At 64.8% G+C, this 113,313-nt stretch carries 106 protein-coding genes and 1 tRNA gene (2 of these 107 only partly in view); 46 read left to right on the forward strand and 61 right to left on the reverse strand.

What is annotated here, in order from left to right:
- The 7 genes from dksA to F4827_RS04340 form a co-directional block, all read right to left on the reverse strand.
- Window positions 1–270 carry the 5' portion of an RNA polymerase-binding protein DksA gene (gene dksA / locus F4827_RS04310; RefSeq protein WP_027815854.1) on the reverse strand. 150 nt of this gene lie to the left of the window's left edge, so the window shows 270 of its 420 coding nt (coding positions 1–270); it begins with the start codon at window positions 268–270; the stop codon falls past the left edge of the window.
- A gap of 598 nt (window positions 271–868) precedes the next feature.
- Window positions 869–1,972 (reverse strand): GTP-binding protein, encoded by a 1,104-nt coding sequence (locus F4827_RS04315; RefSeq protein WP_183722711.1) that lies wholly within the window; start codon window positions 1,970–1,972, stop codon window positions 869–871.
- Between the two features lie 189 nt (window positions 1,973–2,161).
- Window positions 2,162–3,367: a class I SAM-dependent rRNA methyltransferase gene (locus F4827_RS04320; protein WP_183722009.1), complete on the reverse strand. Its 1,206-nt coding sequence runs from the start codon at window positions 3,365–3,367 to the stop codon at window positions 2,162–2,164.
- 122 nt (window positions 3,368–3,489) lie between these two features.
- Window positions 3,490–4,434 carry a tyrosine recombinase XerC gene (gene xerC / locus F4827_RS04325; protein ID WP_183722012.1) on the reverse strand — a complete coding sequence of 315 codons (945 nt, stop codon included), beginning with the start codon at window positions 4,432–4,434 and terminating at the stop codon, window positions 3,490–3,492.
- A gap of 38 nt (window positions 4,435–4,472) precedes the next feature.
- The gene (locus F4827_RS04330) at window positions 4,473–5,156 is read right to left on the reverse strand and encodes a DUF484 family protein (protein WP_183722014.1); all 684 of its coding nucleotides are present in this window, start codon (window positions 5,154–5,156) and stop codon (window positions 4,473–4,475) included.
- A gap of 188 nt (window positions 5,157–5,344) precedes the next feature.
- On the reverse strand, window positions 5,345–6,211 hold the full coding sequence (gene dapF, locus F4827_RS04335; RefSeq protein ID WP_183722016.1) for a diaminopimelate epimerase: 867 nt from the start codon (window positions 6,209–6,211) through the stop codon (window positions 5,345–5,347).
- Between the two features lie 145 nt (window positions 6,212–6,356).
- Window positions 6,357–7,241 (reverse strand): lipid A biosynthesis lauroyl acyltransferase, encoded by an 885-nt coding sequence (locus F4827_RS04340; protein WP_183722018.1) that lies wholly within the window; start codon window positions 7,239–7,241, stop codon window positions 6,357–6,359.
- A gap of 291 nt (window positions 7,242–7,532) precedes the next feature.
- Here F4827_RS04340 and metK point away from each other — a divergent pair, with 291 nt between their 5' ends.
- On the forward strand, window positions 7,533–8,720 hold the full coding sequence (gene metK, locus F4827_RS04345; RefSeq protein WP_183722021.1) for a methionine adenosyltransferase: 1,188 nt from the start codon (window positions 7,533–7,535) through the stop codon (window positions 8,718–8,720).
- 136 nt (window positions 8,721–8,856) lie between these two features.
- Here metK and F4827_RS04350 read toward each other — a convergent pair whose 3' ends face one another.
- Window positions 8,857–9,216: a hypothetical protein gene (locus tag F4827_RS04350; RefSeq protein ID WP_183722025.1), complete on the reverse strand. Its 360-nt coding sequence runs from the start codon at window positions 9,214–9,216 to the stop codon at window positions 8,857–8,859.
- 556 nt (window positions 9,217–9,772) lie between these two features.
- On the opposite strand from F4827_RS04350, the gene F4827_RS04355 reads away from it, so the two are divergent.
- Window positions 9,773–10,537 carry a phytanoyl-CoA dioxygenase family protein gene (locus F4827_RS04355; RefSeq protein WP_183722028.1) on the forward strand — a complete coding sequence of 255 codons (765 nt, stop codon included), beginning with the start codon at window positions 9,773–9,775 and terminating at the stop codon, window positions 10,535–10,537.
- Between the two features lie 32 nt (window positions 10,538–10,569).
- On the opposite strand, the gene F4827_RS04360 is transcribed toward F4827_RS04355, so the two are convergent.
- A complete protein-coding gene (locus F4827_RS04360) occupies window positions 10,570–10,776 on the reverse strand; it encodes a DUF3185 family protein (RefSeq protein WP_183722031.1) in 207 nt (68 codons plus the stop codon).
- A 250-nt stretch (window positions 10,777–11,026) separates the two neighbouring features.
- Between F4827_RS04360 and mgrA the strand changes: the two genes are divergently transcribed.
- Both mgrA and F4827_RS04370 read left to right on the forward strand, forming a co-directional pair.
- Window positions 11,027–12,070: an L-glyceraldehyde 3-phosphate reductase gene (gene mgrA, locus F4827_RS04365; protein WP_183722033.1), complete on the forward strand. Its 1,044-nt coding sequence runs from the start codon at window positions 11,027–11,029 to the stop codon at window positions 12,068–12,070.
- Between the two features lie 217 nt (window positions 12,071–12,287).
- Entirely contained in the window at window positions 12,288–13,244 is a 957-nt protein-coding gene (locus F4827_RS04370; protein ID WP_183722036.1) for a fatty acid desaturase, read from the forward strand.
- Between the two features lie 80 nt (window positions 13,245–13,324).
- Here F4827_RS04370 and F4827_RS04375 read toward each other — a convergent pair whose 3' ends face one another.
- Entirely contained in the window at window positions 13,325–13,510 is a 186-nt protein-coding gene (locus tag F4827_RS04375) for a hypothetical protein (RefSeq protein ID WP_183722039.1), read from the reverse strand.
- A 268-nt stretch (window positions 13,511–13,778) separates the two neighbouring features.
- Window positions 13,779–15,020 carry an MFS transporter gene (locus F4827_RS04380; protein ID WP_183722042.1) on the reverse strand — a complete coding sequence of 414 codons (1,242 nt, stop codon included), beginning with the start codon at window positions 15,018–15,020 and terminating at the stop codon, window positions 13,779–13,781.
- Window positions 15,021–15,735: 715 nt separating this feature from the next.
- Between F4827_RS04380 and F4827_RS04385 the strand changes: the two genes are divergently transcribed.
- Together F4827_RS04385 and F4827_RS04390 are read left to right on the forward strand one after the other, a co-directional pair.
- Complete coding sequence (locus F4827_RS04385; RefSeq protein WP_027815839.1) at window positions 15,736–15,948, forward strand: hypothetical protein; 213 nt, start codon at window positions 15,736–15,738, stop codon at window positions 15,946–15,948.
- A 187-nt stretch (window positions 15,949–16,135) separates the two neighbouring features.
- Entirely contained in the window at window positions 16,136–17,176 is a 1,041-nt protein-coding gene (locus F4827_RS04390; protein WP_183722713.1) for a serine/threonine protein kinase, read from the forward strand.
- A gap of 22 nt (window positions 17,177–17,198) precedes the next feature.
- Here F4827_RS04390 and F4827_RS04395 read toward each other — a convergent pair whose 3' ends face one another.
- Window positions 17,199–19,148 carry a DUF3857 and transglutaminase domain-containing protein gene (locus tag F4827_RS04395; protein WP_183722045.1) on the reverse strand — a complete coding sequence of 650 codons (1,950 nt, stop codon included), beginning with the start codon at window positions 19,146–19,148 and terminating at the stop codon, window positions 17,199–17,201.
- 365 nt (window positions 19,149–19,513) lie between these two features.
- Here F4827_RS04395 and F4827_RS04400 point away from each other — a divergent pair, with 365 nt between their 5' ends.
- The 4 genes from F4827_RS04400 to F4827_RS04415 all read left to right on the forward strand — a co-directional run bounded on the left by F4827_RS04400 (window position 19,514) and on the right by F4827_RS04415 (window position 23,718).
- Window positions 19,514–20,209 carry a PepSY-associated TM helix domain-containing protein gene (locus F4827_RS04400; RefSeq protein WP_183722048.1) on the forward strand — a complete coding sequence of 232 codons (696 nt, stop codon included), beginning with the start codon at window positions 19,514–19,516 and terminating at the stop codon, window positions 20,207–20,209.
- Between the two features lie 367 nt (window positions 20,210–20,576).
- Window positions 20,577–21,980 (forward strand): OFA family MFS transporter, encoded by a 1,404-nt coding sequence (locus F4827_RS04405; RefSeq protein WP_183722051.1) that lies wholly within the window; start codon window positions 20,577–20,579, stop codon window positions 21,978–21,980.
- A gap of 13 nt (window positions 21,981–21,993) precedes the next feature.
- A complete protein-coding gene (locus F4827_RS04410; protein WP_183722054.1) occupies window positions 21,994–22,134 on the forward strand; it encodes a DUF1145 domain-containing protein in 141 nt (46 codons plus the stop codon).
- Window positions 22,135–22,311: 177 nt separating this feature from the next.
- A complete protein-coding gene (locus tag F4827_RS04415; protein WP_260174966.1) occupies window positions 22,312–23,718 on the forward strand; it encodes an HdeD family acid-resistance protein in 1,407 nt (468 codons plus the stop codon).
- A 12-nt stretch (window positions 23,719–23,730) separates the two neighbouring features.
- Here the strand turns inward: F4827_RS04415 and F4827_RS04420 are convergent, their stop codons facing one another.
- The 14 genes from F4827_RS04420 to F4827_RS35120 all read right to left on the reverse strand — a co-directional run bounded on the left by F4827_RS04420 (window position 23,731) and on the right by F4827_RS35120 (window position 39,423).
- Window positions 23,731–24,753 (reverse strand): XdhC family protein, encoded by a 1,023-nt coding sequence (locus tag F4827_RS04420; RefSeq protein ID WP_183722056.1) that lies wholly within the window; start codon window positions 24,751–24,753, stop codon window positions 23,731–23,733.
- On the reverse strand, window positions 24,726–25,322 hold the full coding sequence (locus F4827_RS04425) for a CoxG family protein (RefSeq protein ID WP_183722058.1): 597 nt from the start codon (window positions 25,320–25,322) through the stop codon (window positions 24,726–24,728). Before F4827_RS04425 ends, F4827_RS04420 begins: the two co-directional genes overlap by 28 nt.
- Window positions 25,313–26,611 carry a VWA domain-containing protein gene (locus F4827_RS04430; RefSeq protein WP_183722060.1) on the reverse strand — a complete coding sequence of 433 codons (1,299 nt, stop codon included), beginning with the start codon at window positions 26,609–26,611 and terminating at the stop codon, window positions 25,313–25,315. The genes F4827_RS04425 and F4827_RS04430 overlap by 10 nt, the downstream gene beginning before the upstream one ends.
- Before the next feature lie 5 nt (window positions 26,612–26,616).
- Window positions 26,617–27,504, reverse strand: a complete 888-nt coding sequence (locus F4827_RS04435) for a MoxR family ATPase (RefSeq protein WP_183722062.1) — start codon at window positions 27,502–27,504, stop codon at window positions 26,617–26,619.
- Between the two features lie 84 nt (window positions 27,505–27,588).
- Window positions 27,589–28,389, reverse strand: a complete 801-nt coding sequence (locus tag F4827_RS04440; protein ID WP_183722064.1) for a xanthine dehydrogenase family protein subunit M — start codon at window positions 28,387–28,389, stop codon at window positions 27,589–27,591.
- Window positions 28,390–28,402: 13 nt separating this feature from the next.
- Window positions 28,403–30,808, reverse strand: coding sequence for a xanthine dehydrogenase family protein molybdopterin-binding subunit (locus F4827_RS04445; protein WP_183722066.1), 2,406 nt, complete (start codon window positions 30,806–30,808; stop codon window positions 28,403–28,405).
- 12 nt (window positions 30,809–30,820) lie between these two features.
- On the reverse strand, window positions 30,821–31,375 hold the full coding sequence (locus F4827_RS04450; protein WP_183722069.1) for a (2Fe-2S)-binding protein: 555 nt from the start codon (window positions 31,373–31,375) through the stop codon (window positions 30,821–30,823).
- 428 nt (window positions 31,376–31,803) lie between these two features.
- Window positions 31,804–33,207 (reverse strand): amino acid permease, encoded by a 1,404-nt coding sequence (locus F4827_RS04455; RefSeq protein WP_183722072.1) that lies wholly within the window; start codon window positions 33,205–33,207, stop codon window positions 31,804–31,806.
- Between the two features lie 376 nt (window positions 33,208–33,583).
- Window positions 33,584–34,240, reverse strand: coding sequence for a response regulator transcription factor RqpR (gene rqpR, locus F4827_RS04460; RefSeq protein ID WP_183722075.1), 657 nt, complete (start codon window positions 34,238–34,240; stop codon window positions 33,584–33,586).
- Window positions 34,237–35,235 (reverse strand): sensor histidine kinase, encoded by a 999-nt coding sequence (locus tag F4827_RS04465; protein WP_183722078.1) that lies wholly within the window; start codon window positions 35,233–35,235, stop codon window positions 34,237–34,239. Before F4827_RS04465 ends, rqpR begins: the two co-directional genes overlap by 4 nt.
- Before the next feature lie 454 nt (window positions 35,236–35,689).
- Entirely contained in the window at window positions 35,690–36,460 is a 771-nt protein-coding gene (locus F4827_RS04470) for a ferredoxin--NADP reductase (protein ID WP_103702679.1), read from the reverse strand.
- A 590-nt stretch (window positions 36,461–37,050) separates the two neighbouring features.
- Window positions 37,051–37,704, reverse strand: a complete 654-nt coding sequence (locus tag F4827_RS04475; RefSeq protein WP_183722080.1) for a LysE family translocator — start codon at window positions 37,702–37,704, stop codon at window positions 37,051–37,053.
- Between the two features lie 164 nt (window positions 37,705–37,868).
- Entirely contained in the window at window positions 37,869–38,672 is an 804-nt protein-coding gene (locus tag F4827_RS04480) for an endonuclease/exonuclease/phosphatase family protein (protein WP_183722083.1), read from the reverse strand.
- 100 nt (window positions 38,673–38,772) lie between these two features.
- Window positions 38,773–39,423, reverse strand: a complete 651-nt coding sequence (locus F4827_RS35120) for a hypothetical protein (protein WP_260174967.1) — start codon at window positions 39,421–39,423, stop codon at window positions 38,773–38,775.
- Window positions 39,424–39,798: 375 nt separating this feature from the next.
- Between F4827_RS35120 and F4827_RS04490 the strand changes: the two genes are divergently transcribed.
- The 3 genes from F4827_RS04490 to F4827_RS04500 all read left to right on the forward strand — a co-directional run bounded on the left by F4827_RS04490 (window position 39,799) and on the right by F4827_RS04500 (window position 41,890).
- On the forward strand, window positions 39,799–40,038 hold the full coding sequence (locus F4827_RS04490) for a DUF4148 domain-containing protein (protein ID WP_183722086.1): 240 nt from the start codon (window positions 39,799–39,801) through the stop codon (window positions 40,036–40,038).
- A 210-nt stretch (window positions 40,039–40,248) separates the two neighbouring features.
- Complete coding sequence (locus tag F4827_RS04495) at window positions 40,249–41,355, forward strand: NAD(P)/FAD-dependent oxidoreductase (RefSeq protein WP_183722089.1); 1,107 nt, start codon at window positions 40,249–40,251, stop codon at window positions 41,353–41,355.
- A gap of 223 nt (window positions 41,356–41,578) precedes the next feature.
- Window positions 41,579–41,890, forward strand: a complete 312-nt coding sequence (locus F4827_RS04500) for a high-potential iron-sulfur protein (protein ID WP_183722092.1) — start codon at window positions 41,579–41,581, stop codon at window positions 41,888–41,890.
- A gap of 43 nt (window positions 41,891–41,933) precedes the next feature.
- On the opposite strand, the gene F4827_RS04505 is transcribed toward F4827_RS04500, so the two are convergent.
- Window positions 41,934–43,448, reverse strand: a complete 1,515-nt coding sequence (locus tag F4827_RS04505; protein ID WP_183722095.1) for an amidase — start codon at window positions 43,446–43,448, stop codon at window positions 41,934–41,936.
- 115 nt (window positions 43,449–43,563) lie between these two features.
- Window positions 43,564–44,262 carry a dienelactone hydrolase family protein gene (locus F4827_RS04510; RefSeq protein ID WP_311672651.1) on the reverse strand — a complete coding sequence of 233 codons (699 nt, stop codon included), beginning with the start codon at window positions 44,260–44,262 and terminating at the stop codon, window positions 43,564–43,566.
- Window positions 44,263–44,461: 199 nt separating this feature from the next.
- Here F4827_RS04510 and F4827_RS04515 point away from each other — a divergent pair, with 199 nt between their 5' ends.
- Together F4827_RS04515 and F4827_RS04520 are read left to right on the forward strand one after the other, a co-directional pair.
- Window positions 44,462–45,544 (forward strand): nitronate monooxygenase family protein, encoded by a 1,083-nt coding sequence (locus F4827_RS04515; protein WP_183722102.1) that lies wholly within the window; start codon window positions 44,462–44,464, stop codon window positions 45,542–45,544.
- Between the two features lie 558 nt (window positions 45,545–46,102).
- On the forward strand, window positions 46,103–47,248 hold the full coding sequence (locus F4827_RS04520) for a branched-chain amino acid ABC transporter substrate-binding protein (RefSeq protein ID WP_183722105.1): 1,146 nt from the start codon (window positions 46,103–46,105) through the stop codon (window positions 47,246–47,248).
- A 121-nt stretch (window positions 47,249–47,369) separates the two neighbouring features.
- Here F4827_RS04520 and F4827_RS04525 read toward each other — a convergent pair whose 3' ends face one another.
- Entirely contained in the window at window positions 47,370–48,608 is a 1,239-nt protein-coding gene (locus F4827_RS04525) for an MFS transporter (RefSeq protein ID WP_183722715.1), read from the reverse strand.
- 213 nt (window positions 48,609–48,821) lie between these two features.
- Between F4827_RS04525 and F4827_RS04530 the strand changes: the two genes are divergently transcribed.
- From F4827_RS04530 to F4827_RS04540, 3 genes are all read left to right on the forward strand, one after another.
- On the forward strand, window positions 48,822–49,535 hold the full coding sequence (locus tag F4827_RS04530) for a HugZ family protein (protein ID WP_183722107.1): 714 nt from the start codon (window positions 48,822–48,824) through the stop codon (window positions 49,533–49,535).
- A 491-nt stretch (window positions 49,536–50,026) separates the two neighbouring features.
- Window positions 50,027–50,335, forward strand: a complete 309-nt coding sequence (locus F4827_RS04535; protein WP_183722109.1) for an H-NS family nucleoid-associated regulatory protein — start codon at window positions 50,027–50,029, stop codon at window positions 50,333–50,335.
- A 274-nt stretch (window positions 50,336–50,609) separates the two neighbouring features.
- Window positions 50,610–51,776: a cation diffusion facilitator family transporter gene (locus F4827_RS04540; RefSeq protein ID WP_183722111.1), complete on the forward strand. Its 1,167-nt coding sequence runs from the start codon at window positions 50,610–50,612 to the stop codon at window positions 51,774–51,776.
- A gap of 104 nt (window positions 51,777–51,880) precedes the next feature.
- Here the strand turns inward: F4827_RS04540 and F4827_RS04545 are convergent, their stop codons facing one another.
- The 3 genes from F4827_RS04545 to F4827_RS04555 all read right to left on the reverse strand — a co-directional run bounded on the left by F4827_RS04545 (window position 51,881) and on the right by F4827_RS04555 (window position 53,790).
- A complete protein-coding gene (locus F4827_RS04545) occupies window positions 51,881–52,351 on the reverse strand; it encodes an Lrp/AsnC family transcriptional regulator (protein ID WP_181315535.1) in 471 nt (156 codons plus the stop codon).
- Window positions 52,352–52,441: 90 nt separating this feature from the next.
- Window positions 52,442–53,077, reverse strand: a complete 636-nt coding sequence (locus tag F4827_RS04550) for an exonuclease (protein ID WP_183722113.1) — start codon at window positions 53,075–53,077, stop codon at window positions 52,442–52,444.
- A 41-nt stretch (window positions 53,078–53,118) separates the two neighbouring features.
- Window positions 53,119–53,790, reverse strand: coding sequence for an MBL fold metallo-hydrolase (locus F4827_RS04555; RefSeq protein ID WP_183722115.1), 672 nt, complete (start codon window positions 53,788–53,790; stop codon window positions 53,119–53,121).
- A gap of 782 nt (window positions 53,791–54,572) precedes the next feature.
- Between F4827_RS04555 and F4827_RS04560 the strand changes: the two genes are divergently transcribed.
- Window positions 54,573–55,172, forward strand: a complete 600-nt coding sequence (locus F4827_RS04560) for a septal ring lytic transglycosylase RlpA family protein (RefSeq protein WP_183722118.1) — start codon at window positions 54,573–54,575, stop codon at window positions 55,170–55,172.
- Window positions 55,173–55,370: 198 nt separating this feature from the next.
- On the opposite strand, the gene rsmI is transcribed toward F4827_RS04560, so the two are convergent.
- The gene (rsmI, locus tag F4827_RS04565) at window positions 55,371–56,279 is read right to left on the reverse strand and encodes a 16S rRNA (cytidine(1402)-2'-O)-methyltransferase (RefSeq protein WP_183722121.1); all 909 of its coding nucleotides are present in this window, start codon (window positions 56,277–56,279) and stop codon (window positions 55,371–55,373) included.
- Between rsmI and F4827_RS04570 the strand changes: the two genes are divergently transcribed.
- The 7 genes from F4827_RS04570 to F4827_RS04600 all read left to right on the forward strand — a co-directional run bounded on the left by F4827_RS04570 (window position 56,278) and on the right by F4827_RS04600 (window position 60,186).
- Window positions 56,278–56,790 carry a YraN family protein gene (locus tag F4827_RS04570; protein ID WP_183722124.1) on the forward strand — a complete coding sequence of 171 codons (513 nt, stop codon included), beginning with the start codon at window positions 56,278–56,280 and terminating at the stop codon, window positions 56,788–56,790. The two genes, rsmI and F4827_RS04570, sit on opposite strands and share 2 nt — an antisense overlap.
- 200 nt (window positions 56,791–56,990) lie before the next feature.
- Entirely contained in the window at window positions 56,991–57,578 is a 588-nt protein-coding gene (locus tag F4827_RS04575) for a phosphoheptose isomerase (RefSeq protein ID WP_183722127.1), read from the forward strand.
- Between the two features lie 48 nt (window positions 57,579–57,626).
- Window positions 57,627–58,418 (forward strand): BON domain-containing protein, encoded by a 792-nt coding sequence (locus F4827_RS04580; RefSeq protein ID WP_183722130.1) that lies wholly within the window; start codon window positions 57,627–57,629, stop codon window positions 58,416–58,418.
- The gene (locus tag F4827_RS04585) at window positions 58,418–58,759 is read left to right on the forward strand and encodes a c-type cytochrome (protein WP_183722133.1); all 342 of its coding nucleotides are present in this window, start codon (window positions 58,418–58,420) and stop codon (window positions 58,757–58,759) included. Before F4827_RS04580 ends, F4827_RS04585 begins: the two co-directional genes overlap by 1 nt.
- Window positions 58,760–58,829: 70 nt before the next feature.
- Window positions 58,830–58,905 (forward strand) — tRNA-Ala (locus tag F4827_RS04590).
- A gap of 602 nt (window positions 58,906–59,507) precedes the next feature.
- Window positions 59,508–59,867 (forward strand): helix-turn-helix domain-containing protein, encoded by a 360-nt coding sequence (locus F4827_RS04595; protein ID WP_183722136.1) that lies wholly within the window; start codon window positions 59,508–59,510, stop codon window positions 59,865–59,867.
- Window positions 59,868–59,961: 94 nt separating this feature from the next.
- Complete coding sequence (locus F4827_RS04600; RefSeq protein WP_183722139.1) at window positions 59,962–60,186, forward strand: SymE family type I addiction module toxin; 225 nt, start codon at window positions 59,962–59,964, stop codon at window positions 60,184–60,186.
- Window positions 60,187–60,239: 53 nt separating this feature from the next.
- Here F4827_RS04600 and F4827_RS04605 read toward each other — a convergent pair whose 3' ends face one another.
- Entirely contained in the window at window positions 60,240–60,686 is a 447-nt protein-coding gene (locus F4827_RS04605) for an SRPBCC family protein (RefSeq protein WP_183722142.1), read from the reverse strand.
- 114 nt (window positions 60,687–60,800) lie between these two features.
- On the opposite strand from F4827_RS04605, the gene F4827_RS04610 reads away from it, so the two are divergent.
- Window positions 60,801–61,094, forward strand: a complete 294-nt coding sequence (locus F4827_RS04610) for a hypothetical protein (protein WP_183722145.1) — start codon at window positions 60,801–60,803, stop codon at window positions 61,092–61,094.
- Between the two features lie 107 nt (window positions 61,095–61,201).
- A complete protein-coding gene (locus tag F4827_RS04615) occupies window positions 61,202–62,011 on the forward strand; it encodes a hypothetical protein (RefSeq protein ID WP_183722148.1) in 810 nt (269 codons plus the stop codon).
- Between the two features lie 311 nt (window positions 62,012–62,322).
- On the opposite strand, the gene F4827_RS04620 is transcribed toward F4827_RS04615, so the two are convergent.
- Window positions 62,323–62,637, reverse strand: a complete 315-nt coding sequence (locus tag F4827_RS04620; protein WP_183722151.1) for a DUF4148 domain-containing protein — start codon at window positions 62,635–62,637, stop codon at window positions 62,323–62,325.
- Between the two features lie 286 nt (window positions 62,638–62,923).
- Between F4827_RS04620 and F4827_RS04625 the strand changes: the two genes are divergently transcribed.
- The 6 genes from F4827_RS04625 (at window position 62,924) to F4827_RS04650 (ending at window position 69,085) form a co-directional block, all read left to right on the forward strand.
- The gene (locus F4827_RS04625; protein WP_183722154.1) at window positions 62,924–63,178 is read left to right on the forward strand and encodes a DUF2282 domain-containing protein; all 255 of its coding nucleotides are present in this window, start codon (window positions 62,924–62,926) and stop codon (window positions 63,176–63,178) included.
- 24 nt (window positions 63,179–63,202) lie between these two features.
- Window positions 63,203–64,036: a DUF692 family multinuclear iron-containing protein gene (locus F4827_RS04630; RefSeq protein ID WP_183722156.1), complete on the forward strand. Its 834-nt coding sequence runs from the start codon at window positions 63,203–63,205 to the stop codon at window positions 64,034–64,036.
- Window positions 64,033–64,809, forward strand: a complete 777-nt coding sequence (locus F4827_RS04635) for a putative DNA-binding domain-containing protein (RefSeq protein WP_183722159.1) — start codon at window positions 64,033–64,035, stop codon at window positions 64,807–64,809. The genes F4827_RS04630 and F4827_RS04635 overlap by 4 nt, the downstream gene beginning before the upstream one ends.
- 251 nt (window positions 64,810–65,060) lie before the next feature.
- On the forward strand, window positions 65,061–66,566 hold the full coding sequence (locus F4827_RS04640) for a sensor domain-containing diguanylate cyclase (protein ID WP_183722161.1): 1,506 nt from the start codon (window positions 65,061–65,063) through the stop codon (window positions 66,564–66,566).
- Window positions 66,567–66,647: 81 nt separating this feature from the next.
- Window positions 66,648–67,298: a DUF2239 family protein gene (locus F4827_RS04645; RefSeq protein WP_183722164.1), complete on the forward strand. Its 651-nt coding sequence runs from the start codon at window positions 66,648–66,650 to the stop codon at window positions 67,296–67,298.
- Window positions 67,299–67,780: 482 nt separating this feature from the next.
- On the forward strand, window positions 67,781–69,085 hold the full coding sequence (locus tag F4827_RS04650; protein WP_183722167.1) for a solute carrier family 23 protein: 1,305 nt from the start codon (window positions 67,781–67,783) through the stop codon (window positions 69,083–69,085).
- Between the two features lie 99 nt (window positions 69,086–69,184).
- On the opposite strand, the gene F4827_RS04655 is transcribed toward F4827_RS04650, so the two are convergent.
- Window positions 69,185–70,852, reverse strand: coding sequence for a Na+/H+ antiporter (locus F4827_RS04655; RefSeq protein ID WP_183722170.1), 1,668 nt, complete (start codon window positions 70,850–70,852; stop codon window positions 69,185–69,187).
- Window positions 70,853–71,266: 414 nt separating this feature from the next.
- Here F4827_RS04655 and F4827_RS04660 point away from each other — a divergent pair, with 414 nt between their 5' ends.
- The gene (locus F4827_RS04660) at window positions 71,267–72,544 is read left to right on the forward strand and encodes an EAL domain-containing protein (protein ID WP_183722173.1); all 1,278 of its coding nucleotides are present in this window, start codon (window positions 71,267–71,269) and stop codon (window positions 72,542–72,544) included.
- A 65-nt stretch (window positions 72,545–72,609) separates the two neighbouring features.
- On the opposite strand, the gene F4827_RS04665 is transcribed toward F4827_RS04660, so the two are convergent.
- The 7 genes from F4827_RS04665 to F4827_RS04695 form a co-directional block, all read right to left on the reverse strand.
- Window positions 72,610–76,233 carry an indolepyruvate ferredoxin oxidoreductase family protein gene (locus tag F4827_RS04665; RefSeq protein ID WP_183722176.1) on the reverse strand — a complete coding sequence of 1,208 codons (3,624 nt, stop codon included), beginning with the start codon at window positions 76,231–76,233 and terminating at the stop codon, window positions 72,610–72,612.
- 204 nt (window positions 76,234–76,437) lie between these two features.
- Window positions 76,438–77,478: an ion channel gene (locus F4827_RS04670; RefSeq protein ID WP_183722178.1), complete on the reverse strand. Its 1,041-nt coding sequence runs from the start codon at window positions 77,476–77,478 to the stop codon at window positions 76,438–76,440.
- Between the two features lie 167 nt (window positions 77,479–77,645).
- A complete protein-coding gene (locus F4827_RS04675; RefSeq protein ID WP_183722182.1) occupies window positions 77,646–77,891 on the reverse strand; it encodes a hypothetical protein in 246 nt (81 codons plus the stop codon).
- Between the two features lie 133 nt (window positions 77,892–78,024).
- Entirely contained in the window at window positions 78,025–78,246 is a 222-nt protein-coding gene (locus tag F4827_RS04680; protein ID WP_183722185.1) for a hypothetical protein, read from the reverse strand.
- A gap of 183 nt (window positions 78,247–78,429) precedes the next feature.
- Entirely contained in the window at window positions 78,430–79,407 is a 978-nt protein-coding gene (locus tag F4827_RS04685; protein ID WP_183722187.1) for a carbohydrate kinase, read from the reverse strand.
- Between the two features lie 80 nt (window positions 79,408–79,487).
- The gene (locus tag F4827_RS04690; RefSeq protein WP_260174968.1) at window positions 79,488–80,828 is read right to left on the reverse strand and encodes an AGE family epimerase/isomerase; all 1,341 of its coding nucleotides are present in this window, start codon (window positions 80,826–80,828) and stop codon (window positions 79,488–79,490) included.
- Between the two features lie 7 nt (window positions 80,829–80,835).
- Window positions 80,836–81,900, reverse strand: coding sequence for a LacI family DNA-binding transcriptional regulator (locus F4827_RS04695; protein WP_183722190.1), 1,065 nt, complete (start codon window positions 81,898–81,900; stop codon window positions 80,836–80,838).
- 211 nt (window positions 81,901–82,111) lie between these two features.
- On the opposite strand from F4827_RS04695, the gene F4827_RS04700 reads away from it, so the two are divergent.
- The gene (locus tag F4827_RS04700) at window positions 82,112–82,267 is read left to right on the forward strand and encodes a DUF3309 family protein (RefSeq protein WP_103702607.1); all 156 of its coding nucleotides are present in this window, start codon (window positions 82,112–82,114) and stop codon (window positions 82,265–82,267) included.
- Window positions 82,268–82,387: 120 nt separating this feature from the next.
- Here the strand turns inward: F4827_RS04700 and F4827_RS04705 are convergent, their stop codons facing one another.
- From F4827_RS04705 to F4827_RS04715, 3 genes are all read right to left on the reverse strand, one after another.
- A complete protein-coding gene (locus tag F4827_RS04705) occupies window positions 82,388–82,819 on the reverse strand; it encodes a hypothetical protein (RefSeq protein ID WP_183722193.1) in 432 nt (143 codons plus the stop codon).
- A 181-nt stretch (window positions 82,820–83,000) separates the two neighbouring features.
- Complete coding sequence (locus F4827_RS04710) at window positions 83,001–84,842, reverse strand: phosphodiesterase (protein ID WP_183722196.1); 1,842 nt, start codon at window positions 84,840–84,842, stop codon at window positions 83,001–83,003.
- 324 nt (window positions 84,843–85,166) lie between these two features.
- Window positions 85,167–86,201, reverse strand: a complete 1,035-nt coding sequence (locus tag F4827_RS04715) for a bile acid:sodium symporter family protein (RefSeq protein ID WP_183722199.1) — start codon at window positions 86,199–86,201, stop codon at window positions 85,167–85,169.
- A gap of 684 nt (window positions 86,202–86,885) precedes the next feature.
- Between F4827_RS04715 and F4827_RS04720 the strand changes: the two genes are divergently transcribed.
- From F4827_RS04720 to F4827_RS04730, 3 genes are all read left to right on the forward strand, one after another.
- Window positions 86,886–87,431 carry a hypothetical protein gene (locus tag F4827_RS04720; RefSeq protein ID WP_260174970.1) on the forward strand — a complete coding sequence of 182 codons (546 nt, stop codon included), beginning with the start codon at window positions 86,886–86,888 and terminating at the stop codon, window positions 87,429–87,431.
- 624 nt (window positions 87,432–88,055) lie between these two features.
- The gene (locus F4827_RS04725) at window positions 88,056–89,165 is read left to right on the forward strand and encodes a porin (RefSeq protein ID WP_183722205.1); all 1,110 of its coding nucleotides are present in this window, start codon (window positions 88,056–88,058) and stop codon (window positions 89,163–89,165) included.
- 205 nt (window positions 89,166–89,370) lie between these two features.
- A complete protein-coding gene (locus F4827_RS04730) occupies window positions 89,371–90,327 on the forward strand; it encodes a LysR family transcriptional regulator (RefSeq protein ID WP_183722208.1) in 957 nt (318 codons plus the stop codon).
- 24 nt (window positions 90,328–90,351) lie between these two features.
- On the opposite strand, the gene F4827_RS04735 is transcribed toward F4827_RS04730, so the two are convergent.
- Window positions 90,352–91,311: a nitronate monooxygenase family protein gene (locus F4827_RS04735; RefSeq protein ID WP_183722212.1), complete on the reverse strand. Its 960-nt coding sequence runs from the start codon at window positions 91,309–91,311 to the stop codon at window positions 90,352–90,354.
- Between the two features lie 229 nt (window positions 91,312–91,540).
- On the opposite strand from F4827_RS04735, the gene F4827_RS04740 reads away from it, so the two are divergent.
- Complete coding sequence (locus F4827_RS04740; RefSeq protein ID WP_183722215.1) at window positions 91,541–92,434, forward strand: alpha/beta fold hydrolase; 894 nt, start codon at window positions 91,541–91,543, stop codon at window positions 92,432–92,434.
- A gap of 8 nt (window positions 92,435–92,442) precedes the next feature.
- On the opposite strand, the gene F4827_RS04745 is transcribed toward F4827_RS04740, so the two are convergent.
- Window positions 92,443–92,943 (reverse strand): Lrp/AsnC family transcriptional regulator, encoded by a 501-nt coding sequence (locus tag F4827_RS04745; RefSeq protein WP_260174972.1) that lies wholly within the window; start codon window positions 92,941–92,943, stop codon window positions 92,443–92,445.
- A 133-nt stretch (window positions 92,944–93,076) separates the two neighbouring features.
- Here F4827_RS04745 and F4827_RS04750 point away from each other — a divergent pair, with 133 nt between their 5' ends.
- Together F4827_RS04750 and F4827_RS04755 are read left to right on the forward strand one after the other, a co-directional pair.
- Complete coding sequence (locus F4827_RS04750; protein ID WP_183722219.1) at window positions 93,077–93,988, forward strand: DMT family transporter; 912 nt, start codon at window positions 93,077–93,079, stop codon at window positions 93,986–93,988.
- Between the two features lie 113 nt (window positions 93,989–94,101).
- The gene (locus F4827_RS04755) at window positions 94,102–95,403 is read left to right on the forward strand and encodes a DUF445 domain-containing protein (protein ID WP_183722222.1); all 1,302 of its coding nucleotides are present in this window, start codon (window positions 94,102–94,104) and stop codon (window positions 95,401–95,403) included.
- A 241-nt stretch (window positions 95,404–95,644) separates the two neighbouring features.
- On the opposite strand, the gene F4827_RS04760 is transcribed toward F4827_RS04755, so the two are convergent.
- The 6 genes from F4827_RS04760 to F4827_RS04785 all read right to left on the reverse strand — a co-directional run bounded on the left by F4827_RS04760 (window position 95,645) and on the right by F4827_RS04785 (window position 99,795).
- Window positions 95,645–96,583 (reverse strand): MBL fold metallo-hydrolase, encoded by a 939-nt coding sequence (locus tag F4827_RS04760; protein ID WP_183722225.1) that lies wholly within the window; start codon window positions 96,581–96,583, stop codon window positions 95,645–95,647.
- A complete protein-coding gene (locus tag F4827_RS04765) occupies window positions 96,580–97,038 on the reverse strand; it encodes a MaoC family dehydratase (protein WP_183722229.1) in 459 nt (152 codons plus the stop codon). Before F4827_RS04765 ends, F4827_RS04760 begins: the two co-directional genes overlap by 4 nt.
- Window positions 97,035–97,268: a DUF1289 domain-containing protein gene (locus F4827_RS04770; RefSeq protein ID WP_183722232.1), complete on the reverse strand. Its 234-nt coding sequence runs from the start codon at window positions 97,266–97,268 to the stop codon at window positions 97,035–97,037. Before F4827_RS04770 ends, F4827_RS04765 begins: the two co-directional genes overlap by 4 nt.
- Window positions 97,269–97,274: 6 nt before the next feature.
- A complete protein-coding gene (locus F4827_RS04775; RefSeq protein ID WP_183722235.1) occupies window positions 97,275–97,796 on the reverse strand; it encodes a YbaK/EbsC family protein in 522 nt (173 codons plus the stop codon).
- Between the two features lie 36 nt (window positions 97,797–97,832).
- Complete coding sequence (locus F4827_RS04780) at window positions 97,833–98,765, reverse strand: hydroxymethylglutaryl-CoA lyase (RefSeq protein ID WP_183722238.1); 933 nt, start codon at window positions 98,763–98,765, stop codon at window positions 97,833–97,835.
- A gap of 79 nt (window positions 98,766–98,844) precedes the next feature.
- Window positions 98,845–99,795 carry a glyoxylate/hydroxypyruvate reductase A gene (locus F4827_RS04785; protein ID WP_183722241.1) on the reverse strand — a complete coding sequence of 317 codons (951 nt, stop codon included), beginning with the start codon at window positions 99,793–99,795 and terminating at the stop codon, window positions 98,845–98,847.
- 219 nt (window positions 99,796–100,014) lie between these two features.
- On the opposite strand from F4827_RS04785, the gene F4827_RS04790 reads away from it, so the two are divergent.
- A complete protein-coding gene (locus tag F4827_RS04790) occupies window positions 100,015–100,677 on the forward strand; it encodes an alpha/beta hydrolase (protein WP_183722245.1) in 663 nt (220 codons plus the stop codon).
- A 9-nt stretch (window positions 100,678–100,686) separates the two neighbouring features.
- On the opposite strand, the gene F4827_RS04795 is transcribed toward F4827_RS04790, so the two are convergent.
- Window positions 100,687–101,943 carry an acetate/propionate family kinase gene (locus F4827_RS04795; RefSeq protein WP_183722248.1) on the reverse strand — a complete coding sequence of 419 codons (1,257 nt, stop codon included), beginning with the start codon at window positions 101,941–101,943 and terminating at the stop codon, window positions 100,687–100,689.
- Window positions 101,944–102,885: a phosphate acetyltransferase gene (locus F4827_RS04800; RefSeq protein WP_183722251.1), complete on the reverse strand. Its 942-nt coding sequence runs from the start codon at window positions 102,883–102,885 to the stop codon at window positions 101,944–101,946.
- A gap of 450 nt (window positions 102,886–103,335) precedes the next feature.
- Between F4827_RS04800 and F4827_RS04805 the strand changes: the two genes are divergently transcribed.
- Both F4827_RS04805 and fabI read left to right on the forward strand, forming a co-directional pair.
- Window positions 103,336–106,272: a DUF3141 domain-containing protein gene (locus F4827_RS04805; protein ID WP_311672563.1), complete on the forward strand. Its 2,937-nt coding sequence runs from the start codon at window positions 103,336–103,338 to the stop codon at window positions 106,270–106,272.
- A gap of 94 nt (window positions 106,273–106,366) precedes the next feature.
- Window positions 106,367–107,146 carry an enoyl-ACP reductase FabI gene (gene fabI, locus F4827_RS04810; protein ID WP_183722254.1) on the forward strand — a complete coding sequence of 260 codons (780 nt, stop codon included), beginning with the start codon at window positions 106,367–106,369 and terminating at the stop codon, window positions 107,144–107,146.
- Between the two features lie 29 nt (window positions 107,147–107,175).
- On the opposite strand, the gene F4827_RS04815 is transcribed toward fabI, so the two are convergent.
- Window positions 107,176–107,457: a hypothetical protein gene (locus F4827_RS04815; protein ID WP_183722257.1), complete on the reverse strand. Its 282-nt coding sequence runs from the start codon at window positions 107,455–107,457 to the stop codon at window positions 107,176–107,178.
- A 389-nt stretch (window positions 107,458–107,846) separates the two neighbouring features.
- On the opposite strand from F4827_RS04815, the gene F4827_RS04820 reads away from it, so the two are divergent.
- Complete coding sequence (locus tag F4827_RS04820; RefSeq protein WP_183722260.1) at window positions 107,847–108,893, forward strand: hypothetical protein; 1,047 nt, start codon at window positions 107,847–107,849, stop codon at window positions 108,891–108,893.
- Window positions 108,894–108,964: 71 nt separating this feature from the next.
- On the opposite strand, the gene F4827_RS04825 is transcribed toward F4827_RS04820, so the two are convergent.
- From F4827_RS04825 to F4827_RS04840, 4 genes are all read right to left on the reverse strand, one after another.
- Window positions 108,965–110,572, reverse strand: a complete 1,608-nt coding sequence (locus F4827_RS04825) for an ABC transporter substrate-binding protein (protein ID WP_183722263.1) — start codon at window positions 110,570–110,572, stop codon at window positions 108,965–108,967.
- A gap of 288 nt (window positions 110,573–110,860) precedes the next feature.
- The gene (locus tag F4827_RS04830) at window positions 110,861–111,634 is read right to left on the reverse strand and encodes an SDR family oxidoreductase (RefSeq protein WP_183722266.1); all 774 of its coding nucleotides are present in this window, start codon (window positions 111,632–111,634) and stop codon (window positions 110,861–110,863) included.
- A 14-nt stretch (window positions 111,635–111,648) separates the two neighbouring features.
- Window positions 111,649–112,302 carry a thiol:disulfide interchange protein DsbA/DsbL gene (locus F4827_RS04835; RefSeq protein ID WP_183722269.1) on the reverse strand — a complete coding sequence of 218 codons (654 nt, stop codon included), beginning with the start codon at window positions 112,300–112,302 and terminating at the stop codon, window positions 111,649–111,651.
- Between the two features lie 123 nt (window positions 112,303–112,425).
- Window positions 112,426–113,313 carry the 3' portion of an SPOR domain-containing protein gene (locus F4827_RS04840; protein ID WP_183722272.1) on the reverse strand. The gene runs 6 nt beyond the window's last position, so the window shows 888 of its 894 coding nt (coding positions 7–894); the start codon falls outside the window, past its right edge; its stop codon occupies window positions 112,426–112,428.

Raw genomic sequence — 113,313 nt, forward strand, 5'->3', positions numbered from 1 at the left:
CGATTGCTGCACCTTCTTGAGCAGCTTGCGCTCGCGGTCACGCGTGCGCAGTTCGAGCGCGTGCTCTTCTTCGATCGTCGCACGGTCGGCCGGATCGGGAACGATCACGGTTTCGCGCAGATTCTCGGTGGTCTGGCCCGCATTGCGGAGAATTTCCGCCTGCAGCTGTTCGAGCCGGTTCTTGAAGAAGGCGAGCTGATCCTCGTTCATGTAATCCTTGTCGCTCATCTTCAGGATTTCGGCTTCGGTCAAGAGTCGTTTCGTCGTCATCTGGCTTGCTTCTTCAATGAGTGAGGCAAAACTGGCACAGTTTGCCTGCACTTTTGTGTTGCCCGCAGTGGTCTTCACCACCTGATTACTACGCAAAACCGCGCTTTAACGCGCGTTTTTTCACGCCAGGGTGCGCACCGACGGGCACGGACGGTGATTTGTCGTGACGCCTGAGCGCCGCTGCGGGGCCGAACTCCTCTGGAAACCGTGGTTCAGAAGCTTCTGAGGCATATTTCGTACCGGCTGCGCGCTGCGACGCGATGCGCTGCCGGGAAGGCGATTCTCACCGGATGCTGCCGGAGATTGCCGGAAACCGGTGGTAGAGAGAATGCCTCTCTTCCAGTGGGGCCGTATTGTAACCGAACCGCAAACTCACGCCGCAAGCGGGAAATCCCTGCATTCACGGCTTCGCCTTACGGTCGATATCCAGAAAATATAACGCGCCAATCGTGAAAAAGCGATGGTCGGGTACGTTATTTGATGCACAGCGCACGGAAAAACGCAATTGCCCAGCCTGCAAGACCGCTAAAAACGACAACGCCCGGCTTAAAGCCGGGCGATGCTGGGTAAAAACCGTTTTGAACGCGGTTTCAGCGCATCAGACGAGGCACGCGTCCAGACCGTCGGTGATCAGATCCTTCGGCAGATCGATGCCGATGAACACCATCTTGCTGTTCTTCTTTTCGATCGGCAGCCACTTGGCGGCCAGGTCGCTGCCCATCATCTGGTGCACGCCCTGGAACACCACCTTGCGATCCACGCCCTTCATATAGAGCACGCCCTTGTAGCGCAGCAGGTGCTCGCCGTAGATCTGCAGGATGCCGCCGAGGAAATCCTCCAGGCGATTCGGGTCGAACGGACGGTCGCTGCGGTACACGAACGACTTGATCTTGTCGTCGTGGTGCGCATGGTGATGGTGGTGGCCGTGATCGTGGCCTTCGTGCGAGCACTTGCCATGATCGTGGTCGCAATCCGCGTGATCGTGATCGCCGTGGGCGTGGCCATGCTCGTCGTGCGCGTGCGCGTGGTCATGCGCGTGCTCGTGATCGTCTTCGGCGAGGAAATCCGGATCGATTTCGAGCTTGGCGTTCAGGTTGAAGCCGCGCAGATCGAACACTTCCTTGATGTCCGTTTCGCCGAAGTTCACTTCGCGCACCTGCGCCTTCGGGTTCATGTGCAGCACGCGGTGACGCAGATCGGCCACTTCCTTCGCATCGACCAGATCGGCCTTGGTGATGAAGATGCGGTCGGCGAAACCCACCTGGCGCTGCACCACTTCGTGTTCGTTCAGTTGATGGTTGCCGTGCTTGGCGTCCACCAGCGTGATGATCGCGTCGAGCAGGAAGGTGTCGGCGATCTCGTTGTCCATGAAGAAAGTCTGCGCGACCGGGCCAGGATTGGCCAGACCGGTGGTCTCGATCACGACGCGCTCGAAGTCCAGCTTGCCGTCGCGCTTTTGCTGCGCCAGATCGCCGAGCACGCGCGCGAGGTCGCCGCGGATCGTGCAGCAGATGCAGCCATTGCTCATCTGGATGATCTGCTCGTTGCTGTCCTGCACGAGAATTTCGTTGTCGATGTTCTCTTCGCCGAACTCGTTCTCGATCACGGCGATCTTCATGCCGTGGTTCTCGTTGAGGATGCGCTTGAGCAGCGTGGTCTTGCCGCTGCCGAGGAAGCCGGTCAGGATCGTGACGGGAATCATGCTGTTTGCCATGCTTTTGCTCGCTGAGTGTCGGGGTGGGCGCGGCGCGCGGCCCGCGCGTCCTGTCGCCAGTGTTACAACATAACTCTCTATTGAATCATATCTGCGGCGCGCCCGCAGGGCGCGGCGTGATCCGGGGTCGAATCGCGCGCGTCCATCGAACGCCAATCACCCGCAAGTGAGGCCGTTTCAGGCGATTTGCAACAGCAGGCCCTTGAGGTATTCGCCTTCCGGGAAAGCCGTGAGCAGCGGGTGATCGACGCCCGCGCCCAGGCGCTTGAGAATGCGCGCGTCGACCTTCGCATCGGCAGCCGCGCCCGCGACGATCTTCTGGAACAGTTCGGGATCGATCGCGCCCGAGCACGAGTACGTGAACAGCAGGCCGCCCGGACGCAGCAGCTTGAAGCCGGTCAGATTGATGTCCTTGTAGGCGCGCGAGGCGCGGTCCACATGCTCCTTCGAGGCCGCGAACTTGGGCGGATCGAGCACCACCAGATCGAAACGCTCGCCTTCTTCGTGCAGGCGGCGCAGCGTCTTGAAGGCGTCGGCGTCGAGCCACGTTGCGCGTTCGGCGTCGAAGCCGTTGGCCTGCACGTTCTTCTGCGCCGTGTTCAGCGCTTCGCCCGACGAGTCGATCGACACCACGCGTTTCGCGCCGCCCTTCATCGCCGCGAGCGAGAAGCCACCCGTGTAGCAGAAGCAGTTGAGCACGTCGCGGCCGTCGGCATAGGTCTGCACCAGCGCGCGGTTATCGCGTTGATCGACGTAGAAGCCGGTCTTGTGGCCGTTGCGCACGTCGACGTGATAACGCACGCCGTTTTCGCTCGCGATCAGGGTTTCAGGCGGCTCGTCGCCGGCCAGCACGCCGGTGATCTGCTCCAGCCCTTCCTTCTGGCGGATCGACACGTCCGAGCGCTCGTAGACGTTCGGGCAACCCGTCACCTGGGTGAGCGCGTTGACGATCGCTTCCTTCCACGCTTCCACGCCCGCCGCCATGAACTGGCAGACTAGCTGGCCGCGCGCGTTCTGCGCGACATCCTCGGTATACCAGTCGACGATCAGGCCCGGCAGGCCGTCCGCCTCGCCGAAGATCAGGCGCACCGCGCCGGTGTTGTGCACCATCGCCTGGCGATGCGCGAGCGCGCGCTGCACGCGGCGCTTGAAGAACGCGTGGTCGATCGGCTCGTTTTCGTCGAAGCTCCAGACGCGCGCGCGGATCTGCGAATGCGGGCTGTAGGCGGCGCGCGCGAGGAAGCGGCCGTCGGCGGCGCGCACGATCACCGTGGCGCCGGGCGCGGGCTTGCCGTCTACGCGATCGATCGCGTTCGCGTAGACCCACGGATGGCGGCGCAGCAGGGATTTTTCTTTCGACGGCTTGAGAGTGACGATATTCATGATGGATGTGATGCCAATGATGCGGCGGCGTCCGACTGTCTTCGTGAGAGCGGCGGACGCGCAAAAAAATGGTGGATGCGCAACGAAGCGGCCTGGCGCGCGCGCCTGCGCCTTACCTGTGCTTACTCTTCGCGCTTCTTCGCGCGCGGATGCGCGTTGTCGTACACCTTCGCGAGATGCTGGAAATCGAGCGACGTATACACCTGCGTCGCCGAAATGCTGGCGTGCCCGAGCAGTTCCTGGACCGCGCGCAGATCGCCGCTCGATTGCAGCAGATGCGTGGCGAACGAGTGCCGCAATACGTGCGGATGGACGTTCGCCGGAATCCCGGCGACCAGCGCGGCGCGCTTCACGCGCTCGCGCACCACGCCCGGCGCCATGCGGTTGCCGCGCACCGAGAGAAAGAGCGGGGCGTCGTCGTGTTTGATCCAGGCCTCGCGCACCGCGAGCCAGGCGTCGAGCGCATCCAGCGCCTTGCGCCCAACCGGCACGAGGCGATGCCGGTCGCCCTTGCCGTGCACTTCGACTTCGGCGGCGTCGCGCTTGAGCCAGCCCGCCGATTCATAGCCGTCGCGCCGCACGTAACGCACGTCGAGACCCACGAGTTCCGCCAGGCGCAGCCCCGACGAATAGAACAGTTCGAGCATCGCCTGATCGCGCAACGCTTCCAGGCTGCCCGCGGCGGCTTCGCTCGCGGCGGCGGGCGCTTCCATGAGACGCGTGGCGTCATCGACGGAGAGCGCCTTGGGCAGCGTCTTCGCGCGCTTGGGCGCGCGCACGGCGGCGACGGGATTCGCGTCGAGTTCGATTTGGCCCGCGAGCCAGCGATAGAAGGCCCGCCACGCCGACAGCCGGTGCGCGATCGAGCGCGCCGAAAGTCCCCCGGCGTGCGCGCGCGCCACCGCGCCGCGCACCTCGGCAGGCGTGACCTTTTCCAGCGGCCGGCCGTTGGCGAGCTTTTTCAGCTCGTCCAGCTCGTGCGCGTAGCCGCGCAGCGTGTGCGCCGAGAGCCGGCGCACGTGTTCGAGCGCGTCGAGATAGTCGGCAATCGGATCGGTCGGGTTCACGGTGACGGCTTCGCTTCGGTCAGGATCAATGCGGCAATTCAGTGCGGCAGCAGACGCGCGAGCGCGCCGCTTGCCAGCGTGCCGATCTGACGCAGGAAATCGGTGCCCATGCCGTCGTGAAAGCGGCGCGGATCGGGCGAGCCCATCACCAGCAGGCCGAACGGTTCGCCGCTCGGATCGCGTTCTTCTTCGCTGACGCGCTTGCGCAGCGTAATGATCGCCACCGACTGCGGCTCGCCTTGCTCCGCATCGAGCCATCGCGCGGCTTCGAAGCCGCTATTCGCGCCGCAGTACGGCGTTTGCAGGCTGCCCGCGAACAGGCGCACTTCCTCGCCCGTGTGCTTCGCGAAACTGGCCTGCGAATAGGCTTCGGCGACATCCCACAGGCGCAGCGCCGATTGCGGCACGTCGAATTCCTCGCGCAGACGCTCCGCGATCATGCGCGGCAGCGCGTGCGGATCGCGCTCGGCGAGCACCAGCGAGGTCCAGTGGACCATTTTCGCGGCGATGCTGTCGTTCTCGTGGCCGTAGCGCAGCAACTCGGACAGACGCAGTTCCAGGTGTTTGTTCTTCTCGCGCAGCATCTCCATCTGGCGCTCCTGGAGCGACACGGCGGCCTTGCCGTGCGGATTGCCCAGTTTGAGCGAAACCAGCAGCTCGGCGTGCTCGACGAAGAAGTTGGGGTTGGCAAGCAGATAATCGGCGACTTCGCGATCGGTCATGTCGTTAGCACGTAAAAAGCAACGTAAAAGGCGCGTTCGGTCAGGAAGCGGCAGCGCGGGGGCGCGCCGGATGGGGCGATGTATCGTGGTCGCGCCGCGAAGGCTTTCGCAGCGCGACGAGTCTTGCGGTCCTGCGTTTTAGTGCTGTCTTGCGTTTGCTGCTTGATCTGCGTGATCGGCTTGATTGCTTAATCGGCGATTTCGATTTCGCCTTCGAACACCGTGGTGGCCGGGCCCGCCATCGTCAGCGCGGCGCTTTCGTCGCGCGCGCCGTCCCAGGCGATCGTGAGCTGGCCGCCGTGCGTATGCACCTTCACTGGCGAATCGAGCAGGCCGCGGCGAATCCCCGCCGCCACCGCCGCGCATGCGCCCGTGCCGCACGCGAGCGTCTCGCCCGCGCCGCGTTCGAACACGCGCAGTTTCACCTCGTTGCGCGAAACGATCTGCATGAAGCCCGCATTCACCTTGTTCGGAAAGCGCGCGTGCTTTTCGATCACAGGGCCGTCTTCGAGCACGGCAAAGGCTTCGGTATCGTCGACGATCTGCACCGCATGCGGATTGCCCATCGAGACCGCCGAAATCCAGCGGGTCTGCCCGTTGATATCTAGCGGCCAGAGCGTGTCGTTGCCCTCGCGGCGGCCGTCGAGACCGTTCGCATCGAACGGCACCAGCGCCGGCTCGAACACCGGGCTGCCCATGTCGACCACGACTTCGCCGTTGTCCTGCATGACGAGCGTGATCACGCCTTTCTGGACCTGCACGCGCACGCTGCGCGCACTGGTGAGATTCTGGTCGCGCACGAATTTGACGAAGCAGCGCGCGCCATTGCCGCAGTGCTCGACCTCACCGCCGTCGCAATTGAAGATGCGATAGCGGAAATCCACGCCATCGACGCTCGGCTTTTCGACCAGCAGCAGTTGATCCGCGCCGACGCCGAAATGGCGGTCGGCGAGCGCGCGCACGCGTTCGGGCGTGAGCGTAAGCGACTGGGTATAGCCGTCGAGCACGACAAAGTCGTTGCCCGCGCCATGCATCTTGGTGAACTTCAACTTCACGATGGGCTTCTGTTCCTTGCTGCGTGAGGATTCGTGGCGAATAGCGAATGATACACGGTGCCCAGGCGGCAGTCGTCCGCCGCCAGATCGCGCGCCCAGCAAAAAGCCGCCCGCAGGCGGCTTTTGATTTGATTCACGAACCGCCTCAATACAGACCCGGCTGACCTTCCGGCCGCGTCTTGAAGCGCTTGTGGACCCAATAATATTGCTCGGGAATGCGCGGAATCTGCTCTTCCAGAAACTCGTTCATGCGGCGCGCGTCCTGCTCGTCGTCGCCGGTCGGATAATTTTCCCAAGGTTTGAATACTTTGAGCCGATAACCCTTGTAATTGGGCAGCACCTCGCCGATGAACGGCACGACCTGCGCATGTCCCACTTTCGCCAGCCGCCCGACGGCGGTGAGCGTACAGGCGGGCACGCCGAAGAAGGGCACGAAGGTGGAGTTGCGCATGCCGTAGTCCATATCGGCGCCGAGCATCACGGGCTTTTTGTCGCGCAGCCAGCGCAGCACCGCGCGCGCGCTGTCCGCGCGGCTCACCATTTCGGCGCCGAAGCGACTGCGGCCGGCTTTCGCGGCGGCTTCGAATTCGGGATTCGAGAACGGCTGATACAGCGAGCCGCAGGGGCGGTGCAGCGAATAGTTAAGAAACATCGAACCGGCTTCGATGCCAACGAAGTGCAGGCCGAGGAACAGCGTGGGCGGCAGGTTGGGATCGGTTAGATCGATTTCGCTGTCGAGTTGGACGAGCTTTTCGAGTTTCTTCGCCGAGCCGAACCACTGCACGCTGCGCTCCATATAGCTGCGGATCGCCTGGCGAAAGTGCAGGCCCGCGACTTCCTCGCGCTTTTCCTCGCTCCATTCGGGGAAGCACAGGCGCAGGTTGGTATGGACCACGCGCTTGCGGCGGCTGGGGATCTGGTACAGCAGCCAGCCCAGCCCGTCGCCCAGACGCGCGACGAAACCATAGGGTAGGATCGCAAAAAGTTTCAGCAGACCAATGGCGAAACGTGAGCCGAGTTTGCCTAGCATGCGGCAACTCCCGTGACGTGCCGGAACGTGGACAAAGCAGCGGTGGAGAAAACGATTGACAACACTCAGCGTAACTCTGCGACAAATTAGGGAAGTCGCTATAATAAGGGCTTCGCCGAGTTAACTGACAACTTGCGGGGCGAAGCCGGTTTGCCATGTATCGCGCCACGGAGCTAAGTGTGCGGTAGGTGGCCTTCCGGACCAGGTAATCCGCTAAAGCGTCGCCGCTTCAAAGCTCCCGAAGCTGGCTACGTGAAATTCAACCGTTACCAGCTACAAGGAGCCTTACACGTGGCAAACGACTATTTCTTCACTTCCGAATCCGTCTCGGAAGGTCACCCGGACAAAGTCGCGGACCAGATCTCGGACGCGATCCTCGACGCCATCCTCACCCAGGACAAGTACTCGCGCGTCGCAGCGGAGACGCTGTGCAACACGGGTCTCGTCGTGCTGGCCGGTGAAATCACCACGACGGCCAACGTCGACTACATTCAGGTCGCGCGCGACACGATCAAGCGCATCGGCTACGACAACACCGACTACGGCATCGACTACCGCGGCTGCGCGGTGCTCGTCGCTTACGACAAGCAGTCGCCGGACATCGCTCAAGGCGTCGACCGTGCGCACGACAACAACCTCGATCAAGGTGCCGGCGACCAGGGCCTGATGTTCGGCTATGCGTGCGAAGAAACGCCCGAACTGATGCCGCTGCCGATCCACCTTTCGCACCGTCTGGTCGAGCGCCAGTCGAACCTGCGCCGCGACGGCCGTCTGCCCTGGCTGCGTCCGGACGCGAAGTCGCAGGTCACCGTGCGCTACGTCGACGGCAAGCCGCACGCCATCGACACCGTCGTGCTCTCCACGCAGCACTCGCCGGACATCGATCTGGCCACGCTGCGCGAAGCCGTCATCGAAGAAGTCATCAAGCCGGTTCTGCCGGCCGACCTCATCAAGGGCGACATCAAGTTCCTCGTGAACCCCACCGGTCGCTTCGTGATCGGCGGTCCGCAAGGCGATTGCGGTCTCACGGGCCGCAAGATCATCGTCGATACGTACGGCGGCGCAGCCCCGCACGGCGGCGGCGCGTTCTCGGGCAAGGATCCGTCGAAGGTGGACCGTTCGGCGGCTTATGCCGGCCGTTACGTGGCGAAGAACATCGTCGCCGCCGGTCTGGCATCGCGCTGCCTGATCCAGGTCTCGTACGCGATCGGCGTGGCCGAGCCGACTTCGGTGATGGTCAACACGTTCGGCACGGGCAAGGTCTCGGACGCCACCATCACGAAGCTGGTGCGCGAGCATTTCGATCTGCGTCCGAAGGGCATCATCCAGATGCTCGACCTGCTGCGCCCGATCTACGAGAAGACCGCTGCCTACGGCCACTTCGGCCGCGAAGAGCCGGAATTCACGTGGGAAGCCACCGACAAGGCCATCGCACTGGCCGAAGCGGCCGGCACGGAGCCGGTTGGCGCGCTCGCCTAAGCTGCGTCAGAGCGCAAGCCGCACAAGGAAAACCCCGCACCGGGCGCAAGCCCGGGCGGGGTTTTTTGCATAGAAGCCGCGGTGTTTTTCGGAGGCTTCAGGCAGAAGCACCGCGAGAAGCCCCGCGCTGGCGCGCTCAGCGCATCGCGAAGCCGAACCAGCCGGCGGTGCTTGAGGTGTTGCGGCGCGGACGACGCGCGTTGCGTGCCGTATGGACGGTCGACGGCGCGGCGAGCGTGCGCAGCGTCGCGTTCGGACGATACAGCAGCGTGCGCAGCGAGAAGTGACGCGCGCCCGCGCGCAGGCGCAGCACCGAGAAGAACGTGTGGAACCACGAGCGCATGCTGTCCACCGGATGGGCGGCGCGCACCTGCTGGGCGAGCGCGCGCGTGCGCGCGGCATGGTGGCGCAGGGCGCGCACGACATGGCGGCGGGCGGGTCGGGCAGCCTTCGGAGCAGCAAGGGTCATGCGACGGGTGTCGGAAAGGGTAGGCATGGTGTGAGCAGTGTCAGGTTCGAGCGCTTTGGCTCGATGCAGCAAGCGTGCCTGTTCTCAGCGTGAACACGATAAAAGACAACGCAAAGGAGCAGGGGAGGCACGCCGGATGGCATGCGCAAGGCTTGGGAGGGCGCGCCGGGATGAACCTCTCAATGCCGCAGCCTTGCTGGACAAGGGCTGAGCGGCGTTCAATCCGCGCGATAGATATTCTTGGTCGAAAAACAACATGCGGGCAGACTACACGCGAATCATGACGCCCGGAAGTCGGTTAATACCCGGCCCTGTCCGATTTTGGGCACGCCTGACGCATGCGTTCGCGCCCTTTGTCGCCACGCCGGTGCAGGGCCGCTTCATCGATGTGCGTCGATGTGAGCATCGATGCGTGCGGCCGCCGCTTCCAGCCGCGTGCGCGCGCTCTTACAATCGGATCGACGGCGCGCAAGAAAAGCCTGGCAGCAGCTAATCAGCGGCCAATCGGCAGCAAACAGGCGCGGCGCCGCTGCCGCGGTCCGGATGACCGCGGCCCACGCAGGCCTCGATTAACGGAAGTCCCATGTCAGTCCAGTCAAAGAAGGAACAGGTGCAGGCGCTGCGCGAGCGCGGTTTCGTGGTGGTGCCGGGGCTCGTCTCGCCCGAACGGTGCGACGAGATCCGCCGCGTTGCGCAGGAACAGTTGGAAGCGGCTGCGGCGCCGCTCGAATTCGAAGCCGATCTGCGTTATCCCGGCGCGCCCGACTCGAAGGATGCGCCCGGCGGCCATACGGTGCGGCGTCTGCTCGACGCCTACTCGCGTCATCCGTCGTATCGCCAATGGGCGACGTCGCCCGAGGTCGCGGGCTGGATGGAGCTGTATTTTGGCGAGGAGCCGGTGCTCTCGCGCGTGCATCACAACTGCATGATGACCAAGCACCCCACCTACGGCAGCCTCACGGGCTGGCACCGCGACGTGCGTTACTGGTCGTTCGAGCGTGACGATCTGGTGTCGGTGTGGCTGGCGCTGGGGCCGGAGACCGTCGAGAACGGCGGCCTGTGGTTCGTGCCGGGCTCGCATAACGCGCCGTTCACGTCGGCCAGTTTCGACAACGCCAAATTCTTCCGCTCCGACGTGCCGGAAAACCAGGCGTGGATCGACAAGGCCACGTCACCCACGCTGCAAAAGGGCGATGTGGTGTTCTTCCACTGCAATACCTTGCATTCGGCGGGACAGAACCAGAGCGACGACGTGAAGTTTTCGCTGGTCTATACCTACCATGGCGCGAGCAACGTGCCGCTGCCGGGCACGCGCTCGGCTTCGCTGCCGGAAGTGAAGCTGGTCTGAAGCGCAGTGTGGTTCGCGCAAAGGACGTCGGCCTAGCGCCGGCGTCCCGAGACCACCAGGCCGGTGAGTCCGGCCACGGTTGCGGCGGCGCCTGTCACGATCAGGATCATGGTGCGGTCGGTGGGCGCGCCGGTGACGATGCGCGAGACGTCGTTCGAGAACGAGTGAAACGACTGACCGCCGAAGTAGAGCAGCGCGACGCCGCAGGCGATCAGCGCGAACGAAAACGCTTTGACCATAAAGACCTCAAGCAGAAGACCGACGCCGCAGTGTAGGCGAGCACGGCGGCAGCGTCCATTACCCCATCCCACATGATGGGCATCTGCACGCCGCGCGCGGATCGGCTAGCATGGCAAACCGCGCGGCGCGCCACATCGCGGCATTTGCCGCCTCTACGGCGCTATTGCTGCGCTTTTTGCGCGATATGCGCAGAATCCGCGCGCCGCCGCCGGATTTTCTGAAACCCAGTTCCCGTTCGAGGATTCAAAGATGGCCTACGAAGCAGCTGCTGAACGCTATTCGGAAATGCAATACCGCTTTTGCGGAAAGTCGGGACTCAAGCTGCCGGCGCTATCGCTCGGCCTGTGGCACAACTTTGGCGACACCACGCCGATTTCGACGCAGCGCGAAATCCTGCGCACGGCTTTCGATCTGGGCATCACCCACTTCGACCTCGCCAACAATTACGGGCCGCCGTACGGCAGCGCCGAAACCAACTTCGGCCGTATTTTCAAGGACGATTTCCGCCCGTACCGCGACGAGCTGCTGATCTCGTCGAAGGCAGGCTGGGACATGTGGCCGGGCCCGTACGGTCAGGGCGGCGGCTCGCGCAAGTACGTGCTCGCGAGCCTCGACCAGAGCCTGCAGCGCATGGGTCTCGATTACGTCGATATCTTCTATTCGCACCGCTTCGATACCGAAACGCCGCTGGAAGAAACCGCCGGTGCGCTGGCCACCGCCGTGCAGCAGGGCAAGGCGCTGTATGTGGGCATTTCGTCGTATTCGGCGCAAAAGACGCGCGAAATGGCCAGGCTGCTGGCCGAATACAAGGTGCCGCTGCTGATCCATCAGCCCTCGTACAACCTGCTCAACCGCTGGATCGAGCATGAACTGCTCGACACGCTGGAAGACCTCGGCACGGGCAGCATCGCGTTCACGCCGCTCGCGCAGGGTCTGCTGACCAACAAGTATCTGAACGGCGTGCCCGAAGATGCGCGCGTGAACCGTCCGGGCGGCGGCTCGCTCAAGAGCGAACATCTGAGCGCCGAAAACATCGAGCATGTGCGCAAGCTCAACGAACTCGCGCAACGCCGTGGCCAGAGCCTCGCGCAGATGGCGATCGCCTGGACGCTGCGCGGTGGCCGCGTGACCTCGGCGCTGATCGGTGCGAGCCGCGCGGAACAGGTGCGCGAGAACGTGGCGGCGCTCAAGAACCTCGAATTCTCGGCGGAAGAACTCGCGGAGATCGATCGCTTCGCCACCGAAGGCGGCATCAATCTGTGGGAAAAGCCGTCGACCGATCAGGCGATCTGATCGCGCGGATCGAATTACGGCGCCACGCACGGCGCATCGCCTGAAAACCGCCTCGCTGCGCGCGAGGCGGTTTTATTTCTTCGCTGCGCAATCCGTAATGCGCGGCAAGATACGCGCCTTCGCGCTGTCACGCAGCGCTGCTATTTTCGCGGCAATCTTTACCGCGAGGTTGCCGATGGAGTCCACGAGCGCTGTTCGTCCCGGGTCCGATGGGGCGATGTCGAGGTCGTCTGCGAAAGCTGCCGCGCGCCGCGATATCGATGTGCGCGCCAATCTCGCGCTCACGGCGGCGGCGGTGCTGGCGCTCGGGTATCAGTTAGTCGGCCTGCCTCTATTGTTGCGCGCGACGGGCAGCGTGTCGTTTGCGCTGCTCGCGACGCTAGCTCCCGTGGTGCTGGCCACGCCGATCCACTGGGGTTTGATCCACGAAGGCATCCACGGCCAGTTGCTGCGCTCGCGGCGCGCCAATGAAGCGTGCGCGCGGCTGCTCGCGATCGGCATGGCGATGCCGTTCGATGCGGTTCGTTTCGGACACCTGATGCATCATCGTTTCACGCGCGAGGCGTTCGACCGCCCCGACGTCGACGATGCGCGCGGTCCGCGCTGGCTGCGTCGTCTTTCCTGGTATGTGCGTCTGCTGGGCGGTCTTTACGTGGCGGAAGTGTTCGCGCCGCTGCTCGCGTTTATTCCGGTACCGATGGCGCGCGCCGTAATCGAGCGCAGTATCGACGCTCAGGGCGCCGAAGGGCAGCAGGTGCAGCGCCTTTTCTCGAATCACGTTCAGGACCCGGCGAAACGCGGCCGCGCGCGGCGCGACTGGCTCTGTTCGCTGGTGTTGTATGCGGGCGCCTTCGCGCTCTACGGCAAGGCGTGGCCGGTGCTGGTGCTGGCGATGTATCTGCGCGGCTTGTGGCTGTCGGTGGCGGATAACCTGCCGCATTACGGCGTCGCGATGGACGAGCCGGGTCGCTCGCGTGACTTCCGTGTGCCGCCGGGCCTGGGACTGTTGCTGATGAATCATCATCTTCATCGGCAGCATCATCTGCATCCCACGTTGCCGTGGGTCGCACTGCCCGAGCTGGTCGAATCGGCGCCTGCATCTGAGCGCGCAGCGTACTGGCGGGCGGTGTTGCGGCAGTTCAGGGGATTGCAGCCGCATGTTGGCGTGAGTTGAGGGCAACAGGTCTTCACACGCCCTTTCGGGCGCGCGATGGCAAAGCTGGCGGTGAGACGAAACCGCGAGACCGCTGGGCGTTACATCAGTGCCGGAAGCGTTTCGACGAGTGCAACGGCCGCGAGCGCGCCGATGACGGCCCCCACGATGCGAAGCGAGTTATGCCGGAATTCGGTGGCGCAGGGCACCGCGCCAAGAAAGAGTGCGCCAGCAAGGGCCATCGGGATGATCATCACGAAATCGCCGATCGTGAAATAACCTGACATGCTCGTCTCCTTGTATTTTGGGGCCGATGAGCGTTCTTCTGCCGCATTGGCGCCACGCGCGGCGCTGCGGCTTCGGCCCTGAAACGAGTATAGGTGAGTCTTTCAGACACGTCGGCGCCTTAGTGGGCTGCCGTGCTAGCCACGCCTTGGGGCGCGGCCCCGCTGCGCGGGGCTTCGCAGCGCACTGTCCAGCGCCTCATGACGCGCTGGCGCCCCATCGCCAGGGTTACGAAAAGCTTTCTTCGGATGACAGGCGGCCAGTGGGGAATCAGGCCGCACCGGCCTGCTCGCGCGAGCGCAGCATGCGTGCGCCGAGCAGACCCAGCACGAGCAGCACCGTCACCAGCCCGGCTACGCCGCCCCAGCCCCAGACGGCCCAGAAATGGCCGCCAATCGAGCCCATGATGCTCGAACCCAGGTAATAGCTGAGCAAATAGAGCGCTGCGGCCTGGCCTTTGGCCTCGCGGGCGAGACGCCCGACCCAGCCGCTCGCGACCGAGTGTCCCGCGAAGAAGCCGATGGTGAGGCACGCGATGCCCGCCGCAATTGCGCCGAGCGGCGCGAACATCGTCAGCACCACGCCCACCAGCATCAGCGCGAGGCTGGCGAGCAGCACGCGGCCGCGCCCGAAGGTATCGGCCATGCGGCCCGACCACGGCGAAGCGACCACGCCGGTCAGATAGACCAGAAAGATCGCGCCGATGGCCGCCTGGCTCATGCTGTAGGGGGGCGCGATCAGCCGGTAGCCGATGTAGTTGTAGAGCGTGACGAAGCTGCCCATCAGCACGAAGCCAAGCGAGAACAGGACCGGCAAGCCGGGCCGCGCGAGATGGCGCAGCAGCGCCGCGCGATGATGCGCGAAGCCCAGACCGCTCCTGGGCACGAAATGACGCGAGGGCGGTAACAGCGCGCGGAACGCGAACATCGATGCGAGTCCCAGCACGCCGATCACCGCCACGGCCACGCGCCAGCCGAATACGTCGGTGCAGATGCCGGTGATGACGCGCCCGGCCATGCCGCCGATCGCGGTGCCGCCTACGTAAAGGCCCATCGAAAGGCCGAGACCGTCGGGGTGCATCTCTTCGGCAAGCCAGGCCATCGCCACTGCTGGCACGCCGCCAAGCGCGATGCCTTCGAGCGTGCGCAGCACCAGCAGCGTGTGCCAGTGGGGCACGAACGCCACCGCGAGCGTGAGCAGCGACGACGCCGTGAGCGAGGCCGTCATCATCGTGCGCCGGCTCCAGCCTTCGGAGACGAAGCCCGCCACGAAGATCGCGCAGGCCAGCGCCGCGGTGCTGAAGGACAGCGAAAGACTGCTCTGCGCGGGACTCACGCCGAAGGTCTGCGAGAACGCGGGCAACAGCGGCTGTACGCAATACAGCAGCGAAAACGTGGCATAGCCCGCGAACAGCAGTGCGAGGCTCGCGCGCCAGAACGCTCGCGTACCACGCTCGATATAGGGAATGGCCGAAGGGGCGGCCTTGCTGCCCGCGCCCGGTGATGCGCTCACGACAGGTACTCCTTACGGAAATTGCAAAGGCGAAACGATACGCCAGTTGTGCGATCCTTGCCGTCCCGAGATGCAATGTCAGGGCCTGTTCTGGCAGGCGTTTGGTGCGCGCGGGAGCAAGCAGCGTTGATGCATGGTTGTGTGCGCAACGGAAAAAATCACCGTCAGGCGCACAACGGTCCTTGTCTGACGTATCCGGCGCCCGGCGGCGGTCACAGAAATGTCGTCGTAGTGCGTTATGGTCTGCGCTCTCTTCGCGACTCGTCAGCATGCTGAACCTTGCGGCGAACTTCAGGTCGCCGGTTCACCATCTGGTACAGTCAGCGTTTTGCAAAACCAGCGCCAAACCGGCGCGGCGTCGAGTAATGGCTGCACGCGCGTGGGCTTCGTGCGAGCGTGGCGGCGGGGATGAGCGCGCACGAATGCGTTGGGCGAACGCACTGCGCACTGTTGCGCAAGGATCGTCCCCCCTATTTTTTTGCTTTGCGGCTACGGCCAAAAAGGCAACAATGCATAAACCGGTTTAGCACGTGTGTGCGCTTAAGCGGGTATCGGCGTGATCGGGGCAACCCCGAAGGAGCCGATGCAATGAGTGCACGAACGCGCTGCCGGGAGCAGGTGAATGCGTGCGCAACCTCGTGTGCGCACGGGTTTTTGTCAGCACACTGACCGGTCTATCTCGCGAAGAAGCCGGCATTGGGAACGGGGAAACATCATGCAAATCGGTTCTATTGTCCGCACTGTTCATATCGCCGTGCCTCATGGCGCGCGCGGCATCGTGATGCGTATTCTCGGCGACATGGCCATGGTTACCTGGTACATCGGCGAGCCTGGCGCGTCGCGACAGCTCAATACCGAGCCCTTTTTTCTGGAAGATCTGATCGATACGGGCGAGCAGGTGATGCCCGCCGGCGCGAAAGTCCACTAAACACTGAGGCATCGTCGTTGCGGGCGCTTGCCTGTAACGCTCCGACCCCGGCGCGCAACCAGCGCGCCGCTTCAACCCCGCAGCGCATCGGCGCGGCGTGTGCGATCCGCACGCCGCCGGTGCCGCAGCCAGCAAGGCGCAGCGCGCGCAACTCGCCGCCGCCGCCCGCAAGATGCACAATGCGGGGATGAACGATCTCAACTCCTCTTCGTCCGGTCCGTCTGACGAATCCGGCGACTCGTCCGCACCCTACGCGCGCCTGACGCCCGAGTGCGTGCTCGACGCCGTGGACGGCGTGCTGATGTCCACTGGCCGCCGCACCGACGGCCGCATGCTTGCGCTCAACAGCTACGAAAACCGCGTCTATCAGATCGGCGTGGAGGACGAAGCGCCGCTGGTCGCCAAGTTTTATCGGCCGGGGCGCTGGAGCGACGCGGCGATTCTCGAAGAGCACGCCTTCGTGGCCGATCTCGCCGCGCGCGAGATTCCCGCTGTGCCCGCACTGGTGCTGGAAGGCCGCTCGCTGAACGAGCACGAGGGTTATCGCTTTGCGTTGTTCGAGCGGCGCGGCGGCCGCGCGCCCGATCTCGACCGTAGCGAAACGCTCGAATGGATCGGCCGCTTTATCGGCCGCATTCATGCGGTAGGCGCCGCGCAGCCGTATCGTGCGCGCCCCGCGATCGATATTCAAAGCTATGGCTACGAGCCGCGCGCGTATCTGCTGGAGCATGATTTCGTGCCGGACAACCTGCGCGACGCGTGGCAGACCGCCGTCGGCCTGGCACTGGAAGGCGTGGAAGCGGCCTTCGAGCGCGCCGGCGATGTGCGCCAATTGCGCCTGCACGGCGATTGCCACCCTAGCAACGTGCTGTGGACCGACGCCGGCCCGCATTTCGTCGATTTCGACGACAGCCGCATGGGCCCTGCGATTCAGGATCTGTGGCTGCTGCTGCCCGGCGATCGCGCCGACGCCTCGCGCTCGCTCGCGGATCTGCTGGCCGGTTATGAGGACTTCTGCGAATTCGATCAGCGCGAACTGCATCTTGTCGAAGCGCTGCGCACGCTGCGGCTGATTCATTACTCGGCGTGGCTCGCGCGGCGCTGGCACGATCCGGCGTTCCCCGCCGCGTTCCCGTGGTTCAACACGCAACGCTACTGGGAAGAGCGCATTCTCGAATTGCGCGAGCAGATCGGCGCGATGCAGGAAGGGCCGCTCTGGCCGGTTTGATTCAGAAGGCGTCGTTGCCCTCTCATTGATCGCGCGTATCGCCTTGCGCGGTCGCGCCCGAGGCCGTTTGCGCCTCGGGTTTCACGATCAGTTGCGCGCGCAGGTCGCGCGCCATCGTCTCGAAAGCCGGCCGCATCTGTGCGAAATCCGCCGCACTGCACACGTCGCTGGTGAAATGCGTGCGGCCCCTGCGCGTCACGCGCAGCACGTTGGTGTTCGCATCCAGCGCATAGTCCGACTGAAAATCGATAAACGCATTGCCCGCATGCTGGGGCGCGGGCATGTCGAGCACGCGCAAGCCCGGCGGCAGCGCGATGCGCGCGCGCTCGGTCACTTCCATGTTGCGGCAGACGAAGGGCTGGGTGCGGCGCGGTTCGCCCAGCCAGTAGCGCAGGCTCGCATCCAGGCCGCCTACGAGGCTCGTGAGCGTCGGCACGGGTGTTGTCATCTGCGGATCGACGAAGCCGTCCAGCGTGCCCGTGAGCGTCACGACGAGTGGCCCGGTCGTGGCGTCGAGCGGGCTCGACGCGAGCGTCGCGAAGCCGCGCAGGTTGGCGTTGCGCAACTCCCACTGCAGCGATTCTTCGCGCTGCGCCGGGGTTTGCAGGCGTAGCACGCTGCGCGTCTGTTCGGCGGCCCAACCCGCCGATTGGAGCCGATAGATGAAGCGCGCCGATCCATCGGGCGCAACGGTGATGTCGAGGTCGCTGTCGCGCGTGGTGTTGGCGGTCGCGGGCGTGCGCATCAGCGAGCCGTCGCCGGCGAGCACGGTTTCGCGGTTCATGTCGGTCGAGGGCAGAAAGCCGAACTCGACGTTATTCGCGGTGGAATCCGCGAACATCTGCAGATCGGGCAGCCAGGTGACGACGTGATTGATCACGCCGAAGCCGGGCACCGCGGGCAGCGTATAGACCGTGCCGCTGTTCACCAGCGCGGGCATGTTGCGCACGCCCACGGCGTCGAGCAGCGCGCCATAGAGCGCGACATGGTCCTTGCAATCGCCGTAGCGGTTGGCCAGCACGTCGGTGACGCGATGCGGCACGATCTCGCCGCGCCCGACGTTGATCGCCACATAGCGGATATTGCGGCGCACCCAGTCGTAGAGCGTCTGCGCTTTCGCGCGCCGCGTGGCGTCTTGGGCGGTGAGCGATTGCGCGAGCTGCACCACGGCCGGGTCGCGCGCGCCCGGGTCAGCGGAGGCTTCGCGATAGACCTTTGCGAACGCGGCGTAATCGGGGAAGGTGGAAACCATCAGCCGGTCTCCATAACTTACATAGGAAACCGAACCATATTCGAGCCGCTCGAAATTCGCCTTGTCGTAGCGATATTCGTAGCGCGTGCGGCCATTCGCCGTGACGGGCTTGAGCGCCGTGAAGCCGCGCGCGTCGGCATGCAGCGGGACGCTTGCGGGCAGATCGTAAATCACGCGGAAGTTGTGCGTGGGCGCCATGTCGGGAGGCGTGAAGTCGCTGAACCAGCCCGGCACGAGCGGCACTCGCTGGGTCTTCTTCCATGTGAGATGCACGCGCGCGCCCGGTTCGACGGCGGGAAACACGATCACCTTGTCCTGCACGTCCTGGAACATCGGCGCGTCGAACGAGCGCACTTCCTGAACGTCGCGGATCTGGTCGGGGCGCACGTCGTGGCGGCCGCCGTGGGCGTCCTCGGTCCACGCTTCGAGAATCTCGACGTGCGCCATCTCTCGGTTGAACCACACGTAGTACTGGCCCGCGCGCGCGATGCCGGCTTCGGTGTTCACGCGCAGCGTGAGCGTGTCGAGCTTGGTGTAGGAGCCGTCCGCGTTGACGGTGTAAATCTGCGTTTCGGCTTCGTTCGTATAGGGCGCCTGGCCGGCGGACGAAGCCGACGAAGCGGCCAAGGCCGGCTGGGAAACCGGTTCGCCGCTCGCGTACGCGCCTGGGGCGATAGCCGTGCCGAAGAGGGCAGTGCAAAGAACGAGGACGTGGCGCATGGCGGCGTTCCGTTGGCGGCGCGGCGGTTATGGGGGACGTCGGTTTGGGTTTCCAACTGGGATCTGGCGCAACCCTCCTACTTAAAAGTCACCTTATTCGCTTGTCAAGCGCGAGTCCGGCACGGGCGTGCGCAAAGCCTCGTTGGCGGGCTTTGTACCCTCATTCCGACCCAGTCGACTGGCTCGCAGGGGCACGCAAGGCAACCTGACAACCGCCTTTCCGCTATGTAATAATAACCATTATCAATTGTAAGCTGGGTGCATGTTCCGCGTGGTGTGCGTGGTCAGGTAGCGCCCGCCGTATCTGGAGTCGCGCCTTAAACGCCCGCCTTGACGAGCCCCTGATCGAATCCCCGAGCGTTGGCATGCCCGCCGATATCGCATCACGCGTCGGTCAGCCGCTCGATGCCGCCGAACTCGCCGCGCGCCGCAAGCGCTCGCGTCGCGCCACCTTCATCAAGTGGCTGCGCAAGGTGCATGGCTGGGTGGGACTGTGGGGCGCGGTGCTGGGTCTGTTGTTTGGCGTGACCGGTTTCCTGCTCAACCATCGCGCGGGGCCGCTGCATATTTCCTCGGGTACGGCGAAGGTGAAGGAAATGCAGGTCGCGCTGCCCGCCGACCCTTTCGAAGCACCCCAAACCCCCGAGGCGCTCGCGCGCTGGCTGCAGCAGACGCTCGAATTCGACGGCAAGCCCGGCAAGATCCGCCGCGAGAAGTCGCATCCGGTTGCGTGGGGCGATCGCAGCGTGGTGCAGCCCGAATCGTGGCAGTTCGCGCTGATGGGGCCGCACGAGAGCATCGCCGTGGAATATTGGGTGGGTAACAACACGGTATCGGTGCGGCGTACGCACAGCGCGTTGTTCGCCACGCTCAACAATCTCCATCGCGGCGTGGGCATGGGCATTGGCTGGGTGTTGCTGATGGACACCATCGCCGGCAGCCTCATTTTGCTGTCGCTCACCGGCGTGCTGCTGTGGACCGAACTCAACCGCAAAAAGACCGTGGGCGTGGTGCTGGTGGCCGGATCGGTGGCCGCGGCGTTCGCGATCGGCCTCCTTTAAAACGCTTTTCTTCGCCTCGCGGCGGGTTTCCTTCGCTCTCCTGCCTGAGCCGATCAGACGGTGGCGCGAGGCGGTTGCGCGCGCATCGAAACAATCAAAAAAGCGGCCGAAAAGCGCGCGAAGTTCACCGAACGACACGCCAATTCCGTCGCATCCGCCCCATATGCATCGCTATCTCATATTGCCAAGTGCCCGGTTGTCGCACTAACGTTCGGGCGTGCCGCATTTCCGGCACGTAAGTACTTCGTGCAGCAGCGCGCGCCCCTGCGTTCGAAACCGCCTGAAAATGCCTTTCCGGCCGGTCTCCATAACAAATCGCGCGCCTGCACAGAGATGACGAACATACGCTTCCCAGGGAGACCGACCAATGAGCAGCGTTGCGGATTCGACGCGCGGCACCGCAGCCGCGCCCTTCTTTTCCAAGGAGGCCACTATTGCACCGCCCGGCTTTTCGCGCTGGATGGTGCCGCCCGCCGCGCTCGCGGTGCATCTGTGCATCGGCCAGGCCTACGCCTTCTCGGTGTTCAACTCGCCGCTCACGAAAGTGATCGGCATTACCCAGTCCTCGCCTGACGACTGGACGCTTACTTTGCTTGGCTGGATTTTCTCGCTGGCGATCGTGTTTCTGGGCCTGTCCGCTGCATTCGGCGGCAAGTGGCTCGAACGCGTCGGCCCGCGCCGCACGATGTTCACGGCGGCCTGCTGCTTCGGCGGCGGCTTCCTTGTTTCGGCGCTCGGTGTTTATCTGCACCAGATCGCGCTGCTGTATCTGGGCTATGGCGTGATCGGCGGCATTGGCCTGGGCCTGGGCTACGTTTCGCCGGTTTCGACGCTGATCCGCTGGTTCCCGGACCGTCGCGGCATGGCGACGGGCCTCGCCATCATGGGCTTCGGCGGCGGCGCGATGATCGCGGCACCGCTATCCGTGATGCTGATGAAGCACTTCTCCAGCGACACCAGCGTGGGCGTGGCGCAGACCTTCGTGGTGCTGGGCGTGGCGTACTTCATCTCGATGACGATCGGCTCGATCGCGATTCGCGTGCCCGCCAAGGACTGGAAGCCGGCAGGCTGGACCCCGCCCGCGACCAGCGGCAAGCTGGTCTCGCGCTCGCACGTGCACATCGATCAGGCGCTCAAGACGCCGCAGTTCTACCTGATCTGGCTGGTGCTGTTCCTCAACGTCACGGCGGGCATCGGCATTCTGGGCCAGGCGTCGGTGATGATCCAGGAAAGCTTCAAGGACACCGTCACCGCGGGCGCGGCGGCGGGCTTCGTCGGGCTGCTTTCGCTCTTCAACATGGGCGGGCGTTTCGTGTGGGCCTCGGCGTCTGACTGGGTTGGCCGCAAGAACACGTATTTCATCTTCTTCGTGTTCGGCGCGGTGCTTTACTACGCAGTCCCGCAGTTCGCGCAGAGCGGCAACATCGTGCTGTTCGTGCTGGCCTACTGCCTGATCCTCTCGATGTATGGCGGCGGCTTCTCGACCGTGCCCGCGTATCTCGCGGACATGTTCGGCACGGCTTTCGTCGGCGGCATTCACGGGCGTCTGTTGACCGCCTGGGCGGCGGCAGGCGTGGCGGGCCCGGTGCTGGTGAACTACGTGCGCGCGTATCAGGTGGCGCACGGCGTGGCCAAGGCCGATGCCTACACGATGACCGTTCACATCATGGCTTCGCTGCTGGTGGTGGGTTTCGTCTGCAACCTTCTGGTGCGCCGCGTGCACGAGAAGCATCACATGAGCGACGCGCAACTCGCGGCCGCGGGCAAATAAGGAGCGCACGATCATGACGAATGCAAGCAACGCAAGCGCCGCGCCGAAGCAGTCGAACAAGCTGCTGATGGCGATCTTCTGGCTCTATGTGGTGGTGCCGCTCGTGTGGGGCGTGACCAACACGCTCGCACAGGCCATGAAGCTGTTTGGCTGATGCGCTGATCGCGCCGATATCGGCATGAAGCGATAAAAGAAACGGGCCGCAAGCGTCAAGCTGCGGCCCGTTTTGCATTGTTTCTCCGCTAGCGCGCCTGCGCAGCTTCGTGGCCGGCGTGCTGGCGTCGGGCGTAGCATCGCACGCTATAGCCACGGCGAACGACGGAGCGCGGCGATGGTGCGGCTCATGATGATCCTGCTGGGCGTCGATTACCTGCGCGCGCGCTGGCGCGGCGTGCTGCTCGCGGGCGCGTCGAGCGCGCTGACCGGCGCGGCGCTGTTCATCGACGCGCTCGATGGCGTGCTGTATTTCCACATCGCGCCGTTCGCGTGGCTGCTGCTGATCGAGGGCCTGGCGACGCTCGCCGTGGCGTGGACTGGCATGGGCGGGCAGCGCACGCTGCGCTACGTGAAGGGCCTGGCGTTCTGTGTTTCCGCCGCGCTGGTGCTGTCGGGTTATCGGCATGGGTCCTTCATTCTCTCGATGGTGTTCGCGACGCTTTTTCTCGCCGATGGGCTATTGCAGATCGCTTCAGCCTGGGTCGTGCGCTACCGCACCTGGAAGTTCGCGGTAGCGGGCGGCGTGCTGGAAATCGTCATCGCCGTGTTTCTCTATCAACCGTATCCGACCCACTACAAAGGTACCGTGCCGTACTGCCTTGGGCTCGTGCTGTTCTTCGCGGGCTGGAATCTGCTGCTGCTCGCGCTGCGCGCGCGGCGGCTGGGCGTGAATCCGGCGGCGGCGCAGGGCGGTCTGGCGGCGCTGGCGGCGAGCGCCGCGGTCGCAACGGGCGTAACGGGCGTAACCGGCGTAACGGGCGCAAGCAGCGTAAGCAGCGGCATCGGCGCAAAGCTCACGCAGACCGTGTTCGACGGGCCGCCCGAGGACCACGAAGCGGCGCTCACGGTGCACGTCTGGACGCCGGTGGGCAGTTCGAAAAGCGAGGCGCGGCGTCAGCCGGTGATCGACCGCTATATCGCGGCGGTGGATCGCAACGGCGTGATTTCGACGGGCCACGCAGCGCTGGAGGCGCCCGGATCGGTCTACATCAGCCTCTATCCGGCCGTGGAGATCGACCGCTCGCGCGACGATTTCTCGCGCCTGTTGCGCGCGACTCAGGAGAACGACGTGCCGGGCCTGTTCCAGCCCGACTACGCGACCGAATCGAAGGCGTGGTGCCCGTCGACGCGCCAGGTGCGCATCCGCAACTACGATCCGCAGCGCCTCGCGCGCTTCTGGCAGCACTATCGCGCCGATACGACCTACAACCTCACGCACCGCAACTGTTCGAGCACGGTCTCGCATGCGCTGGAGGCGGCGCTCGAAGGCGCGACGCCGCGCGTCTGGGGCGGTGGCTGGCTGGCATTCGTGCGCATGCTGGCGACGCCGGAATTGTGGGTCGCCGCGCAGCTGCGCAAGCGCGGCCAGACGATGGCGTGGACGCCGGGCCTCACGCTCGATTACGCACGCGCCCTGAGCATGCTGGCGGACCCACGCCCGTCCGGATGGACGCGCGCCTGGCGGATGATGCGCACGCGCGTGGGGCGCTGGTTCAGGCCGCGCAGAACGCGCGAGCTGTGAACGCGGCGTGTTTCAAACGTCGCAACTCGACCCGACGCTCGCGGCCTGCTCGCGCGCGGCCTTCGCGCCTTCGACTTTGAGGATGGTCGGCAGCGACACGCCGTTCTTCGCCGCGGTGACTTCCGCGAGAATCGACACGGCGATTTCCGGCGGCGTGCGGCTGCCGATATAAATGCCCACCGGCCCATGCAGGCGCGCGAGTTCGGCGTCGCTCAGATCGAATTCCTTGAGCCGCTCGCGCCGCGCCGCATTGTTGCGCCGCGAACCGAGCGCGCCCACGTAGAACGCGCGCGTCTTGAGCGCCTCCATCAGCGCGAGATCGTCGAGCTTCGGATCGTGCGTGAGCGCGATCACGGCGCAGCGCTCGTCGAGCTTCATATCGAGCACGGTGTCGTCGGGCATGGTGCGCACGAGCGTGGTGCCGGGGATGCTCCAGGTGTCGGTGTACTCATCGCGCGGGTCGCACACGGTCACCTGATAGTCGAGCCCCACGGCGATCTGGCAGAGATAGCGCGAGAGCTGCCCCGCGCCGATCACCAGCATGCGATAGCGCGGGCCGTGGATCGTGAGCAGACGTTCGCCGTCGAAGTCCACGCCGTCGGTGGCGCTGGCGGGACCGAGCGTGGCGCGGCCGGAGGCGACATCGAGCGTGCGCGCCACCAGCTGGCCGCGCTCGACCGCCTCCAGCAGCGCGCGGATGCCGGAGGCGTCATTGAGCGGCTCCAGCACCAGCTGGATGGTGCCGCCGCAAGGCAGGCCGAAGCGATGCGCTTCTTCCGCCGAGATGCCGTACTTCACGGCTTCCGGCTTGACGATGTGGATACCTTCGCGGCGCACGCGGTCGATCAGATCGTCTTCGATGCAGCCGCCCGACACCGAGCCCACCACGAGGCCATCGTCGCGCACGACGAGCATCGCGCCTTCCGGACGCGGCGACGACCCCCACGTCTTCACCACCGTCACCAGCAGGGCGCGGTGGCCTTCGTCGATCCAGCGTACGCTGGATTTCAGGACTTCGAGATCCACGCTGTCCATGATCGTTTCCTCTTTTGCGGTTCTTCAGCGCCGTCGGCGTCGCTGCCTTCGGCGTTGGATGTGTCTGTTTGCGCGTCAGGCGCGTCTTCCGGCGCCCGCGCCTGATCCTCTTGCTGGCCTTGATCGCCTGCGCCCAGCTGCTCGCCGAAGCGTCTGAAAAACTCCGCGGCGATCTTGCGCGCGGCCCCATCCACCAGACGCGAGCCGATCTGCGCGAGCTTGCCGCCCACCTGCGCGCTGGCGGTGTAGTTGAGCGTGGTGGCGTTGTCTCCGGCGGCTTCGAGCGTCACGCGCGCGTCGCCCTTGCCGAAGCCCGCCGCGCCGCCCTGGCCCTCGAACTGGATCGTGTAGCTGCGCGGCGCGTCGATATCGGCGAGCTGCATGCGGCCCTTGAAACGCGCCTTGACAGGGCCCACGGCGGCGGTCAGCGCGACAGCATAAGTGTTTTCGCCGTCGGCTTCGATGCTCTCGCATCCTGGAATGCACACCTTAAGTATCGCCGTATCGTTGAGCGCTTCCCAGGCGCGCTGTTGCGGCACCGGCAGCGTGTGGCTTTCGGTCAGCTCCATCGTATCGCTCCTTGTGTTGTCGCGCGCGTGAGGTCCGCTTGCGTTCCATGCAATGGCGGCCGGCGATCCGGCGGCCGGCGATCCGGCGACCGGCGATCCGGCGACCGGCGCTCCGGCGGTGAGTTTCGCAGGCTGCGCCCGAACGCTTCGAGGCTTTCCAGGTTGTGCACGGAATAGTGGGCGTCGACATGCGGCAGCATCGCCTGCACGCCGCGCGCCTTCGGCGTGAAGCCGCCAAAGCGCAGCAGCGGATTGAGCCACACCACGCGATGCGCAAAGCGATGCAACCGCGCCATTTCGTCCATGAGCACGCCGCCCGGATCGTGATCGAGGCCGTCGGTGACCAGCAGCACGGTGGCGCGGCCGCCCAGTACGCGGCGCGCCCAGCGGCGATTGAACTGCGCGAGCGTCTCGCCGATGCGCGTGCCGCCCGACCAGTCCGCCACCTGCGTGGAAAGCTGCGCCAAAGCCACGTCCGGATCGCGCTCGCGCAACGCGCGCGTGGCGTGCGTGAGGCGCGTGCCGAACAGGAACACCTGCAGTCGTTCGCGCGATTGCAGCAGCGCGTGGCAGAAGTACAGCACCGCGCGCGAATAACTGCTCATCGATCCGGAGATATCGAGCAGCAGCACCAGCGGCAATTTGCGCTCGACGCGTGTGCGGTATTTCCATACGGTCCAGTCGCCGCCCGCGCGCACGGCCTGGCGCGCGCTCGCGCGCAGATCGGCATGGTTGCCGTGCGAGGCGGTTTTCAGACGGCGCGTGGGCGCGCTCGCCAGCGGCAGGCGACGCGCGCGGATCAGATGGCGCAGCGTGCGCCATTCGTCGGCGCCGAGCGTGTCGAAGTCGCGCTGACGCAGACGTTCTTCGGCGCTAAAGGTCGCGTGGGCGCGCAGTTCGTGCTCCTCGACGCTCGCCGGCGGCTTCGCGCCCGCGCGAACAGCAGGCTGCGCGGCGAGCGCATCGGCGAGACGGTTGTTGCGGCGCGGCGGCGGCAGGCCGCCTTGCACCTTCGGCAGCAGCAGCGCGCGCAGCTTGTTTTCCCAGTCGGGATCGCGCCAGAACAGCGCGAAGGCGGCGTCGAACAGCTCGCGTTCGTCGGGCGCGGCGGTGAGCACGGCGGCCAGCGCCGCGCGCACGTCGTCGCGACGGGCAAGATCGATGTGGCTGAGCGCTTCGAGCGCATCGACCGCGCGTGCGCTCGCCATCGGCAGCCCCGCGCCGCGCAGCACGCGCACGAAATGCACGACATTGCGCGCGAGCATGGGTGGGACGCTGTCTGCGGGCATCGGCGCTACTCCGCAAGCGCGAGCGTTTCGGCGATCCGTTGCGCGTCGAGTTGCGCGAGATCGTCCTGATACTTGAGCAGCACGCCCAGCGTATCCTGCACCGATTGCGGATCGAGCTCCGTCACCGCGAGCGCAGACAGCGCGCGGCACCAGTCGATGGTTTCGGCGATACCTGGCGCCTTGAACAGGTCCATCGTGCGCAACTGATGCACGAAGGCCACGGCGCGCCGCTGCAATTGCGCGCTGGTGTCGCTCGCACGCGCCGCGACGATCGCCAGTTCCCGCTCGCGCTCCGGATAGCCGAGCCATTGATAGAGGCAGCGCCGCTTGAGCGCATCGTGCACTTCGCGCGTGCGGTTCGACGTGACGACCACGAGCGGCGGCACTTTCGCGCGTACCGTGCCGTACTCGGGAATCGATACCTGGAAGTCCGAAAGAAGTTCCAGCAGGAAGGCTTCGAACGGCTCGTCGGCGCGGTCGATCTCGTCGATCAGCAGCACGCGGCGCGCTTCGGGTTGAGCGGGATCGGGTTCAAGTGCCTGTAAAAGCGGGCGCTTGAGCAGGAATTCGTCGCGATAGAGCGTGTCGCTACGGGGTTTTTCGCCCGCGGCTTCGGCCAGACGCAGCGCCATGATCTGGCGCGGGTAGTCCCATTCGTAGAGCGCGCTGGCGGTGTCGAGTCCTTCGTAGCATTGCAGGCGCAGCAGCGTCGTGCCGCTGAGCGCGGCGGCGGCCTTCGCGAGTTCGGTTTTGCCCACGCCCGGCTCCCCTTCGAGAAACAGCGGGCGCTCCATCTTGAGCGCGAGAAAAAGCGCGGTGGCCAGTTCGCGGCTCGCGAAATACCGCTGCGCTTCAAGCTGCGCGAGCGTGTCGTCGATCGTGGCGGGGAGCATGGCGGCCCTGTTATCGATGTAAAAACGCCGCTGCCCGCGCCGCGCCTGGTCAAAGGCGTGCGCGGGCAGACTGCGCGAGCGTGGCTAGCCGAGCGCCCTGGTCACCGCCCGCGCCGTCAACACGGGGATCAGATGCGCGCGATAGTCGGCGCTCGCGTGCAGGTCGGTGTTGAGATCGTCGGGGGCGATGGCCACGGCACGCGCGGCGGCAGGCGTGAAGCTCGCCTTCAGCGCATCTTCAAGCGCCGTTGCGCGGAACACCGAAGACGCCGCGCCCGTCACCGCCACACGCACCGCGCCATCCGCAAGCTGCGCGACGAACACGCCCGTCAACGCGAAATGCGAAGCGGGATTGCGGAACTTCTCGTAGGCCGAGCGCTGCGGCACGGGAAACTCGACGGCCACGATCAACTCGTCGGGTTCGAGCGCCGTTTCGTACATGCCCAGAAAGAAGTCGTCGGCGGCGATGCGGCGGCGGTCCGTCACGACGGTCGCATTCAGACCGAGCACGGCGGCGGGATAGTCGGCGGCCGGGTCGTCGTTGGCCAGCGACCCGCCCAGCGTGCCGAGCGCGCGCACCTGTCTATCGCCGATATGCGCCGCAAGCTGCGCGAGCCCCGGCAGCGTAGCGGCGATCTGCGCGTTGGCGGCGACATCGGCATGACAGACCGCCGCGCCGATCTTCACGACCTTGCCGTCCACCTGGATCGTCTTCAACTCGGGAATGCGCGTGACGTCCACCAGGGTGGACGGTTGCGCGAGCCGCAGTTTCATCGCTGCGAGCAGGCTCTGGCCGCCTGCGAGATATTTCGCTTCGGTGTCGGCGGCAAGGGTATTGACGGCGCCCTGGGCATCGCTGGCGCGCTGGTAGTCGAATGAATACATGGTGCGCCTCCGCTCAAGCTTGGGTTGACGTCTGTGCAGCCTTCGCTGCCTGCATCGCCTGCCATACGCGATGCGGCGTCGCGGGCATCTGCAGGTCCTTGACGCCGAGGGGCGCGAGCGCATCCAGAATCGCATTGATCACGGCCGGCGGCGAGCCGATCGCGCCCGCCTCGCCGCAGCCCTTTACGCCGAGCGGATTGTGCGTGCAGGGCGTGCCTTTCGCGGTTTCCACCGTAAATGAAGGCACATCCGAAGCATGCGGCATCGCGTAGTCCATATACGAACCGGAAAGCAATTGCCCGCTTTCGTTGTCGTAGACGCAGCGCTCCAGCATCGCCTGGCCGATGCCCTGGCCGAGTCCGCCATGCACCTGTCCTTCGACGATCATCGGATTGATGACGTTGCCGAAGTCGTCCACGGCCGTGAAGCGTTCGATGCGCGTTTCACCGGTATCGGGATCGATTTCGACTTCGCAGATATACGCGCCCGACGGGTAGGTGAAATTGGTGGGATCGTAAAAGGCGCTTTCGTCGAGACCCGGTTCAAGCGTCTCCAGCGGATAGTTGTGCGGCACATAAGCCGCGAGCGAAATTTCCGCGAAGGTTTTGGTACGGTCGGTGCCCGCGACGCGGAACACGCCGTTGGCAAACTCGATATCTTCCACGCCCGCTTCGAGCATATGCGCGGCGATTTTCTTCGCTTTCGCTTCGATCTTGTCGAGCGCCTTCATGATCGCCGATCCCCCCACGGCGATCGAGCGCGAACCATACGTGCCCATGCCGAACGGAATGCGCGCGGTGTCGCCGTGCACGATTTCGATCTGCTCGATCGGCACGCCCAGGCGCTCGGAAACCACTTGTGCGAAGGTGGTTTCATGTCCCTGGCCGTGGCTGTGCGAGCCGGTGAACACCGTTACGGAACCGGTGGGATTGACGCGGATTTCGCCCGCTTCGAACAGGCCCGCGCGTGCGCCCAGCGCGCCCGCGATATTCGATGGCGCGAGACCGCATGCCTCGATGTAGCACGAATAACCGAGGCCGCGCAGCTTGCCGTTCGCCTTCGACGCATCGCGGCGCGCGGCGAAGCCTTTGACGTCCGCGAGTTCGAGCGAGCGCGCAAGACACGTTTCGTAATCGCCGATATCGTAGGTGAGGCCCACGGGTGTGGCATACGGGAAGGTCTTGATGAAATTGCGGCGGCGCAGTTCGGCGGGATCGATATTGAGTTCGCGCGCGGCCGTTTCCACCAGACGTTCGACTACGTACGTTGCTTCGGGACGGCCCGCGCCGCGATAGGCATCCACCGGCACCGTGTTGGTGAACACCGCCTTCACTTCGGCGTAGATCGCGGGCGTGGTGTACTGGCCCGCGAGCAGCGTCGCGTACAGAATGGTCGGCACGCTCGATGCGAAGGTGGACAGATACGCACCCATGTTCGCCGTGGTGTGCACGCGCATGGCGAGGAATTTACCGTCCTTGTCGAGGGCGAGTTCGGCCTTCGTCACATGGTCGCGGCCATGTGCATCGGAAATAAAGGATTCCGAACGTTCTGCGGTCCACTTGATCGGGCGGCGCAGTTTTTTCGATGCCCACGTGAGCGCTACGTCTTCGGCGTACAGGAAAATCTTCGAGCCGAAACCTCCGCCCACATCGGGCGCGACGATGCGCAGCTTGGTTTCCGGAAGCGCCAGCACGAATGCGGCCATCAGCAGACGCTCGACGTGCGGGTTCTGGTTCGAGACGTAGACCGTGTAGCTGTCGTCGTGCTGCGTGTAGCTCGCATTGACGGCGCGCGGTTCAATGGCGTTCGGCACCAGCCGGTTGTTGACGATATCGAGCGTGGTGACGTGCGCGGCCTGCGCGAAGGCGGCGTCGGTGGCGGCTTTATCGCCGTGGCCCCACGTGTAGCAGGTATTGTTCGGCACGCCGTCGTGCACGAGCGGCTGGCCGTCGTCGGCGGCGTGGGCGGTGTCGATGGTGGCGGGCAGTTCCTCGTAATCGACTTCGACGAGTTCGGCGGCGTCTTTGGCTTCCTTGAGCGATTCGGCGATCACCAGCGCGACCTGGTCGCCCACGTGCAGCACCTTGTCGTGCGCGATCACGGGATGCGGCGGCTCGTGCATGGGCGTGCCGTCGATGCTGTGGATCAGCCAGCCGCAGGGCAGCCCGCCTACATTTTCGACCGCGAGGTCCCGCCCGGTGAAGACGGCCACGACGCCGGGCGCGGCCTGCGCGGCGTGGGTGTCGATACGCTTGATGCGCGCGTGGGCGTGCGGCGAGCGCACGAATACGGCCCAGGTTTGCGCGGGCAGGACAACGTCGTCGGTGTACTGGCCTGCGCCAGTGAGGAAGCGATAGTCTTCCTTGCGCTTGATCGACGCGCCGATCATGTGCGGCGTGTGGGATTCAGGTGCGTTCATGGCCGTCTCCCTTTATGCCGCGGCGGCGGGTTGCGCGCTCGTTTGTGAAGTTGGCTGTGAACCTGGCTGTGAAGCCGCCAACTGCATGCCTTCGGCGCCGGCGAGCACGGCCTTGACGATATTGTGATAGCCCGTACAGCGACACAGATTGCCGTCGAGATTGGCGCGCACATCGGCTTCGGTGAGGTCCGGTTTATCGTTGGCCAGCGCCACGGCGCTCATCACCATGCCGGGCGTGCAGAAGCCGCACTGCAAGCCGTGACACTCGCGAAACGCCGCCTGCATCGGGTGCAGCGCGCCGTTGGCGGTTGCGCCTCCATGGGCGGCGGCCAGGCCTTCGATGGTCGTCACGCTCATGCCTTCGCACTGCACGGCGAGCGTGTTGCACGATTTGACCGCTCGCCCGTTCAGATGCACGGTGCAGGCTCCGCACTGGGCGGTGTCGCAGCCGACGTGCGTGCCGGTCAGGCGTCGCTGCTCGCGCAGAAACTGGACCAGAAGCGTGTGGGGTTCGATCTGCGCGGTCACGGGCTTGCCGTTGACCGTCAGGCTGAGACTGATCGTCATTGAACGTCTCCTGTGTCGGCCGGAGTCGGCGCTTTGGCGCCTGGTCCGGCCCCATGCCGCCAAAGGCGGCGGGCCCGAATCAGCGCTGCGCGTCCTACCGGTCCTGCACAAATATTGGGATGGGAGACCTGCCTGGGCCCACTAACAAACAACAGAAGCGCGGTGGAGGGTCCGGCTGGTGCGTTGCTGTTCAGTAATGCCTGGAATTGCTTCGAAACACCTGGAGCTTTTTACGTACTACGAGAAATCGTGCGCTTACGTCCGATCAGTAAAGCACAAATCGACGTCTGGCGCTGCGCGGGCTTTTCCCCGTCTGCGAACGTTCCGTGCGCTTGCGGCAAAAGAAAAACGGCCCGCGCGGAGAACCGGGCGGGCCGTTGCAGTGCAGCGAAAATCAGCGCTTTGACTGGCGCTGATAGCAGCGTTCGTTACTCATGCGGATGATGCGCAAGACGCGCATGGCGACGCGAGTACACGAAGTAGATCGCCAGCCCGATCACCAGCCAGACGATAAACGCCACCCACGTGAGCCACGCGAGGTTGAGCATCAGGAACAGGCACGACAGCACGGCCAGCACCGGCACCACGGGCACGCCCGGGCAGCGGAACGCGCGGGGCAGGTCCGGGTGCGTCTTGCGCAGCACCAGCACGGCGATCGACACCATCGAGAACGCCGCGAGCGTGCCGATGTTGATGAGTTCGGCGAGCACGTTCAGCGGCACCAGCGCGCCGATCAGGCCGAAGAAAATGCCCACCAGCCAGGTGGTGAAGAACGGCGTGGCATAGCGCGGATGAACCCTGGAGAGCTTTGCCGGCAGCAGGCCGTCACGCGACATCGCGAAGATGATGCGGGTCTGCCCGTAACTCATGACGAGGATCACGGTCAGCATGCCCAGCACCGCGCCCAGATCGATAAAGCCCGCGACCCACTTCTCGCCCGCCACCTGCAGCGCGTACGAAACCGGGTGGCCGATATTGGCGAATTGCCGCCACGGCACGATGCCCGTGACGACCGCCGCGACCGACACATACAGCACCGCGCACACAGCCAGCGAGGCGATGATGCCGACCGGCAGATCGCGCTTGGGGTTCTTCACTTCTTCGGCGGCGGAGGACACCGCGTCAAAGCCGATGAAGGCGAAGAACATCACCGCCGCCGCGCCGAACACGCCGTTCCAGCCGTTGGGGATGAACGGATGCCAGTTGGCGGGCGTGACGTGGAAGGCGCCCACGCCGATCACCAGCAACACGACCGTGACCTTGATCGCGACCATGATGTTGTTGATGCGGGTGGATTCGCGCACGCCGATCGACAGCAGTGCGGTGATCCCCATCATCACGAGGAAGGCGGGCAGGTTGAATAGCGTGTGCACGCCCGGCAGGGCACCGGGCGCCGCCGTGAGCGCGGCCGGCAGCGAAATGCCGAAGCCCGACAGCAGCGACTGCAGATAGCCCGACCAGCCCACCGACACTGCCGAACTGGCGAGCCCGTATTCGAGCATCAGATCCCAGCCGATGATCCACGCGATCAGCTCGCCGAGCGTGGCGTACGAATAGGTGTAGATCGACCCGGCCACGGGAATGGTCGAGGCGAATTCGGCATAGGAGAGCGCGGCGAAGCAGCAGGCCACGGCGGCAATCAGGAACGAGACCATCAGCGCCGGGCCGGCCTGTACCGCGCCCGTGCCGGTCAGCACGAAGATGCCGGTGCCGATGATCGCGCCGATGCCGAGAAAAGTAAGGTCCAGTGCGCCGAGGGCCTTCTTCAGACCAGCGCCCTTGGCGCTCGCCTGCATCATCAGCTCGACGTTCTTCTTGCGAAAGAGGGACATTTGGCGGGGAACTCCAGGTGTAACGGGTGAAACGCGGCGCGGGCGCGCGAAGAAGAAAAACGCGCTCGCGTGCCGTATGTCGGGGAAACCTATAATTTTAGCCGATCGCAGCTTTCAGACCGATTGATTCGGGCTGTTTTGGGCCATTGCGGGGCCGAATTGAGGCCAATTCCGGGCTGATTTCAGGCCGGAATGCGCCGATATGCCGCGAGTGCGGGGGCGAATCCGCCGCGAAGCTGCATTGGCGCGCGCAATCCTGCCCACGTGCGCCGCCAATGGCGGAATTCATTTCCGCATCAAGGGCTTATGGCGAGAAGGCCGCCTTGGTGGCGCGGGATGGCGGCCGGCGACCCCTGGCGCGGTGTGGAGTGCGGCTTCAGACCGTCGGCGCGGGGGAGAGGTCGATGAGCCGGTTGCTCATGACGTAGAACGTCAGCTCGGCGTTATTGGCGAGCTTCATCTTTTCGAGCAGACGCGTGCGGTACACGCTCACCGTCTTCACCGACAGCGACAGCGTATGCGCGATATCGGTCAGGCGTTTGCCCGAGGCCAGCATGCACAGCGTCTGGTATTCGCGGTCGGAGAGCTTTTCGTGCGGCAGTTGTTCGCCGTCGATCAGCACGTAGTCGGCCAGCGCCTCGGCCATCGCCGGGCTCACGTACTTGCGGCCGCTCGCGACCTGCTGGATCGCCGCGGTCATCTGCGTGGCGTCCACCGTCTTCGAGAGATAACCCGATGCCCCGGCCTTGAGCGCACGCACCGCGTATTGATCCTCGCGATACATCGAGAACATCAGCACCGGCACGCGCGGCGCTTTCTTCTTCGCGCGCTTGAGGACTTCGATGCCGCTCATGTCGGGCAGCGAGATGTCGAGCAGCGCCACGTCGCAGGCGTGTTTGGCGATGGCGGTGAGCGCTTCCGCGCCGGTCTGCGCCTCGATCACTTCGCTGGCGATGCCGCGGTCGAGCAGCAGCTGGCGCACGCCCTGGCGCACCACGGCGTGATCGTCGACGAGCAGGATACGCAGGGTCATGAGTGGATGCCTTGGACGGGATTCGGAGCGAGGTCGGCGGCCGTGCGCGAGAGCAGCGTGTCCCAGAAGAAGCGCGCCTCCACGGTGGTGCCGGGGCGCTCGCGCGCTTCGGGCGCGGCATCGGCGGGAAGCGGGTTGGCGGCGGCGCGCAGCGCGCCGCCAAAGGCTGCGCAGCGTTCGCGCATGCCGGCGATGCCATAGGCACCGCGTCGGTTGATGCCGTCTTGTGCCGAAGGAGCGACGTCTTCGCGCTGGCCGCTCTGCTTCCTCGCGCGCCGCGCCGCTTCGCGCGACAGGCCGATGCCGTCGTCGATCACGCTGAGCACCAGCGCGTAAGGCGTGCAGGCGAGTCGTACTTCGACGCGCGACGCCTGGGCGTGGCGCGCGACGTTAGTGAGCGCTTCCTGCGCGACGCGAAAGATCGCCAGCGCGCCTTCGGCGGGCAGATGGGCGAGCCGTTCGGCGTCTTCGGCGGTAAAGCCTTTGCGGTTGTGCTCGACGGAAGGCTGGGCCGTAAAGGTTGCGGCGAGACCCGTGCGCGCGCCAAAGCCGCGCGTCCAGTTCGCCAGCGCCGTTGCGAGGCCTTCTTCGAGTTCGGGAGCATGCAGGCCGTCGAGCACGTGGCGCACGGCCTCGGCGGCGGCATCGAGCGAGCGCACCACCAGTTCGAGCGCCTGGGCGCATTGCGGCGAGGCATCGGCGGGCAGCCACGTTTGAACGTTTGCCAGCGCGAAGCGCGTGGCGGCCAGTTCGGCGCCCACGCTGTCGTGCAGTTCGCGCGCGAGACGGCGGCGCGCGGCTTCATCGGCGTGAACCCGCGCCGCGCCTGCCGCGACGATCTGCCGCTGCACGCGCGCGATGGCGTCGAGCGCCGCACGCGCGCCTTCGGCGTCGGCGAGGAAGGAAAGTCCACCGTCCGCGTGCGCGGCGCGCGTGCCGGACAGGTCCGCGCGAGGCGGACGCGCGTCGAACGCGGCGTAAGTCGACGTATCCATCAATCCCCCGTGAATTCCATTAAGGAACCGATTCCCTGCTGATGTTCTGAGTGGGCCGTTGCCGACGCAGCCAGAGCCGGCGTGGCTTCCACGGCACGGCGCAGCGTAACGAAATTTACATACGGTAACAACCTGGCGCTGATACCACCAGGCAAACCGGTTTGGCCCAAGCTACGCCGCGATAATATCCCAAAAAAAGGAAAACCCTCAGTTGGGACAAGGCTTAGCGGCATAACGCTGAGAGCCTGCATGAAGTCGGCTCTTCGCATTTTTGTAGGAAAAACTCTGACACGGAACTTACGTGAATTCCGCGAAGAATGTAACCGCCGAGCATCATTTCATGCCCAGGTGTGGCGTGCAAGCCGCGAAAAAAAACCGGAGCACATGGCTCCGGTTTTGGGGTCGGCGTGAACCGAAAGCTGCTTGTAAGAATGTGGTCTGACGTTAGGCCGGCTTAGCCCACGAAAGCCTTTTCGATCACGTAATGCCCCGGCTCGTTGTTGCTGCCTTCCTTCAGGCCAGCCTTTTCGAGCAGCTCGACCGTGTCGCGCAGCATGTGCGTGCTGCCGCACAGCATGATGCGGTCGCGCTCGGGCGTGAATGCCGGCAGGTCGAGGTCGGCGAACAGCTTGCCGGTGTCGATCAGTTCGGTGATACGGCCGCGGTTGTCGAACACTTCGCGCGTGACGGTCGGGTAGTACACCAGCTTCTCGCGCACGATTTCGCCGAGGTATTCATGCTCGCGCAGCTCTTCGGTGATGAATTCCTTGTACGCGAGTTCATCGACGAAGCGGCAGGTGTGCGTCAGCACGATCTTGTCGAAACGGTCGTAAATGTCCGGATCCTTGATGATCGACATGAACGGCGCGAGGCCCGTGCCAGTCGACAGCATCCACAGGACCTTGCCGGGCAGCAGGTTGTCCGCGACCAGCGTGCCAACCGGCTTCTTGCCGATCAGAACCTTGTCGCCCACCTTCAGGTGCTGCAGGCGCGACGTGAGCGGACCATCCGGCACCTTGATGCTGAGGAATTCGAGATGCTCTTCGTAGTTGGCGCTCGCGAGCGAGTACGCGCGCATCAGCGGCTTGCCGTCCACTTCGAGGCCGACCATGGTGAACTGGCCGTTGTCAAAACGCAGGGCCTGGTCGCGCGTGCACGTGAAGCTGAAAAGCGTGTCGGTCCAGTGGTGGACGCTCAGAACGGTTTCTTCGGTGAATTTGCTCATGGTTCCTGAAGGTGCGAAACAAGGTCCGCCACAGGGGCGTTCCTTCCGGCCGCGCATGCGAGGCATGACGGGCGGTCTTGACGATGCGCGGCGCGCGCGGTTAGCCGCGCATTGAGCCGCCGTGTGGCTTGCCTCTGGACGCAACGCGAGCCTGGCCAGTCCTGCACGCAACGCATCGCCGGCCAGCCGCGCTGTGGCGAATAAGGCGCAATCCGCCATTTTACCGCGAGCGCGCTTCGTGGGCGGCGCCGTTTCGAAGGGGAAGGAGGCCCGGCCTAACGGCAGGGCACGTGCTGGCAGTTCGCTGGCAATGACTTGCTGGCACCCGCACGCGGAGCGTGACGGGGATCGCTGGCATCGGCCGGGAGGCGGCGCCGTGACGGGCGCGCTTGCCGCAAGCGGCGTGCGTTTGGTACGGGTTCGGTACCTGAATATCGACGCACACCGGCGATTTACTACGATTGTTCGTCCCAAATGATACCGGAAGCTCTGTCAGACCGCACCATAGACCCTGCTTGTGGAGCAGTTTCGGCACGCCTTCGGGCCGTTTTGCAGCCTCTTTGCGACGTTTTATCGCTGATTTCCGCGTTTCAGCGCTCGGCGGCGAGTTTGGCGGCGAGACCGATCAGCGCCGTGCCGCAGAACGCGTCGATGGGGCGGCGCAGACGCTTGTAGCCGCGCTGCGTGCGGTGATCGGCGAACAGCAGCGCGAGGCTCGCGTGCCAGCCGAACGACATCGACGCCACCAGCGCGAGCGCCGCGCCGTAGAACCACGTCGGCGGATCGGCGGGAAACACGGCGGCGAACACGCTGGTCCAGAACACGCACGACTTCGGATTGGTCAGGCAGGTGAGAAAGCCCGCGCGCCAGGTGCGAAACCAGCTGCGGCGATCGGGCGGCGGCAGCGGCACGAGCGGCGCCTGCGGCACGGCTTGCGATTGCGCCGGCTGCTTGCGCAGACCCGAGCGCAGCAGCTTGAAGCCGAACCACAGCAGATAGAGCGCGCCGCCGATGCGTACGCCTTGATAGAGCCAGTCGATTTTCTGCAGCACGGCGGCAAAACCGAGCATGGCCAGCGCCGCCCACAGCGTCGAGCCCGCACCCACGCCGAACGCCGAAGCGATGCCTAAACCGCGCCGTCCCGCGAGCGAGAGTTGCGTCACCATGAAGAAGTTCGGTCCAGGACTGATCAGCGCGAACAGATAAACGATGGCGATCTGGAGCAGGGTGGCGAGCGGGTGCATGGCGGGCGAAGGGCAGCGAAGGGCAAGCGATGGGCAACAATGCGCAAAAGCCGGCGGCAAAGAAAAGCGCGCCGGTGACGGCGCGCGACGCGTCATGGTAACGCGGTTAGATCGGTGTCCTGCCGATGTTTTTGACGCGCCGTTGCACGCGTGCGTCAATCACCTCATTCGATCCGCAGCCGCGCCATGTACGGCAGATGATCGGACAACCACGCCGTTTCCTGCGCGGGCTGGATCAGCTCGATGGGTTTGATGCCGCGCACGAACATCTTGTCGAGCGCGAGCGCCGGGGAGAACGCCGGAAAGGTGCGCGCCGGTTCGCCTAGCAGCGTCGCCACTTCCTGCATGCCGTGCTCCGCGAACAGCGGCACCGAATCGTTGCGCCAGTCGTTGAAGTCGCCCGCAAGCACGAGCGGGCCGTCCGGCGCTTCCTTGGCGATCCAGTGCGCGATCCACGTCATTTGGCGCATGCGCGCGCTGCGCGTGAGCGCGAGATGCGCGCACAGCAGCGTGACCGAGCGGCCCGCGACGCTTGCACGCGCAACCAGCAGACCGCGCCGTTCGAAGCGGTGCGCCGAGATATCCCAGCGCCCGCCCAGATCGAGCGGATGCGGCGAGAGAATCGCATTGCCGTGCCGCCAGGAGGGCTTGAACACGTTCGGCCCCAAGGCAATCTGCAGATCGAGTGCGTGGGCGATTTCGCTTGCCTGGCACTGCCAGACATCTTCGATCGGATCGCCAAGCGGCGCGCCAAAGGTGGAGGACAGCAAGGGTTGCGGCAGACGCCGCGCCATCGCTTCCTGGAGAAACCAGGCATCGGCATGAGTGGACTGCACCCAGCGGCGCATCGCTTCCCAGGCCTGAAAGCCGAGCGGCGAGCGGCCCTTGTGCAGGTTCCAGCTCACCGCGACGAAGTCCCCGGGGTGGGCCGGGTCCATGTCGATCAGAGGTTGTTCGAAATTTCGCATGCTGGTTACGACGGGTTCTTACGACGGTTTAGAGCGGACATCGAGGCGCACTTCGGGCCCACTTCGGGGCGCACTTCAGGGCGTACTTCAGGCACGCCGCTCACGGCTGCGCCGACGGCGGCGCAAGGCTAGCGCGCACGCGATAAACAATCGTCGGGTCCTTGTCCACGATGGTCCAGTTCACCCACTGGCCCGCCGGCACGCTCAGGCCGGGGTGGCTTGCGCCGATCTGGCGCGGTTGCGGCGGCAGCTTGCAGCCGTCGGTGGTCGTGGGCGCGCTGGGGCTTTCCAGCGTTTCCTGGGCTTCGATCTGAAGCAGCGCCGCGCCGGCATTGGCCTGCAACGGAGAGACGGTGATCGTGCGCTGCAGGTCGATGCTGCCCGCCGGCTGATCCTTGCAACCGACGTTGTGCGTGACGACCTTGTGGTGCGTATCGGTGCGCGCCTGGCCCAGCGTGGTGGTGCCGTCGAACGAATCGATCTGCTGGCCGTCGCGCATCACCTGCAAGGTCCACTGAACGGCGGCGGGCGTGCCGCCGGGCGTCACGGTCACGCTCGCAGACGCCGGTTGCGCCGCCGTCTGCGAGGCCGTCTTCGCGAGCGCCGCGCTGGCGGCGGCATCGGTGAATCCGTTCGGCGCGGACGCGGGCGAGGCGGGCGCGCTCTGGGCCTGGGCGTTGGCGGCGAGCAGGGCGGCGGCAGCGCATAACGCAGCGGCGAGGAAAGGCTTCAGCGGGTTCAACAACGTCATATTCAGGCTCCATTCACGCGTGCCGGATCAGGCAACGGTGTCGGTTTACGACCATCGATCCTATACCGGGTTCGCAAACGCCGGACCGCAACAGTCCATTGCAGATGGGGACGACGCGTCCCCGCTTCAATCAGCTTGCATATCGACATTTGCAATGCGTGCGCAACGATGGTGCATTCTTATCTGCGTTGTTAATCATATTGTTATCGCCATTGCAACGGTGACTTTTCATTTATCAGGATGGTTTATCGATAGTACGTGTTTACACTGAACCCGTTGCAATTCATCCCTCACTGCGAATACCGGTACGAACAGCCCGATTTGCTCGCGCCGATTACCGCTAGTGCCCGGAAAGCCACCGCTCAAGGATTCGTCATGAACAAGACCGCTTCGCTCGCCGCCCTCGTCCTCGCCGCCGCAACCGCTTTCGCTGCTGCGCCTGCTTCTGCGTCGGCCAATGTGTCGAAAACGCGCGCCGAAGTGAAGGCCGAGCTCGCCCAGGCGCGGGCCAGCGGCGAAATGCAGAACCCGAATTCGCCGGATTACCCGCAGCAGTTCGCCACCGGCGGCTACACCGCGCCGCGCGTTCAGGTCGTGACGCCGCGCTCGCACTAAGCCGCGCTCACCGTTTGAATCGATCCGCATCGCTACACGCCCGGCCGTGTTCGCCAGCGCGCCTTCGCGTGCGTTGCGCCTTCGGAAGGCTCGCCGCTCACGGCGTACAATTTTCGTGAGGCGGCGCTCGCAGAGCGCCCAATGCATAGACGCAGGCGGCGCGCGAGCAGGTGCAGCGCCGCCGCATTAGCGGGAGGCGGGCGCAGCAACATGGATCAGATCGAATGTGTGGTGATCGGCGCGGGCGTGGTTGGCCTCGCCGTGGCGCGCGCGCTGGCGGCGCGCGGACGCGAAGTGATCGTGCTGGAGGCCGCCGACGCGATCGGCACCAGCACCAGCTCGCGCAATAGCGAGGTGATCCACGCGGGGCTGTACTACCCGCGCGGCTCGCTCAAGGCTGCGTTGTGCGTGCGCGGCCGCGAGATGCTCTACGAATACTGCGCCTCGCGCAACGTCGCGCATTCGCGCTGCGGCAAGCTGCTAGTGGCGACCGCGCCCGCGCAGATCGCGCAACTCGATTCGATCCTCGCGCGCGGCAAGGAAAACGGCGTGTTCGACCTCACGCGCATCAGCGCCAGCGAAGCGCTTTCGCTCGAACCCGCGCTCGAATGTGTGGCGGCGGTGTACTCGCCGCAAACGGGCATCGTCGACAGCCATCAACTGATGCTGGCCCTGCAAGGCGACGCCGAACGCGACGGCGCCGTGGTCGCGCTCAAATCCCCGGTCGAAGCGATCGACGCCACTGCCAATGGTTTCGTGATCCGCACCGGCGGCGATGCACCCACTGAAATCCGCGCGGCCTGTCTCATCAACAGCGCCGGCCTGCACGCGACGGCGCTCGCCAAACGCATCCGCGGGCTCGATCCGCGCCACATCCCGCCGCTCTATCTCGCGCGCGGCAATTACTTCAGCGTGTCGGGGCGGGTGCCGTTCTCGCGGCTCATTTATCCGATGCCCAACGAAGCCGGGCTGGGCGTGCATCTGACAATCGATCTGGGCGGCCGGGCGCGCTTCGGTCCCGACGTCGAATGGATCAAGTCGATCGATTACGACGTCGATCCTCAACGCGCCGAGTCGTTCTACGCGCAGATCCGCAGCTACTGGCCGGGCCTGGCCGACGGCGCGCTGCAACCGGCTTACGCGGGCATTCGTCCCAAGCTCTCGGGCCCGGGCGAGCCTGCCGCCGATTTCGTGATCCAGGGCAGCGCCGCGCATGGCGTGCGCGGGCTCGTGAATCTGTTCGGGATCGAATCGCCGGGGCTCACCGCATCGCTCGCGATCGCGCAGCGCGTGTGCGAAGTGTCGGGGCGCACGTAGTGTAAAAAGCGCGCGCGCTGCTTGCCTCGCTCATTGCGTCAATCCGCCGCGGCTGCCGCGCCCGTCGCGTGCGGGCCCCATTTTTACCTGCTCAAAGCGCAGCGTGCGCAAGATGCGCTTCCCTTATCTCCGGAATTTCGGGCGCACGCGCCGTGGCTGCGTTGCTATCCTTCACGCCACGCCGTCGTCAGAACGGCGTGCCCACAATACTGGAGTACGTCCCATGAAATCGTCCCGCCGCAGCTTTCTGATTACGAGCCTTGGCGTCGCCACGACCGTCGCGCTGTCGCGCCAGGCTTTCGCCGACGCGCCGAAGGCCACCGAAGCCGATCCCACCTCGCAGGCGCTCGGCTACAAGCTCGACGCAACCAAGGTCGACAAGGCCAAATTCGCGAAGTACGCCCCCGGCCAGGATTGCAGCAACTGCACGTTCTATCAAGGCAAGGCCACCGACGCTTTCGCGCCGTGCCCGATGTTCGGCGGCAAGCAGGTCGCGGGCAAGGGCTGGTGCAGCGCGTATAACAAGAAGGCTTAAGTCCCTGAGCCCTTAAACCCCCAAGCGCTGCGAGGGCGCTGCGTCACACGCGCGCCATCAGCAGCGGCGGGCGCTTGTCGAACCACGGGCGCGCCGCTTCCAGTTGCGCGGCGAGGCGCAGCAGCAACGCATCGTTGCCCTCGCGCGCCGCGAACTGCACCCCGATCGGCAGACCACGCGCATTCCACGCGAGCGGCACCGTCATCGCCGGCTGTCCCGTCAGGTTGAACAGCTCGGTACAGCCCGCCCACGCGAACGCCTTGCCCGCGGCTTCCATCAGCATCTTTCGCATCAACGCTTCCACCGGCATCGCGGTGACGGCGCGCATCTGCATACGCTCGGATTGAGTCGGCTTGAGTTCGCCGATCTTCACCGGCGGCCCGGCGAGCGTCGCGCACAAAATCACATCGAAACGCGTCATCAGATCGCCGAGCTGCTTGGTGATGCGCTGCTGCACTTCGAGCGCGCCCGGCAGTTCGCGTTCGCCCAGTTTGCGGCCGATATGCGCCATCGCCCACGTCGCGATTTCGAAGTCCTGGCGGCGCGGCTTGTTGCCCGTGATGGTGTCGGCGTTGAGCACGTACTGTTCGGCAACCACCGACCACAACATCAGAAAGGCTTCGCGCGCCGCCGAGAAATCGATGCCGAGTTTCACCGGCTCGACGTTATGGCCGAGCGAGGTAAGCAGCGCCGCAGCATCGTCGAGCGCGCCGCGCACGTCGGGCGAGAGCGCGTCGGCGAACAGCGGATCGTCGATATACGCGATTGCGAGCGGCTTGCTGCCGTCGAGCGGTTCGCGCGCCGCCGCCAGGTAGGTGCCGGGCGCGCCCGGCGGCAGGGCGGGGTCGCCCGCGAACAGATCGAGCATCAGCGCGCTGTCGCGCACGCTGCGCGACACGGCGAGATCGACGCCCAGTTCGCCGGGCGCGGGCGGCAGGTTCGAAGGCGGCTGCTTGCCGCGCGTCGGCTTCAGGCCGAACAGGCCGCAGCACGAGGCCGGAATGCGGATCGAGCCGCCGCCGTCGGAGGCATGCGCGAGCGGCACGATGCCCGCCGCGACCGCCGCCGCCGCGCCGCCGCTGGAGCCGCCCGGCGTGTGGTCGAGGCTCCACGGATTGCGGCACGCGCCGAACAGTTCCGGCTCGGTGTACGGCATCTGGCCGAGTTCCGGCGCGCTGGTCTTGCCGAAGATATTGAGGCCCGCCGAGCGAATACGCGCGATCACGGGCGCATCCACCGTCGGCACGTAATGCCGATAGTGACGGCTGCCGAAGGTCATGCGCAGGCCCGCCACCGCCGCGCCCAGATCCTTGACGAGAAACGGCACGCCCGCGAGCGGCCCTTGCGCGAGCGCCTCGAAACCGTCGCCGCCCGCCTCGATGCGCAGCGAGCGCTTGCGCGCGGCGTCGTAGTCCTTGAGCACGACCGCGTTGATGGCGGGATTGGTGGCCTCGGCGCGCGCGATGGCGTCGTCGAGCAGTTCGCGCGCGCTCACGTCGCGGCGCTGCACGAGTTCGGCAAGGCCGATGGCATCGTATTCCAGATAGTCGGACCGCAAGTCGCGCACTCCTTATAGGTGTTATCGGCCAGGGTGTTTTCGGCAGGCAAAAGAAAGCGGCCATTGCAGCGATTCTGCCGCAATGGCCGTTTTTCAGAAGCGCACGTGTGGCGCGTTACAGATGTTCGGCGAGGAACGCCAGCGTGCGGCCATGCGCGAGCGCCGAAGCCTTCTGGTTGTACGAGGCGCGCACGGAGCAGTTGAAGCCGTGATCCGCGCCCGGATAGATATAGACGTCGGCGTTGTCGCGGCCCGCGAAACGCTCCTTCACCTGGCCCACCGCATCGAGCGGAATGCCGTGATCGAGTTCGCCGTAGTGGAACAGGATCGGCTGGGTGATCTTGTCGGCGAGATCGAGTTGCGTGTGGATGCCGCCGCCGTAGTACGACACCGCCGCGTCGACCGAGCCGCTCGCCGCCGCCAGATACGCAAGGCGGCCGCCCAGGCAATAGCCGATGGCCGCGACCTTGCCGGTGCACTCGGGCAGCTTGCGCAGCGTGTCGGCGGTCGCGGCGATGTCCGAGACGACATTGTTGAAGTCGAGCTGCTTCATCAGTTCGATGCCGCGGTCGCGGTCCGCGCCCACGTATTCCAGTTCGACGCGCGGGGCGCTGCGCCAGAAGATGTCAGGCGCGATCGCCACGTAGCCGTCCAGCGCGTACTGCTCGACGACGTCGCGGATATGACCGTTCACGCCGAAGATTTCCTGCAGGATGACGATGCCCGGGCCCTTGCCGCCCTTGGGCAGGGCGAGGTACGCGCCGAAGCTGTCCTTGCCGGCCGGGATGTCGATCCACCTGGTCGTTACGCTCACGTTGCTCTCCTTCTTCGCGAATGGGGTGATGCCGTCAAAACGGGCAGCCAGTTTGCCATAGGCCTGTGTCGGCTTGCAGCGCGGCTTCGTTCTCGCAAGCGGATCGTAAAGATCTCGATTATTCATTTTTCGGGCGCGCGGGGCTTCGCTAGAGTCGGACGGGTAGGTTCGTCCCGCTCTACATGCAAAGGATTTCGTCATGAGTTCAACTGCTTTTAGCCGTCGCTTCGATCTGCGCCTGCCGCTCGTGCAGGGGCCGATGGCGGGCGGTCCCACTACGCCAGCACTCGTGTCCGCTGTATCGAACGCGGGCGGGCTGGGGTTTCTCGCGGGCGCGGCGCTCGCGCCCGAAAAGATCGCCAGCGAAGTGGCCGCGATCCGCGCGCTCACCACCAGGCCGTTCGGCGTGAATCTCTTCGTGCTCGACCGCGCGGATCCGGACGACGCCACCGTGCGCCGCGCGCTTGGCGCGATCGATCCGTTGCGCGCGCAATTTGATCTGCCGCCCGGCGCGCCGCTCGCGGCCTATGCGCCCGACTTCCGCGCGCAACTCGATACGCTCGTCGATCTGCGCGTGCCGGTGGTGAGTTTCACGTTCGGCCTGCTGCCCAGCGAGGATGTGGCGCGGCTGCACGCGGCGGGCAGTTATGTGATCGGCACCGCGACCCATGTCGCCGAAGCGCTCGCGTGGCGCGATGCGGGCGCGGACGCTATCGTCGCGCAGGGCGCGGAAGCGGGCGGCCATCGCGGCACCTTTATCGGCGAGGTGGCGCACGCGTTGATCGGCACCTTCGCGCTAACGCCGCAGATCGCCGACGCGAGCGGCCTGCCCGTGCTCGCGGCGGGCGGCATCATGGACGGACGCGGCATCGCCGCCGCGCTCGCGCTGGGCGCGCAGGCCGTGCAGATGGGCACGGCGTTTCTCGGCTGCGCGCAAAGCGCGATCCCCGCCGACTGGAAAGCGCGTCTGCGTGCATCCGCCGATACGTCGACTTCGGTCACGCGCGCGATCACGGGCCGTCACGCGCGCGGCATCCGCAATCCGCTGATGGCGCAGCTCGAAGCGCACGCGGATAGCGTCGCGCCCTATCCGGTGCAGAACGCGCTGACCCAGGAATTACGCCAGCGCGCCGCGCGCGCGAATGATGGCGACTGGCTCTCGCTGTGGTCGGGGCAGGGCGCGCCGCTGTCGCGCGTGCGCGAAGAAGGCATCGGCGCGGCGCAACTCGTCGATGCGCTCGACGCGGAGTGGCGCGCGACGTTGCGCAGGTTCCACGGCTGAACCCATCTGAAGACGCGGCCGAAAGCGCTCGGATCTGCCGCTGTCCTGGCGCGCGCAACACGTGCGTCAGGACCTTGCGGAAAATTAATCGAAGGCTGACTTTAAAGCCGGAACATCGAGCGCCTATCCAATTCGTTGCGCATTCAAAAAAGCAAACGTTGCCGGACCCATTGCAGGCCCTGCTCAATGCTTCGCATAACTCGCCAAAAATCCCGAAAAATATTCCGGCGTAAATTGGACGAAGCTTTCGAAAGGATTGCAAACGTCGTTTTCGAGCCTTGCTGGACAAGGGTTTCGCGGGAATTGACCAGGTTTTCGAAGTACTCGGGTGAAAGCCTATTGGTACTCGCCCCGATATCTGAAAAAAGTCCCCCAAATTAATTTGATCACCTACACTTGCGCGCAAGTATGGTGCGAGAACGCTGTCACAAACGGCATTCGAAACCATGCTGGCCAGGTGCATCAAGGATGCATCCTGCGTGGTCGTCCGCACGGGGAGCGACACGTCGGGGGCACAGGGCGATTACGTTGCTTTTGGGTTCGAAACTGGAGACTTACATGAATATCAAGCTTCACAAGCTGTTGCCGATCAGCGCTGCAGCCATGCTGTGCGCGTCGTTCGCAACGGTGTCGAGCGCCGACGAAACGGTCAAGATTGGCCACGTCGCTCCGCTCACGGGCGGAATCGCACACCTTGGCAAGGACAACGAAAATGGCGCGCGTCTCGCAGTCGAAGAGATCAACGCCAAAGGTCTGACGATCAACGGCCAGAAGGTCACGCTCGCGCTCGACGCGCAGGACGACGCAGCTGACCCGCGTACGGCCACGCAGGTCGCGCAGAAGCTCGTTGACGACAAGGTTGTCGCAGTGGTCGGCCACCTGAACTCGGGTACGTCGATTCCGGCTTCGAAGATCTATAGCGATGCAGGCATCGTGCAGATCTCGCCGTCGGCCACCAACCCGGCCTACACGCAGCAAGGCTTCAAGACGACGTACCGCGTCGTGGCGACGGATGCCCAGCAAGGCCCGGCGCTCGCGAACTACGCGTCGAAGAGCCTGAAGGTCAAGAGCGTCGCGATCGTCGACGACTCGACGGCTTACGGCCAGGGTCTCGCGAACGAATTCGAGAAGACCGCCAAGTCGCTCGGCATCAACGTTCTGTCGCATGACGCGACCAACGACAAGGCCGTGGACTTCCGCGCAATTCTGACGAAGATCAAGGGCGAAAACCCCGACGCGATCATGTACGGCGGCATGGACGCCACCGGCGGCCCGTTCGCCAAGCAAGCCAAGCAGCTCGGCCTGCGCGCCAAGGTGCTGGCAGGCGACGGCGTGTGTACCGACAAGCTGTCGGACCTGGCCGGCGACGCAACCGACAACATCGTCTGCTCGGAAGCCGGCATGGCGCTCGAAAAGATGGCGGGCGGCAAGGCGTTCGAAGCCAAGTACGAGAAGCGCTTCGGCCAGCCGATCCAGATCTACGCACCGTTCACGTATGACGCGGTCTACATCATCGTCGACGCGATGAAGCGCTCCAACTCGACGGATCCGGCGAAGATTCTCGCAGCGATGCCTTCGACGGACTACAAGGGTGTGATCGGCGAGACGACCTTCGATTCGAAGGGCGACCTCAAGCACGGCGTGATCTCGCTGTACAACTACAAGTCGGGCAAGAAGTCGCTGCTCGACGTGGTGAAGATGTAAATCCGCATGCGATACCAACCGGCTTTGGCCGGTTGGTATCGATGTGAAAAAGCCCACGGGTTTCGGTCCGTGGGCTTTTGTTTTTCCAGCGTCGCGGCAGTGCGCGTTCAGGCCGTGCGCGTCAGATACCCAGACGGCGCAACACCTTCGGCCCCGCGAACGCCACCAGCGCCGCGCACAATGCGACCACGGCCAGACCCACGGTGAGATTGGTCACCTGCGTGATCGCGCCGATCACCACCGGCCCGAACAGCAAGCCGAAATACGCGATGCCCGCGACGTGCGCGAGCCCCTCGGCCGCGTGGATGCCCTTCACGCGCGCGGCGGCGGCGAACAGCACCGGCATCATATTGGCGAGGCCCAGGCCCATCAGCGTGAAGCCCGTGAGCGCCGTGAACGAGTACGGTAGCAGCAGCGCGCCGATCATCCCCGCGCAGGCCAGCGACGCGCTTGCGAGCACCAGTTGCGGCGCGCCAAAGCGTGCGCGCACCGCGTCGCCCGCGAAGCGCGCCACCGCCATGCCGCCCGAGAACGCCGCATAGGCGGCGCTGGCGAGCGCGGGCGTGGCGATCACGACGTCGCGCATATAGACGGTGGCCCAATCGTACATCGCGCCTTCGGCGATCAGCGCGATCAGGGCGATGCCGCCCAGCGCCCACAGCGCGGGCGTGCGCCAGCGGTTGCCGGTCTTGGCGTGCTCGCCGTGGGTGGCGTGCGGCACATGCGGCAGCACGAATGGGCACGACACCCAAAGCACCAGCGCGGCCAGCGCGGACGCGAGGAACAGATGCAGCGCGGGCGCCAGGCCGCGCGCCAGCAGCGCGCCGCCAATCGCCGCGCCCGCCATCCCGCCCAGGCTGAACATGCCGTGCAGCGCCGACATGATGGGTTTGCCGACGGCTTCCTCGACGGCGCTGGCTTCGGCGTTCATCGACACGTCGAGCGTGGCCATGCCGATGCCGAACAGGGCCAGCACCACCAGCAGCATCCAGTAGTAGGGCACCACGAGGATCAGCGCGCCGCACACGGACATGGTGAGGCCGCCCGCGAGACACGCGCGCCGCGAGCCGACCCGCGCGATCCAGCCGCCGATCGTCGTCATCGCGGCGATCGAGCCGCCCGCCACCGCGAACAGCGCGTAGGAGAGCATGGCGGCGCTGAGGTGGAATTTGTCGCGCACGGTGGGCACGTGCACGCCCCAGGAGGCGTACATCATGCCGGCGATGAAGAACAGCGCCATGGTCGCGTAGCGTGCGCGGCGGCGCGTGGCGGCGGGCAGCGCGCGATGCGTCGCGGCAGGCGTGGAAGCCGGATTTGAAGCCGGTGTTGAAGCGGACGCTGGGAGCGCCGGATCGGTGATGCGGTCGGACACGGATAATCCCGTCGAAGAGAGGCCGCGCACATGCCACGGTGTCGGGCACGGCGCTCATACTGGAAGGGACGGCCGCGCGCAGCGTGCGGAAAACGCCAGGCCGCGCAGATACAAGCCGTCTGAAAGGCAAGCGATGATTCTAGCGAAGGCGCGCAATGAGTGCTGATGCCTGCGCGCGCTCTGCTTTAATGAGCGCAGCGCATGCACGGCGATTTCATCGACATTTCATCGACGGAGGACGATTCCTTGAAGATTCCCGCTCACGCTCCGCTTGATCTGCTGCATCAGGCGCCGGCCGGCACGCTCGCCACCCACGCGCGCGAGCCGCAAGGTTTCCCGTATCCGACGCTGCTGCCTTTCGCGACCGATGCGCGCCATCGTCCGGTGATCCTCGTGAGCCGCCTCGCCGAGCACACGCGCAATCTTCAGGAAGATCCCCGCGCGGGTTTTCTGGTGGCGCAAACGAGCGGCGAAGACGTGCTGGGCGCGCCGCGCATGACGTTGATCGGCCGGTTCGAACCCTGCGGGGAGGGCGCGGATGGCGCGCTCGCGCGCCGTTATCTGCGCTATCACCCCGACGCCGCGCGCTATCTCGCACTCGGCGACTTCACCTTCTGGACGCTGCAGGTCGAGCGGCTGCGCTATATCGGCGGCTTTGGCGCGATGGGCTGGCTCGACGGCGTGGAACTCGACACGCTCGATCCTGTGCCCGCCGAAGAGGAAGAAGCGCTGGTCCGTTTCGCCGCTACGCACCCTGCGCGACGCGAGGGTTTGACGCTGCTGGGCGTCGATCGTCATGGCGCGGATTGGCGTATCGATGGCCGGCGCATGCGCCATCCATTCGAGGCGCCGCAACTCGACAGCGCATCCTTGCATGGCGCGCTAGCCAATTCTCTCGCCGCCCATTCAAACTGAGTATTTTCTCTAAAACCCGGCGGTAAAAGGATTCCGGCAGGATTCAGGCAGGCTGAAAACGGCCACAAAGTGGCGTCAGCCGCCAATGATGCATTGCGTCATCGCGCGATATTGACTTCTATTCATCTGAAGTTTTCATGGGATGAAATGTTTATCGTTTTTGAGACAGATAATGTTCATGCCCTGCTAATTATGAGAAACGAATTTATCGACAGATTGGGGCATTGGGTAAAAATACCGATTTGCACGAAATGAAAGATTCTTACCATTTCTACATGCCAGCAAACGCTGACGTCAAACGCTGACGGAAGTGGTGCCAATCATCGGCAAACGTTTCGTAAAATATTTTGATTATTTTATTGCCGCGCGCTTTTCGTGGCATTCGTTTCTGTGTTAATCTCGCCACCAATTTCCGAGGCAATTCAACTGTCAATCGGCATACTGGCATCAGATCGGTAGCCATTATCAACATTCATTAGGGCACCATACTCATGTCGTCATACAAGGAACTCCTCGCTCAGCGGGAAAAGCTGGAAAAGCAGATTCAAGAGGCAAAGGAGCGCGAGTACGCTGAGGTCCTCGACGAAATCAAGCAGAAAATGGCCGATTACGGCATTACCATCGCAGAACTCGGCGGCGCTCGCGCTGCAGGCAAGGCTGCAAAGGCAGCCAGCCGCTCGCGCGCAAGTGTGGCGCCCAAGTATCGTGACCCGGATAGCGGCAGCACGTGGTCGGGCCGTGGCAAGCCGCCGCGCTGGATCGCTGGCCAGGATCGCGATAAATACCTGATCTCGAAGTAATAAGCTGTAATAGATGGGCTTCACGGTCCATCGGTATAAAAGCCGCGCTGTCACGGGGACGCGCGGCTTTTTGTTATCTGGCTTACTGTGACTTTCTTTTTCTTACCATCACTAGTGACGTACATGGCGCGCACCCTTGCGCAGGATTGCTGAACGCGAATGCGAAGGGTTCTCGTAGTCGCCTGATTTAAAAGAAGATTCCAGGGTTATCTCCAATTGGGGACGGCGTCGCGATTACAATCGCGGAAATTCCCTCGTTCGCTTCTGGATCAGCATGTTCACCTCCGCCGCCCCGTTATCCGATAAACAGCAGGTCGCACGCAAGACAACGTTTGTTAGCGTTGGCTTGAATTCGGTGCTTGTCGTGCTGCAAATCGTAGTTGGCGTGATGGCGCATTCGCAGGCTTTGATCGCGGACGGCGTGCATTCGCTTTCCGATCTCGTCTCCGATTTCGTTGTCCTGATCGCCAATCGGCATAGTGGCGCAAAGCCGGATGCCGATCACAATTACGGCCACAGCCGTTATGAAACAGTTGCTTCATTATTTCTCGGCGCATTACTGATTGCGGTGGGCGTGGGCATGCTTGCGCGCGCCGGTACGCGACTTGCCAATCTCGGCGATATCCCGCCCGTCCATGCGAGCGCGCTTGCGGTGGCCGTGCTGGTGCTGGTGTCGAAGGAGGCGCTGTTTCGCTACATGCTGCGCGAGGCGCAGCGCGTGCGTTCCGCCATGCTGATTGCGAACGCGTGGCATGCGCGCTCGGATGCGGCGTCGTCGCTGGTGGTGGCCATTGGCATTGTCGGCAGCCTGGCGGGCGTGCGGCTGCTCGATCCGATTGCCGCTGCCATCGTCGGCTTCATGGTGGCGCGCATGGGCTGGGTGTTCGGCTGGGACGCGCTGCAGGATCTGTCGGATCGCGCGCTCGACGAATCGGCCGCCGCCGATCTGCGCGCGCTGCTGCTGGAGACGCCCGGCGTGCTGGACGTGCACGAGATGCGCACGCGCAAGACCGGCGACCTCGCGCTGGTGGACGCGCATATCCTGGTCGATCCGTTTATCTCGGTGTCCGAGGGACACTTCATCGCCGAAATGGCGCGTGCGCGCCTGCTCACCGATGCGCGCGTGCTCGACGCGCTGATCCACGTCGATCCCGAGGACGACATGCACGTGCGCTCGGTGTCGAACCTGCCGCCGCGCGGCGAAGTCGCGCAAGCGCTGCGCGAGGCGCTTGGCGCGCACGACGTACATGTGGAAACGGTGACGCTGCACTATCTGAGCACCGGGCTGGAAATCCAGTTCGCGCTGGCGGCGCGCGACGACGCGCGGCGTCTGGCCGATGTCGATCTGGAGGCGCTGCGGCGCAAGCTGGGCGCGAGCCGGCTGGAGGCGTTGCAGATGACCGCCGATGCGCGGCTAAGCGCGTCGCCGCCTATCGGCTGAGGCTGAACGAGCGACAGCATCGCCGCATCAATATGAAAACGCCGCGCCGCCATTCATGGCGCGCGGCGTTTTGTCATCGGCAGAGGGCAGACTGGTATGCAGCCTCAGAGCGGCAGCTGGGTATCGAACTTGATTTCGCGCAGCACGACGCTCGTGCGCACCTGCGCAACCGCCGGAATGCGGAAGATGCGTTCGTGCAGGAAGGCGTCGTAGGCCTTGATGTCGGGCGCGACGATCTTGAGGATGTAGTCCGATTCGCCCGTGGTGCTGTAGCACTCGGTCACTTCGGGGCAGGTGGCGATCTCGCGCTCGAACGCCTCGACGCCGCCTTCCGTGTGCCGCGTGAGATGGATATGCGCGAGTGCGCAGACGTGCAGGCCAAGCTTCTCGCGATCGAGCAGCGCGGTGTAGCGCTGGATCACGCCGGACTGCTCCATATCCTTGATGCGACGCCAGCAAGGCGTGCTGGAGAGCCCGACCTGATCGGAGATCTCCTGCACCGAGCGGCGCGCGTCCAGCTGCAGCAGGCGCAGGATCTTCTGAGAGAACGTATCGAGTGTCAAATGCGCCTCCATGTGCGTCGCCGTATTCCCGAATGGTAGAGGTCGGGAAAACGAAACGCAATGCAAACCGCGTTTGGCGAGGGAGATTACCTAACCCGATGCTTAGCTGGCGGCGTTTTGCCCTGATGCGTCCCCGTCATCGGCGCTCGAAAGCGCCTTCAGGGCGGCCTGCTGCGCCCGCAGATCGGCGAGCATGTTGCAGAACAGCGCGCCTTGCTCGATGGCGTCGTCGAGCGCCACATGCGTGTGCGGGTGATCGTCGAACCAGTGTTTGGGGAAGCGCGGCTTGATGTTCTTGCGATAGGGCAGGCCGGTGATCGCGAAGGCGAGTGTCTTGATGTCGAGCGCCGACCACGAGAACGGACAGCGTCCGGCGAAACGCATCATGTACCAGAACATGTAGGTGAAATCGAAACCCGCGGGCATGGCCACGAACACGGGCTTGCCCGGCAGCGCCTCCACCCATTCGACATAGGCGACGAGCGCCGCCGCCGGGTCCTGCAAGTCCTTGCGGCAGGCCGCCCAGGCCTCGGGCTGGGTTTCCCACCACGCGGCCTGCACCGGATGCGGCGCAGCGCCGTCGAGCGTCGCCAGATTCGCCGAGAAGGTGGCGATCAGGCGCTTGTCGGCGGTATAGGCCGCCGAGGCGAAACTGAGCATCGAGTGCGGGCCGGGAATCGGACCGTCGGCCTCGACGTCGGTGCTTACGTAAATCTCTTCGATGGCGGCTTGATTCATCGCTTGCTGTAGATGGCGCGCAAGGTTCTGGGTGCGCGAGTTTAGCCCCACTGCGCCCGGCTGGGTTCATCGCCGACGACGCTGTCTGCCACATAGGGATTGGAGCGGCGCTCCTCGCCAAAGGTCGAAACCGGGCCGTGACCCGGCACGAAGGTGACATCGTCGCCCAGCGGCCAGAGCTTTTCGCGGATCGAACGCACCAGATCCGCATGATTGCCGCGCGGAAAGTCCGTGCGGCCGATCGAGCCGGCGAACAGCACATCGCCGACAAACGCCAGCCGATGCTCGCGGCTGAAAAAGACGACATGACCCGGCGTGTGGCCGGGGCAGTGGTAGACCTCCATCTCCTCGTTGCCGAAGCGTACGGTGTCGCCGTTCACGAGCCAGCGATCCGGCTCGAACGCCTGCGCATGCCCGAAGCCAAAGCGCACGCTTTGCTGCGGCAATTGCTCGATCCAGAAGCGTTCGTCTTCCTGCGGCCCTTCGATCGGCACGCCGAACTTGTCGGCCAGCGCCTTCGCGCCCGCGCAGTGATCGAGATGACCGTGCGTGAGCAGCACTTTTTCGAGCTGCACGCCTTGATTCGCGATCTCCGCTTCGATGCGATCGAGATCGCCGCCCGGATCGACAACGGCAGCGCGTTGCGTCGCTTCGCAGACGAGCAGCGAACTGTTTTGCTGGAACGGCGTGACGGGGATAAGCGTGACTTTCATGCGCGCGGTCGGGCTCAGGAGGTGAAGTGGGCAGCGGGGTTGTCGTGGGGCCGTGCTTGTTCGCATGCGCGGCAAACCGACCCAGGAACCCGATTGTACCGGGGTGTACGACGTGCCGCCCGGCGTCGTCCGGAGCTGGGCGGACGATCGGCGCAGCCCTTGTCAGACAAGGGATTGGCGGGCCTCGCCAAACGGCTTTGTTGCATCAATAGTTAGAAATCATGGAGATTTGCGGGTGGCGAGCATGACAAGAATAACTTTTAGGTATAATGCGACCCATCAAGCACGTTTGTGAGTGCATTCAAGTGGCGATGTGACCTGCAGTAAATAATGGGTCTCGATGCATCGCCGTCAAGCAGTGCCGTCTCAGAGGCCAGCTAAACAGGCTGCCTTACAAGATGGCAAATCAGGTGCCGATCCGTTCGGCACCGCACGTCTTGCCCAGCCAGGCGCTACGCGCCTGCCACGACCTTGCTGTCGTGACGCTGGGTGGGGCCTACGCCGCCGTTCCTGTACGCCGTGTGTTATCCGGCGTGCCTGAATGTGTTCATCGCGTTCGATGGCGGCTTGTGGGGTCTGGTCAGGCTGCCGGGGACAGGTTGCGCCAGACGTGAAAGCAAACTAGCGGTTAGCGGCATATGGGGCCGCATCCGGGTATGGGTACTCGCACGCCTTTTGTTCATGCGACAAGGCGAGCGTGGCGTCCTTTTGCCTGCGACCGCCGGGGTTATCCAGTGATGCACCACCAAGGTGCAGGATGGCCTTGAACAGAAGGCTAATTTATGAATTTTGGACTATCTCGACGACGACTCGGGAGTCTCGCAGCCGTGTCCGTGCTGGCAGGTTGTGCCATGCCGCCCGGCCCGCAGGATCAGGCGCAGGGCAACGCGCTGAGCACCAGGGACGCACACACCGCGTTCGCGTCGCCGCAGAGCTACGGCTCGGCGCTGGCGGCGCTGCCCGCATCGGGCGCAGGCAAGGACAACTCGCTCGCCGATGCACAGGCGATCGACGGCGACGCAGTCGACGCCGGCTCCTTCCGTCAGGTTGGTCGCGCATCGTGGTACGGCCGCGCCTTCCACGGTCGCAAGACCGCAAGCGGCGAGCGCTACAACATGGAAGCGCTCACTGCCGCGCACCGCACGCTGCCGCTGGGCTCCTATGTGCGCGTGAGCATTCCGGGGACCGCGAAGTGGGTCGTCGTGAAGATCAACGACCGTGGCCCCTACGCTCGTGGCCGCGTGATCGATCTGTCCCTCGCTGCGGCTCGGATGCTGGGCCTGCAACACGCGGGTACGGCAAAGGTCAACATCGAAGGTCTCTCGCGTCAGGAAGCGAAGGCCGCGCAAGCCGAAATGCTGGCGGCGAACTCGAACCCGTGATGGGTTGATCGCTGTTTAGTCGGCGTTCGGTGAGTGTGAGTGGTGAGATTCATTAGCGTGTGTCGTCCGTGATGGCGCGTTGCGCGCGCCGGATGAGGTACGAAACCCCTCCACGTATGGATAGACGACTCGTAAAAAGCACGAAGGGCTGCCCGGATTGGGCAGCCCTTCGGTTTTTCTGGCGCAGCAAGCGAGGACTTAGTCCTCGTCGCCTTCCTCTTCATCCTCTTCGTTCTCTTCCTTCAGTTCGAGCGCACGCGCGTAGAGCGTATTGCGCGACGCGCCCGTAAGCGCCGCCGCGATCTTCGCCGCGCCCTTCACCGGCACTTCCTGCAGCAGCACGAGCAACAGCGCATCGTGATCCGCCTCGTCGGACTCGGGTGCGCTTGCGCCTTCGACCACCAGCACGAACTCACCACGCTGACGGTTTGCGTCTTCAGCGAGCCACGTTGGCCCTTCGGCCAGGGTGCCGCACCAGAGCGCCTCATGTAACTTGGTCAACTCGCGGGCGATCAACAGACGCCGCGCGGGACCGAACGCATCGGCAAGCGCCTGCACGGTTTCGACGATGCGATGCGGCGCTTCGTAAAACACCATCGCGTGCGCGTGCGAGACAAGCGGCTGCAGGGCGGACGCGCGCTGCTTCGCCTTGGGCGGCAAGAAGCCGAGGAACGTGAACGTCGCTACCCAGTCGCCCGCAGCGGAAAGCGCGGTTGCAAGCGCGCTCGCGCCGGGCAAGGGCACGACCTGGAAACCGGCGGCGCGCACTGCATCGACGAGCTTCGCGCCCGGGTCGGAAATGCCCGGTGTGCCCGCGTCCGACACGCAGGCCACGCGCTCGCCCGCGCGCAGATGCTCGATCACGCGCAGTGCGGCTTCGCGCTCGTTGTGCTCGTGCACGGCGATGAGCGGCTTCGAGATGCCATAGCGCGTGAGCAACTGGCCGGTGTTGCGCGTGTCTTCGGCGGCGATGCGATCGACCAGACCGAGCACGTGCAGCGCGCGCACCGTGATATCGGCGGTATTGCCGATGGGGGTCGCCACGACATACAGCGTGCCGGCCGGATATTGCTGGCCCTGAGCGAGTTCGAAAGGAGACGACGTCATGACACGGAACGCGCGAGCGCAAGAAAAGAGGCCGTCATTGTGCCATGTGGGGGAGGGCGCGACGGCGCATCGGGACACCGGCGCGCGAAACGGCGAAGACAACTTTTCCGCGCGCGGCCAGTCGAAAGCGCAAGGTCGTGGGGCCACGCGGCGCGAGGTGGGCGATCGCTTCGAGGCGCATGCGATGACTTATCTGCAACGCCAGCGTCTGGTACTCGTCGCGCGCAACGTCCATTGCCGGGGCGGCGAACTCGACCTCGTGATGCGCGAGCGCGACGGCACGCTGGTGTTCGTGGAGGTGCGTGCGCGCACGCGGGCCGCCTACGGCGGCGCCGCGGCGAGCGTGGGATGGCACAAGCGGCAACGCGTTCTGCTCGCCGCGCGCGAGTATCTGCTCACGCATGCGCAGGAGCATGGCGCGCTGCCACCCGCATGCCGCTTCGACGTGGTGACGTTCGAGGGTGGCCGGCTCGCGTGGCTGCGCGATGCGTTTCGCGAGGACGAAAGCTGATGAGGCTTCGGTTGCGTGCGCGGGTTACGTATTGATACCGAATAAGCGCGAACCAGCCGTGAAGAAGCGCGCAGAATACGCGCGAAGGAAAAGAACGCCGGAAGAGAACCCCTGCGAGTGCGCTAAACTTGCGGCACGCCGCAACCAAGGGGATTTTCGCGAAGATTTCGCGTTTCTCCGCAGTACAGATTAGAGAGTCGATGTCCGTCGAACGTATTCAACAGCATTTTCGCGATAGCGCAGCTACGCAGCTCGCCGCGATGGAAACCCTGGCCGTGCCGATTGCCGCCGCGGTCGATACGATGTTCGCCGCGCTGGCGAACGGAAACAAGATACTGGCCTGTGGCAACGGAGGCTCGGCCGCCGACGCCCAGCACTTCGCCGCCGAACTGATCGGCCGCTTCGAACGCGACCGCCCGGGCCTGCCCGCGCTGGCGCTGACGACCGATGCATCGGTGCTCACGGCGGTGTCGAACGACTACGCCTACGACCAGGTGTTCGCGCGCCAGGTGCGTGCGCTCGGCCAGCCCGGCGACGTGCTGCTGGCCATCACGACCTCGGGCAATTCCGCCAACGTGCTGGCCGCCATTGCCGAGGCGCACGAACGCGAAATGATCGTGATCGCGCTGACCGGCAAGGGCGGCGGCCTGGTCAACGAAACGCTCGCGGATACCGACATCCACCTGAGCGTGCCGTCCGACCGGACCGCGCGCGTTCAGGAAGTGCATCTGCTGACCATCCATTGCCTGTGCGACGGCATCGACGCGATGCTGATGGGCGAGGATTGAAACCGGCTTGACTCGAACCGACATCGAAGCACCAAGGAGAGGGAGTTGATGAGCAGAAACAGCATGACGCGCGCGCTGGCCCGGACCACGCTGACGATCGGCTTCGCGGCCTCGCTGTGCGCGAGCCTGCAGGGCTGCTTCCTCGCGCTCGCGGGCGCGGCGGGCGGCACGGCGCTGGTGGCGACCGACCGACGCACGGTGGGCTCGCAGACCGAAGATCGCGAAATCCAGGTGAAGGCGCTGTCGAACGTGACGAGCGGGCTGAGCGACGCCGCGCACGTGAACGTGGCGGTGTTCAATCAGCGCGTGTTGCTGACGGGCGAAGTGCCCGACGAGGCTTCGAAGCAGAAGGCTGAAAGCATCGTGCGCGGGATTCCGAATGTCGGCTCGATCGTGAATGAGCTGGCGGTGCAGCCGGCTAGTTCGTTCTCGTCGCGCGCTAATGACTCGTATCTGGAAGGGCGGGTCAAGAGCGAGCTGGTGATGTACAAGGAGATTTCGGCGAACAACTTCAAGGTGGTGGCCGAGCGCGGGAATATCTATCTGATGGGCCTGGTGACGCCGCGTGAGGGTAACGTTGCGGCGAATGCGACGAGCACGGTTTCGGGCGTGGCGCAGGTGGTGAAGTGCTATCAGTACATCGCGCCGGATCAGGCGCTGGCTTCGTCGTCGGGGAATGCGCCGGTTTCGAGTGCGCCCGCGCAGCCCGCGGCTGATGCGCCGACGGTGGGGGCGATTCCGGATTCGGGTGTGAGTTCGAGGCCGATCGAGCAGCAGGCTCCGGCGCCGGTGATGGAGTCGTCGCCCGCGCATGCCGGGTCAACCGGGGCGTCGATGTGATGGTGAGGCGATTGGTGGTTGGGCTGGTTTTGGTGGGGGCTGCGGCTTCGGCTTCTTCGGTTGCGTTTGCTGGGGATGGGCAGGCGGTTGCGCGTGCGAATGCTTGTATGGGCTGTCATGCGGTGGACCGAAAGCTGGTTGGGCCTTCATTTAAAGACATCGCTGCGAAGTACAAGGGTGATGCCGGGGCGCAGGCCAGGCTTGAAAAGAAGGTTCGCGAGGGCGGGGCCGGAGTTTGGGGGGCGATTCCGATGCCCTCTCATCCCGGCATGAGCGCTGGGGATATCCACGATGTTGTGGCCTGGGTGCTGGCTGGGGCGCCTGCTTCGTCTTCGAAGTAGTTTTGGTTGCGGCGACGCAATTTCTGGGGTGGTGCGCTGAAAAATAGGTGTGCTACACTCATCGGGCAGTGGGGCGGTAGCTCAGCTGGGAGAGCGTCGCGTTCGCAATGCGAAGGTCGGGAGTTCGATCCTCCTCCGCTCCACCAAGATTTCCTTTTAAAACCGGTCACTTAGACCGGTTTTTTCATTTTGGCGCTACTTCCGTCATCGTTGGTTTGGCACACCGCCGGGTGACATCAGGGTGACAGACTGGCCCGTCTGAGGACGTGGACGACACAGGGTCTGTCACACGGTCAATCCTTCGACCCTGCGGCGATGCGAGCACGCTCGCCGAAACCCTCCAGTCCGTCGATATCGTGCCACGGCAGGCCCCCAGCCTTTCAGCAGTTTTCGTAGCGACCCATGCCCGTTTTCAATTGTTGTGCGATGTTAGACCAGCCAATAGCTGCGATTCCTTAGCCACAGAAATCTTCATAAAGGCTCCCGCCTTCGGCACGAATCATCCATACGCATTTCTCACGCAATCCCCTTATTCGATGCGCGAAATCCACTCCGTTCAAATAGAAATATCGAGATCGGATATCTCCTTGATCTGCAATCGAATTTGATCCTCGCCAACACGCATTTAAAAATATTGAAATTAAAAGCGACTCCGCAATTAAGAGATTGAAATTTCGCTACAATAATAAATAACCAAACAAATCACAGCATTATTCCTAACCACATTCTCTCTGTTCGAGACCCAGCAATGAACGAAAAAGACGAAGAATTTTTCATCGAGCTTGGCAAGCGCATTGCTGGGGCGAGAAGGGCGTGCGGCATGACTCAACAGGACTTGGCAGACATGCTGGGAATAGCGCAACAAACGCTCGCCCACTATGAAGTCGGCCGCTCGCGTATACCGGCATCGCTATTGCCAGCTTTGACAGAACGTTTGTTGATCTCTTTCGAAGAATTGCTATGCAGACCAGCCGCGCGAAGCGCAGGCAAAGCAAGCCCGCTATCGCGCCTGCAACGGCAACTCAACGCAATCGAACAACTACCCCGAACGAAACAGCATTTCGTCTCAGAAATGCTAGACACCATACTCGCCCAGCGAGTCAAGTAGCCGTAGTTTCAAAGCAGTAAACGAAGCGCGGGCCATGAGTGTTACCAGCACTCACAGCCCGCTAACCAAAACCAACTCATTGCAGGAGTTGACCATGGCTAACGCCAATCTTAATGCATCGCCCACTCATCCTGAGCGCCGGGTAACCATTCAGCAGTCCTCGCGGTACCGCAGCCTCAGCGCTCGCACAAGAACTGACCCGCCGCTTTACCCTTGGCTCAAGCTATCTGGCCGCTGGCTCGAACTCGCAGGATTTGAAGCAGGCCAGCGGGTCAAAGTGACGGTAGAGGACAACCGGCTCGTGATCACACCAGACTGATCCGCCAATCCAGGGCCGGAGGCAAGAAGAGAAGGGGACTCGCCCCTTCTCTCTCACTGCCTGATCTCCGCCTCCACCAGCTCCGCAAGCAGCACCAGCGATTCCTGCCACCCTAGGTAACAAGCCTCAACCGGAATAACCTCCGGAATGCCTTCCTGCACGACGCTCATTTCCGCACCGAAGAAAACCGCACGCAATTCCACCGTCGTCTGCATCGCACCAGCCAAATGCTGATCCTCGAACACGCCCGTGTAACGCAACCGCTCATTCGGCACGAGTTCGAGATATTCGCCGCCAAACGAATGAATGTGTCCGGTCGTGAAATTCCTGAACGACATCCGATAACGCCCGCCAACCTTCGCATCGAGTTCATGAACCGTGCAGGTGAAGCCATTGGGCGGAAGCCATTTCACGATTGCGCTCACGTCGAGAAAAGCGCGGTAGATGCGCTCGGGCGGTGCGCGCAGCACACGATGCAAACGGACGGTGTTCGATGCCATGTCCAGGCTCCAAGGTTGATGGATCGCCCTGCAATAGTAGGCTCGCGCGGGCCGCATCGCCTAAACTTCCCAATACCGAACGCAGCCGCTTACCCGCGGCACCTGGAGGCTAGAATGAGCGCTCAACCGCTAGCGTCGCATCAGGTCGACCACGAAGGCTTCGAAATCCACATCACGGCCGCTCCGATAGAAGAAAGCGCCACGCGCTACACCTACACGGCCTACATCTGCCACCCCGGCGCCAATCCGGCCAAACCAGGCCAGACCGTCCCTTACCACGCCAACGGCGAGGAAACCTTCCGCACCGAGCAGGACGCGATCGAAGAAGCCGCCCACATTGGCCGAAGCATCATCGACGGTACGCATCCCGACCTGTCGGTGCTATCGCTAGTTACCCACGGCTTCTAAACCCGCAACTAACAGCCAGCCAAAGCCGCGCACACAGGCACTAACACAAGCCCAACCCCCTGCTACCATCGGCGCTTACATAACGCGACAAAACACAACAAAGCGCGATGCTCGCCCTCAAGCTCACGCTCGTTCCGCTTTTCCTGCTGTTCGTATCGATGTCCGGCAAGCTGTGGGGCCCCCCTGTAGCAGGCTGGCTTGCCGGTTTGCCAGTCGTGGCAGGCCCGATTCTTTTCCTGCTCGTGATCGACCGCGGCGCAGCCTTCGGAGCCCGAGCCGCTACGCTCTCGCTTTACGCGATCCTCGCATCGGAATCGTTCAACTTTGCCTACGCGTGGGCATGCCGCACACGTCCGTGGTGGCTCGCACTCGCGGCAGGACTCTGCGCATGGCTCGCAGCAGCATGCGTGCTCTCACGACTACCGGTATCCTGGCATTGGGCACTGGCCGTCGCGCTAATCGCAACGTGCTTCGGCCAAACCTTCCTGCCACGCAGCACCGCAATCGCACCGGCCGCAAAACTAACGAGAAAAGACCTCGCCTCCCGCATGGCGGCAGGAGCAGCACTCACGCTCATCGTCACCGCGCTCTCAGGCCGTCTCGGCCCTGCATGGAGCGGCTTGCTCGCCGTATTCCCGTTACTAGGCAGCATACTGGCCGTCTCGTCGCATCGGGCGCACGGCGCGCCGTTCGTGATCGTTTTACTACGGGGAATGGTGTTAGGCCGCTTCGGCTTCGCAGCCTTCTGCCTGACGCTCGCACTGGGTCTGGACCATCAACCAGCGCCGCTGGTGTTCATCGAAGCATCCATCATCACCATGCTCGTCCAGACAGCCAGCGCCCGTCTTGCGCGCGTGAAGCGCACACAACCCGCCGCCCGCGCCAACCTGCGCACGGAAACCGCCACACCAGAATAAAGAAGGGAAAAAGCAGACAAGTCCGCGCACCGACGCCAACGAAGCGCGAACCGATAGAACAAGGTGTGCAGCACCCGCGATCCACGAAGGAAACAGGAAAAAGGCCCGGACACAAAGTGCCCGGGCAAGCCGCCGGATAACCGACGGCGGAGGTTTCCTGGGGGTGTGCCTTACACGAAGCGAGCCGCATAAGGCGACGATAACAAACGTATCGGCACAACGACTGAAGGGCCCGCGCGAGCGCGAGCCCAACTGGCGTAGGTCAAACAGCGCACCGCAAGGCGCAGTGCGCGACGCCTGACCGAGGCGAATTACTGACCGAAATAAACCGGCTTGATGTTTTCCGTCGTACGCGCGCCGGCTTGCGTCGAACCATTGGTCGATGCGCCGTAAGCGGTCGCCTCAGCCGTCGCGTTCTGTTGCGCGACGCGCGCTTGCGCGGCTTGCAGGTCTTCCGGGTAGTACGGGCTCGACAGGCCCGGGCGGTAGCCGGCCTTTTCGAGTTGCACGAGTTCGGCGCGCACCTGGGCGCGGGTCAGCGGCTGCTGGTTGTTCGCCTGGGCGAACGACACGGCCGGAGCGGCAAGAACGGTAGCAGCGATTGCCGCAGCAATAAGGGACTTCATGATCAACAACCTCCGAAAATTATCATTCGAACCGTAACAATCTTCGCGCTCGATTCGTTGGTGTGACTTTATTGCGGTGCACATCAAAGATAAATATCGGGATACGGCAAACATCATTGCGCAAACCGTGATAATTCGCGCTCTGATGCGGTGCCAGAACGCGCTGCCCGAAATGCCGATCCAAACGCTCCCGGGAATTCGACCTCGTCGGCGCTGAGGCAAAATAGTGCGCACAGAGCCGCGCGCGCAACGCCGCGCGGCAACCGCAACCTCCAGGAGATTTCCCATGAAAAACGCGCTCGGCCGTCAGGCCGCGATCGCCGCCGCGCTGGCGGGTCTTGCAACGGCAGCGGCGGGCGTGGCGCACGCCGACGATCAGGTGAACTGCTATGGCGTCGCCAAGGCTGGCCAGAACGATTGTTCGAGCAAGACCGGCGTGCACGACTGCGCGGGCCAGGCGAAAGTCGATCACGACAAGGGCGACTTCAAGACGATGCCGAAGGGCACCTGCGAAAAGCTCGGCGGCACGCCGGAGACGTAACTCGCGCGTGCGATGACGATGTCCATGGATCCGCCACGAAAGCAGCAAGACGTTCAAGGCGTCGGCATCGGCTTGCGTCATGCGCATTACGACGCCTTCATGCAAGCGCCGCCGCCCATCGGCTGGGTCGAGGTGCATAGCGAAAACTATTTCGGCGACGGCGGTTACGATCTGCATGTGCTCGACACCGTGCGCCGCGATCTGCCGGTGAGCCTGCATGGCGTCGGGCTTGGCCTCGGGTCGGCCGCGCCGCTCGACGAAACGCATCTCGCGCGCCTAGCACGGCTCATCGAGCGCATCGAACCGGCGCTCGTCTCCGAGCATCTTTGCTGGGGCGCGACGCCGCATGCCGCGCTGCACGATCTCCTGCCGATGCCGCTCACGCAGGCCTCGCTCGATCACCTCAGCGCGCGCGTCGCGCTCATGCAGGACACGCTGCGCCGCCGCGTGCTGATCGAAAACGTCTCCACTTACGTGCGTTTTCGCGACGACGATTACACCGAAGCCGCGTTTCTCGCCGAGCTTGCGCGCCGCACCGGCTGTGGCGTGCTGCTCGACGTGAACAATCTCTACGTGAACCAGCGCAATCACGGCGAAGACGCGCTTGAGGCGATCAGCGCCTTGCCGCGCGAGATCGTCGGGGAACTGCATCTTGCGGGCCATCGCGTCACGCCAGCCGCGGTGATCGACGATCACGGCGCGCGCGTCGCGCCCGAGGTCTGGTCGCTTTACGATGCCGCGTTGCATCGCTTCGGCGCGGTGCCGACGCTGATCGAATGGGACACCGCCGTGCCGCCGCTCGACGTGCTGCTGGACGAAGCGCGGCAGGCGCAAGAACGCTTGAGTGCGCACCGATGAACCCGTCGCTGGAAACATTGCAGCGCGCATTCGCGGATGCCATCGACGATCCTGCCGCCGATGCCGCGCTGTTCGAATCTCTGCAAATAGCCGACCAAACCCTCGCCCACGAGCGTCTCGGCCTCTATCGCGGCAACGTGCGCGCGGCCCGTCGCGCGGCGCTGGCGAGCGCCTATCCCGTCATCGCACAACTCGCAGGCGGCGCTTACTTCGAGGCACTTTCGCTTGCCTACGCACGCGCCCATCCTGTGCGCGATGCGGACCTGAACCACTTTGGCGCATCGCTGCCCGACTTCATCGCACGTTACGAAACCGACGCACGTTACGCCTATTTCGGCGATGTCGCGCGCATCGAATGGGCGCTGCATGTCGCGACATTCGCCGCGAACGTCACGCCGCTTTCAACGGCGCAGTGGCAGTCGATTGGCGTCGAAAAGCTCATGGCTGCGCGTCTACAAGTGAATCCGGCCTGCACGGCGCTGGAATCGCGCCACGCGGCCTTTGAAATCTGGCGTGCGCATCGCCAGAGCGCAGTCGCCGAATCCATCGACATCTACCAACCCAACTGGACGCTCATCGTGCGCCCGCAATGGCGATCCGCCGCGCTCGTGCATACGCGGGCCGCGCACGCCGCCTTCATCGCGCTCCAACGCGGCGAAACACTCGATGCCGCGCTCGAACGCGCATTCTTGATCGACGACCATTTCGACTTCGCCGCGCAATGGCGCACGTGGATAGAAACGAATGCGATTACCGGTTTGCTCGATACCTGACTAGCGGTTAGCGAACATAAAAGAGGAATGTCGAATCAAAAAAACAGGATGCCGAAGCAAATAATCGCACAATGAAATAACCGCATTAATCAGGTGATTTCAACAGGGATGCCGATGTGATCCGCGCCACATAATCCCCACGCGCAGCGCGTTTTCGCGTTGTACACTCGATTGCAAACCGGCACGGCGCGCGCGCCGCGCATCGACGTGCGCGTTCCGTTTCTCGCCCGCGCGTACGCGAGTCCACCGCCATGATGACCCGCCGACCGAACGCCGTGATCGCCATCAGCATCGTGCTGGCTGCCGCCCTCACCGCGGTGGCCGGCTGGGTCATGGCGCAGATGCGCGAGGACGCGCTCGCCAGCGCCCGCGCCGCGGCTTACAACATGGCCTTGCTGTTCGAGCGCGATACTCAGCGCAATTTCGATGTCTACGCGCTGGCCCTGCAAGGCGTGATCGACGCCATCGACGATCCGCGCCTGACCGAACTCCCCTACGATCTGCGCCAGAGCGTGCTGTTCGACCGTTCGGCGACGGCGAGGAATCTCGGCGCGATTCTGGTCGCCAATGCCAGCGGCGATGTCGTGTTCGATTCGCGCGGCGCGCCGCCGCGCGAGCTCAATGTGGCCCATCGCGACTACTTCATCGCGCAGCGCGACTCGCCGCATACGGGTCTCTACGTCAGCCATCCGATGATGGCGCGCGATGGCCCGGACAACGCCACCATCGGCCTCAGCCGTCGTCTGCAAAAGCCCGACGGCTCGTTCGCGGGCGTGGTGGTGGGCACGATGCGGCTGGACTATTTCCGTCGTCTGATGAGCGGGGTCGAGATCGGCGCGCATGGTGCGGTCACGCTCACGCTCGCCGACGGCACGCTGCTCATGCGCCGCCCATATGCGCCGGAGTTGATCGGCGGGAGCCTCGCTGATTCGGCGCTGTTTCAACGCTTCGAGCGCGAGCAACAGGGCGGCTTCTTCGGCGTCGGGCCGGTGGATGGCGTGCGCCGCTGGTTCGCGTTTCGGCGCGTGGACGGCTATCCGCTGATCTTCAGTGTGGCGGTGGCGGCCGGCGACATCTACTCCGAATGGCGTGCGCGCGCATGGATCATCGGCTCGCTGACAGTGCTGCTCGACGCCTCGCTGATTGCGTTCGCGGCGTTGCTCTCGCGCCAGTTGCGGCGTCGCGAACTGCTCGAAGACGAGTTGCGCGCGCTGGCCGGCACCGATGCGCTCACGGCGCTCGCCAACCGCCGCGCCTTCGAGGCGCGCGCCGATCACGAATGGCTGCGCGCGCGGCGCTCGGGCCAGCCGCTCGCCGTGATCATGCTCGATGTCGACCGCTTCAAGCTCTACAACGACCGCTACGGCCATGCGGCGGGCGATGCGGCGCTGGCGGCTGTCGCGCGTTCGATCGGCAGCCATGCGCGGCGGCCGGGCGATTGCGCGGCGCGCTACGGCGGCGAGGAGTTCGTGCTGCTGCTGCCCGAGACCAACGCGGCCCAGGCGCTCGCCCACGCGGAGAAACTGCGCTCAGCCATCGAGACGCTCGACATTCCGCACGCGGACAGTCCCAACAACGTGCTCACGGCAAGCGTCGGCGTGGCGAGCACATCCGCGAGCGATTTCGAAAGCTGGCGTGCGCTGGTCGAGGCCGCCGACGCCGCGCTCTACATCGCCAAGCGCGCGGGCCGCAACCGCGTGGCGGCCTGGCAGCCGAGCTTTGCGCGCGAGCACCACAGCGCCGGGCCGGAGCTGTAAACATTTTTACCCGGATGATATTGCGTCGATAAATTTATCCGGGTAATATTCGCCGCATCGTTAAACGTAAGGACCATCACGATGACAGCGACATCCACTCAAGCGCCCCATGGCGCGGGCGTCACAGCCTTCGCGGGCACACGGCTGATCGCGCGCGGCGCGCCGCTCGACGTGGCGCTGGCGGTCAAGGCGGCGCTGGAGCAGGGCGAATCGGCGTCCATGCTGGTCTTCGACGACCGCGACGCCACCCAGGTGGAGTTCGACTTGCGCGGCCGTCCCGCCGATGTCGCCGCACGTCTGGCTGCCGATGCGGCCTGGCAGGCGAAAACCGCCGCGGCGAGCGAAACCGCAACCGACACCCCAGGCGAAGCACTCAACGATGACACCCCGCGTGGACGTGGCCGCCCGAAGCTCGGCGTGGTCGCGCGCGAAGTCACGCTGCTGCCGCGTCACTGGGACTGGCTGGCGGCGCAACCGGGCGGCGCGTCGGTGGTGCTGCGCAAGCTGGTGGATAACGCGCGCCACGCCAGCGAGGCAAAGGATCGCGTGCGCACCTCGCGCGAAGCCGTGCATCGCTTCATGACGGCGCTGGCGGGCAATCTGCCGGGCTACGAGGAGGCGCTGCGCGCGCTCTACGCGGGCGAGCGCGCGCGCTTTGAAGCGTGGAGCGTGGACTGGCCCGAGGGCGTGCGCGACTACGTGCGGGAACTGGCGCAAGGCGCGTTTGCCTGAGCGCCTTACCGCCTGACGCAATTACACGAAAGCCACCAAAACCGCAGGCGAAAAAAAACCGCTCAGGCCGAAAGGCATGAGCGGGAAGTCGGAGAGTTTACAACTTACAACCTCTGCATGAACAGTCATGGGGTCACGCAGTAGATCCAGTCTACGGACAGCCCCTGCGCCTCGATATAAGACTTGTCCGAATCTCCATCCCCGCGCGCATTTCGGGTGTTTCCTCCTGCCCACACGCAGGGAGACTTTGCCTTGCCACGCGGATTGCGGCTCCGTACACTCGCGCGTGATTTCTCTGACGGCCAAGACGCGGCTCCCGCAGCATGCACGCGGGCCGCGTTCCGTTCCAAACAAATAGCACCTGACCACACTGGCAGCCCGCGTCATCCCGGGGGCGTCGCGGACGATACGCGGCCACAGACGGTCGCGGTATCAGGTCACAACACCACAAGCACACCAAAGCACATAAAAAAGGAACCCTCATGTCCGATTCCTGGTTTCCCCGCTGGCGCGCCCAAACGGGCGCCGCGAAAAGCGTCGTCGCGCCCGACGAGCGCCTAGCCTGGCCGCAGATGTTCGCGATGGGCGTACAGCACGTCGTCGCGATGTTCGGCTCGACCGTGCTCGCGCCGCTGCTCATGGGCTTCGACCCGAACCTCTGCATTTTCATGTCGGGGATCGGCACGCTGCTGTTCTTCGTCGTGGTTGGCGGGCGCGTGCCCAGCTATCTGGGCTCCAGCTTCGCTTTCATTGGCCTCGTGATTGCCGTCACGGGCTATGGCGGGCACGGTCCGAATACGAATATTCCGCTCGCGCTGGGCGGCATCATCGCGTGCGGCGTGGTCTATGCGCTGATCGGCGTGCTGGTGTCGGTCATCGGCACGAAGTGGATCGAGACGCTCATGCCGCCCGTCGTGACCGGCGCGATCGTCTGCGTGATCGGCCTGAATCTCGCGCCCATCGCCGTGAAGGGCGTGAGCGCCACGCAGTTCGATTCGTGGATGGCGCTCGTCACCGTGCTGTGCGTGGGCGGCGTGGCCGTGTTCACGCGCGGCATGCTGCAACGCCTGCTGATTCTGGTCGGCCTGATGATCGCGTATGCGATCTATGCGGTTGTCACCAACGGTATGGGTCTGGGCAAGCCGATCGACTTCTCGATCGTCGCCAACGCCGCCTGGTTCGGCATGCCGAAGTTCAGCGCGCCGGTGTTCGATCCGCACGCGATGACGCTGCTGGTGCCCATCGCCGTGATCCTGGTCGCGGAAAATCTCGGCCACATCAAGGCCGTTTCGGCGATGACGGGCCATAACCTCGACCGTTACGTGGGCCGCGCGTTTATCGGCGACGGTCTGGCGACCATTGTGTCCGGCTTCGCGGGCGGCACGGGCGTGACGACCTACGCGGAAAACATCGGCGTGATGGCCGTCACCAAAATCTATTCGACGCTGGTGTTCGCCATCGCCGCGGTGATCGCGCTGGTGCTGGGCTTCTCGCCCAAGTTCGGCGCGGTGATCCAGACGATTCCGGGCCCGGTGCTGGGCGGCGTGTCGATCGTCGTGTTCGGTCTGATCGCGGTGACGGGCGCGCGCATCTGGGTGGTCAACAAGGTCGACTTCTCGGATAACCGCAACCTGATCGTCGCCGCGGTCACGCTGGTGCTGGGCGCGGGCGACTTCTCGCTCAAGCTCGGCGGCTTTGGTCTGGGCGGCATCGGCACCGCGACCTTCGGCGCAATCATTCTGTACGCGCTGCTGCGCAGAAAACCGGCGCAACAAGCGGCGCTCTGAAAGCGCTGCGTTTGAGCGAGCGCACCATGAAAAACGCGACGCCTTCTGCGCAAGGACGTCGCGTTTTTTTGTCTGTAGCGGGCGTGGCTAGCCCCGATTTCAGCCCCGATTACGCCCGCGATTCATCATCGCCGTTTCGGTGAGATCGACTTCGCGCATCAGCTTGCCCAGCGTCTCGTCGTTGATGGTCTGCCGGTTGCGCAATTCGAGCAGCGCGGCGCGTTCGGCGCGCATCGCGGCCAGCCGCATCTGCACTTCGAGCTGTTCCGCCTGACGCGCGTTCTTGCTGCGGTCGTGATCGGCGTCGAGCGTCGCCAGGCGTCGCCGATAAGTGTCCATCACGCGCGCCGTGGTATCGGCGGCATGGGCGAATTCGGATTCGTCCATGTCCCGCGTGGCCGTTTCCATATGCGCGTCCACCGCGCGGATCGCTGCCTGCGCGGCCTGGATACGCGCGAGCCGTTCTTCGGCGGCATGTTTCGATTCGCCGCCGCGCCGCACGCCGCGCAATAGAATCGGCAAGCCGACGATCGCCACCAGCAGCGAAGCGAGGATCACGCCCGTGGCGATGAAGATCGCGCTGTCGCGCCCCGGCAATGGCAGGCCGTTGTCGAGCGCGACCGGCAGCGACAGCACGCCCGCAAGCGTCACCGCGCCGCGCACGCCGGCGACCGTCGTGATCGCCACGGTGCGCACGCCCGGCACCGCATCGGAGACGCCATGACGCGCCGCGCCACGGCTCGCCACCCAGCGCAGCAGCCAGACCCAGCCGAAGCGCATCGCGTAGAGCGCGACCAGCACGGCGGCGACATACATGATGAGGCGCAGCATCTGCAGGTTGCTGGTGTGATGTGCCTCCAGCAGCGCCTTGCCCAGAATGCCGGGGAACTGCAGGCCCAGCAGCGTGAACACCATGCCGTTGAAGACGAATTCGATCATCGACCAGGTGCTCGCCGCCCGCACGCGTGTCGATACCGGTCCGATGTGTGCGCTGCTGGTGTAATTCATCATCATCCCGGCGGCCACCGCCGCGAGCACGCCCGACACGTCCAGATGCTCTGCGAACAGGTACGCCGCGAATGGAATCAGCAAGGTCATCACGACGCCGGGCGCGGGATCGCCTTCATCGGTGAAGTTCAGGAAGCGCTCCGAAACAAAGCTGAACACCCAGCCGATGATCGCTCCAACGGCGAGGCCGCCCGCCGCGATCAGAAAGAAGCTCAGCGTCGCTTCGCGCAGCGAGAAATAGCCGGTGAGCGCCGCCGCCACCGCGAACTTGAGCGCCACGAGGCCGGAGGCGTCGTTCATCAGCGCTTCGCCTTCGAGGATGTGCATGAGCTGCGCGGGAATGCGGTCCTTGCCCGCAATCGCCGAGAGCGCCACCGCATCGGTTGGCGAGAGCACGGCCGCAAGCGCGAAGGCTACCGGCAGCGAGATCTGCGGCACCAGCCAGTGCACGAAGTAGCCGACCGCCACCACGGTCAGCAGCACCAGGCCGAGCGCGAGCATCAGGATCGCGCGCCGCTGCATGAAGAATTCCCGCTTGGGGATGCGCCAGCCGTCCGCGAACAGCAGCGGCGGAATGAACAGCGCCATGAAGATATCCGGGTCGAAGGTCACGTGCGGATTCACGCGCGGAAACGTCAGCAAGGCGCCAATGCCGATCTGCAGCAGCGGCAAGGGCAATTTGATGGGCAGAAGACGCACGATGACGCCCGAAAGCGCGACGGCAAGGAGCAGAATAAGAACGGTGAAGAGTGTTTCCATCGAGCAGGCAAAGAGTGCGGCAAAGACGGGTCGCCAAAGCACGCGATGAGCGGCTTCAGGGTGTCCCTTTATGCGGAAGCGTTGCGAACGGAGGAGCGGTTAGCCCCGGGCGGTCCCGGCGGACGGTCCACGAGGCAGGCGGCTAGCTTACAACTAGTTTAGCCCGACGACGGTTTAGGCCGTCGTGAAGCGCGCAGTAGGCCGCGCGCGGCGTCCCGAGCGGAAGCCCCAGTTTGGTGCAGGCGGGGTGTGGCATGCCCGCTGGCCGCGCACAGGCGCAGAGCGCGGTGCAGGGTTCGATGCGCGGCGGCTCCAGATGCCTGCGTGCACGGACCTTGCTTTATCGCCTCGCGTGGCGCAACGCCTCAGCTGCGGCAACAGGCCGCGGCGATCAACTTGCGCGAAGAGGAAGGCATGATCACAGAGCAACAGGAAAAGACGGCGCTCGCGCCCCATGGGTTCGATCTGAGCGTCACTTCGGGGCTGCAGCGCTATAGCGCGCAACATGGCGAGCTCACGCTCACCAGCGTGTTCCAGCCGGTCTTCAGCCTCTCGCACATGCGTGCGATCGGCTATGAAGGGCTTTTGCGCGCCCACGACGCGCTCGACCGGCCGATCTCGCCCATCGATGTGTTCGGCGAGGCCGCGCGCGTGGGCGAGGTGCTGCAGGTCGACCGGCTCGCGCAAGGACTGCATCTGGAGAACTTCTCGCTGCTTGGCGCCGAGCGCGAATGGCTGTTTCTCAACGTGCATCCCGGCACGCTCACCGAGCCGTATCACGCGGCGGCGCTGCTCGCGAACCTGAACCGGCTGGGCCTGCCGCCGCGCCGCATCGTGCTGGAAGTGCTGGAAGCCGACGCCACGGACCTTGACGCGCTGGCCCATGCGGTCGATGCATTCCGCGCGCGCGGCTTTCTGATCGCGCTCGACGACTTTGGCGCGGGTCATGTGGATATCGGCCGCGTCTGGCAACTGAATCCCGACATCGTCAAGCTCGATCGCATCATGCTGATGCACGCCGCGCATCGCGCCGATATGGCCGCGACGCTGCCCGCGCTGGTCTCGCTGCTGCACGAGGCGGGCAAGCTCGTATTGATCGAGGGCGTGGAGACGGAGCAGGAAGCGCAGCTCGCGCTTTCGTGCAATGCCGATTTCGTGCAGGGCTTTTTCTTCGCGCGGCCCGCACCCGGCCTGACCGACTCCACCCACGCGCAGATCGTGATCGCGGAGGCCACCGATCGCTTCCGTCAACAAACCGAGGCCCGCGAGCGCGGCACGGCCAGTCGCCTCGCGCCGTATCTGCGCGCGTTCGAGCGCGCGGCGGAGCGCCTCGGCGCGGGCGAGCCGCTCGAAGAGGTGTGCTGGAATTTTCTGGCGCTCGATCATTCGGCGCGTTGTTTTCTGCTCGATGCGAACGGGCGTCAGGCCGGACGCAATGTCGTGCTGCGCGTGGATCGCGCGGAACATGACGCGCGCTTTTTGCCGCTCGACGATGCGCAGGGCGCGAACTGGCTGCGTCGGCCGTATTTCCGCGCGGCGCTGGTGGCGCCCGGGCGCGTGCATGTGACCTCGCCCTATCTGTCGATCAACGAGGCGCTGCCGTGCGTGACGCTTTCGATGGCCGTGCAGGTGGGCGACCGCCTGTGCGTGCTATGCGGCGATGTGGACTGGCTGGCGGAACTGCTCGCATGAAAAAACGGCGCGGACTCAACCCGCCCGCGCCGTTCCGCCGTCCATTCGATGCCTTGAAACAAGGCTTATTTCGCCACCACCACGGGAATGCCGCGCAGCGCGCCTGCGCCCTTGAACGAGTCGATCGATTCCTGCACGACTGCGCTGGTCTTCACGTCGAGCTTCAGACGCGCGCCCAGTTCGCGCTCGCTGCGCTTCACCGCCGCGAGATTCGCCAGCTTCACGTGGCCGTAACCGCGCACGCGTTGATGCAGATTCGCGAGCTTGGCGATTTCGTCGGCGTTCTCGGCTGAGAGCTTTGCGATTGCGCCGCGCAGCGTCGCCTCGTAGTCGTCGGCGAGCGCGCGTTCCATGCGGCGCTCCAGCGTCTTGCCGAACGGATCGAGCCAGGTGCCGCGCACGCTGCGGCCTTTCTGCATGAGTCCGAATGCGCGCCACATCCATTGACCGAACTGCATTTTGCGCGGCGGCTGGCCGTTCTTTTCGCGTGCGAGGAGCGGCGGTGCGAGATTGAACTTCACCGTGAAGTCGCTGCCCGCGCGGCCTTCGAACTGCGCTTCGAGCGCGGCTCGGAATGCCGGATCGGCATGCAGGCGCGCGACTTCGTACTCGTCCTTCACGGCGAGCAGTTTGTAGAACGTGGTGGCGACGGCGCGCGCGAGCGCCTGTTGCGTCGAGCGATCCGCGTTGCGCGCTGTATCGACCAGCGTGCGATAGCGCTTGACGTAGCCCGCGCCGCCATATGCGAGCAGGCGCGCTTCGCGATCGGCGATCAGTTCGTCGAGCGTTTGCGTGAGCTTGCGCGACGTGGCTTTGGCAGCGGCTGCGCGCTGCGCGTCGAGCGCTTCCAGCGCGGCCGGGTCGGCGGCAGCCAGGCGGCCGATCGAGAACGCGAAGAGATTCGCCTGCACCGCCACGTTGTTCAACTCGATCGCACGCGAGAGCGCCGCGAGCGACACCGGCACCAGACCCAGTTGCCACGCGAAGCCCAGCATGACGATATTCGCGCCGATGGTGTCGCCCAGATAGCGTTGGGCCAGCGCCTGCGCGTCGCACGCGGAAAGCGGATCTTTCGCATCGACTGCACCGCCCGTCGCCGCATGACGCATCTTCGCGAGCAGCGCATCGGCGTGCAGGTTCGCTTCGGGGTTCTGCACGAACGAGGCGTTCGGAATTTCATGCGTGTTGACGACGATGCGCGTGCGGTCGTGACGCACCGTTTGCAGCGCGTCGGCGCTCGCGCCCACCACCATGTCGCAGGCGAGCAGCAGGTCGGCTTGCTGCGTGTCGATGCGCACCTGGTTGAGCAGCGCGTCGGTGGCGGCGAAGCGCACGAACGACAGCACCGATCCCCCCTTCTGCGCAAAGCCCATGAAATCCAGCACCGAAGCGCTCTTGCCTTCCAGATGCGCCGCCATGCTGATGAGCGCGCCCACCGTCACCACGCCCGTGCCGCCCACGCCGGTGACGAGAATGTCATAGGGTGCGTTGTCCAGATGCGTCGCGGGAAGCGGCAAGGCATTGACACGCGCGGCCAGCGCCTGCGGATCGAATGCCGCGCCCGCGGCCTTCTTGAGCTTGCCGCCTTCGATCGTGACGAAGCTCGGGCAAAAGCCGTTCACGCACGAATAATCCTTGTTGCACGACGATTGATCGATGCGGCGCTTGCGGCCCAGCTCCGTTTCCACCGGCTCGACCGACAGACAGTTCGACTGCACGCCGCAATCGCCGCAGCCTTCGCACACGGCTTCGTTGATGAAGAGGCGCTTGTCCGGATCCGGGAATTCGCCTTTCTTGCGGCGGCGGCGCTTTTCGGCGGCGCAGGTCTGGTCGTAGATCAGCACGGTCACGCCCGAGGTTTCGCGCAGTTCGCGCTGTACGGCGTCCAGCTCGCTGCGGTGATGGAAGGTCGTGCCTTTGGGAAAGAGGCCGTGATGGCCGTCGTATTTCTCGGCTTCGTCGCTGACCACCACGAAGCGGGACACGCCTTCGGCTTCCACCTGGCGCGCGATCTGCGGCACCGAAATGCTGCCGTCCACGGGCTGTCCGCCCGTCATCGCCACGGCGTCGTTATAGAGAATCTTGTAGGTGATATTGGCCTTCGCGGCCACGGCCTGGCGAATCGCAAGGATGCCTGAATGAAAGTAGGTGCCGTCGCCGAGATTCTGGAACACGTGGCGCGTTTTCGTGAACATCGAATGCGAGGCCCAATCGACGCCTTCGCCGCCCATCTGGATCAGCCCCATGGTGTCGCGCTCCATCCACGACGCCATGAAGTGACAGCCGATGCCCGCCTGCGCGACCGAGCCTTCCGGCACCTTCGTCGAGGTATTGTGCGGGCAGCCCGAGCAGAAATAAGGCGTGCGGCGCACGGCATCGGCCACATTGGAGAGGATTTGCGGCGCGACCAGATCGACCACGCGCTCGCGGCGATCGAGCGCGGGCTTGTGCTTCGCGAGCCATGCGGCGAACACGGGCAGGATGCGCGAAGGGCGCAGCTCGCCCAGATCGGAGAGCAGCAGCGTACCGTCTTCCGCATGCTTGCCGACGATGGCAGGGCGCGCGCCCGATGTGCGGTTGTACAGATGATCCTTGATCTGCTGCTCGATCACTGGGCCTTTTTCCTCGATGATGAGCACGTTATCGAGGCCCGCGACGAAGGCGTCGATGCGCGACATTTCCAGCGGGAACGACAGGCCCACCTTGTAGATGCGCACGCCTGCCTGTTCCAGATCGTCGATGCTCAGGTCGAGGCGGCGCAGCGCTTCCATCAGATCCAGATGCGCCTTGCCGCAGGTGACGATGCCCACGTTCGCGTGCGGGCTGGGCGCGATCCATTTGTCGATGCTGTTGGCGCGCGCGAAATGGCGCACGGCGTCGAGCTTGGCGGCCAGCCGCTGCTCGATGGCGAGACTCGGCAGATCGGGCCAGCGGTTGTGCAGGCCGCCTGCGGGCGGCTCGAACCCTTCGGGAGCGACCCAGTCGGTTCTGATCGCATCGAGATCGACGGTCGAACCCGATTCCACCGTTTCCGAAATCGCCTTGTAGCCCACCCACGCGCCCGAGTAGCGCGACAGCGCCCAGCCGTACAGGCCGAATTCGAGCATATCGGCGATGTTGGACGGATTTACCACGGGCATATGCCACGCCATCAGCGCGAAGTCGCTCTGATGCGGCATCGACGACGACACGCAGCCGTGATCGTCGCCCGCCACCACCAGCACGCCGCCGTGCGGCGACGAGCCGTAGGCGTTGCCGTGCTTGAGCGCGTCGCCCGCGCGATCGACGCCCGGTCCCTTGCCGTACCACATCGCGAATACGCCTTCGACGGTGCGCTCCGGGTCTGCTTCCACGCGCTGGGTGCCGAGCACGGCCGTGCCGCCCAGTTCCTCGTTGATGGCGGGCAGGAAGCGCACGTCGGCGGCTTCGAGCAGCTTCTTCGCCTTCCACGCCTGCTGGTCGACCATGCCGAGCGGCGAGCCGCGATAGCCGCTAATGAAACCGGCGGTGTTCAGGCCGTGCGCGCGGTCGAGCGCGCGCTGCATGAGCGGCAGGCGGATCAGCGCCTGGGTGCCGGTGAGGAAGATGCGGCCGCGCGTGGCGGTGAGGTTGTCGGTGAGCTTGTAGTCAGCGAGGGGCGGCGTATCGAGCGGCGAGGACGAATCGCCAAAGGCGGGGCGCGCGGTCATGGGGGGAGTCTCCGTTTTTTCTGTCACGCAGCGCCGGATGCCGGGATGCGTTGAAGACTCTATTTTTTCGCGCCAATGACGGAAATTTTTTGCTAACTAATTGGGGGCGGCCTGCTTTCGCGCGAGAGCCTGCCCACAGTTGGACAATTTTGAGAGAGATCTTTCTTTGCGGGGCGCAAGGCGGTCCGTTTGTCTCAAATTGTCTCAAATCACCTGGGGGCCATAAGGACGCGTGTCCTCGAACGCCACCACATCGTGAAAGTGCGTGTAGTCCATCACGCTGACGCCGCCAATATCGGTCATCAGGTCGACATAGCGGTATTGCCAGCGGATATCGGCATCGACCCAGATATGGCGAGCCTGCATGGTCTGCGCGGTGGATTCGTCCGAGCCTTCGATCACCACATGCAGCGATGCGCTCTGGCGCGCGAGCGTTTCGGCGTCGGTGCCGTAGAGCGGGCTCGACTCATCGATCACATGCATCAGGTTCCAGCCGAGCGTAAACAGCGGATGCTCCGAGCGCACCAGCTTGAGATCGTAAATGCGCCGCGCCGTATAGCCCTCCGGCGAGGTTTCGATGCGGATCAGGCGCAGCTTCGCGAAGGCTTCGGCGATCACGTTCTGGCGGGCGTTGGCGGCGCGCACCATCAGCGTCATGCGGCCTTCGAGCGGATGGATCACGGCCTGGCGGGCAAACCAGATCTTTGCGCGCGGGCGCGAGAAGCGCGCGAACACCAGTCCCGTGGCCAAGGCCACGCCCGACATGCCGACGAAAATCTCGAACGTGGCGACGAGGTGCGCGTAGACGGTTTGCGGATGCATGTCGCCGTAGCCCACGGTGGCGAGCGTTTCGACGCTGAAGAAGAACGCGCCCATGAAGCCGTGCGGAAACTGGTTGGCGATGGGGGCGGCGCCCAGTTCATAGAGGCACGCGAACGCGGTATTGAGCACCATGAACAGGCCCGCGAGCGAAGCGAAGAAGGTGGGCCAGCGCATCGTCAGCGCGTAGTGGTAGAAGTCCGTCCAGGTCTGCACCGGCATGCCGTAGACGGTCACTTCGCGTGCGCCCACGCGCACCGCGCGCGCGCCGCGCCTGCGCGCTTTGGGGGGCGCGCAGTCGGCGGGGGGCGTGAGCGAATCGGTGGCGGCTTCGGCGTGGGGTTCTGCTTGTGCTGTGGTCGGCGTTGGCGTCTGTGCGGCGGTGGTGTGTTCGCGCGCGTCGCGCTCGGGCGTTTCGGCTGTCATGGCAATCCCTGCTGCGGGGTCGAATTGCCCGCAAGCGTAGCAATGCCAATGAAGCTGGACAAGCTTGCGCGTGCGAGGCCGGGCTGCGTCGCATCAAGCCGGACTCAGGTGCGGTCCTGAACCGGCGTCCGCACAGCGTTGATCGTCACAGAGACGTCACGCAACCGTCATGGAAACGCGCGCGGTCGGGGAATGCCCGCGCCATGATCGATATCGGCGATGGCCTGACGGCGCGCGGCGTCGATCGCTTCGGCGCTTCGCGGAAAGCCGCTGCTGCCGCCAATCGTGATCCACGGCTGGACGGGTTTGTCGCGATGGGTGATCTGATATTCGGCGTCCCAGCGCGAACCTTGCAGTTCGAGCGGATGCACGTGAATGGCGTAGACGCCATAGAGGAAAAGTTGCTCGGTCATGATCGCCTCCTGACCGTGGTTGTCGGAACTGCCGCACGGGGATGGTGAATCCGGGGGAGATTCGTGCGGCCCAGAACCGGCGCGAGGGACGGGATCGCCGCCCCGCGCGCTAACGGATGTACTGCGGCGGTGCTTACAGCTCCAGCTCGCCCAGCAGGCGATGCGCCAGCGCCTTGGCTTCCTCCAGCGCTTCTTCCGGCGTGCCCGAGGCCGCATCCACTTCGTAGAGGGCGTTTTCGAGCTCCTCACCGTCGTCGCGCGCCAGCGAGACGAGGCCTTGATACTGCCCGGCGTTCATGGGCCGCACCGAGGCGACCGCCGTATAGATCCCCTTCGTGTAGCTGACGTCTTCCATAGCCTGCTCCTCGCGCAAGGAAAACTCATGCTAGCACGTTGATCGCGCGGCTGCGGGGCAGGCTCGTGACGCGGGCGCGGCGCTTTCATGTCACGCTTGCCGATCGGCCAGGGGAGCGCATGGCGCGCGCCCGAGGCGGTTCGTGGGTGCTCAGTCGGCGCTTGGTTGGCGCTCAATCGACGCTCAATCGGCGATCAGCGCAACCACTTCGTCGAGCGTCGGCGAGTACGCGCCGGCGCGGCGGCATGCGGCCGCGCCCGCCGCGAGCGAGAACGCCAGATGCTGCGGCCAGCTGCGCTGCGGCGCGCTCATCAGGCTGAACATCAGTCCGCCGATGGAAGCGTCGCCCGCGCCCACCGTATCCGCGACTTCGACGCGCGGCGGCGCGGCTTCGAACACTTCGTCGCCCACGTAGAGCGTCGCCGCCTGCGCGCCGCGCGTGACCAGCAGCGTCGCGGCGGGATTGAGCGCGCGCATGGCGGCTATCGCTTCCGGCTCGCTTTTGTCGGCGAACAGCATGCGCAGGTCTTCGTCGGAGACCTTGATGAGGTCGGCGAGCGCGGCCATGCGGTGCAGGATCGGCGCGTAACCGTGCGCCATCAGGTTGCGGTAGTTCGGATCGAAGCTGATCTTCACGCCTTGCGCGCGCAGTTCGGCGGCGAGCGTCGCGAGCGTTTCGCCCAGCGGCTGGCGCACGAGGCTGATGCAGCCAAAGTGCGCCCACTTGGCGTGCGTGCGCCAGCCTGCGGGCAGCTTCGCGGGATCGAAGGCGAGATCGGCGCTGTTGTCGCCGATGAAGTAGTACGCGGGCGGATGCGTCTGGTGGACGATGGCCAGCAGCGGCGCGCGCTCGACGCGCTGCATGAAGCGCATGTCGAGACCGGCGGCGACGCTGGCGTTCCAGAGTTCGTCCGAGAAGTTGTCGGTGCCGAGCGCGCCCGCGCAGGCCGTGGGCAGGCCCAGGCGTGCGACCGCGCGCGCGACGTTCCAGCCTGCGCCGCCGGGGTGGGCGCGCCAGTGCGAGTCCGTGCCCGGCGCGCCTGCGGGCGCGTTCGCGCCGTCCGGCGCGGCGCCGCGCACGAGATCGGTGAGGATGTCGCCCGCCGAGATAAACGCGGGGAAGCCGGACGAGAAGTCGGGGCCAGTGCTGCAGGTGCTCATCGCTTGATCCTTCGCTATGTTTCGATATTTCCGCTATTTCCGCTGTGTTTCGCTACATGCCTCCGGTTGCGCCGTTCCGGTCAGACGCTGTCGTCGGTGCCGTTCGCGCGCGCCGGTTCATCGGCGGCTTCATCGGCACGCGCGCGCCCGATCACCGGCGCCATGCCGCGTCCCGGCAGCCCGTTGAGCGCTTCGTAGCAGGCGCCCATGGTGTGATAGTCGGTCTTGCCAGCCGGGCTTTTCTCGTCGCTGTACTTGCGGTTGTCGCAGGTGAGGATGCGATACCACGCGCCATAGCGATGATCGACGAAATGCGCCCAGCTATAGCGCCAGATCTCGTCGTACCAGTCCCAGAAGCGCTCGTTGCCGGTGCGCTTGCCGAGCAGCGCGGCGGTGGCGAACGTTTCGGCCTGCACCCAGAAGTATTTGTCGTGGTCGCAGATGGTGCCGTCCGGGCCGAAGCCGTAATAGAGGCCGCCGTGATCGTTGTCCCAGGCGTGCGCCATCGCCGCGTCGAACAGTTCGATGGCGCGCGGCAGCAGCCACGGCAACGGACGATGTCGCTCCAGAATCAGCAGCAGCTTGGCCCATTCGGTCTGGTGGCCGGGCTGGAATCCCCACGGGCGGAAGATGTTCGAGCTGTCCTCTTCGTTGTAGTGCCAGTCCACCGACCAGTCGGCGTGAAAGTGCTCCCACACGAGTCCCTGCGAGAGCTTCGCCTGGCGCAGCGTGATGTTCGACGCCACGCGCTCCGCGCGGTCGAGATAGACGAGGTGGCCGGTCGCCTCGTAGGCGGCGAGCAGCGCTTCCGTGGTGTGCATATTGGCGTTCTGGCCGCGATAGCCGGACACCACCCAGTCGGCGCTCGCTTCGTCGGCGTAGAGGCCCGCTGCGCCGTCCCAGAAGCGGTGCTCCATCAACTCGAAGGTGGCGGCGATCATCGGCTTCGCTTCTTCGATGCCGGCCATTGCCGCGTGCGCGTACGCCAGCAGCACGAAGGCGAGGCCGTAGCAGTGGCGCGTGGCGTCGAGCACGCGCTTCCTGCCGTCGCGCCAGTCGATCTCCCAGTCGTAGCCCTGATGCTGCGGGTCCCAGTGCGCTTCGCGCAGGAACTGCAGGCCGTGGCGTGCGTAGGCGAGATGCTGGGCGTCGCCGGTTTCGCGATACGCCATCGCGTAATTGAAGACGAAGCGGCAGCTGCTCACCAGATGGCGCGAGTGCGCGTTGTAGACCGAGCCGTCGTCGCGGAAGTAGTGGAAGAAGCCGCCCGAGGCGTCGAACACGTTGGGCGCGTAGAAACGCAGCGTGTCCGCGACATGGCCGAGCAGGAAGGCGCGGTCGCGAAAGCTCGCGACGGCTGGCGCTTTGCTGGCCGCAGCGGCGCTGTCGTGGGCGTGAAGGGTGTCGATGGGCTTCGTCATGGCGTTCTCAGGTTGACTGGGCGTGTGCGGCGAGCGCGTGCGGCGCGGCGTTCGCTGCGTGCGCTGCGTGCGCATTGTGTGGCTGCGTGGCGGTGCTGGCGCGTTCGATCAGCCGCACGGGCAGGACGATTTCCGGCGTCGCGGGCGCTTCTTCGAGCAGCAGTTCCACGCCGCGCCGCCCAAGCGCTTCCTTGTCGACCGCGATGGTCGAGAGCGCGGGCGCGGCATGCGAAGCGCCCGCAATATCGTCGAAACCGATGATCGCGACGTCTTCCGGCACGCGCAGGCCGCTCGCGAGGCACACGCGCATGGCGGCGAGGGCGGCAGCGTCGTTGTAGGCGAACACGGCGTCGGGCGGCGCTTCGCCGCGCGCCCTCGCCGCGTCGAGCAGGCGTTGCATGGCGAGCGTCGCGCCGGTGTCGGGATCGAGCCCGCCGTCGATGGTGATCTCCAGCGACGGATCGAACAGCAGGCCCGCTTCGAAGAAGGCGCGCCGGTAACCGAGCGCGCGCTGCGCGATGCTGTAGTGCGCGAGCGACCCGCCGATAAAGGCCACGCGCCGCCGCCCCATGCCGAACAGATGATGCATGGCGAGCGCCGCGCCCGCGCCGTTGTCGATGTTCACCGAGCGCAGGCCCGGCGCCCACAGGTCGATCAGCACGAGCGGGCGTTGCAGCGCGACCAGCGCGTGCAGCGTTTCGGGCTCGACGAAACCGGCCACGGCGATCGCGTCGGGCGCGTGCAGGCGCAGTTGCTGGATGGTGTCGTCGGCGGGACCGGCGGTGAGCAGGGCGGGCACGATGGCGTGCTCGCGGCAGGCTTGCTCGACGCCGTGCAGGACGTGCGAGAAGAATGGGCTGGCGGAAAAATTGTTGTGCTGACGATGCAGCAGGAAGGTGAGGCGGCGAATGCGCGGGCGCAGTTGCGCGCTGTCGTAGCCGAGCGAGCGCGCGACTTCGACAATGCGCAGGCGCGTGGCCTCGGACAAGCCGGGCTGATTTTTGAGCGCGCGGGACACCGTGCCGATCGACACGTTGGCGGCCTGCGCGACGTCGCGAATGGTTGTCCCCATGGTTCCTGTTTTTGCCCGGTCAGCTTTGCGGCGATTGTATAGTAAAAACATCAGTCCGCAACGTTGCGTCGGCCCGAAAATCCCCCGTAAATACCCGTAAATACAGAGATAAACGTAAAATTACGTGTTTAGTAAAACTAGCTAAACAGACTGGCCGGGAACGCCGGTTGCTCTACGACTCGGGTCATCAATTGAACCTTACGGGGGCATCATGCTCGGCACCTTGCTTCTGGTTATTCTGATCCTGCTGCTGATCGGCGCTTTTCCCGCCTGGCCTCATAGCCGCTCATGGGGCTACGCGCCATCCGGTACGCTCGGGGTCGTCGTCATCGTGGTGGTCGTGCTCGTGTTGATGGGGACGATCTAGCGCTCGCCGCTTCGCGCGGCGCACTGAGAAACGAAAAGAAACGAAAAGGCCGGCGCGGATGGGATCCGCGTCGGCCTTTTTTGATCGGGCGTGGCCCGCCGCGCGTGTTTCGCTTCGCGTTCAAACCTTCAGCGCAAGCGACTCGCAGAGCACGGCCATTTCTGCGCCGCACGATGGCTCCAGAACGAACAGCACGTGATGGCCTGCCGCCAGATCGCTCACACAATCCTCCCCGTTCTGCTCGCTAATCGCCGCACCTTTGGCGTCGTCGCGGCTATTCATCCAGTGCAGCCAGTTGCGAACTTCTGCCAATGAAAACGCGTAGCCTGGCGATATCAGCAGCCTTGACACGACGTTCTGCCCAGCAAAATCAATCAAGCGCTGACGGATCACGCTGGAAAATCTGAGTGCCTCGACTTTGCCTCCTACCCGGCGAAAGCGAAGCTCAAGCGTGCGCAACGAGGGATTGTGTTCTATTCCGATTAGCTCAGCGTCGCGAAAGCTCGGGAATTCTTTGAGATCGCGTATATCGGTGTACGAACCGGTGGCCATATGTGCTCCGAGGACTCGTGGCGGAGCAAAGGAAACGCCGCGCCCGCGCACGCCGTCATCCCAGTCTGGGGCTTGCGTTGCTGAACGCATGAAACCGACGACGTTTTGTGGGGTTCGCGCGCGCGTCGGGGCATTCATCCGGTGGTGTCGACCGCGTCCGACGAAAGGCCGAAATCCACCCTTATCCGTGCGCCAGCGCCGGCAGCAGTTCTGCGCTTTCTCCGCCTTCGATCACCACCAGCCCCGTTGCCTCCTGCTTGGCGCGGCGCTTGGCAATCGCGGCCAGCGAGGCGATCGCTTCGCTGCCGTGCTGCGCGCCACCGCCTGGCGCGATATGCACGCAGCCAATCGCCATGGTCACGAAGCCGAAGAAGGTCGGATGACCCTGGCGGTCCTCGCCGTGGATGCCGCCCGAGAGGCGGTCCACGGGCGCGTAAAACCGCAGCGCCCCGGCGTTGAAGGTTTCGATGGCGCGGCTTGCCCGCTCGCGCCACGTCTCGCTCTGGAACAGGATCAGAAAATCGTCGCCGCCCACATGGCCGAGGAAGTCGCGCGTGGCGTCGCACACATCCGCCAGCACCTGGGCCGCGAACTTGAGCACCTCGTCGCCCTGCCAGTAGCCGTACTGATCGTTGAACGGCTTGAACTGGTTCAAATCGACATAGCAGGCGTGAAAGCCCGCGTCATGCGACAGCAGGCGCTCGATGTGCGAACTGATCGGGATATTGCCGGGCAAAAAGGTGAGCGGATTCGCGTAACGCGCCGCCTGGATGCGCACTTCGGTGACCGCGCGCACGAGGCTCTCGCCGGTGCCGAGCCCCGCGTAACGGCCGTTGTCGGTGATGACGAAACCATCGGCGAGATAGCGTTGATCGTCGCTCGCGAGCAGCGCCGCCATCTGCTCGACGCTCATCGTTTGCTCGATCAGCACCGGCTGCGCATTGGCGAATTGCAGGCAGGCCTTCTTGCCGAACAGCTCGCGGTGATAGGGCAGCGCGTAGCGGTCCATGAAGGCGCGCCGGTTGATCAGCGCGACGGGCGTTTCGCCTTCCACCACGGCGACCGCGTGCAGTTCGGGCATGCGGGTGAAGAGTTCGAGCACGTCGTTATTGGTCGCGCGGCGCGGCAGCGCGGGCGCGTGCACCAGCATCTTCTGCGCGGGCGCGCCGCCGCCTGGGCTCGCGCCGCTGTTGCGCGTGAGCTCGGGAAACACGGCGATGTGCTGCGCGCTGATCGCGGCGCGCACGCGCTCGTCGATCCGCGCGCGCGGCTGCGCCTGCGGGCGGCCGAGGAAAAAGCCCTGGCCGCTTTCAATGCCCATGTCGCGCAGCACCAGCAGATCGGCTTCGTTTTCGATGCCTTCGGCCACGAGCCGCGCGCCGCTTGCCTGCGCGAAATGCTGCATGGCGCGCACGGCCTCGAACTTGAGCGCGGTGTTGGCGATGTCCTGGATGAAGTACCGGTCGATTTTCACGACGTCGGGCTGCAACTGCACCCAGAGGTTCATGCTGGCATTGGCGCTGCCGTAATCGTCGAGCGCGAACTGCGCGCCCGCCGCGCGCAAGGCCGCGACCACCGGCGCGAAATCGCGCAGATCGGCGATGGCGCTTTGCTCGGTCAGCTCGATCACGACGCGATGGGCGTCGATGCGTGCGAACAGCGTGTCCATGCCCATGCTGGCCAGCTGGCAAAGCGCGGTCGCGCTGAAGTTCAGAAACAGCTTGCCGTGGCAGCCGAGCGCGTTGAACGCGTCGATGCAGGCAAGGGCTGCGGCGTGTTCGAGCGCCGTGGTGCAGCCTGCCTCGCTGGCCTGCGCGAACAGCGCGGCGGGCGACTCGAAGGGCGAGCCGGCCGGGCCGCGAATCAGCCCCTCGTAACCGAGAATCGCGCCATCGTCGAAGTCGACGATGGGCTGGAAGACGGCGCGCAGCTGGCGCTGGGCGATCAAGGCCTCGATGCCGGTCGAGGGCGGGGCGCCCTCGTGATGCGTTGGGGCGGACGGCGTGGACGCGCGTGCAGACATGGAAAGAGCCAGGATGGCTTGGACGACGGGAATATCGGCAGCAGCGTCGGACAATTAAATGAACTTTTAATGACAGTTCGAAGAAAAAAGGTGCGAAACGGTGCGAAATGGGTGGGCCAACGTTTGCGCGTTTGTTTGCTGTTGTTTGTTGTTGATTGTTGACGTCCTGCGAACGCGAACAAGCGCGAACCGGGCGAGAGGCGGGGGAGATTCGAAGCGGCCAGGGTGGCCGCTCGATGAGTCAGGCGTGGGGAAGCGGGCGCGAGGCAGCGGGCGCGAGGCAGCCGTAAAAAGGCCGGCTCCCCGTGAGACGTGCCGGTTCTGTTATCGACGGCCTGCCGCCGTCGCACCGCCGTGCGATTCGTCACCGGCTTGTGCTGCGCGTTCCGCGCTCATGTCGCGTGCGCCCCAGCGCTGCGCGAGCGCCGCACACACCATCAGCTGGACCTGGTGAAACAGCATCAACGGCAACACGACCGCGCCCACGGCGTTGGAAGCGAAGATCACTTTCGCCATCGGCACACCCGCCGCGAGGCTCTTCTTCGAGCCGCAGAAAATGATCGTGATCTGGTCGGCGCGCGAGAAGCCCAGCTTCCTGCTCGTGAAGATCGTGATGCCCAATGCGAGCGCGAGCAGCACGCCGTTGACGATCAGCAGCCCGCCCAGCGCCGCGAGCGGCGTGTGGTGCCACAGACCTTCATTGATCGCTTCGGAAAATGCGCCGTACACCACCAACAGGATCGAGCCCTGATCGACGAACTTGAGCACGCCGCGATTGCGTTCGATCCAGCCGCCAATCACGGGGCGCAGCAATTGACCCGCCACGAACGGCACCAGCAGTTGCAGCACGATGTTCCACACCGTATGCCAGGCGGAACTGCCGCCGGCGCTCTGGTTCGTCACCATGAGGCTCACGAGCGCGGGCGTGACGAAGATGCCGATCAGGCTGGACGCCGAGGCGCTGCAAACGGCCGCTGGCACGTTGCCGCGCGCGATCGAGGTAAAGGCAATCGACGATTGCACCGTCGAAGGCAGCGTGCACAGGAACAGCACGCCCATATAGAGCGCGGGCGTGACGAGCGGCGAGAGCACCGGCCTGAGCGCCAGGCCCAGCAGCGGGAACAGGATAAAGGTGCTGGCCAGCACGACCAGATGCAGACGCCAGTGGGTCGCGCCCGCCACGATCGCTTCGCGCGAGAGTTTGGCGCCGTGCAGGAAGAACAGCAGGCCGACGGCAAGATTGGTGAGCCAGTTGAACGCGGTGGCGGCCTGGCCGTGCACCGGCAGCAGGCTCGCGAGGATCACGGTGCCGACGAGGCAGAGCGTGAAGTTATCGGGCAGGAATTTCGGACGTGCCATCGGACAATCTCAAGTGCGCATGTCGGCGCCGGGCGGTGTGCGTCGGCGGACGCAGCACTGCGGGTCATCGGAATATCGGGAAGCCCTTATCGGGAAGCCCATTTTCGGAAAAGCCTATTGTCGGCGCAAGCTCATTGAAAAAGCAAATTCATTCGAGACATCGATTAATGAGTAGTGCGCATGACGGGGCGGGTTTCACGGCGGTTCGCGTGGATCGTCGGAGGGCGCAATGGAGGGATTTTTTCGACCCATCGCCGATCAATCGGTTGCCGTTTATTCGCTTATTCGTCATGCAAAAGACCGCTTCTCAAGTACGACGAAACATGCGCATCGCGATGCGCCGCGAAGGCGCGCCTGTGCAGGCCAACAGGGCTCGTGGGAGCACGAAACAGGCCCGCCCGGCAACCCTCCAAAACCCGAAAAATCGTGCAGTAACATGGTGTTACAACCCTTCCGAGGGCATAACACTTTTTGGCTCGACACCCTGGGCGGCCACCCATAAATTACCGTCAAGGAACTGGCTGGACCATTGTGGCGGCAATCGTTGCGCATCGAGGCTCACCCGTTCCGGGAACTGGCCCGCCTTGGCCCGAATGGCGGGTGGTCATGCGGATCATCGGGCAGGTGATCGACATAATGCGCGCAGGGTTGTTACGGATGGGACAGTGGGTATCAGGGGCCGTTTTGGCTTCCCTGGTCGTGCTCGCCCATGCTCAGCCTTCCTTCGCGCCACATGGCGGCGGTTTTCACGGCGCTGGCGGCAGTTTTGGCCGTGCGCCCATGGTGCGCGAATCGTCGCCCATGCACTGGGGCGGCAGCCATGTTGGCCATTTTGGCGGGAGCATGCAGCTCCGCGCGGTCGAACGCCGCAACAGTCCCGCACCAATGCGCGTGGCCGACCAGGGAAACTGGCGCGAGCGCGGCGCACTCAACGGCGGTGGTCGTCAGGCGCAGCGGCGTGGAGAAACGCCCGGCTTCAGCGCAAATCCCTATGGCAATGGTTTCGGCAACGGCTTCGGCAATGGCTTTGGCGGCTCGCGCGGCCCGATCCAGCCTGTGAGCGCGGAAACGCATCAGGTCCCGCATCCGCCCGCTGATTCGCCCGTACGCACGGGTTCGATTCGCGAGGACGTCGCACGCTACAACGAGGAGCGCGGCACGTTCCGTCCGTACCAGCGCGGTGGCGGCGACGTGCCGCGTCCGCCGATGCCCTCGCCTTACCGCAACTGATTGCAGCGATTCGATTGCAGCGAATCGATCGCTGGAATCGCCATCCAAATGACGATGCTGCACCGCAGCGTATTTTCGCCTTGGCCCGATAAGGCGAACGATTTCGCGCTCAGACGGCAATCTTTCCCTGCCTCACCCCACTTCAGCACCGACGCACCCCGGCGTCCCTCTGCCGCCTAAAACCCGCCTGATTTGCCGGTTTTGCGGGCCAGGCGATTTTTCGCGCTGAAAACTGACGCGTGGATACCACACTTTTTTGGAAATCACTCGTCATACAGAAGGCTTTCGTCATCAAATCCTCCCTTCGCTGTGGCGCTGCGTCAACGGCTTCGCCAGCTAACGCGAAAACCGGGCCAAAGCCCCGTCCATGCGGGCTGCGAGCCCCACGTCGTTCATATTGCAACGCAGCAAAACGAGCTTCGAAAGCGGTCGCGGCAGATTTTGCGGACAACAAACTAATCGGGCCGATATACCGGCGATAACAGCCGATATTTTTGTCCATAAAAATGGTTCGCGAAGATGGTTCCGCCCAGAACGGCCACGTATGCGAACGACCAAAAACAAACGGTTTGCGCGAGCGCCACAGCCGCCAGTCACACTTTTTTGACAAAGACAGGAGAACCCATGATTACAGCCGTCAGCCGCGCGCTGCGCTCCCCGTTGCGTACGACTCTCAAGGCCGGCGCCATTGCCGCCGTGCTCGCCGCCGCATCGTCGTCGGCCTTTGCGCAGTCGAGCGTGCAGCTTTACGGTCAGGTCGACGAGTGGGTCGGCGCCACTCGCTTTCCGGGCAGCCAGACCGCATGGAATGTCAGCGGCGGCGGTATGTCCACGTCCTACTGGGGCTTGAAGGGTTCGGAAGACCTGGGCGGCGGCTTCAAGGCGATCTTCACGCTGGAAAGCTTCTTCCGCGCGCAGAACGGCCAGTACGGACGCTTCGCGGGCGACACCTTCTTCGCGCGTAACTCGTACGTGGGCATCGAATCGCCCTACGGTACGGTGACGGCAGGTCGCCTGACGACGCAACTGTTCGTTTCGACGATTCTGTTCAACCCGTTCATCGATTCGTACACCTTCTCGCCGATGGTGTACCACGTGTACCTGGGCCTCTCGACTTTCCCGACCTACACGACCGACCAGGGCGTGGTGGGCGATTCGGGCTGGAACAACGCGATCCAGTATTCGACGCCGAACTTCAACGGCCTGTCGGGTTCGGTGATGTACGCGCTGGGCAACACGGCCGGCGAAAACGGCAAGAAGAAGTGGAGCGCCCAAGCGCTGTATTTCAACGGCCCGTTTGCAGCCACGGCGGTTTATCAGTACGTCAACTTCAACAACTCGCCGGGCGACATCGGCAGCATCGTGAGCGGCGACACCACCGTGGTCGGTCTGCGCAGCCAGGGCGTGGCGCAAGTTGGCCTGTCGTACGACCTGAAGTACGTGAAGTTCTTCGGCCAGTACATGTACACGAACAACAACAGCGACATCAACAGCTGGCACGTCAACACGGCGCAAGGCGGCGTGTCGGTGCCGGTCGGTCCGGGCACGGTGATGGCGTCGTACGCGTACTCGCGCGACACCGGCGGCCTGAACCAGACGCACAACACGGCAGCGCTCGGCTACGACTATCCGCTCTCGAAGCGCACGGATCTCTACGCGGCCTATATGTACGACCACTACGACAACCTGTCGACGGGCATGACCTACGGCGTGGGTCTGCGCGCGAAGTTCTAGGCGTCCAGCGCTTTCATCGCAACGCCCCGAAAATCCCCCGTGCTGTTCGCAGCGCGGGGGATTTTTCTTTGGCGCGACGCAAAGGTCAATGAAGGCCGAAGCAAGTCAGAAGCTTGCGCGTTTGGCTACCAGGAATTGATAAAGCGCGCACAATATCGGCGATTGTTTCCTGATTCAAATAGACCGAACGAGCAAGAGCAGTACGATGGATACCCTCGTCAGCATGAAAGTTTTCCGGCAAGTGGTGGAAGCGGGGAGCTTCGTCGCGGCCGCCGAGCGCATGGAAATGTCGGCGGCCATGGCCAGCAAGCATGTGATGCACCTGGAGCAGCAGCTTGGCGCGCGTTTGCTGAACCGCACCACGCGCCGCGTCGCGCCGACCGAAGCCGGGCGCGAATACTACGAGCGCGTCGCCCAGGCGCTCACCGAACTCGACGAAGCCGGTCAGGCCGTCGGCGCGGCGAGCGTGGTGCCGCAGGGGCGGCTGCGCGTGTCGTCGCTCACGGCTTTTGGCCTGCGTCATGTGATGGGCGCGGTGGCCGATTACGCGGCGGGCTTCCCGCAGGTGACCGTCGATATCACGCTGTCGGACCGGGTGGTCGAGTTGATCGACGAGGGCTTCGACGTGGCGATCCGCGCCTCGCCTTCGGGGCTGAAATCGTCGTCTCTGATCGCGCGGCCGCTGGCCACCGCCCATATCGTGCTGTGCGCGTCGCCCGAGTATCTGCGCCGCCACGGCGTACCGAAATCAGTCGCCGATCTCGCGAATCACAAGTTCGTGCACTATGCGGGCGCTTCGGCGGCGGAACTCGCGCCGTTCTCGGAATCGGGCGCGCGCCCGAAGCCTGGCGGCAACCTGATCGTCAATCACCTGGAAGCGCTGCGCGTGGTGGTATTGCAGGGCGGCGGGCTGTCGATGCTGGGCACGGAGGTGATCGGCGACGATATCGCCGAAGGCCGTCTCGTGCCCTTGCTCGTCGATGCGTTGCCGCCGCGCGAACTGCCGATCTACGCGGTGTATGCGAGCCGCCGCCACCTGTCGGCGAAGGTGCGCTCGTTCGTGGACTTTCTCGCTGCACGCTTTGGCGAGCGCGCGCTCTGGCCCAACGCCGACGAGATCCGCGCGCTGGCGGCGCGGGCCGCGCAGCGCGCCAAGGTCTAGGGCGCGCTCGATTGCCCTACGGCTTCATGGGGCAATCCCGAGCTTGGCCTTCGCCTCGTCGTATTCGCGCTTCAGGCGCGCGACCAGTTCCGCCACCGAGGGCACGTCGTCCATCAGCCCGACGCCCTGGCCCGCACCCCAGATGTCTTTCCAGGCCTTCGCCTTGTCGCCGCCGAAGTTCATCGCCGATTTATCCGATTCGGGCAGCGCATCCGGGTCTAGTCCTGCATTGACGATGCTCTCGCGGATGTAGTTGCCGTGCACGCCCGTGAAGAGATTGGTGTAGACGATGTCGGCGGATTTGGCATTCAGGATCGCATGCTTGTAGCCCTCCACCGCGTGCGCCTCCTGGGTGGCGATAAAGCGCGTGCCCATGTAGGCGAGATCGGCGCCCATCGCCTGCGCGGCGAGGATCGAGCCGCCGTTCGCGATCGCGCCCGAGAGCACGATCGGGCCGTCGAAGATGCGCCGCACTTCGCCCACCAGCGCGAACGGCGAAGTCGTGCCCGCATGGCCGCCCGCGCCCGCGGCCACCAGGATCAGCCCGTCCACGCCCGCTTCCAGCGCCTTGCCCGCGTGACGCAGATTGATGACGTCGTGCAGCACGATGCCGCCGTAGCTGTGCACCGCGTCGAGCAGTTCCCTCGGCGGCGCGCGCAGGCTGGTGATGAAGATCGGCACGCGATGCTGCACGCACACGCGGATGTCATGCTCCAGCCGCGCATTCGACTGATGGACGATCTGGTTGACGGCGATCGGCCCGATCTGGGCGTTGGGATTGGCGGCCTTATGCGCGGCCAGTTGCTCCTGGATCTGCGTGAGCCACTCGTCGAGCAGCTCGGCGGGACGCGCGTTGAGCGCCGGGAACGACCCGACGATGCCGGCCTTGCACTGCGCGAGCACCAGCTCGGGATAACTGACGATGAACATCGGCGAAGCGACCACGGGCAAGCTCAGATTCTGCAGGACGGCGGGCAAGGCCATAGCGGTGTCTCCTGGGCGCGGCGTAAGCGCTGATGGAATCGACTCGAAAGCGCGGGCTTGAAAACGGTCGTTCGATTATAGGCGGCGGGTGGTGCGCGCACGCTTGATGCGCGATTCGAGGGAGTGTTCGGTTTCTAGCGCTATGGGCCCCAAAGCACGGTTTGCGGCTGCGCTCGCCTCATACAATGGCAGCACACGCACACTAACAGGGACAGGGGAGAGACAAATCATGCCGTTTGAGGGATACACGCCTTTCACCGTCCGCACTGCAGGCGGCGCCGAAATCAACGGGATGCGCGGCGGCGAAGGCCCGCCGCTGCTGCTCCTGCACGGCCATCCGCAGACGCACATGATCTGGCATCGCTGCGCGCCGGATCTGGCGAAGCACTTCACCGTGATCGCCACCGACCTGCGCGGCTACGGCGATTCGTCGAAACCGCCCAGCGACGCCACCCACGCCGCCTATTCGAAGCGCGCCATGGCCGCCGACCAGGTCGAGGTCATGAAGCACTTCGGCTTCGAGCGCTTCCTGGTGTGCGCGCACGATCGCGGCGCGCGCGTGGCGCACCGCATGGCGCTCGATCATGCTGATGCCGTCGAGCGTCTCATGCTGCTGGACATCGCGCCCACGCTCGCCATGTACGAGCAGACCGATCGCGAATTCGCCACGCTCTATTTCCACTGGTTCCTGCTGATCCAGCCCGAGCCGCTGCCCGAAGCGCTGATCGGCGCGAATCCGGATGCCTATATCGAACGCGTGATGGGCGGCCGCCACGCCGGTCTCGCGCCGTTCGCGCCCAAGGCGATGGGCGCGTATCGCGCGGCGCTGCGCCAGCCGGGCGCGGTGCATGCGATGTGCGAGGACTACCGCGCATCCGCGACCATCGACCTCGAACACGACCGCGCCGATATCGAGCGTGGCCACAAGGTGGGCTGCCCGCTGCGGGTGCTGTGGGGCGAGCATGGCGTGATCCAGCGCTGCTTCGATCCGCTCGCCGAATGGCGCAAGGTCGCGCGCGACGTGAGCGGCCGCGCGCTGCCGTGCGGTCACTACATTCCTGAGGAAGCGCACGAAGCGCTGGTTGGAGAAATGCTGGCGTTCTTCGACGCCACGGAGCGCTAAGCCACGCTTCAGACGAGCGGTGGCAGACGGCGCGGCACCGGGGTCGTCTTGACGATGGCGGTGCTGGTTTCGGCGCGCTCGGTGACCTTGGTGAGGATGTCGTCGAGCTGTTCGATCGAATGCAGATAGAGGCGGGCGATGAAGCAGTCGTCGCCCGTTACCTTGTCGCATTCGATGAATTCGGGAATACGGCGCAGCATCTCCTCCACCAGATGCAACTGGCCCGGCAGCGGCTTCACGCGCACGATTGCCTGCAGCGTATAACCGAGCGCGCGCGGATCGATCCGCACCGTATAGCCGCCGATCACCCCCTGCGCTTCGAGCCTGCGCATGCGCTCCGTGGTGCTGGGCGCCGAAAGCCCGATCTGGCGCGCCAGATCGCTCACGCTGGCGCGCGCATCCTCCGCGAGCGCCGCAAGCAAGGCGCGATCGATCTCATCGAGGGGCGCCGGCGCGGGTGAGGACGACAGCGTCGATCCGTTCGTGCGCTTGTTCATGAGTTTGTTCATGAGTTCGCTCATCCATAGGCCGTATCACCTTCGATTTTAAGGCGAATGAAGAATTTTGCCTTGTTTTTGCCATGTATTGTGCGCCGGACAGCAAGTAAACTGATCTGCAAGTTCTCGATCAGGAAACCCCGTTATGTCCTCCGCAGCTTCCCCGGAAATACGCCGTGGCGCAGCCGAAATGACCATCGCGATGCTGATGTCCGGCACCATCGGCTGGCTGGTGGTCGCGTCGAGGCAACCGGCGCTCAACGTGGTGTTCATGCGCTGCGTGCTGGGCGGCGCGACCCTCGCGCTGGTCTGTGCGGCGCTCGGGCTTTATCGGCGTGCGCTGCTGCCGTGGCGCACGCTTGGGCTCGCGGTGCTGGGCGGCGCGGCCATCGTCGCGAACTGGGTGCTGCTTTTCGCGGCCTATTCGCGTGCATCCATTTCGATGGCCACGGCGGTTTACAACACGCAGCCCTTCATGCTCGTGGGCCTGGGCGCGCTGCTGCTGCGCGAGCGCGTGAGCGCGTCCACCGTGGTGTGGCTTGCGTTGGCCTTCGTTGGCCTCGTTGGCGTGGTGGAAGTGCCGCCCGCGGTGCTGGCGGTGCCCGGCGAATACCTCGCCGGTGTGGCCTGCGCGGCGGGCGCGGCCTTTCTGTACGCGATCTCGGCGATCATCACGCGGCGTCTGAAGGGCACGCCGCCGCATCTGCTGGCGCTGGTGCAACTGGCCTTCGGGGCGCTGGCGCTCGCGCCGTTCATCCACTACGGCACGCTGCCCGACACGCCCGCGCACTGGGCGCAGATCGTCACGCTCGGCATCGTGCATACGGGGGTAATGTACGTGCTGCTGTACGGTGCGATCCAGAAGCTGCCCACCGCGATGACGGGCGCGCTCTCGTTCATCTATCCGGTGATGGCGATCTTCGTCGACTGGTTCGCCTTCGGCCAGCGGCTGGCGTGGATCCAGCTGGCGGGCGCGGCGCTGATCCTGCTCGCGGCGGCGGGCGTAAACCTGGGCTGGCAGATCGTGCCGCAGCGGGGGAAGGCGCGCCCGATTTGACCTTGCACGGGTGACGCGGCGCGCGGCGGTGCAGCGAGGCGGTGCAGCGAGGCGCATCGTTCGCGGACTCCCCCCATAATGGCGCGGATCGATTGATCTCCTGATCCGCCCGCATGCCCACCTCCGAAATCAGCCGCGACGAAGCCGAACTCATGCGCGCCAAACGCCGCGCGCTCCTTTTTCTGATCGCGGCCGCCGTGGTGTTCGTGGTCACGGCGCTTTCGCCGCCGGGCGTGATCGTCGACGGCATCAAGGCCGTGAGCGAAGCCGCGATGGTCGGCGCGCTGGCCGACTGGTTCGCGGTGGTCGCGCTGTTCCGGCGCGTGCCGATTCCCTTCGTGGCCGCCCGCACCGGCGTGATTCCGCGCAACAAGGATCGCATCGCCGACGAACTCGCCGTGTTCGTGCAGGAGAAGTTTCTCGACGTGAATTCGCTGGTCGGGCTGATTCGCCGGCACGATCCGGTTGAGCGGCTATCTGGCTGGCTCACCGCGCCGCAGAACGCGCAACGACTGGGCGACTATGCCGTACGGCTGATGTCGGGCCTGCTCGGCCTCACCGACGACGCGCGCATCCAGGCCTTTATCCGCGATGCCCTGCACGCTGCGCTCGACAAGGTCGATCTGTCGAAATCGGCGGGCGCCATCCTCGATACGCTGACGAAAGACGGTCGCCACCAGGAACTGCTCGACCGCATGCTCGATCAGCTCGGCCTCTTGCTGGCGCAGGAGAGCACGCGCATCTTCGTGGCCTCGCGCATCGTCGACGGGCTCAAGGGCGAGTTTCCGAAGACGGAAAAGTATCTGCCCTCGGACTGGCTGGGCGACAAAGGCGCGCGCGTGCTGGAAAGCGCCGTGAACCGCCTGCTGCTGCAGGTGAGCGAGGATCGCGAACATCATCTGCGGCAGAAGTTCGACGAGGTGATGCAAAAGCTGATCGTGCAGCTCAAGAGCGATCCGGCCTTTCTGCGCAAGGGCGAGGAGCTGAAGGCGAGTCTGCGCGAAGGCAGTGCGCTCAACGATTACACGCGCGAGCTATGGGGCAGCTTGCGCGCGTGGCTGCGCGACGATCTCGACCAACCGGGCTCGACACTGCACGCGAAGGTGGCCGCGACGGGTCAGTGGCTCGGCGAGGCGCTGGCCGCCGACGCCGATCTGCGCGCTTCGATCAACAGTCATCTGGAGGACGCCGCGCGTGCGATGGCGCCGGAGTTCTCACGCTACCTGACCCATCACATCCGAGATACGGTGCGCAACTGGGACACGCGCGAAACCGCCCGGCTCATCGAGCTGAAGATCGGCAAGGATCTGCAGGAAATTCGCGTCAACGGCACGGTGATCGGCGGTACGATCGGGCTGGGTCTTTATCTCTGCTCGCATCTGTTCGAATGGTTGCGCCTGCAACTCGGCCTGTGAGACCGTGTGACAGGTTCGTGAACGTATGCGGCATAAATTCGGAGCGCGAAGCAATATGTGTCTGTTTTTACGGACGTTTTCAGGCCCGCGCAGGGTTGCGGGTTTTTAGGGAAATCACCGATGCGACGCGCAATCGCGCGCGAGTATGATCGGTTCTAACGTTTGATCACGTCATAGCAAGATACTCTCGCTCGTCCTCGCAAAAGGACGAGCGTTTTTTTTGGTGCCTGGGCGCCGATGTTCAGGCCACGGCTGCCGGCGCTTCGATGCCGTCTTCGCGCAGCACCAGCGCACCGCTCTTTGCCAGCTCGCCGGTCAACTCGTGCAGCAGCCCGGGCCACGCGCTTTCGGGCGCGAGCTGGCGCGCCGCCGCGTGCATGACGGCGGCATCGGCGAGCATGGCTTGCAGCGCCGCAAAGCGCAGCGTGCGCACTTCGAGCAGCTTGAAAACGATCAGCACCTTGAGCGCGTTTTTCGCGTTGCGCGCGGGATCGGCGCGCAGCCATGCAAGGCGCGAATAGGCCCGCTGCAGCGCCGCGTCGACGCCCGTGAACGGTTTGCCGTGGCCCGGGATGACGGTTGCCACCTCCAGCTTCGCGATGGCGTCGAGCACCGCCTGCTGCTCCGCGAAACCGCTTTCTCCCTCCAGTTCCGGAAAGATCACGCCGAAGCCATGCTCCCAGAGCGCATCGGCGCTGATGAGCACGCGAGGCTCCGGCGCGTAGAGCATCAGCGAATCGGGATCGTGTCCCGGCGCGCCGATTACCTCCCAGCCGATGCCGCCCAGCTTCAGGCGTGCGCCCGGCGCGAGCGTGCCGGTGAACGTAAAGCGCTCGCACGTCTGCGCCGTCGCGCGAAAGGTGAGCTTCGCTTCATCCCATTCACGCACGGCCCGTTCGCTGGCGGCGGGGATCAGCGTTTCGAGCGTCTCGCTCGCCCACTGCGCCTGCAATTGCGCGTTGCCGCCGCAGTGATCCGAATGCAGATGCGTATTGACGATGGTGTCGAGCGCGCGGCCCGCAAGCGCATGCTGCACGAGCGCGACCGTTTGCGCGGCGTGCGTGGCGTAGCCGGTGTCGACCAGCGCCGCGCGATCTTCATCGACCAGCAGGATGTTGTTCGACGACAGCCAGCCGCGTTCGAACACGCGCAGCGACGCCGGCAGGGCGACTTCGCTCATGACGCAACGCCTTGTGGGTTCGACGGTTTGGGCATCACCAGGATCGTCGAGCGGCCCACCACCAGCGTGTCGCCGTTCTGGTTCTTCGCCGTGCCTTCGAGCTTGACGAGATCGCCGTTGAGGCTGGATTTCCAGTACGCATCCACCACCCGCCATTCGAACGTCAGCACGTCAGTGGCGTGCGCGGCGCGCTTGAGCTTCATGTCGAAGTCGAGACCCAGCGGCTGCGCGTACTGCGAAAAATGCGTCGCCAGCAGCGCCATGAAATGCGCGGTGGGCTGCGTGCCCGAAGCAATCAAGCCGCCAAAGCGGCTCTGCGCGGCGTAGGCCTCGTCATGATGCAGCGGGTTGAGATCGCTCACGAGCGTGGCGAACGACTTCACCGAATCGGGCGAGAGTGCAAGCGTCGCGCCAAAGGTCTCGCCGATCTTCACGACGCGGGCGGGCGCGGTCATCGTGCGTCTCCGTGCTGAGCATCATCGGCTGCGCGCGCAACCTTGCCGGCATCGCGCTGCGTCAGCCAGTGCGCGTGTCGAACTTCGATGGCGTCCCATACCGCGCGTTTCGCGTCGTCTTCGAGCGTGGACCACGAGGCGATCTCGTCGATCGTGCGCAGGCAGCCTTCACACAGGCCGCTGGCCTCGTGCATGCGGCACACGTTGATGCAGGGCGAGGGCGTCGTCATGCCGGCTTACGCATCGCGCAGCGCCACATCGACGACCGGCGCGCCGGTCATCGCTGCGAGTTCCTGCGGCGACAGATTGAACACCGCATGCGGATGGCCCGCCGCCGCCCACAGACTGTCGAGCAGGAACAGATCGGCGTCGATCAGCGTCACGGGGCGCGTGGCATGGCCAATCGGGCAGACGCCGCCAATCGCGTAGCCGGTCATCTCGCGCACGAACTTCGCATCGGCGCGGCCAATTTCGCCGACGTGCGCCTCGACCTTCTTTTCGTCCACGCGATTCGCGCCGCTGGCGATCACGAGCACGGGCGCATCGTCCTTGCGACGGCGGAACAGGATCGACTTGGCGATCTGCGCGACTTCGCAGCCCAGTCCCGCGGCGGCTTCCGCCGAGGTCTTGCCGGTCTCGGGCAGCAGCACGACCGGCTTGACGTGGCCATGGTCGCGCAGCAGCAGCGCAACGCGGCGCGCGGATTCGGGCAGGGCTTCGATGCCGTCTTTCCCGGAGTTGATAAGCGTGTCGATCATCTTGACGATTCCTTCGTACTACGATTCGAATTCGGACTATGCGCAGGCGGCGGCGCTCTGCTGTTTGGCGAGCAGCGCCTTGCCTGCGCGCGAGACGTTGTTGCGGCCGATCGCGCGCGAAATAAAGTCGCCGGCGGCCACCACCTGATCGAGATCGACGCCCGTATGAATGCCCAGGCCGTTCATCAGATACAGCACGTCTTCGGTTGCGACATTGCCGGTTGCGCCTTTCGCGTAGGGGCAGCCGCCCAGACCTGCCACCGAGGCGTGGAAGATCGCAATGCCTTGTTCGAGCGCCGCATAGATGTTCGCCAGCGCCTGACCATAGGTGTCGTGGAAGTGGCCGGAAAGACGCTCGCGCGGGAATACCTTCGTGACCGCCTCGAACACTTCATGCACCCGCTTCGCGGTGCCCACGCCGATGGTGTCGGCGATATCGATTTCGTCGCAGCCCAGCGCCGCGAAGCGCTGCACCACATCCACCACCGATTCGACCGGCACCTCGCCCTGATACGGGCAGCCGAGCGAGCACGACACGCTGCCGCGAATGCGCACGCCGTTGGCCTTCGCCGCTTGCGCCACGGGCGCGAAACGCTCGATGCTTTCGGCAATCGAGCAATTGATGTTCTTCTGCGAGAACGCTTCGCTGGCCGCGCCGAAGATCACGATTTCATCGACGCGCGCGGCGAGTGCGCCTTCGAAGCCGCGCAGATTCGGCGTGAGCGCCGAATAGATCGTGCCCGCGCGGCGCGCGATGCCGTCCATCACCTGCGCACCGTCGGCCATTTGCGGGACCCATTTCGGCGAAACGAACGAGGCGGCTTCGATATTCGCGAAGCCCGCCTGCGTGAGGCGGTCGATCAGTTCGATCTTGACCTGCGTGGGCACGAATTCCTTCTCGTTCTGCAGGCCGTCGCGCGGGCCGACTTCAACGATCTTGACTGCGCCGGGGAGGGGGCTTGCTGCCATGTCTGTCTCCTGTCCTTGTATTTTCTGCGGCTTGCTCAGCGTCGTATTCAGCGACGTATTCAGCAACGCATTGAGGAACTTAGTATCCGCGTTTGATATGCACGATGCCGCTCACGGTTTCGCCCCGCGAGAGCGCTTCGATCTTGTCCGCGATCTGCGAGACCGCTTCCTCGCGCAGCGTGAGCGCCGAGCTATGCGGGGTAATCGTGATGCGCGGCTCCAGCCAGAACGGATGCTCGGGCGGCAGCGGTTCGGTGCGGAACACGTCGAGCGTGGCCCCGGCCAGCGTGCCGTTCGCCAGCGCGTCGAGCAGATCCTGTTCGACCAGATGTGCGCCGCGTGCGACGTTCACCACATAGGCGCCGCGCGCGAGCTTGCCGAAGGTGTCGGCGTCGAGGATGTCGTGCGTATCGGGCGTGGCGGGCAGCAGATTGACGAGCACTTTCACATCGTCGAGAAAGGCGTCGAACTGAGGGCTGCGCAAGTCGCCCGAGAATGTTTCGATTGCGTCGATCGCTTTCGCGCTGCGGGAAAAGCCGCGCACCGGCACGCCCAGCGACGCCACCGCGCGCGCCACCTGCGCGCCCAGCACGCCCAGGCCAAGCACGCCCACGGTAAAGGTTTCGAGCGGATGCGGCGCGAGCACATGCCATTCGCGGCGGGCCTGCTGCCGGGCGTAATCGTCGAAGCGGCGCAGGTAGCGCAGCACCGCATGCTGCACGTATTCGGCCATTTGCGGCCCCATGCCCGAATCTTCGAGGCGCACCAGCAGCGCGTCCTGCGGCAGCGTGCCGGGATGCTGACGTTCGAGCGCGAGGATGGCGTCGACGCCCGCGCCCAGGTTGAACACCGCCCGCAGGCCGCGCGGCGCGGCGAACATCTCGCGCGGCGGGTGCCAGACGATCGCGAAATCGGCGGGCGCGGTGTCGCCGGGCTGCCATTCGCGCAGTTCGGCATCCGGCAGCGCGCGCGCGAGGGCGGCGAGCCAGCCGGAAGCATCGGATTGCGGGAGCCAGAACAGAATCTTCATCGTGATACGTATCCCTCGAAATCGCGTGACAAAGCCGCTGGGCACATTCTACTTTTTCGTGCCCGAAGCCGTCGGGCTTTCTCCCCGAGCGCCGAAACCCGGGCCCGCCGCGCCGCACCATCGCGGGGACGTGAAAAAGCTAAGCAAAAAAAATTGGTTCGGCGCGCGCGCGGTGCGGATCACAATCGCTCCACGATCCGTCGATGCGAGGAAAAAATCATGCTTTCGTGCGCTCAATCACGTTGGCCGCCGAGACTCGTCACCGTGCCGGGCCTGCACGGCAGCGACGGGGCGCATTGGCAAAGCTGGCTGGAGCGGCAGTTCCCGCGCTCGCTGCGCGTCGAACAGGACGACTGGGACGCGCCCGATCTGGCGGTGTGGAGCGGCGCGCTCGCACAACTGCTTGCGCGCGAACGCGGGCCATTCCTGCTCGCGGCGCACAGCTTCGGCTGCCTCGTGACGGCTTATGCACTGCAACAAGGCCTGGTGAGCGCCGATGTGGCAGGCGTGTTGTTCGTCGCGCCCGCAAGCCCTGAGAAGTTCCGCTTTGCCGGAGCGTTCGAGGCGCGCCGTCTGAAAGTGCCGTCGATTCTGATCGGCAGCGAAACCGACCCGTGGATGACGCTCGACGGCGCGCAGCGTCTCGCGCGGCAACTGGGCAGCGCGTTCGTGAATCTCGGCGATGCGGGGCATATCAACACGGCGGCGGGCTTCGGGCCCTGGCCGCGTGCGAAGTATTTCGTCGATACGCTGGTGCATTGCGAAGCGCCGCGCAGATTGCGCGACGCGGCGGGCGATGGAGCAGGTGACAACGCGGCCGACAACGCAGGCGGCGAGGAAAGCGCCGCCTACGACATGGAAGCGCGGCTCAAATACGCCTGAGCGTGTGCCTCAACGCGCCTGTGCGTTGCGTAGCAAACGAGCGGTATGCAGTGCAATCATCCCTTCTTCGTCGGTGCGCACGGCGAACACCGGCACGCGGCTCTCGCGCGCGGTGACGCGCTCGTTGCCCGCTTCGTTGGCAGCGCTATCCAGCGTGATGCCGAATAGCGGCGCAAGCCGCTCGCACACCTGCGCGCGAATCTGCGGCGCGTGCTGCCCGATCCCGGCGGTAAACACCAGCGCATCCAGCCCGCCCATTACCACGGCAAGCTTGCCCACTTCCTGCGCGATCCGGTACGTGTAGAAGTCGATCGCGAGCTTCGCTTGCGCGCTGTCGCTTGCCAGCAGTTCGCGCATGTCGCTGCTCACGCCGGAAAGACCCTTGAGCCCCGAGTCGTGATACAGCAGCTTCTGGATTTCGTCGTGGCCCATGCCGCGTTCCATCATCCACAGCACCGCGCCCGCATCGAGCGCGCCGCAGCGCGTGCCCATCGGCAGGCCGTCTAGCGCGGTGAGGCCCATGGTGGTCTCCACGCTCTTGCCGTCGTGCATCGCGCACAGGCTCGCGCCGTTGCCCAGATGCGCGACCACGACGCGACCGCGTGCGATCTCGGGTGCGACGGCATGCAGATGATGGGCGATGTACTCGTACGAAAGGCCGTGAAAGCCGTAGCGGCGCACGCCCTCCTCGTAGTAGTGATAGGGCAGCGCGAAGAGCTGCGCCATGATGTCGTTGCCGGCGTGGAAGGCCGTATCGAAGCACGCCACCTGCGGCAACTCGGGCGCGGCAATGCGCACCGCGCGAATCGCCGCGAGATTGTGCGGCTGATGCAGCGGCGCGAGCGGCGTGAGCGAGTCGAGTTCGGCGATCACCTGATCGTCGATGAGCGTCGCGTCCTTGAAATGCGAGCCGCCATGCACCACGCGATGACCGATCGCAGCGGGCGGCGTGTCGCGCAAGCCCACCGCAAGCACGAGGCGCAGCAGGCGGAACGCGGCGTCGTGATCGGCCACCTGCGCCACAGGGAACTTCTGGTCGACGATCAGGCGGCCATCGGCCATATGCGCTTCCAGACGCGGCGCCACGCCGATGCCCTCGATCTGGCCGCCCGCGCCCAGAATCGCGCGTGCGCCGGCTTGCACGTTCGGATCGTCGATTACGCGATACACCGAACACTTGATGCTCGACGAACCGGCGTTGACCACCAGCACGATCTGGCCTTCGCCGTGTTCGTTCCCGTGCGCGTGAGCGTTCTCGACATTCATTTACAGCACCTCCGCGTTCTGCCGCGTGCGCCGCGCATGGGCGAGCAGTACGGCGATGGCGCAGCTGCCGATGCGCGAGCGCACCGTGTCCGCGCGGCTCGTGAGGATGATCGGCACGCGCGCGCCCAGCACGATGCCCGCCGCGCCCGCGCCCGCGAGGAAGGTCAACTGCTTGGCGAGCATGTTGCCGGCTTCCAGGTCGGGCACCAGCAGGATGTCGGGGTCGCCCGCCACCGGCGAATGAATGCCTTTGACGCGTGCGGCTTCGGCGCTGATAGCGTTGTCGAAGGCGAGCGGCCCGTCGAGCAGGCCGCCTTCGATCTGGCCGCGATCGGCCATCTTGCACAGCGCCGCGGCGTCGATGGTCGAGGGCATCTTCTCGGACACCGTTTCGACCGCGGCGAGGATCGCCACCTTGGGCGTGTCGATGCCGAGCGCCCGCACAAGATCGATGGCGTTGCGCACGATGTCGGCCTTGTCGGCGAGCTTGGGGAAGATGTTGACGGCGGCGTCGGTGATGAAAAGCGGCTTGTGATACGTGGGCACATCCATCGCGAAGACATGCGAGAGACGCCGCTCCGTGCGCAGACCGTTTGCGCCCGAGGCCACTTCGTGCAGCAGTTCGTCGGTGTGCAGGCTGCCCTTCATGAGCAATTCGGCCTCGCCGGAGCGCACCGCGAGCACCGCGCGCGCGGCGGCGGCGTGGCTGTGCGGCGCATCGACAATCGCCACGTTGTCGAGCGAGAGATTCGCCTCCTGCGCGAGCGCGCGTATCTTCGCTTCCGGGCCGACCAGGATCGGCGCGATCAGGCCCAGATTGGCGGCATCGAGCGCCCCCGTGAGCGACGATACGTCGCACGGATGGGCAACCGCCGTGGGCACGGGCGCAAGACCCGCGCAACGCGACAGCAGGATCGAGTACTTGTCGGGCGTTGTAGTCATTTCAGGCTCCACGCAAAGCATGTTCGAACGCGAATGTGACGACGGCTTGGACCATCCCGGCCAGGGCCGTGCGTGATTGCCGCGCGGACCCCGGTTTCGCACGGTCATGCTGCGCCGCGCAAAGCGCCAATAGTGTAGTCCAGCGCGCTTTGACGAGCGCTCAAGGTGGCCGATGCAGGCGTCATCACATGCATCGCGCATGATCGCGGGTGGACGCGGCGCGGGCCACGCAGCAAAGCGCCGCACGCATCGACATGTTTGTTGTCACGCCGCATTCATGCCACGGCGCGATCATGGAGCGTTGGTGACCCGGCAGCGCGATCCGGCCCGCCTTGACTTTCCGCGAGGCGCTGCCTAGATTGGACTTTTGCAGTGCAGCATGACTGCTGCGTGCGCTCGCCTGTGCCTGGCTGTTGCGCGACGCGCGCCCCGTTAAAGGAGATTCGTGTCGTGGCAGTTTCCGCCCTCTCGTCCGCTTCCTCGCCTTCGTCTGCCGCTCCGGCGACTTCCCCTTCCGTCGCACCGTTCTGGTCCCTCTGGCCGCTATCGTCTCTCCCGTCTTTCCCCCCATTCCAGACCTTGCCGCCGTTCCAGCCGATCGCCGACGCTTTTGCCGAATCGGCCGAAGCCGCCCAATCTGCATTCGGCAATGTGCTCGGCAACGCGTGGCAGAGCGCGATCTCGCAGGCAACCGCGCCGTTTGGCGGCTTCGCCCCGACGCGCGAGCCATCGGCGGCGGCCAGCCTGCCCACTGCGCCCAGATTGCCCGCTGCTGCGCCCGCCGCGATCCAGCCGCTGTTCGATTACCTGTACGACGCCTGGCAGCGCAGCGTGCTGTTCCTCGACGTGCTGCGCGAGCGCGGCAATCAGACCTGGCTGCACGAAAAGGCCGGCATGCCGCCGGTGCTCGCGTTCGACTACGACGTGATCGTCGATGGCCGCGAACTCGACGATCCCTGCAACTACGCACTCCTGCGCATCAAGCCGGAGGAGGGCGTGCAGACCGATCCGCGCATGCGCCCATTCGTGGTGATCGATCCGCGCGCCGGGCATGGACCCGGCATCGCGGGCTTCAAGATGGACAGCGAAGTGGGCATCGCGCTGCGCAAGGGGCATCCCTGTTACTTCGTGACCTTCTTCCCGGTGCCGATCGACACGCAGACGATCGAATCGGTCGGCAAGGCCGAAGCCGTGTTCCTGCGCAAGGTGCGCGAACTGCATGCCGATGCCGACGGCCTGCCGTTCGTGATCGGCAACTGCCAGGGCGGCTGGGCAGCCGCGCTGCTCGCGGCTTCGGCGCCTTCGCTGGTCGGCCCGCTGATGCTGGCAGGCTCGCCGCTGTCGTACTGGGCCGGTGTGATCGGCAAGAATCCGATGCGCTATTCGGGCGGCATGCTGGGCGGCTCGTGGGCTTCGTCGCTGGCCGCCGATCTGGGCGATGGCCATTTCGACGGCGCGTACCTGGTGCAGAACTTCGAAAACCTGAATCCGGCCAATACGTTCTGGGGCAAGCTCTATAACCTCTACGCGCACGTCGATACGGAGCGCGAGCGTTTCCTCGAATTCGAGCGCTGGTGGGGCGGCCATTTCCAGCTCAATCGCGCGGAAATCGACTGGATCGTGCAGAACCTGTTCGTCGGCAATCACCTCACGCGCAACGAGGTGTACGCAAAGAACGCGCGCTCGCCGGTGGATCTGCGCAATATCCGTACGCCGATCATCGTGCTGGCATCGTGGGGCGACAACATCACGCCGCCGCAACAGGCGCTCAACTGGATTCCCGATCTCTACGCGAGCGTCGATGAAATCGTCGCGAACGAGCAGGTGATCGTGTATTGCCTGCACGACAAGGTGGGTCACCTGGGCATCTTCGTTTCCGCTAGCGTGGCGAATAAGGAGCACACCGAATTATTTTCGGCGCTCGATCTGATCGACGTGCTGCCGCCGGGGCTCTACGAGGCTAAGATCACCGATACGAGCCCGGAAGCGGGGCGCCTGGACGCGATCGAAGGGCGTTACGAGATCCGCTTCGAGCGCCGCTCGATCGAGGATGTACTCGCGCTCGACGATGGCCGCGAGGACGAGCAGCCGTTCGAAGTCGTGCGTCGTTTCGCCGAGAACAACCAGCGTATTTACGACCTGTTTATTTCGCCGCTCGTGCGCGGTTCGAGCAATGCGCTCACCGCGCATCTGCTGCGCGAGACGCATCCTTCGCGCGTGGAGCGCAGCGTGTTCAGCGATGCGAACCCGGCGCTGGCCGTGCTGCCCGCCATCGCCGAAGCGGTGCGCGCACATCGCAAACCGGCTGCGCCCGACAACCCCTTCACGCTGATCGAAAAGCAGGTGTCGGCGAGCATCGAAGGCGCATGGGATGCCTACCGCGATGCACGCGATGCGTGGGTCGAACGCACCTTTTACAGCATCTACACCGCGCCGTGGGTGCAGGCGTTGGTGGGCGTCGCGCCCAATACTCCGCTCGATCCGATCGCGCCGCCGCTTTCGGCGCTGCGCAAGGAGCTTGCGCAGACGCGCCTGCGTGCGGCACGCGCGCATCTGCACAACGGCTCGCTGCTCGATGCGTTCATGCGCGTACTCGCCTATCTTGCCGACGAAATGCATGTGGTGCAGTACCGGCCGTTCCAGCGCATGCGCGAACTGGGCCGCGAGTATCTGGGCGACCGGCAGCCCAGCATCGCCGAGCTCAAGGATGCGGCGCGTCGCCAGGGCGCGATCGTGCAGCTCGATGCGCATGCCGCCATCCACGCGCTGCCCGATCTCGTGCCCGACGCGCGCACGCGCCGCACGCTGATGGCGGTGGTGTATCAGGTGGCGACGGCCTACCAGCCGCTCGAAGGCGAGCGCGCCGAGCGTTTTGCCGAAGTGCAGCGCGTGCTGGGTCTGGAGCCGGGCAGCGAGAAAGACGCACTGCCGCCGCCGCCCGGAAGCGGTGGTGCAGGCAGCGCGGGGGGCGCTGAAGGGGACAAGCCCGGTGGCGAGACGCAAGCGGCCCCCACGGGCTCGCAGGGGGCCGCAGCGGGGTGGGCACCGGCGGCTTCTGCTGCGCCTGTCGCCGTGAAGGCCGCGAAGCCTGCCGCTACGGCGCGCACTCGCGCGGTGGCCACGAAGACCGGCAAGGCCGCCCGGCCCGCTGCCGCCGAAAAAGCCGCGCCCGCGGTGGTGGAGAAACCGAAGCGCGCGGCGCGTCCGCCCTCGAAGGTGAAGGCGGCTGCTGCGGCGGCAGCGCAAGCGGTCGCCGCGCCGGAGCCGAAAGCGCCCGCAACCAGGGCTTCCGCCGCGCGCGGATCGCGCACGACGAATGCGCCGTCCGCCACGCGCGCCGCCAGTCCTGCCGCGGCGCGCCGCCGGTCTTCGCGCGCAGGCGAGTAAGCCACAGCAAAGCGCGGGGCGGCTGGCTCAAGCTGGCCGCCTCGCGCTTTTGATTGAGTTGTGACTGCAACCATAACCGTCATCGAGGTCAGCCATGCAGACTTCTTCCGACCGTCCGCTCGCCGGCATGCGTGCGCTCGTGACCGGCGTGGCGAACGCCGAATCGATCGCCTACGGTTGCGCGCGCGCCTTCGCGGAACTCGGCGCGGAACTCGCGCTCACCTATCTCAACGACAAAGCCAGGCCCTACGTCGAGCCGCTTGCCACGGAACTCGGCGCGACGATGCTGCTGCCGCTGAACGTCGAAGACGATACGCAGCTTGACGCCGTGTTCGAAGCGCTGCGCGACCAATGGGGCACGCTCGACATCATGCTGCACTCCATCGCCTACGCGCCGAAAGCCGATCTGCAAGGCGGTCTGCTTGATTCCTCGGCGCAGGGTTTTGCTTACGCGATGGATGTGTCGTGCCATTCATTCATTCGGATGGCGAAGCGATCCGTTCCGCTAATGAAAAACGGCGGCACGTTGTTCGCGATGAGCTACGACGGCGCGAATCGCGTGGTGCCGAATTACAACCTGATGGGGCCGGTAAAAGCCGCGCTGGAAGCGTCGTGCCGCTATCTGGCGTATGAACTCGGGCCGCGCGGCATCCGCGTGCATGCCGTATCGCCGGGACCGCTGAAGACCCGTGCGGCCTCCGGCCTGCCGGATTTCGATCGCATGCTCGCCGATGCGGTCGAGCGCGCGCCGCTAGGCGAACTGGTCGACATCATGGACGTTGGCTATGCGACCGCTTATCTGGCGACGCGCTATGCACGCCGTCTCACCGGCAATACGGTCTATGTCGACGGCGGCGCGCACATCATGGCCTGATGCTTCAATCGCATTGAAGCAAGGCGGAATTACCAGCGGCGATAGCCGTAGTCATCATGGCGATCGCCCCAGCGGCGCTCGCCTCCCCAGCGATGATCGTCCCAATGGCGCTCCTGCCATTGATGTTCATGCCAGCGGCGTTCTTCCCAGCGTCGATCGTCATGCCAGCCCACATAGGTCGGAGCCGCAGCAGCGTAGACCGGCGCGGGCGCACCAATCGAAACGCCGACTGACACACCGGCCATCGCGGTTTGCGAAATAGCGAGAATCGTTGCTCCCGCACCCAATGCGGCGATGAGTTTCTTGTTCATTCGAGCCTCCTGGCGTTCGATGAATGGACGACCCCAATCTAGCGTGCGCTACCGCTTTCTGAATTACGAATCTGCAACAATGATCTCGATTTGAAGCAATTCAGTAAGGGATGAATGGCGAGCCGCCAATCGATAAAAAGCCTAAAAAAAGGCCCTCACAGCGGATTGTGCGGGATTTTCCGAACGCGTAAGCGCGATCGGCGATGATGCAGATTTTTGCGCATTGCGGAAATACGTTACGTAGGGCTTTCATGCGGAATTCGCAACAACCCGTAAATATCCGTAATAAGCTGCGTCTCGCACGTAACCTATGTAACGCTCTAAAACCCTAGACTCGCGTCTTACTGTGGCGCAAGGCAGCCAGCCTCGCGCCCTTGCAAGGCAGAGCAATGATCATCGAAGGCAACGCCATCCGTTCGTCGCACGCGCGCGGCGAAACGAAGAATGTTGCGAGAGCAACCATCTCGCCGGCCAGGCGTGCTGGGAACACCTTTTTCAAGCTGCTTTATCGCTATACGCACACTCGCGCCTGGCGTCACAACGAACGACTTGCGCATGGCGTGGCGCTCGAACGTGACCAAACGGGGCGGCTTGCTGGCATGCGCATTCGCTCACGCACGCTCGCTTGCGTGAATGGCCAGATCGCCATGCAGCCTGAAGAAAGCGATGAAATGCGCGAATGCCATCTGATCGCCACCGGCCCGTCGGTCAACAGCATTGACTACCGCGCACTACCGATGCAGCACGTGCTCGGTGTCAATGGCGCGATTGCGCTGGCCGCAAAGCAAGGCGTGCGCTTCGACTATTACTGCATCGTCGATTCGGGTTTCGTGCGCAACCGGCCCGATCTGGTCGAGCGCGTGATTGCCGAACCGCTCACGTTGTTTGCCACGCCGCTCGTGCTCTGGCATATCGTCGAGCGCTTTGGCATCGAGCGTCTTCGTTGTCGCGTGTTCATACTCGACGATATGTTGTTTCCCGCCGGACGCCGCGCGCCGAAGCCTTCTGAATTGCAGGCGATTTACGATTCGCGTGCACTCGCGCTATTCGACGCGCCGCAGCCGCTTGGCTTCAGTCTGGATTTGCGGCGCGGCGTGTTCGACGGCCGCACCGTGGCTTATACGGGCCTCCAGGTGCTGGTGGCGCTCGGTTTCAGGCGGCTTTTTCTGCATGGCGTCGATCTGGCTTCAGCGCGGCGTACGCCGCGCTTCTACGAATCGGCAGGCGACATGCAGCCCAGTTATCTCGATGAGAATTTCGCGGACTTCATCGAGCCGTCGTTTCGCCACGCCGCTGCGCTGCTCGCGCGACGCGGGATCGACGTGCGCAATCTCTCGCTGGAGAGCGCGCTGGGCGACGATATTTTTCCGAAGCTGCACTGGCAGTCGCTCGTGCCGGGCGCTGCGCGTGAGCGCGCGACGCGTTCAGGCGCGTAGTGAAAAGCGCGCCAGCGCGGATGTAAAAAAGCCGGGGCGTGCCGCGGCTCTTTCATTGCGGCGGAACGTGGTTATTGCACCGCGACCGCGCCGAAGTTCTGGCGGCCGAACGGGCTCACCTGATAGCCGCTCACGTTGTTGCGCGTGATGGCCGATGCGGTCGGATAACCGAGCGGAATCCACAGCGCCTGATCGTGGATGATCTTCTGCGCGGCGTCGTAGAGCTTCACGCGTTTGGCCTGATCGGCGGTGGTTTTGCCTTCGGTGATCAGCTTGTCGAGCTGCGGATCGCAAAAGCGCGCGAAGTTGATGCCCGACTGCACCGCGTTGCAGCTAAAGAGCGGCGAGAGGTAGTTGTCGGGGTCGCCGTTGTCGCCGGCCCAGCCCATGAAGAGCGTGTCGTGCTGGCCTTGCTTGGCCTGCTTGATCAGCTCGCCCCATTCGATCACCTTGATCTCCGCCTTCACGCCGATCTTCGCGAAATCGGCCTGCAGCAGCTCCGCCCCCGCGCGCGGGTTCGGATTGAGCACGCTGCCGTTCGGGCGCACCCAGATTGTGGTCGAGAAGCCGTTCGGCACGCCCGCTTCGGCGAGCAGTTGTTTGGCCTTCGCGACGTCATACGGATACGGTTGGATCGACTTGTCGTAGCCCCAGGTGGTGGGCGGCCACGGATTGGTCGCGGGCGTGGCGGTGTTGTCGAACACCGTCTTCAGGTACGTCGTGCGGTCGAACGCGAGGTTCAGCGCCTCGCGCACCTTGGGGTTGTCGAGCGGCTTCTTCTGCGTGTTGAGCGCGACGAAGGCGGTCATGAAGGCGGGCTTCTGCACCACCTTGAGCGATGTGTCGGTCTTCGCGTCGGCGACATCCTGCGGCTTGGGCGAAAGCGCGATCTGGCATTCGCCGGCCTTGACCTTCTGCGCGCGCACGGCGGCGTCGGGCGTGATGGCGTAAATCAGGCGGTCGATCTTCGGCTTGGGCCCCCAGTAGGACGGGTTCACGTCGTAGCGGATCACCGCGTCCTTCGTATAGCTCTTGAGCGCGAAGGGGCCGGTGCCCACCGGTTTGGCGTTCAGGTCGACCTGCTTGCCGGCCTTGAGCAGCTGATCGGCGTACTCGGCGGAATAGATCGAGGCAAAGCCCATCGAGAGGATCGGCAGGAAGGTGGCGTTCGGCTCGTTGAGTTCGAACTTCACGGTGTTCGCGTCGACCTTGCTCACCGATTTGACCAGCTTCGCGAGGCCCATCGACTGCGCGTGCGGGAAGCCGCTTGCGCCCGCCACCTTGTGCCACGGGTTGTCGTCGTCGAGCATGCGCTCGAAGGTGAAGACCACGTCGTCGGCGTTAAACGTACGCGTGGGCTTGAACCATTCGGTGGTCTGGAACTGCACGTTCGGGCGCAGGTGGAAGGTGTAGGTGAGGCCGTCGGTGCTGACGTCCCACGACTGCGCGAGCGCAGGCACGACCTTCTTCTGCGCTTCGTCATAGGCGACGAGGGCGTTGAAGATCACATCGGCGGACGCGTTGGTCGTCACGAGCGAGTTGAACTGCACGACGTCGAAGCCGTCCGGGCTCGATTCCGTGCAGACCGTGAGCGGTTTCGCGAGCGCGGGCGTGGCCGCGCAGGCGAGCAGCGCGCTGAGCGCGGCGGCGAGCACGGGAGCGGGCGTGGTGAAGCGCATGGGATCTCCGTTGGTCCGTTTAGCCGGTGTCGGCAAGGGTGGTCGGGGTGGTCGAGGTGGCCAGTCGCGGGGCCGCGTGGCTCGCAGGCAACCCCCGCGCGCCACGCACGGGGCGCGATCGTGGAAAGCTTATCGAAGGGAAATTGCCCAGACAACAAATTAATCCGCATACCCATATGGGGTGGGATCTGAGGTTGGATCGGAGGCGGGATCGGACAGGCCGGAAATGAAGCGCGGCGCATAAGCATGCGCCGCGTGGGTCAAGCTGTGCTGCTGCCGTGCGCAGGCTCAGTGCTGCGCCGTGCGCGGCTTGCGCGGCGCGCGCTCGAAGGCGCGGTCGTAGAGCCAGCGGGGCAGTGCGCCCAGCAGCGTGGCGACCACGCGCATCGGCCACGGGAACACCGCGAACGAGGTGCCGCGCGCGATCGCATCGGCGCTGGCGGCGGCGAAGCGGTCGGCGTCCATCAGGAACGGCATGCGGTACGGGTTCTTCGCCGTCATCGGCGTGCGGATGTAGCCCGGCGCGATGGTGACGACGGGCACGTTGAACGGCCGCATCTCCACGCGCAACGCTTCGAGATAGGCGAACGCGGCCGCCTTCGACGCGCTGTACGCGCCGGAACCCGGCAGGCCGCGCACGCCCGCCACGCTCGCGATGCCCACCAGCGTGCCGCGCTTCGCCTCGGCCATCGCCTGGGCGAACGGCTCGAAGGTGGCGACCATGCCGAAGTAGTTGGTGTCCATCACGTCGCGGAAGGTGGCGAGGTCGCCGTGACCGGTGAGCGCGCCGCGGCTCACGCCGGCATTGGCGATCACCACGTCGGGCATGCCGTGCTCCGCCACGAAGGCGTGCGCGGCGGCGGCGAGCGCATCGGCGTCGCGCACGTCGGCGCCATAGAGCGAGATGGGGTGCTGCGGATGGGACTGGCGGAATGCTTCCAGGGCGTCGGTGCGGCGTGCGACCAGGCCGAGGATGGCGCCGCGCCGCGCGTACTCGGCGGCGAGGGCGGCGCCGATGCCGCTCGACGCGCCGGTGATGAAGACCTTCAAGGGCTGTGTCATACCGGCGCGCGCGCTCACATTTTCTTCGCGCGGATCTGCGAAATGATGTAGTCCATCACCTGCAGCGTGGCCGGGTCGGCCTTGTCTTCGGAAACCTGCATCAGCGCCGGGCCGGTTTCATACTTGCCCTGGATCGCGATGGTCGGCACGCCGTCGATCTTGTATGCGTCGAGCAGGCCCTTGTCGCGCTGCAGCGCGCTTTGCGTCGAGAACGAGTTGTACGCGTCCATGTACTTCTTCGTGTCGACGCCCTGCGTGGCGAGGAATTTGGCCTGGTCTTCCGGCGTCAGCAGGTAGTTCTTGTTGACGTGGATCTCATGGAACACGACCGGCGTGAGCTTCTGCGCGAGGCCCAGCGCGTCGAGCGCGTAGTACATCTTCGAATGCGGGATGAAGTCGTCGCGGAACGCCACCGGCACGCGCTTGAAGACGATGTCCGGACCTTGTCGGGCGATCCAGCTTTCGAGGAACGGGTCGAGCGCGTTGCAGTGCGGGCAGCCATACCAGAAGAATTCGACGACTTCGATCTTGCCTGCGGGCACGGTGAGCGGCTGGGCCTGCTTCAGGACCGTGTATTCCTTGCCGGCGACGGGAGCGGCCGGCGACGCGTGCGCCGCGCCGGCGAGCATCGAGAGCGAGAGTACAAGCGTTCCGAGAATGCGTTTCATAGCGTGTTGTTCCAGTGAACGGGGCCGGCGGCGTCCGGCCAGGCAGCACGCCGGTGCAGGTTGTGCGCGGCGTGCGAGTGTTGAAGTGTGGGTCGGACGCGCGCGGCGTCCGCTCTTCGCGTGTTACTGCTTCGTGAAGCGGATGACGGCGGTGTCGATCCCGGCATCTGACAGACGCTGACGGGTCGAGTTCATGTCATCGAATTTCGAGAACGGCCCGATGCGCACGCGGAAATATGTGACACCGCCCGCGTCGCGCTGCGTGACCTTCGATTCGAAGCCCTGGAACGCCAGACGCGCGCGTTGTTGTTCCGCGTCGCCCGAGGTCTTGTAGGCGCCCACCTGCAGGAAGTAGCCGGTGTTGGCGTCGCCGGGCGTGGGCGCGGCGGAGCCCGGTTGCGCGGGCTTGGCGGCGGGCGGCGTGGTGTTGGGCGTGTTCTTCAGCGGCTGGTTGTTGGCGAACTGCTGAAGCGCCTGGTTAGCCTGGCTCGATGGTTGTTGCGCCGATTGCTGCGGCTGCGGCTTCTTCGCGATGGTCGTGCCGTTGTCGCCAGTGGACGGCTTGGGTGCGACGGCCACGCCGTTGTTCGCGGCGGCATTGCCGTTGTCGGCACCTGCGTTCGGGGCGTTGCCCGACGGCGGCACTTCGACGATCTGCGGCTCTTCGAGCATGCCCGAGGACTGCGACTGGCTGGTGGTCTGGCCCGGCGCCGTGTTGGGCGGCGTGCTCTGCGCGGCCTGCGGCGTTACCGGCTGGCCCGGCGACTTGCCCTGCAGCGGGCGATTCGGATCGTACTGCTCGCTCTGGCTCGCATCCGAGGCGGCCGGCGGCGCGACTTTCGAGACGAACGGCGTAGGGGAGCGCGTGATGTAGAGCGCGACGACCACGGCGATCGCAAGGCCGACAATCAGGCCCAGCACGACGCCGACGAACGTACCCCCGGACTGTTTCGACTGCGGTTTTATAGTGCGGCGCGCTTTAGCAATCGGTTGTGCCATCGTCTGAATCAC

This window comes from Paraburkholderia bannensis (assembly GCF_014200455.1).
GTDB lineage: Bacteria > Pseudomonadota > Gammaproteobacteria > Burkholderiales > Burkholderiaceae > Paraburkholderia > Paraburkholderia bannensis_A.

Coding starts and splice junctions, on each gene's coding strand:
- F4827_RS04315 (WP_183722711.1), bottom strand. CDS start 1,972: ATGATTCCCGTCACGATCCTGACCGGCTTCCTCGGCAGCGGCAAGACC.
- F4827_RS04320 (WP_183722009.1), bottom strand. CDS start 3,367: ATGAATATCGTCACTCTCAAGCCGTCGAAAGAAAAATCCCTGCTGCGC.
- F4827_RS04330 (WP_183722014.1), bottom strand. CDS start 5,156: ATGACCGATCGCGAAGTCGCCGATTATCTGCTTGCCAACCCCAACTTC.
- F4827_RS04340 (WP_183722018.1), bottom strand. CDS start 7,241: ATGCTAGGCAAACTCGGCTCACGTTTCGCCATTGGTCTGCTGAAACTT.
- F4827_RS04350 (WP_183722025.1), bottom strand. CDS start 9,216: ATGCCTACCCTTTCCGACACCCGTCGCATGACCCTTGCTGCTCCGAAG.
- F4827_RS04355 (WP_183722028.1), top strand. CDS start 9,773: ATGTCAGTCCAGTCAAAGAAGGAACAGGTGCAGGCGCTGCGCGAGCGC.
- F4827_RS04360 (WP_183722031.1), bottom strand. CDS start 10,776: ATGGTCAAAGCGTTTTCGTTCGCGCTGATCGCCTGCGGCGTCGCGCTG.
- mgrA (WP_183722033.1), top strand. CDS start 11,027: ATGGCCTACGAAGCAGCTGCTGAACGCTATTCGGAAATGCAATACCGC.
- F4827_RS04370 (WP_183722036.1), top strand. CDS start 12,288: ATGTCGAGGTCGTCTGCGAAAGCTGCCGCGCGCCGCGATATCGATGTG.
- F4827_RS04375 (WP_183722039.1), bottom strand. CDS start 13,510: ATGTCAGGTTATTTCACGATCGGCGATTTCGTGATGATCATCCCGATG.
- F4827_RS04385 (WP_027815839.1), top strand. CDS start 15,736: ATGCAAATCGGTTCTATTGTCCGCACTGTTCATATCGCCGTGCCTCAT.
- F4827_RS04390 (WP_183722713.1), top strand. CDS start 16,136: ATGAACGATCTCAACTCCTCTTCGTCCGGTCCGTCTGACGAATCCGGC.
- F4827_RS04395 (WP_183722045.1), bottom strand. CDS start 19,148: ATGCGCCACGTCCTCGTTCTTTGCACTGCCCTCTTCGGCACGGCTATC.
- F4827_RS04400 (WP_183722048.1), top strand. CDS start 19,514: ATGCCCGCCGATATCGCATCACGCGTCGGTCAGCCGCTCGATGCCGCC.
- F4827_RS04405 (WP_183722051.1), top strand. CDS start 20,577: ATGAGCAGCGTTGCGGATTCGACGCGCGGCACCGCAGCCGCGCCCTTC.
- F4827_RS04410 (WP_183722054.1), top strand. CDS start 21,994: ATGACGAATGCAAGCAACGCAAGCGCCGCGCCGAAGCAGTCGAACAAG.
- F4827_RS04415 (WP_260174966.1), top strand. CDS start 22,312: ATGGTGCGGCTCATGATGATCCTGCTGGGCGTCGATTACCTGCGCGCG.
- F4827_RS04420 (WP_183722056.1), bottom strand. CDS start 24,753: ATGGACAGCGTGGATCTCGAAGTCCTGAAATCCAGCGTACGCTGGATC.
- F4827_RS04425 (WP_183722058.1), bottom strand. CDS start 25,322: ATGGAGCTGACCGAAAGCCACACGCTGCCGGTGCCGCAACAGCGCGCC.
- F4827_RS04430 (WP_183722060.1), bottom strand. CDS start 26,611: ATGCCCGCAGACAGCGTCCCACCCATGCTCGCGCGCAATGTCGTGCAT.
- F4827_RS04435 (WP_183722062.1), bottom strand. CDS start 27,504: ATGCTCCCCGCCACGATCGACGACACGCTCGCGCAGCTTGAAGCGCAG.
- F4827_RS04440 (WP_183722064.1), bottom strand. CDS start 28,389: ATGTATTCATTCGACTACCAGCGCGCCAGCGATGCCCAGGGCGCCGTC.
- F4827_RS04445 (WP_183722066.1), bottom strand. CDS start 30,808: ATGAACGCACCTGAATCCCACACGCCGCACATGATCGGCGCGTCGATC.
- F4827_RS04450 (WP_183722069.1), bottom strand. CDS start 31,375: ATGACGATCAGTCTCAGCCTGACGGTCAACGGCAAGCCCGTGACCGCG.
- F4827_RS04455 (WP_183722072.1), bottom strand. CDS start 33,207: ATGTCCCTCTTTCGCAAGAAGAACGTCGAGCTGATGATGCAGGCGAGC.
- rqpR (WP_183722075.1), bottom strand. CDS start 34,240: ATGACCCTGCGTATCCTGCTCGTCGACGATCACGCCGTGGTGCGCCAG.
- F4827_RS04465 (WP_183722078.1), bottom strand. CDS start 35,235: ATGGATACGTCGACTTACGCCGCGTTCGACGCGCGTCCGCCTCGCGCG.
- F4827_RS04470 (WP_103702679.1), bottom strand. CDS start 36,460: ATGAGCAAATTCACCGAAGAAACCGTTCTGAGCGTCCACCACTGGACC.
- F4827_RS04475 (WP_183722080.1), bottom strand. CDS start 37,704: ATGCACCCGCTCGCCACCCTGCTCCAGATCGCCATCGTTTATCTGTTC.
- F4827_RS04480 (WP_183722083.1), bottom strand. CDS start 38,672: ATGCGAAATTTCGAACAACCTCTGATCGACATGGACCCGGCCCACCCC.
- F4827_RS35120 (WP_260174967.1), bottom strand. CDS start 39,423: ATGACGTTGTTGAACCCGCTGAAGCCTTTCCTCGCCGCTGCGTTATGC.
- F4827_RS04490 (WP_183722086.1), top strand. CDS start 39,799: ATGAACAAGACCGCTTCGCTCGCCGCCCTCGTCCTCGCCGCCGCAACC.
- F4827_RS04495 (WP_183722089.1), top strand. CDS start 40,249: ATGGATCAGATCGAATGTGTGGTGATCGGCGCGGGCGTGGTTGGCCTC.
- F4827_RS04500 (WP_183722092.1), top strand. CDS start 41,579: ATGAAATCGTCCCGCCGCAGCTTTCTGATTACGAGCCTTGGCGTCGCC.
- F4827_RS04515 (WP_183722102.1), top strand. CDS start 44,462: ATGAGTTCAACTGCTTTTAGCCGTCGCTTCGATCTGCGCCTGCCGCTC.
- F4827_RS04520 (WP_183722105.1), top strand. CDS start 46,103: ATGAATATCAAGCTTCACAAGCTGTTGCCGATCAGCGCTGCAGCCATG.
- F4827_RS04530 (WP_183722107.1), top strand. CDS start 48,822: ATGCACGGCGATTTCATCGACATTTCATCGACGGAGGACGATTCCTTG.
- F4827_RS04535 (WP_183722109.1), top strand. CDS start 50,027: ATGTCGTCATACAAGGAACTCCTCGCTCAGCGGGAAAAGCTGGAAAAG.
- F4827_RS04540 (WP_183722111.1), top strand. CDS start 50,610: ATGTTCACCTCCGCCGCCCCGTTATCCGATAAACAGCAGGTCGCACGC.
- F4827_RS04545 (WP_181315535.1), bottom strand. CDS start 52,351: ATGGAGGCGCATTTGACACTCGATACGTTCTCTCAGAAGATCCTGCGC.
- F4827_RS04550 (WP_183722113.1), bottom strand. CDS start 53,077: ATGAATCAAGCCGCCATCGAAGAGATTTACGTAAGCACCGACGTCGAG.
- F4827_RS04555 (WP_183722115.1), bottom strand. CDS start 53,790: ATGAAAGTCACGCTTATCCCCGTCACGCCGTTCCAGCAAAACAGTTCG.
- F4827_RS04560 (WP_183722118.1), top strand. CDS start 54,573: ATGAATTTTGGACTATCTCGACGACGACTCGGGAGTCTCGCAGCCGTG.
- F4827_RS04570 (WP_183722124.1), top strand. CDS start 56,278: ATGACACGGAACGCGCGAGCGCAAGAAAAGAGGCCGTCATTGTGCCAT.
- rsmI (WP_183722121.1), bottom strand. CDS start 56,279: ATGACGTCGTCTCCTTTCGAACTCGCTCAGGGCCAGCAATATCCGGCC.
- F4827_RS04575 (WP_183722127.1), top strand. CDS start 56,991: ATGTCCGTCGAACGTATTCAACAGCATTTTCGCGATAGCGCAGCTACG.
- F4827_RS04580 (WP_183722130.1), top strand. CDS start 57,627: ATGAGCAGAAACAGCATGACGCGCGCGCTGGCCCGGACCACGCTGACG.
- F4827_RS04585 (WP_183722133.1), top strand. CDS start 58,418: ATGGTGAGGCGATTGGTGGTTGGGCTGGTTTTGGTGGGGGCTGCGGCT.
- F4827_RS04595 (WP_183722136.1), top strand. CDS start 59,508: ATGAACGAAAAAGACGAAGAATTTTTCATCGAGCTTGGCAAGCGCATT.
- F4827_RS04600 (WP_183722139.1), top strand. CDS start 59,962: ATGGCTAACGCCAATCTTAATGCATCGCCCACTCATCCTGAGCGCCGG.
- F4827_RS04605 (WP_183722142.1), bottom strand. CDS start 60,686: ATGGCATCGAACACCGTCCGTTTGCATCGTGTGCTGCGCGCACCGCCC.
- F4827_RS04610 (WP_183722145.1), top strand. CDS start 60,801: ATGAGCGCTCAACCGCTAGCGTCGCATCAGGTCGACCACGAAGGCTTC.
- F4827_RS04615 (WP_183722148.1), top strand. CDS start 61,202: ATGCTCGCCCTCAAGCTCACGCTCGTTCCGCTTTTCCTGCTGTTCGTA.
- F4827_RS04620 (WP_183722151.1), bottom strand. CDS start 62,637: ATGAAGTCCCTTATTGCTGCGGCAATCGCTGCTACCGTTCTTGCCGCT.
- F4827_RS04625 (WP_183722154.1), top strand. CDS start 62,924: ATGAAAAACGCGCTCGGCCGTCAGGCCGCGATCGCCGCCGCGCTGGCG.
- F4827_RS04630 (WP_183722156.1), top strand. CDS start 63,203: ATGGATCCGCCACGAAAGCAGCAAGACGTTCAAGGCGTCGGCATCGGC.
- F4827_RS04635 (WP_183722159.1), top strand. CDS start 64,033: ATGAACCCGTCGCTGGAAACATTGCAGCGCGCATTCGCGGATGCCATC.
- F4827_RS04640 (WP_183722161.1), top strand. CDS start 65,061: ATGATGACCCGCCGACCGAACGCCGTGATCGCCATCAGCATCGTGCTG.
- F4827_RS04645 (WP_183722164.1), top strand. CDS start 66,648: ATGACAGCGACATCCACTCAAGCGCCCCATGGCGCGGGCGTCACAGCC.
- F4827_RS04650 (WP_183722167.1), top strand. CDS start 67,781: ATGTCCGATTCCTGGTTTCCCCGCTGGCGCGCCCAAACGGGCGCCGCG.
- F4827_RS04655 (WP_183722170.1), bottom strand. CDS start 70,852: ATGGAAACACTCTTCACCGTTCTTATTCTGCTCCTTGCCGTCGCGCTT.
- F4827_RS04660 (WP_183722173.1), top strand. CDS start 71,267: ATGATCACAGAGCAACAGGAAAAGACGGCGCTCGCGCCCCATGGGTTC.
- F4827_RS04665 (WP_183722176.1), bottom strand. CDS start 76,233: ATGACCGCGCGCCCCGCCTTTGGCGATTCGTCCTCGCCGCTCGATACG.
- F4827_RS04670 (WP_183722178.1), bottom strand. CDS start 77,478: ATGACAGCCGAAACGCCCGAGCGCGACGCGCGCGAACACACCACCGCC.
- F4827_RS04675 (WP_183722182.1), bottom strand. CDS start 77,891: ATGACCGAGCAACTTTTCCTCTATGGCGTCTACGCCATTCACGTGCAT.
- F4827_RS04680 (WP_183722185.1), bottom strand. CDS start 78,246: ATGGAAGACGTCAGCTACACGAAGGGGATCTATACGGCGGTCGCCTCG.
- F4827_RS04685 (WP_183722187.1), bottom strand. CDS start 79,407: ATGAGCACCTGCAGCACTGGCCCCGACTTCTCGTCCGGCTTCCCCGCG.
- F4827_RS04690 (WP_260174968.1), bottom strand. CDS start 80,828: ATGACGAAGCCCATCGACACCCTTCACGCCCACGACAGCGCCGCTGCG.
- F4827_RS04695 (WP_183722190.1), bottom strand. CDS start 81,900: ATGGGGACAACCATTCGCGACGTCGCGCAGGCCGCCAACGTGTCGATC.
- F4827_RS04700 (WP_103702607.1), top strand. CDS start 82,112: ATGCTCGGCACCTTGCTTCTGGTTATTCTGATCCTGCTGCTGATCGGC.
- F4827_RS04705 (WP_183722193.1), bottom strand. CDS start 82,819: ATGGCCACCGGTTCGTACACCGATATACGCGATCTCAAAGAATTCCCG.
- F4827_RS04710 (WP_183722196.1), bottom strand. CDS start 84,842: ATGTCTGCACGCGCGTCCACGCCGTCCGCCCCAACGCATCACGAGGGC.
- F4827_RS04715 (WP_183722199.1), bottom strand. CDS start 86,201: ATGGCACGTCCGAAATTCCTGCCCGATAACTTCACGCTCTGCCTCGTC.
- F4827_RS04725 (WP_183722205.1), top strand. CDS start 88,056: ATGATTACAGCCGTCAGCCGCGCGCTGCGCTCCCCGTTGCGTACGACT.
- F4827_RS04730 (WP_183722208.1), top strand. CDS start 89,371: ATGGATACCCTCGTCAGCATGAAAGTTTTCCGGCAAGTGGTGGAAGCG.
- F4827_RS04735 (WP_183722212.1), bottom strand. CDS start 91,311: ATGGCCTTGCCCGCCGTCCTGCAGAATCTGAGCTTGCCCGTGGTCGCT.
- F4827_RS04740 (WP_183722215.1), top strand. CDS start 91,541: ATGCCGTTTGAGGGATACACGCCTTTCACCGTCCGCACTGCAGGCGGC.
- F4827_RS04745 (WP_260174972.1), bottom strand. CDS start 92,943: ATGAACAAACTCATGAACAAGCGCACGAACGGATCGACGCTGTCGTCC.
- F4827_RS04750 (WP_183722219.1), top strand. CDS start 93,077: ATGTCCTCCGCAGCTTCCCCGGAAATACGCCGTGGCGCAGCCGAAATG.
- F4827_RS04755 (WP_183722222.1), top strand. CDS start 94,102: ATGCCCACCTCCGAAATCAGCCGCGACGAAGCCGAACTCATGCGCGCC.
- F4827_RS04760 (WP_183722225.1), bottom strand. CDS start 96,583: ATGAGCGAAGTCGCCCTGCCGGCGTCGCTGCGCGTGTTCGAACGCGGC.
- F4827_RS04765 (WP_183722229.1), bottom strand. CDS start 97,038: ATGACCGCGCCCGCCCGCGTCGTGAAGATCGGCGAGACCTTTGGCGCG.
- F4827_RS04770 (WP_183722232.1), bottom strand. CDS start 97,268: ATGACGACGCCCTCGCCCTGCATCAACGTGTGCCGCATGCACGAGGCC.
- F4827_RS04775 (WP_183722235.1), bottom strand. CDS start 97,796: ATGATCGACACGCTTATCAACTCCGGGAAAGACGGCATCGAAGCCCTG.
- F4827_RS04780 (WP_183722238.1), bottom strand. CDS start 98,765: ATGGCAGCAAGCCCCCTCCCCGGCGCAGTCAAGATCGTTGAAGTCGGC.
- F4827_RS04785 (WP_183722241.1), bottom strand. CDS start 99,795: ATGAAGATTCTGTTCTGGCTCCCGCAATCCGATGCTTCCGGCTGGCTC.
- F4827_RS04790 (WP_183722245.1), top strand. CDS start 100,015: ATGCTTTCGTGCGCTCAATCACGTTGGCCGCCGAGACTCGTCACCGTG.
- F4827_RS04795 (WP_183722248.1), bottom strand. CDS start 101,943: ATGAATGTCGAGAACGCTCACGCGCACGGGAACGAACACGGCGAAGGC.
- F4827_RS04800 (WP_183722251.1), bottom strand. CDS start 102,885: ATGACTACAACGCCCGACAAGTACTCGATCCTGCTGTCGCGTTGCGCG.
- fabI (WP_183722254.1), top strand. CDS start 106,367: ATGCAGACTTCTTCCGACCGTCCGCTCGCCGGCATGCGTGCGCTCGTG.
- F4827_RS04815 (WP_183722257.1), bottom strand. CDS start 107,457: ATGAACAAGAAACTCATCGCCGCATTGGGTGCGGGAGCAACGATTCTC.
- F4827_RS04820 (WP_183722260.1), top strand. CDS start 107,847: ATGATCATCGAAGGCAACGCCATCCGTTCGTCGCACGCGCGCGGCGAA.
- F4827_RS04825 (WP_183722263.1), bottom strand. CDS start 110,572: ATGCGCTTCACCACGCCCGCTCCCGTGCTCGCCGCCGCGCTCAGCGCG.
- F4827_RS04830 (WP_183722266.1), bottom strand. CDS start 111,634: ATGACACAGCCCTTGAAGGTCTTCATCACCGGCGCGTCGAGCGGCATC.
- F4827_RS04835 (WP_183722269.1), bottom strand. CDS start 112,302: ATGAAACGCATTCTCGGAACGCTTGTACTCTCGCTCTCGATGCTCGCC.